Here is a 115,343-nt window from a genome sequence, read left to right as displayed (position 1 = left end):
TCTGCTTTACGTAAAATATCAGCTTCTTCTTGTGTGATAATATTTTCAGGCAACATCTGCTCTGCCAATTTATCTAAGCGAGTGAAGCTAAACTTGCGCTCTTTCAGACGGCAGATGCGCTCAAAAATTGGCTCTGCAGCGATGATGTCATACAGTGCCTGATTCACTAAACCATGCGGGTTATGCTCTGTTGGTGTCAGATATTGCCCACGACCGATCCTGTCACGAGTTTCAGATGGCTCCATTAACAGTTGTGCTAGCTTGTGGTCTAGGCGATCAGAAGGGGCAGACATAGCACGACCAGTCGGGAACAAGGTAATGCGCATTAAACCTGCAACCATTCTATTTGGGAAGTTTTTCAATAAATCATCCATAGCCTTCTCAGATTGATACAGACAATCTTCTACAGCCCATTTTACCAGTGGTAAATCCGCTTTTTGACGACCTTCATCTTCATAACGCTTAAGTGTTGCGGTTGCTAAATATAAGTGGCTGAGAATATCGCCTAAGCGTGCAGAGATACGCTCACGACGTTTTAAGCTACCACCTAAAACAGCCATGGAGATATCGGCAAGTAAGGCAAGGTTAGCACTTTGGCGATTTAACATTTGATAGTAACGACGTGTTTCATCTTTTGTTGGCGCGCTACTTCCTCGACCATTGGTTAATCCCAACCAGAAACTACGGACTTGGTTGCTAATAACATGTCCAATATGACCAAATACCGCTTTATCAAATTTGTGCAGATTATTGTCTTGTGCTGCCGCCATCTCTTCCAGCACATAAGGATGGCAACGAATAGCCCCTTGGCCAAAGATGATCATGCTACGGGTTAAGATGTTGGCACCTTCAACGGTAATGGCGATTGGCGCACCTTGGTAAGCTCGACCAACAAAGTTAGATGGGCCAAGACAAATGCCTTTACCACCCGTAATATCCATGGCATCGATGACTGAATGTTGCCCACGGTGAGTACAGTGGTATTTAACGATAGCAGATAGCACGGCAGGTTTTTCACCTAACATGATACCAGAGGTAATCAATGTAGCAGCAGCATCCATCAAATAGGCATTACCTGCGATACGAGCGAGCGGCTCTTCAATCCCTTCCATCTTACCAATAGGCAATTTAAATTGGCGACGAATATAAGCGTAGGCTCCTGTCGCCATTGCAATGCTCTTTAAGCTACCTGTCGAGTTAGATGGCAGAGTAATTCCACGACCTACAGATAAACACTCCACAAGCATACGCCAGCCTTGGCCTGCCATTTTAGGGCCACCGATAATGTAGTCGATAGGAACAAAGATGTCTTTTCCGCGCGTTGGTCCATTCATAAATGGAATATTCAGTGGGAAGTGACGATGGCCTATTTCGACGCCTGGGGTATTAGTGGGGATTAACGCACAGGTGATCCCTAACTGTGTTTCACCACCCAATAAACGATCGGGATCCGATAATTTGAAAGCCAACCCAAGAACTGTCGCGATGGGGGCAAGAGTGATATAGCGTTTGTTCCAATTTAAACGCATACCTAACACTTGCTCTCCTTGCCATTCACCCATACAGACAACGCCAGTATCAGGGATAGCACCGGCGTCAGAGCCAGCTTCTGGGCTAGTAAGCGCAAAACAAGGGATCTCTTCACCTGTCGCTAAGCCAGGGAGGTAACGTTTTTTCTGTTCATCAGTACCATAATGTTGCAGCAACTCACCTGGCCCCAATGAGTTAGGAACACCAACGGTGATAGCTAAGATACCGGAGACACCCGCCAATTTTTGTAAAACTTGGGATTGCGCATAGGCAGAGAACTCAAGGCCACCATACTCTTTTTTGATGATCATGGCGAAGAAGCGGTGCTCACGTAAATATTGCCAAACTTCTGGGGGGAGATCGGACAATTCATGGCTTACTGCAAAATCATTCACCATGCCACAAACCGTTTCTACAGGGCCATCAATGAAGGCTTGTTCTTCAGCCGTCAGCTGTGGTTTTGGGTAATTATGTAATTTATTCCAATCCGGTGCGCCACGGAAAAGGTCACCTTCCCACCATGTTGTTCCTGCATCAATGGCTTCTTTCTCTGTACGAGACATGGGAGGCATGACTTTTTGGAACATTTTCAGTGCACGCACTGAAACCAGTGATTGACGCACGGGAGTGAAAACAAAAGGGAATAACACAAGAGCTACTGGCAGTAACATCCAGTAACTCCATACATCAAGTACCCCCATAACGGCGGTATAGGCAAGTAACAGAACGGTACTCAATGTTAACGAAGTCTTGTGGTAACAGAGAATACCGATTAATGCGAGAAATAGAATTATGCTGAGTAGGGTCATAGGGAAACTCCTGTCTACTTGTAAGAGGTCTGACCTGTTGTTTCTCTTAATCTATATCCAGTAATAAACAATTAGCAAGACATTTACATCTTAATTACAACTTGGCTCACAAAATCACCAAATAATGTTTGGTGATTGTTTCATAAAAAAATTTGTGAGATAGATGAAGTAGGCGAAAAGGGAGAAAAAGAGGCAAAACGCATTGATTAGCCCTAAATGCATAAATCAAGCGTAATCAGATGTAGAAAGAAAATGTACCCTGTGTAACAATCTGAGTAGTAAAGATTAATTACCTATCTTGATGCCGTTTATCATGGCACAAAACTCGTTAAATTTAAGGGGAAATCTCATGTATCAAGACCTGATCCGTGGTGAATTATCAGAAGCGGCCGATACGTTGGCAAAATTCCTTAGTGATGATGCAAATATTCAGGCTATTGAGCAAGCGGCGGTGTTACTGGCAGATTCCTTTAAAGCCGGAGGAAAAGTGCTTTCGTGTGGTAATGGTGGCTCCCACTGTGATGCCATGCACTTTGCTGAAGAACTGACAGGGCGTTACCGTGAAAATCGCCCAGGCTATCCTGCTATTGCCATTTCTGATGTTAGCCACTTATCTTGTGTCAGTAATGACTTTGGCTATGAATATGTGTTTTCTCGCTTTATTGAGGCTGTAGGTAAAGAAGGGGATGTTCTTCTGGGCATTTCGACTTCTGGCAACTCAGGCAACATTATCAAAGCTATTAGTGCTGCGCGTGAAAAGGGCATGAAAGTGATTACGCTGACTGGGAAAGACGGCGGCAAAATGGCGGGTAGCGCAGATATTGAAATTCGTGTACCTCATTTTGGTTATGCGGATCGTATTCAGGAAATCCATATTAAAGTGATTCATATCCTGATCCAGCTGATTGAAAAAGAAATGGTAAAGTAGTTTCTTAAACTATAGAGGGTCTTGTAATGTGCGAATTACTTGGCATGAGTGCAAATGTGCCAACAGATATTAACTTCAGCCTAAGTGGACTGATATCCCGTGGGGGGCAAACTGGCCCACATAAAGATGGTTGGGGGATCACGTTTTATGAAGGGCTGGGGTGTCGCACTTTTAAAGATCCTCAACCTAGCTTTTTATCCCCAGTGGCACGCTTTGTGCAGGAGTATCCAATCAAATCGGAAACGGTGATAGCACATATTCGCCAAGCGAATCGAGGTGATGTCACACTAGCAAACACGCATCCTTTTACGCGTGAATTGTGGGGACGTAATTGGACCTATGCACATAACGGGCAATTAAAAGGGTATCGCTCACTAAATACAGGGCATTATCGACCGATAGGTGAAACAGACAGCGAAAAAGCATTTTGCTGGATTTTGAGCCAACTTGCAGCGAAATATCCGAAAACCCCCTCGAATTGGCCCGCTGTTTTCCGTTTTATTGCGGTGCTGGCTGAGCAGTTACGTCGTAAAGGCGTATTTAATATGCTGCTATCAGATGGGCGTTACGTAATGGCATTTTGTTCAACCAATCTTTATTGGATCACTCGTAAAGCTCCATTCGGTAAGGCGAAATTACTCGATCAGGATATTGAGATCGATTTTCAAAGTTGCACAACACCAACCGATATTGTTTCAGTGATTGCCACGCAGCCGCTAACAGGTAATGAAAATTGGCACAAAATTGAACCGGGTAGTTTCGTGCTATTTCACCTCGGCCAACGTATATTGCGATCGAAGTCTCAATAAAGTATCCGACCTTTCTGGCAAGCTATTCACAGCATACTTTCCTGATGTTACAGAGATTTGTGCGGGCTTGCCTACATCCTGAAAGTAATCATAAGCCGGTTTTAGTTGCTGCCAGAAAGCGTAATGGCTGGAGTTTCTGTGGATCAACATATTTTCTTTTGTCATTCGAAACGGGTAAATACTGACATCAATCGTGCTTTGTCCACTTTTAAAAGCACTTTCAACAGTTTGGTAGATTTCACTCATGTATTTATCTGTCATCGCATAGCAACCAACAGAAACACAGTCGCCATGTATCATCAAGTAGTTACCTTCATAGCCCTGTGCTCGGTCATATTCATTAGGAAAACCTAAATTAATAGATCGGTAATACCGACTGTTTGGATTTAGTTGGGAGGCGGTTATTTGATAAAAGCCTTCAGGGCTTTTTAGATCACCTTCGCGCTTTTTAGGGCCTAGCCCGCCCGAAAACTTACAAATTGGATAAGTTTTAGATAAGTTATATTTTCCGTTCGGCGCTTTTTGATATAGCTCCAAGACGCCTTCTTGCTTAAATATCTGAATAAAGATCGCGGAATTTTGCTGGTTAGTTGTTTTACTATTAAGCAAAAATGAATGGTTATTCGCTTCAGCAACCGTAATTTGCAGAAAAAACAGGTTGAAAATAAAGCTAATAAGGATATTTTTATTCATACTTAAACCAAATTTAAATGAGTATTTTTGCCTAAAAAAAAGACATTATGGCGCTATTTTAAATGAGCTAAAAGTAATTTGATATAGCCTATTAATAGTTTCGTACGGAATAGATATTGTGTGAAAATCGCACAGCGTTCGATAAATATGATGTAAATGCTCGTTTTTTACGAATAATTATAAAGAAAGTTGAAAATTTATTGTAATTTGCTTGAGCTAAGTCACTTGAATATCCGGACAGAAGTCGGGGGAACTGATAAAATTACGAGCGGCAGAAAGAGAATAGCTTCACGATATCAAGAGAATTATTTGCTTGAGTTATGTGAGTAACTTGAGCTGTTTTTATTTACTGAGTCGCTATGGTCTATGTCAGGATCATTAGCTTAGGGTTAACTTAGAAACTTGTGCAGATCTTATGATTAAAATTAAAAAAGGACTCAACCTTCCTATTGCAGGTGAGCCAGCCCAAGTAATAGAAGACGGCCCGAAAATTCAACACGTAGCATTGCTAGGTGAAGAATATGTCGGAATGCGTCCTTCTATGCTGGTTAAAGAAGGTGAGCACGTTAAAAAAGGGCAGGTTCTTTTTGAAGATAAAAAGAACCCTGGTGTCTTATTCACTAGCCCAGCCTGCGGTAAAATTATTGCTATTCATCGTGGTGAGCGTCGTGTACTCCAATCCGTTGTTATCGAAATTGATGGTGACGAGCAAGAGGCCTTTGCTGCTTATAAGCGTGAAGAGCTTGCAGGATTGACTCGTGAACAAGTCGAAGAAAACTTGGTTAAATCAGGTTTATGGACAGCATTGCGAACGCGTCCATTTAGCCGCTCACCGGCACTGGGTTCCTCACCCGCCGCGATTTTTGTAACGGCGATGGATACCAACCCACTTGCTGCTGACCCACTTGTGATTATTCGTTCACAACAACAAGCTTTTAATGATGGTTTAACCATTATTAGCCATTTAACCGAAGGTAAAGTGCATGTTTGCCATGGCGCGGGGGATTTAGCGAAATCTGATAATCACCCACAAGTGAGCTATAGCGAATTTGCAGGCCCTCATCCCGCAGGCTTAGTCGGTACTCATATTCATTTTCTTGAGCCTGTGAGCCTCAATAAAAAAGTATGGCACCTTAATTATCAAGATGTCATTGCGATTGGTAAGTTATTCACAACAGGCTATCTATATACTGATCGCGTGATTGCCCTTGCGGGGCCTCAAGTTGAGAAACCACGTTTAGTTAAAACTCGTCTTGGTGCGGATCTCTATGAGTTAACAAAAGGTCAGCTCAAAGAGGGAGATAACCGCATTATTTCTGGCTCTGTACTGTGGGGCGTACCTTGTGATGATACACATCACTATTTAGGGCGTTTCCATAATCAGGTTTCAGTATTACGTGAAGGGCGTGAAAGAGAGCTTTTCGGCTGGATTTGGCCGGGCTTTAATAAATTCACCATTACACGTACAACGGTTGGCCATTTCTTGAAAGGCAAACGCTTCAACTTCACCACAACCATGAATGGTGGTGAGCGCTCAATGGTGCCAATTGGTAATTATGAACGTGTAATGCCTCTCGATATTATGATAACTCACCTGCTACGAGACCTCCTTTCTGGAGATACGGATTCATCTCAGGAGTTGGGGTGTCTAGAGTTGGATGAAGAAGATCTGGGACTGTGTACTTATGTATGCCCGGCTAAATATGAATATGGCCCTGTACTTCGTGATGTACTGACCAAGATTGAGCTAGAAGGGTAATTCCATGGGTTTGAAAAATTTATTTGAAAAGCATGAGCATCATTTTGAGCCTGGTGGAAAGTTAGAAAAACTCTATCCATTGTTTGAAGCTGTTACGACAGTCTTCTATACGCCAGGTACGGTGACTAAAGGTCGTTCTCACGTTCGTGACACAATAGACCTGAAACGCATGATGATCTTGGTTTGGTTATCTGTATTTCCTGCGATGTTCTGGGGGATGTATAACGTTGGTAACCAAGCCATTCCTGCACTTTACCACTTATACAGTGGGGCTGAGCTACAGCAAGTTTTAGCGAGTGATTGGCACTATCGCTTAGCTCAATTCTTGGGGGCATCATTAACACCTGATGCGGGCTGGGGTAGTAAAATGCTGCTTGGTGCAGTCTATTTTCTACCTATCTATGCGGTTGTTTTTGCAGTCGGTGGTTTTTGGGAAATTCTGTTTTCTCTGATCCGCGGTCATGAAATCAACGAAGGTTTCTTTATATCGTCCATCCTATTTGCCCTGATTGTGCCGCCAACTATCCCATTATGGCAGGCGGCGCTCGGTATTACATTTGGTGTGGTCATCGCTAAAGAAATTTTTGGTGGAACAGGGCGCAACTTCTTAAACCCTGCACTTGCAGGCCGTGCTTTCTTGTTCTTCGCTTACCCTGCACAAATTTCGGGTGATCTTGTTTGGACAGCGGCGGATGGCTTCTCTGGTGCAACCCCACTTTCTCAATGGGCTGCTGGCGGTGAGCGCGCGTTAATGAATACGGTATCTGGTGAGCCAATCTCTTGGATGCAAGCATTCCTAGGGAATATGCCTGGCTCTATCGGTGAAGTTTCCACATTGATGATTTTCATTGGTGGTGCCTTCATTATCTTCTTCCGTATTGCATCATGGCGCATCGTTGCTGGCGTTATGCTTGGGATGATTGCCATGTCTTACCTGTTTAACTTTATCGGGTCAGAGACGAATCCATTGTTTGCAATGCCATGGTACTGGCACATGGTTTTAGGTGGTTTTGCATTCGGGATGATCTTTATGGCGACGGACCCAGTTTCGGCCTCGTTTACAGATAAAGGCAAATGGGCCTACGGTATTTTGATCGGTGTAATGTGTGTGCTTATTCGTGTTGCAAACCCGGCATATCCGGAAGGCATGATGCTAGCAATCCTGTTCGCCAACTTGTTTGCTCCTCTGTTTGACTATCTGGTCGTTCAAGCAAATATTAAACGGAGAAAAGCCCGTGGCTAATGAAAAAACAACCAATAAAGATAGCGTCGGAAGAACGTTCATAGTCGTTTTTATTCTATGTCTAGTCTGTTCTATCGTCGTAGCCGGTTCTGCTGTAGGATTAAAATCTAAGCAGCAAGAACAAATTTTATTAGATACGCAACGTAATATTTTGAGTGTTGCAGGTCTATTGCAACCTAAAATGACAGCGGAAGAAGTGCAAAAAGTTTACAGTGACCGTATTGAACCTAAGCTGTTGAACTTCCAAACTAATGAGCTTTCTGATAGCAAGAGTCGCTTTGACCTCAATAGTGAATTACGTAGCGATGAAACCAGCATTGCACTTTCACCTGAAGAAGATATCGCCAAAATTCGCCGTCGTGCAAATACGGCTGAAATCTATCTTGTGAAAGATGAACAAGGCAAAATTTCACAAATTATTCTGCCTGTTTATGGGTCAGGACTATGGTCGGTGATGTATGCCTTCGTTGCGGTAGATGTGGATGGCGTGACTTCTCGTGGTATCACATATTATTCGCATGGTGAAACGCCAGGTCTTGGTGGTGAAGTCGATAATCCACAATGGAAGGCGCAATGGCCGGGTAAAAAACTGTTCAATGAGCAGGGGGTACCGGCAATAAAAATTGTCCGTAGTGGCTCTACGGATAGTCCTTATGGTATCGATGGCCTTTCAGGTGCAACGCTAACATCAAACGGCATTCAGCATATGTTTGATTTTTGGTTAGGTGATAACGGTTTTGGTCCGTTCCTGAAAAAAGTTCGTGAAGGAGCGCTGAATAATGGCTGATTCTAAAGAAGTAAAACGCGTCCTACTTGGGCCTTTGTTTGATAACAACCCAATTGCGTTACAGATCCTCGGGGTGTGTTCTGCACTGGCAGTAACGACTAAGCTGGAAACGGCTGTTGTCATGACCATCGCAGTAACTTTGGTTACCGCGTTCTCTAACTTTTTTATCTCATTAATTCGCAACTACATTCCAAGCAGTGTGCGGATTATTGTTCAGATGGCAATTATTGCTTCTTTGGTTATCGTTGTTGACCAAATTTTGCGTGCCTATGCTTATGAGATATCTAAGCAGCTGTCGGTGTTCGTCGGCCTTATCATTACAAACTGTATTGTTATGGGTCGTGCAGAAGCCTATGCCATGAAAGCGCCACCGGTAGAAAGCTTTATGGACGGTATTGGTAATGGCCTTGGTTATGGTGTCATTCTGATCCTCGTTGGTTTCCTACGCGAGCTGTTCGGCTCTGGCAAATTGTTTGGTATTACCGTTATGGAATCATTGCAAAATGGTGGTTGGTATATGCCTAATGGTTTGTTCCTGTTAGCGCCTAGTGCATTCTTTATCATTGGTATGCTGATTTGGGGATTACGTACCTTGAAACCAGCTCAGGTAGAGAAGGATTAAGTCAATGGAACATTATATTAGTCTGTTCGTAAAAGCTGTGTTCATTGAAAACATGGCATTGGCATTCTTCCTCGGTATGTGTACATTTTTGGCGGTATCGAAGAATGTTAAGACAGCTTTCGGTTTAGGTATTGCTGTTACCGTGGTGTTAGGTATTTCTGTACCTGCCAACAACCTTGTGTACAACCTAGTACTGCGTGATGGTGCATTAGTTGAGGGGGTCGATTTATCTTTCCTTAACTTTATTACCTTTATCGGGGTTATTGCAGCACTGGTGCAAATTCTGGAAATGATTTTAGATCGTTATTTCCCGTCACTTTATAACGCATTGGGTATCTTCCTGCCGTTGATTACCGTTAACTGTGCAATCTTTGGTGGCGTCTCTTTCATGGCTCAGCGCGATTACAACTTTAGCGAATCTATCGTTTATGGATTCGGCTCAGGTATCGGCTGGATGTTAGCAATTGTGCTGTTAGCATCGATTCGTGAAAAGATGAAATATTCAGATGTTCCGGCGGGTCTGAAAGGCTTAGGTATTACCTTTGTCACCACCGGTTTGATGGCACTGGGCTTTATGTCCTTCTCCGGTGTGCAGCTATAAAGGCGAGAAGAATTCATGGATATTATTATTCTAGGCGTAGTGATGTTTACCCTGATTGTCTTCGTGCTAACAGGTCTGATCCTGTTTGCTAAATCCAAGTTAGTCAATACAGGGAACATCAAAGTTGAAGTTAACGGCGACCCTGATAAGAGCTTTGAAGCTCCCGCAGGTGACAAGCTGTTAGGTATGTTATCTAACCAAGGGATTTTCGTTTCATCTGCTTGTGGTGGTGGTGGCTCCTGTGGTCAATGCCGCGTGAAAATCAAAGAAGGTGGTGGGGATATCCTGCCAACAGAGCTTTCTCACATTAATAAACGTGAAGCGAAAGATGGTTGCCGTTTAGCTTGTCAGGTGAACGTTAAACAAGACTTAAAAATTGAGTTACCAGAAGAAATTTTTGGAGTGAAAAAATGGGAATGCGAAGTTATTTCTAATGATAACAAAGCAACTTTCATTAAAGAACTGAAACTGAAAATTCCTGAAGGTGAAGTCGTACCATTCCGTGCAGGTGGTTACATTCAGATAGAATGTCCACCACACGTAGTGAAATATGAAGATTTTGATGTTCCAGAAGAGTACCGTGAGGATTGGGATAAATTTAATTTGTTCCGCTATGTTTCTGAGGTAAAAGAACCCACAGTTCGTGCTTATTCAATGGCTAACTACCCAGAAGAACACGGGATCATCATGTTGAACGTGCGTATTGCTACACCGCCACCACGTAATCCGGATGTTCCACCGGGCATCATGTCATCTTATATTTGGTCGCTAAAACCGGGTGATAAAGTGACAATTTCTGGGCCATTTGGTGAATTCTTCGCTAAAGAAACCGATGCAGAGATGATCTTTATTGGTGGTGGTGCGGGGATGGCACCAATGCGTTCACATATTTTTGATCAGTTAAGACGTCTAAATTCGAAACGTAAGATCAGCTTCTGGTATGGTGCTCGTTCTAAGCGCGAAATGTTTTATACAGAAGACTTTGATCAATTAGCGGCTGAAAACGAAAACTTTACTTGGAATGTTGCACTTTCTGACGCATTGCCGGAAGATAATTGGGATGGTTATACCGGGTTTATTCATAATGTATTGTATGAAAACTACCTGAAAGATCACCCAGCACCAGAAGATTGTGAATTCTACATGTGTGGGCCACCAGTGATGAACGCTGCGGTTATCAAGATGCTTAAAGATCTTGGTGTAGAAGATGAAAATATCTTGTTGGATGATTTCGGTGGTTAAGTAACCCTAGAGTTGTTTGTATATACTTTAAATAATTCGAGGTACAGCGAGACGGCAGGCCAATGAGTGACTAGGAATTTAAACAGCTTTGTGACTCGTGTGAATGAATGCCATCAATAATGTTGAAACTTGAAGTATGGCGAGTATAGCGCCCACTTGTGTGGGCGCTTATTATTGAAGCAGAGAAAATTATGCTGAACAGAAAAGTGATTACCCCAGTGCTGCTATTTGCAGCGACACTATTGTTGGCTGCCTGCGGTGGGCCTGAACAGGCAAACCTTCAGGGTCAGACAATGGGAACCTACTATTCCATTAAATATGTTGCTGAATCTTCATCGCCAAGCAGTGAATCTATCCAAGCTGAGATAGATAAGCGCTTAGAAGAAGTGAATGATCAGATGTCAACTTATCGTCCAGACTCGGAATTAAGTCGCTTCAACCAATTTAAAGAGGTTAATGTTCCTTTTCCTGTTTCAGCAGCAACAGCGAAAGTTGTTAAAGAAGCCATACGCATTAATGAATTAACTAATGGTGCATTAGATGTCACGGTAGGGCCGTTAGTCAATTTATGGGGCTTTGGGCCAGAAGGGCGAGTAACCAAAGCACCAACAGATAGTGAATTGGAGAAACGTCGTGCATGGGTTGGTATAGAAAAGCTGTCTGTGCAGGGCAATAACTTAATTAAAACTATCCCTGAATTGTACGTTGACCTTTCTTCGATAGCAAAAGGCTATGGCGTTGATGTTGTGGCTGAATACTTGGAGTCAATTAATATCAATAATTATATGGTTGATATTGGTGGTGAAGTACGTACAAAAGGGAAAAATGGTAAAGGTGCACCTTGGCGGATTGCGATTGAAAAACCACAAACCGATGGCGTAAACCAAACGGCTCAGGAAGTGATTGAACCTGGTGATATGTCTATAGCTACCTCTGGTGATTATCGCAACTATTTTGAACAAGACGGTGTGCGCTTCTCTCATACCATCGACCCGAAAACAGGGATGCCAATTAAACATAACCTCGTTTCGATTACGGTACTGGCACCAACTTGCATGAGTGCTGATGGGCTATCGACTGGGCTTAATGTATTAGGGCCTGTTGAAGGTTTTGCCTTAGCTGAAAAGCTCGATATTCCTGTGTTTATGATCATTAAGACAGAAAAAGGCTTTGAAGAGCGTTATACTAAGGCATTCAAGCCATTTTTACAGAAAAAGCAGTAATTAGGAGGATGTAAGAATGCTAAATGTTTTTATTGCAGCTTTCGTCCTATTCCTACTGGCATTTCTCGGTATGTCACTAGGGTATATTATTAAGCGCAAAAGTATTCAAGGTAGCTGTGGTGGGTTAAGCAGTATTGGTGTTGAAAAAGTCTGTGATTGCCCTGAACCTTGCGATGCCCGTAAAAAACGTATGGCACGGGAAGAGGCTCGCCAAAAGGCACTTGAAAAACACCGCATTATTTAAATAGTCGATATTAGTATGATGACAGCCTTAACTGCGAACATTCACAGTTAAGGCTTATTTTTTATTTGGCGGTCTAATTAAGACAGATAGCTTTAACGTAAAACCGATTAGATAAAGCCAGCTAAAATTTACTTAATGATTTCGCTTTTAAAAGTTTTAGGGGAATCAACCATCACGGCATCCGCACCAATTTCTTTAGCTAATTGATAATCTGCCGCACTATTGACACCAAATAGAACAATGTAGGCCTGACCATTTTTTCTAAAGCAATCAATGGCTTCTTTATCCCATGACAACGTTGCAGGTGAGCGAGCCTCTCCTAACGTATATTTCTCTACAACCTCGACTTTACGGTGTAATTCAAAGCCATACCAACGCGATTTAGATTGTGCATCACTGCTGACTGAACAATGATGATTCATCGCGCTATTCGCTAAGATAGTGCGTGTTTCATCACGGCTTTCAAAGGTATTAATTTTATCGGAGCGCTTGGTTAGAGCTTTTACAAATGCATCATTGGTTGAATAAAACCGAGTATTTTTAAAAGCATTATTTTTTTCGAGCAGGGAGTACACCGCTTCTGCTTGAGTATCTGGATCGGCGTCAGGTGATTTTAAATCAATATAAAACGCAGTATCTGGATATTTTTTAAGAATGGATCCAAGTGTTGGGATCGTGGTTTGCTGTAACGGTAATTGAAGATGAGCTTTTTTATTAAATTGATGGGCGGCATTGAACGTTGTGAGTTGTTGAGCGGAGTAATCAGAAATAACCCCTTTTTTATCGGTTAATGCCTCTAACTGGCTTGGCCGATATAGAACAAGTTGATTATCTTTAGAGAGTTGGACGGTTAGCCAAATAATATCGGCGCTATTTTTTTTAGCCAGTTCAATTGCATAAAGCGTATTTTCTGGCGCATCTGCCGTTCCTGCTCTATGGGCAACAATTTGTGGTGATTGAGCGGCTGCACTGTAGCTGGCAAGAAACAATAAACTGATAGCCACCCCTTTTTTAATAGATGGCATTGCTGTTTTTGTCATATTTATTACCTATAATAATAGTTATCTCAATGAGTTAAATACGTTTCAGTGAGCTCTTTTTGTAATACTTTTTTTGCTACTTGTAAGTAGTACTTGATTGAATTAGGACTAACTTTTAACTGAGTTGCAATTTGTTGGTAAGTCATCCCTTCAAATTGCGCGAGTAAATAAGCTTGTTCCATATTTTCAGGTAGTTTGGCAAGTTGCTCAGACAGTAATTGCAATTGCTCTTCGACTACTAACTGAGTTTCTAAATTCCACTCTGGCTCAGGCTCCACCAGCAAACGTTGATATTCCGCTTCGATGCGTTGCCGACGATAAAAATTGGCGATGTTGCGTTGTGCCAGTGTGTACATAAAGGCTCTCGGAAATTGCAAAGTTTGGCAGCGATATGTTTCAATCGTATGAACAAAGACATCCTGTAAAATTTCGTTTGCGATATCGCTATCAGGTGTGCGCGCAAGAATATAGCGAAATAGGCTAGGGGCGTGCTGTTGCAAAAGTTGGCTTTCTTCTGCCAAGTCGCTATTTTCTATAGAGGGAGTGTGTGTTGTCATAAATAAAAATAATTATTATTATCATTTTTATTTTATTGTCAATTATGGACTCTCAGAGATGAGAGCCCATCGATTGCTTAGAAGTACTTGGTGATACTTAAGCGAACATCACGACCAACGCCTGAGACAGACTCCCCTAAGTAGGGATAGTAGTCACGGTCAAAGAGGTTAGTCGCGGTCACTCTAATATTGGTATCTGGAATAAATTCAGGTTGCCATTGCGCAAATGCGCCATAGAGTGCATAGCCTTTCGACTTTGGGTATCCCCATGAATCGGCTTTAGGATCTCTATCTGCGGGAGAGCGGACTTGATGACCAACAAAGTCACCGGTGAGACCAAAGTTGGCATTCCATTGAGGGAGTTTATACCCCAACATAACATGTAAGGTATCTGGTGGGATCTCACCAATCCATGTTTTTTGCCCAAACCAAGGGTCTCGAGGGGAAGCATCACGTTCCCCCTTGATGGCGGAGTAGGCCATTTTACCGAATACATTCGGGCTATCATAAAATAGCTCAATTTCTAAGCCCTCAATGGTGTAACCGGGTAAGTTACGGTAATTGGATAAGGGGCGACCACAATCGCCAGTACCATTTTTCTTGGCTTCACAGTATTCACCACGGCGGCGGAATATCTCATCTTTTCCTCTGTTACGAAAAAGCGTAGTTCGTATTTGCAGCTGATCATTGGCCTGTATGACTTGATCAAAGTCGAGTATTGCGCCTAAACGTACCCCATCCATGCGCTCCTTACCCAAGTTTCGACTACTTCCGGTTAAACTACTATTGGCAAATTGCACCTCATATTGTTCATCAATAACAGGTGCACGCCATGTGCGGCTAACATCCCCGAATAAAGTGAGATTCGGTGTCGTTTTCCAAAGAATGCCTAAGTGAGGTGAAATACCACTATAAGTGACAGAACGGTAGTCATGACCAATTAGCGGGTCTTGCTCCATATAGGTTGCGGCTAAGTTTCCTTTACCTTTGTTCTGCACATAGTCATAACGTAAGCCCGGTGTGACAGTGAGTGTGTGCCAACTAATCGCATCTTGGAGATATACACTAGTGGTTTCTTGAACACCTGCTGGCATAAATTGTGGCTGATAATAACCATAGTTATATTTAGGGTTTTTCGCTTTTCCCGCATCAAACATCAAAATACCGCGATCATTTTTATGCCAACGAGCACCTATAGTAAGTTGATGTTCTAAACGACCAGTATCAAATAGACTTTCATTATGGATATCAAATAGCTGATCGGTATAGTCAACCCAACTTTTATTCCCTAAGCTGGAGGTTAAGTATTTTGAAGCATTTTCTGGTCGGGTATCATGCTGTTGACTCTTAGACCAAGCATAAGTTGTCGTTAGGTTGATCCAATCACTATTTTCAGGGATATAATTCCATTTCACACTATAGTTTTGATCTTGTTGATCCCGTTGGACCAATTTGCGTTTTATCGCACCGTCAAAACCATATTGCTCAATCTCTTTTTGCGTTGGTGTTGCTAACTCATCTCGTTTGGCTGCCCAAGGAACTAAGTTATCTGATTCGGAGCGCATTACCGATAGACTGAGCGTGTGTTCATCATTGAGATAAAGGTTGGTTTTCAGTAAATAAGAGAGTTGGTCAGCTTGCGAAAAGCCAAATCGAGTGCCATCGGGGCGGCGTAAATCATCCCCTTTTCGTTTACTGATATACAGCAAACCATCTGCAACGCCATTTAATGTTTTACCATATAGTGCTGAACTGTAAATATTTTGGCGATCATTAGTGTGATAGCTATATTTGAACATAGCGCCAAAATGTTGATCGGCAAGTAGTAAGTCTGCGGGATCTTTGGTGGTAATTTTAACGGTTCCGCCGAAACCACCATTACCATCCATAATATTATGTGGTCCTTTATCAACGTCAATGCGTTTAATCAGCTCAGGCTCGATAAACACAGAGCCTTGGCGATATTTTTCAAATCCTTTAGGGGCATCATCAAGGGTCACTTTGACATCTTCCACATCGCCCATGCCCCAAATATTTAGGGTTTGTCCACCGGGGCGAGGTGAACCTGATGAGGAGACCCCCGGTAGCTGATCAACTAATTCTGCAAGGTTATTAGCTTGAGTACGCTCAATATCCTTCAGTTTTAATACAGAGCTACCGGCACCGACACTGGAATTTAAATTACCAACAACAGAGAGCGCGGGGAATTGCACGACATCATCTTGTTGTTTTGTCTGTTTAACCTCTTCCGATGCACTTTGCCCAAATGCAGAGGAGGTAACAACAAGTAATCCAGCCAGAGAAAGGTGATTAAATGTTGATAAAAAGAGATGTGTAGAGTTATTGATTTTAAACCATGAAATATAATTTTTATTCATTATTTTCCTACTAATTAACCATTCTATAAACATCTTTAATGAGTCGTTTTGAGGTGGTTTTTCGGGTAATAAAAATAATAATTATTTTCATCTATGTTGCTTGCTTGAGGAATAATTGCACAGTCTATAAATATACTGTATATTTGAACAGTGTTGTTTGTCGATCAGATTGCTATGCGTAAAATAATTCATATCGATATGGACTGCTTCTATGCAGCGATAGAAATGCGTGATGACCCAAGTTTGCGCAATATTCCAATTGCCGTCGGTGGGAGTGCTGACCGCCGTGGTGTCATCAGTACCGCGAATTATGAAGCGAGGCGTTATGGCGTACATAGCGCCATGTCAACGGCGGTTGCATTAAGGTTGTGCCCTCATCTGAAAGTTGTACCGGGTAGGATGGCCCTTTATAAAGAAACCTCTTTACACATTCATAAAATCTTTTCCCAGTATACGGATTTAATAGAGCCTCTTTCTTGGGATGAAGCTTATTTGGATGTCAGTGAGTGTGAGCATTACCACGGCTCAGCGACATTGATTGCCCAAGCCATTCGCCAGCAAATTTTTGATGAACTGCAACTCACTGCTTCGGCAGGGATAGCCCCAATAAAGTTTTTAGCCAAGATAGCGTCTGATCTAAATAAACCGAATGGCCAATACGTGATCACGCCTCAAGCGTTGCCCGACTTTGTTTGGTCATTGCCATTAAAGAAAATTCCTGGGGTAGGGAAGGTAACCGCACAAAAATTACTCGATATGGGGCTAGAAACTTGTGGTGATGTACAAAGTTATGATGTGGTTAACTTAATCAAAGTGATGGGGAAATTTGGTCAAGTCCTGTGGGAGCGTTGCCATGGAATTGATGAACGCTCAGTCAATCCCGATAGGCTACGTAAATCTGTTGGTGTCGAACGCACACTGGCAGAAGATATTCAACATTGGGAAGATTGCTTACCATTACTTAATCAATTATATGAAGAGTTGGAAGTCAGGCTTATGAAAGTGAAACCGGACCGCCGTATTGCTCGGCAAGGGATAAAAATGAAATTTAATGACTTTCAGCAAACAACTCAAGAGCATGCTTATCCCATTTTAGACAAGCAAGACTTAATATCATTAGCTAAGCAAGTGTGGGAGCACCGCCGTAAAGATCGAGGTGTTAGGCTAGTGGGCCTGCATGTAACGTTATTAAGCCCACAGATAGAAAGGCAATTATTACTAGATTTCTAAAAAACACCCGCCATTAATGACGCTGATCCCATAAAGCTAGACCGTTCATTAAGACGGGTATTTGAAGAAACAATTAATTTTTAACAGGGATCGCTTTTAAGACCGCTGTTAATAATTTCCAGTATTCACCAACACTGGTGATATGTACTCGCTCATCAGGTGAGTGCGCACCACGAATGGTTGGCCCAATAGAGACCATATCCATATCAGGGTAAGGCTTCTTGAATAGACCACATTCCAGACCTGCATGGATCACCATTACATTAGGAATTTTACCAAACAGTTTTTGGTAAGTTTCGCTAACTAAATGCATAACGGGTGAGTCTGCATCGGGTTGCCAACCTGGGTAGCTGCCTTCTGCACGGTATTGTGCTTGTGCGAGCTTGCTCACCGATGTCAGCATATTCACGACATAGTTTTTACCGCTGTCGATTAATGAACGAACGAGGAAAATCACTTCGGCTTTCTCTTCCGTCATCGTGACAACGCCTTCGTTAAGTGAGGTTTCTACCACACCTTTTGCGACATCGCTCATGCGGATCACACCATTTGGTGCCGCATTTAAGAAGAACACAAAGCGTTTTTGGCACTCTTCAGTCAGCGCTTTCAAGTTACTTTGAGTTTCTTCTAATAAAAGAACTAAGTTTGGCTCAACAACGGCCAGTTCATTTTTTAAGATGTCTTCATAGCGTGCTCTTAGGGCTGTTAGTTCAGCGACTTTATCCGCTGGAACAGCGATAATCACATGCCCTTCACGAGGGATAGCATTACGAACGGTTCCCCCAGTGAATTCTAACAGTTTTAAACCAAGCTCTTCTTGGTGGCCCGCAAGGAAGCGTGCCAACAGCTTGTTAGCATTACCTAAACCTAAATGAACATCACCACCAGAGTGACCGCCTTTTAAGCCTTTTAATGTCATGGTGAAGGTTTTGTAGCCTTGCGGTACGGCTTCACGAGTGAGGTCAAATGTTGTTGTAAAATCAACACCACCCGCGCAACCCATATAGATTTCGCCTTCTTCTTCTGAGTCAGTATTGATCAGAATATCCGCTTGTAGCCAACCTGCTTGTAAGCCAAAAGCACCGTCCATGCCTGTTTCTTCGGTCATGGTTAACAGTACTTCAAGTGGCCCATGTTCAACGCTATCATCTGCTAGCACCGCAAGGGTAGATGCCATTCCGATACCGTTATCTGCACCTAAAGTTGTGCCTTCTGCCGTGACCCACTCTCCATCAACGTAAGGGCGGATAGGATCTTTGGTAAAATCATGTACCGTGTCATTATTTTTCTGCGGAACCATATCTAAGTGTGCTTGCAGCACAACAGGTTTACGATTTTCATAGCCAGGTGTTGCCGCTTTGCGGATCAAGATATTACCAACTTGGTCACGTTCTACATGAAACCCTTTTTGTTTTGACCATTCGATAATGTGTGTTGCTAGCGCTTCTTCATGATGAGAAGGATGGGGAATTGAACAAATTTTGGCAAAAATATCCCATAATGGCTGTGGTGACAATTTGGCTAGTTCAGACACGTTAGATCTCCTTAAGCGACTTTGGTCTTATTTATTTTTAGCTACTTATTCTGCTTAAAAGGTGTGGCACAGATATTCAGGCCACACGATTGATTTTCTCAGCATACACCTAATTGTTATAAATAGTCAGTGTAAATCATATTAATTCATCACAATTATCCGTTTTTGCTGGTTTTTGCTGTGTCAAATCACTATAATCTCGCGCAACCTTTTTTCCGCAAGACACATTTCAGTATTACTCAGCAGTCGGGACCCGAATTTTATGAGCGAAAAATATGTCGTAACGTGGGATATGTTGCAAATACATGCCCGTAAACTCGCACAACGTTTATTACCAGTCGAACAATGGACCGGCATTATCGCGGTTAGCCGTGGTGGCCTTGTACCAGGTGCACTTCTTGCACGTGAATTGGGTATCCGCCATGTTGATACCGTATGCATCTCCAGCTATGACCATGACAACCAGCGTGAATTGAAAGTCATTAAACGTGCCGAAGGTGATGGGGAAGGTTTCATTGTCATTGACGACCTCGTTGACACTGGTGGTACTGCAAAAGCCATTCGTGATATGTACCCGAAAGCACATTTTGTGACAATTTTTGCAAAACCAGCAGGCCGCCCATTGGTGGATGATTATGTCGTTGATATTCCACAAAACACGTGGATTGAACAGCCATGGGATATGGGCGTGGTGTTTGTAAAGCCTTTGTGTGAGCAAGATAAATAAACCATAACGGTTTTGAGTTAGATCTAAATGACAGGTAAAAATAGCGCTAATATGGGGTGTGCCCTTTATTATGATGCTTAAAACATTATTACCTAATAAAATTAAACACGAAACGTTATGATAAGGGGGATGCAATGGCATTCCCTTTTTATTTTAGCTCAATCGACAGGTTATCAGGATGACTCAACAAAATCTCTCCGAAAAACTGTTCAAGCCAAAAGTTAAGCAAACTGAAACATCAACATTAGTTTCTTACTCCGCTTATAGCGCCCCTATTGTCAATAGCCATTCGGCATTAAGTGGTGCCCAGCACGCGGGCTGGTATCGTATGATCAATCGCTTGTTGTGGATTTGGCGTGGTATTGACGCTTTAGAAATTGAAGAGGTTTTGAGCCGTATTGCGGTAACAGAAGCCGAACGTAGCGATGAACATTTACTTGATACCATCATTGGTAATCGTCGCGGTAACTGGTGCTTTGAGTGGTCTCATCAAGCCATGCAATGGCAACAAAAAGCCTTGCAGTTTGAAGGAGGAGAAAAAGCCAGTCGGGCATGGTTGCGTGCTGCCAATTTGTACAGTATTGCCGCTTACCCTTTTATAAAAGGCGATGAATTAGCGGATCAAGCGATTCTCTTGGCATGCAAAGCCTATGATAGCGCCGCACAATTTTCGCGTTATAAACTGAAAAAAATCGCGTTTAAGGTCGATGGTAATAAAGAGGTATGTGGCTTTTTACATATCCCTTCAACGGGCCAGGGGCCTTATCCGACAGTCATGGTATGTGGAACGCTGGATAGTTTACAAATCGACTATTGCCGTTTTTTCCGTGACTACCTTGAGCCACTTGGTATTGCCATGTTGACATTAGATATGCCGTCAATTGGCTATTCAATTAAATATAAGCTATCCCAAGAAACCAGTGAACTCCATGAACAAGTGGTTCGCCAGCTAAACACAATCCCATGGATAGACCATACACGCTTTGGCCTTGTTGGGTTGCGCTTTGGCGCCAATGTCGCTTTAAGGCTTGCCTATATGTGCCCTGATAAAATCAAAGCTGTCGCTGTCTTAGGGCCAGTTGTACACAGTTTATTGCATGAAGAAAAATATCAGCGCGATATTCCACGTATGGAGCTGGATGTTTTCGCCAGTCGTTTAGGAATTTATCATGTTGATGGTGCGGCATTACGGCATGAATTAAGTTGCTATTCATTAAAAAATCAAGGGCTTTTAGGGCGTCGTTGTCGTGTGCCTATGATGTCGGTTTATTGGAAAGGTGATATTTATAGTCCTAAAGCAGAATCCGATTTGATCAGGCGTTCATCAATGGATAGCCATATATTAACCCTGCCAGAGACACCTGTTTTTGAAAACTTCCAAAAGTCACTGAGTGAAACAACAGATTGGTTAAAAAGTAAAATTGTTTAATTTTATTTAATAACTTGATTATTTTTTAACTTTTGTTAAAAAGGGATCTTCTCAAAAAGGAGATCCTTACATGGCGTTACCTACTGATTACTCTAATGGGAAGTATTTAAAGAAGTTTTCTGCTTTAGGACCTTATCTACGAGAAAAGCAATGTTTAGATGGTTGCTATTTTTTCGATAGCCTAACTGTTTGCGTTAATGTCAATTCAGCACCAGAAAGACGCGAGTTTTGGGGCTGGTGGATGCTATTATCACCAAATGAAGATGGGTTTGAGTATTCATACCATTTGGGTTTGTACAATATTCATGGTACTTGGCAAGATAAGCCACTGAAAGATAATGCAATCCTTGATATCATTGAGCAGAACCTCATATCCTTCCATCAATCCCTTTCCAAACAACTTTCTGAGCTTGAGCTATCTTTGTTTCCTTCCGCAAAAATGGCAGAATTTAAATTGGAATTAAGCGCATAAAATTGTTTTAAGCCAACTTTTGTTGAATTTAGCGTTATGCCTGTTGGCATAACGCGCTCCAACTGATAAAAATGATACCTAATTTGTATTGATTAATTTTAATGGCAGAAAAATGATGAAAAATAGCCAGACACTTGTTGTTAAATTAGGCACTAGTGTATTGACCGGAGGCTCACGGCAATTGAACCAAGCTCATATTGTTGAGTTAGTCAGGCAGTGTGCGCAACAATATCAAAAAGGGCATCGTATTATTATTGTCACGTCTGGCGCTATCGCTGCTGGTCGTGAACACCTTAATTACCCCGAACTTCCAGCGACAATCGCGTCGAAGCAGCTTCTTGCAGCGGTAGGGCAAAGCCGCCTTATTCAGTTATGGGAACGTCTATTCTCTATTTATGGTATTCATATTGGGCAGATGCTGTTGACACGGGCCGATCTGGAAGACAGAGAGCGCTTTTTGAATGCCCGAGATACATTGCAGGCTCTGCTTGATAATGGCATTGTGCCTGTGATTAATGAGAATGATGCTGTCGCAACCGCTGAAATTAAAGTGGGGGATAATGATAATTTATCAGCCCTTGCCGCTATCCTTGGTGATGCTGACAAATTGCTATTATTGACAGATATTGAAGGGTTATTTGATTCTGACCCTCGTAGTAACCCGAATGCAAAACTGATCCCAGAAGTGTATGGCATCAATGATGAATTGCGTGAAATGGCGGGGGGAAGTGTTACTGGTCTGGGGACGGGGGGGATGGCAACTAAGTTGCAAGCCGCCGATGTTGCAGGAAGAGCAGGAATAGATGTCATTATTGCGGCAGGTAATAAGCCAGATGTGATCAACGCGGTGATTGAAGATATTCCAGTAGGCACGCGGTTTTATGGGCAGAAAAACCCAATGGAAAACCGCAAGCGTTGGATCTTTGGTGCTCCAGCGGCTGGCGATATATATATCGATGATGGCGCTCAACTTGCTATTATGGAAAAAGGAAGCTCCTTACTGCCGAAAGGCATCAAAAAAATTGAAGGTGATTTTTCCCGTGGTGCCGTTGTACGGATACGGAATATGGCAGGTAAAGATCTTGCTCACGGGGTCACTCATTATAATAGTGACGCTTTAAGAATGATTGCGGGCCATCATTCACAGGAAATAGGCCGCATACTGGGCTATGAACATGGCTCTGTAGCTGTCCACCGCGACGATATGATAGTGGGTTAATTATGTTAGAACAAATGGGAAAATCGGCTCGTGAAGCCTCATGGCAACTCGCCCAATTAAGTACAAAACAAAAAAATGCGGCTTTAGAGCAAATTGCTGATCTACTGGAACAAGAAAGTGCAGCGATTCTTGCCGCTAACGAAAAAGACATAGAACAAGCTCGTGCAAATGGGATGTCGCCTGCACTGCAAGATCGTTTATTACTAACGCCAGAGCGCCTAAAAAATATCGCGGATGATGTTAGAAAAGTGTGCCAATTAGCCGATCCTGTCGGGCAAGTGATTGATGGCAATCTGTTGGATAGCGGTTTAAATTTACAACGTCGCCGTGTGCCACTAGGGGTTGTTGGGGTGATCTATGAAGCTCGCCCAAATGTGACCGTTGACGTGGCTGCTTTATGCTTAAAAACAGGTAACGCGGCTATTTTACGTGGTGGTAAAGAAACGCATAATACCAATTTGGCTATCACAGACGTGATCCAAAAAGCATTAAAAAATAGCGGAATATCGGCGAATGCTATTCAAGCGATTAATAACCCTGATCGTGAATTAGTGGCGCAGCTACTCAAATTAGATCGTTATGTCGATATGCTGATCCCAAGAGGTGGAGCAGGGCTACATAAATTGTGTCGTGAGCAATCGACGATCCCTGTGATCACCGGTGGGATTGGTGTTTGTCACACATTTGTTGATGAATCAGTTGATTTTGATAAAGCAATCAACGTGCTGATTAATGCAAAAGTCCAACGTCCAAGCGCTTGTAATTCACTTGAAACCGTATTGGTTCATGAAAAAATTGCGGCGGCGTTTTTACCTCTACTAAGCCAAAAAATGGCTGAACAGCAGGTCACTTTACATGCCAGCAAGCAAGCTATGCCGTACTTGCAAAAAGGGCCTGCAAAAGTGGTCGATGTCACGCCTGAAAACTTAGTGGATGAGTGGTTATCACTCGATCTGAATGTTGAAATTGTCTCGGGAATTGATGCCGCAATCGACCATATTCGAACCTATGGCACCGCACACTCCGATGCTATTTTAACGGAATCTATCCGCCAAGCTGACTACTTTGTCCTACGTGTAGATTCTGCGGCAGTGTATGTCAATGCAAGTACTCGGTTTACCGACGGAGGTCAATTTGGACTAGGCGCTGAAGTTGCTGTGAGTACACAAAAACTGCATTCTCGTGGTCCAATGGGATTAGATGCCTTGACGACATACAAATGGATTGGTTATGGAGACTTCCTTAACCGAGCTTAAAAGTTAAATAATAATAATTAGGCCACACTTAGCGTGTGGCTTTGTTTTTATGATTATTGGTTGTTTTGAGACTAAAAAATCTATAACGCGTAGCGTATGCCTCGTAATGATCATGACAATGGGATGAATCAAAATGTTTTACATAATAGGTCCGAGAGGTTCAGGGAAAACAACAATCGGTAGGCGATTGGCTGATTATAAAGCATGTCAATTCATTGATACCGATAAATTGATTGTTGAACGTGCAGGAACCAGTATTGCGCGGATAGTAGAACAACATGGCTGGGAATACTTTCGTCACTTAGAAAGTGAAGTATTAAAATCGATAGCCGATCCAGATGCCGTGGTATCGACGGGGGGCGGCATTATCCTATCTGAAGAAAACCAACGTGTGATGCGTGATAATGGCACGGTGATCTATTTGAGCGCGAAACCAGAGGTTTTGGCGGCGAGACTAGCAGCAGAGCCGCAAGCTGATCAACGTCCAAGCTTAACAGGCAAATCAATATTAGAAGAAATTGAAGAGGTCATGTCACAAAGGGAGCCTCTTTATCAAGCAACCGCACATTATGTGATTGATGCGGAGCTGCCCGTCGAGACAATTATCACTCAATTAACAAATTTGGCTTAAAAGCATCGTGCTTCAAGGCACTTTAGGAGTAAACTACTTAGCTTAATTCTGGTTTTCAAGACATAATTATCTGTTGGAATGATAAAAGAAGACAAAACATAGGGATTTATTATGCTGGCAAATATGCTCAGGGCAGTACTTAGATTTTTATTTCGTATCCGCGTACTGGGAGACGAAAAAGAGTTATATCAAGACAAATGTCTAATTACACCTAACCATGTTTCATTCATTGATGGGATATTAATTGCGCTGTTTTTACCTATCAAGCCTGTGTTTGCAGTTTATTCGACTGTTGCAACACCGAGAATGATCAAACTACTAAAACCTTATGCTGATATTGTTCCTCTTGATCCGGCAAACCCTCTGGGGATCCGCAAACTAGTCAAAGAAGTTGAAAAAGGCCGTCCAATCGTTATTTTCCCTGAAGGGCGTATCAGCGTTCACGGCTCGCTGATGAAAATTTATGACGGTGCGGCATTTGTTGCGGCAAAATCAGGGGCAAAAGTGGTACCTATTCGTATTGAAGGCGCTGAAAGGAGTTATTTTAGCCGCCTAAAAGGTATTATTCCTTTGAAATGGTTTCCTCAAATCACTCTGCATATTTTACCCGCTGAAACTATCCCTATGCCTGAAGCGGCAAAAGCGATTGAACGCCGTCGTTTAGCCGGTATTCATTTATATAGCATTATGAAGTCAGCACGTATGGCTTGCCGTCCTCAAGTCACACTGGTTGAAGAATTTATTCAGAGCGTAAAACGCTTTGGACGCCGTTCGCCATGTATTGAAGATATTAATTTTAAAGAAGATAACTACCAAACGCTGTTGAAAAAATCGTTAGGCGTTGGGCGAATAATCGAACGTTATACCCATGAAAATGAGCGTATTGGCCTATTATTACCAAATACAACAGTGACGGCGGCCGCTATTTTCGGGGCTTTAATGCGTGGACGGGTTCCTGCCATGCTGAATTATACGGCGGGTAGCCATGGTATTCGTAATGCACTTAAAGCTTCTCAAGCAAAAGTTATCTTTACGTCACGACAATTCCTTGAAAAAGGCAATTTAACCCATATTCCAGAGCAAGTTACTGAAGCAAATTGGATTTACCTTGAAGATTTAAAAGATACCGTAACTTGGCAAGATAAATTATGGATAGTTAAACACCTATTAATGCCAGCTAAGGCCGTGATTCCTCGTAAGGCTGAAGATGAAGCATTAGTACTGTTTACTTCTGGTTCAGAAGGCACGCCAAAAGGGGTTGTGCACAGCCACGCTAGCCTTATGGCAAACGTTGAGCAAATTAAAACCATCGCAGACTTTACGCCTCGTGACCGTTTTATGTCATCGTTGCCACTCTTTCACGCTTTTGGGTTAACGGTTGGGCTGTTTATTCCTCTCTTTTCAGGAAGCCGGGTCTTTTTATACCCAAGCCCACTCCATTACCGAGTTATCCCTGAATTAGTGTATGACAAAAATTGCACTGTGTTATTTGGCACATCAACATTTTTGGCTAACTACGCACGTTTTGCTCATCAATATGATTTTGCACGATTACGCTATGTCGTTGCGGGTGCTGAAAAATTATCAGATAGCACCAAGAAGATTTGGTTTGATAAATTCGGCATTCGTATTCTTGAAGGTTATGGTGTGACTGAGTGTGCGCCTATTGTCTCTATCAATGTTCCGATGGCCTCTAAAGAAGGCACGGTAGGGCAAATATTGCCACAAATGGGCTCCCGTATTATCCCAATTTCCGGGATTGAAAATGGAGGCAAGTTGCAACTCAAAGGGCCAAATATCATGAAAGGGTATTTGCGTGTTGAAGCGCCCGGCGTTCTTGAAAAACCATCGGCAGAAAACCAGCATGGTGAGCAAGAAGAAGGATGGTATGACACAGGTGATATCGTCGTACTTGATGAACTCAATTACTGCACGATTAAAGGCCGTGTCAAAAGATTTGCGAAGCTTGCTGGTGAAATGGTTTCACTCGAAAGTATTGAACAGATGGTATTCAGTTTGTCGCCAAACGCCCATCATGCTGTGGTTACGAAACCGGATAGCAGTAAAGGCGAGGCATTGGTCCTGTTTACCACAGATAAAGAGCTGGATAGAAGTGCACTTTCATCTGCCGCAAAAAGTAAGGGCTTAACCGAATTAGCTGTGCCGCGGGATATTCGTGTTGTAAAAGAGTTACCAGTGCTCGGAACGGGTAAAACAGATTTCGTTACGCTTAAACAGATGGCGTTAGAGGATTGAAGGTATGCAAGATGTCAATGCGCCACTCATGAGCCGAGGGATGAAAGCGGTTCTGGCTTCGCAGTTTCTTTCCGCTTTTGCTGATAATGCGCTGTTATTTGCCATTTTAGCCCAGTTAAAAGCGGAGTTTTATCCTGAATGGAGCCATCCCGTATTACAGATGGTCTTTGTATTTACCTATATCATCTTAGCGCCATTTGTAGGGCAAGTTGCTGATCGCTTCTCGAAAGGGCGTGTCATGTTAGTTTCAAACTTGTTTAAGTTTATTGGCGCGCTGGGGATCTGCTTGGGTCTTAACCCATTCCTTTGTTATGGGCTTGTTGGGATTGGCGCAGCATCATATTCCCCTGCAAAATACGGTATCTTAGGTGAACTAACCAGTGGCGATAACTTAGTAAAAGCAAACGGCGTTATGGAAGCATCAACAATCGCCGCTATATTAGTTGGCTCAGTTGTTGGCGGTATTTTATCTGATGTTAGCCTAATATTAGCCCTTGCGACCTGTGCAGTGCTTTATGCGTTAGCGGTAATTGCCAATTTTTATATTCCTCGATTAGTTGCCGCTCGCCCTGGTAAAGGCTGGCATTTTAAAAAACTATTTATTGATTTTTGGACAGCCTGCCGCACGCTGTGGGCAAACCAAGAAAGCCGCTTTTCATTGGTCGGAACTAGTATGTTTTGGGGCGCGGGTGTCACTTTACGCTTCTTATTAGTGGCATGGGTTCCTATCGCATTAGGCTTACAAGATAATGCAACGCCAACCTACCTAAATGCCGCGGTTGCCGTCGGTATTGTCGTAGGAGCGGGGCTTGCCGCAAAATTTATTACATTAAAAACCGTATCACGCTGTATTCCCGCAGGGATTGTGATTGGCGTTATGGTGATATTACTTGCTCTGCAAACTAAACTCATGCCTTCTTACGCCATCTTGGCTGTATTAGGGATTTTTGGTGGGCTATTTGTAGTTCCTCTCAATGCGTTACTGCAAGAAAAAGGTAAGGCAACGGTCGGGGCTGGTAACGCGATAGCGGTGCAAAACCTAGGTGAAAATAGCGCCATGCTTATTATGTTAGGGCTATATTCACTGGCAATGAAAGCTGGGTTGTCTGTGATTAGTGTCGGTATTGGCTTTGGCTCAGTATTTGCTATCGCAATTGCTGGGTTGTGGATCTGGGATCGCGCACGCAAAAAATAGGCATGTAAAGGTAAACAATCAAATGAAAAATGAAAGTTATCTCGAAACATTAAGCGTTCAGCTTGGTCAGCTCCTCAAAAAACAAGGTAAAACGATAACCTGTGCGGAGTCATGTACCGGCGGGTGGATTGCAAAAGTATTGACGGATATTGCCGGTAGTTCGGATTACTTTCATAGAGGGTTTGTGACATACAGTAATGAGGCAAAACACCAGATGATCGGTGTGACAGAAGCCTCATTGCAGAAGTATGGCGCAGTGAGTGAGCAAGTCGTTTCGGAGATGGCGCTTGGTGCACTTAAAGAAGCCGCCGCTGATGTGGCTGTTTCCGTCAGCGGTATCGCAGGTCCCGGTGGCGGTAGTGAGGAAAAACCGGTTGGTACTGTTTGGTTTGGATTTGCTCAAAAACACTCTACAGGTACTGTTAATATTACGACTAAGCATTGTGTGTTCCAAGGTGATAGAAATGCAATTCGTTTACAATCAACCGCTTATGCACTTGAAACACTTTTACAAATGTTAAGTTAAAAATCTTCTTGATACTGTATGATTATACAGTATACTTATCATCAACAAACCGAATTCAATCGTTCTATTTGCAGTGGGAGAGTCCATTGCACCAAAGGGAGTGAACATGGCTATCGATGAAAACAAACAAAAGGCATTAGCTGCAGCGTTAGGTCAAATTGAAAAGCAATTTGGTAAAGGCTCTATCATGCGTCTTGGTGAAGACCGCTCAATGGACGTAGAAACTATTTCAACAGGCTCTTTATCTCTTGATGTGGCTTTAGGTGCAGGTGGTTTGCCATTAGGGCGTATTGTCGAAATTTATGGTCCTGAATCTTCTGGTAAAACAACACTCACGTTGCAAGTTATTGCAGCAGCACAACGTAGCGGAAAAACCTGTGCATTTATCGACGCTGAACATGCGCTAGATCCAATCTATGCGAAAAAACTGGGTGTTGATATCGATAACCTTCTATGTTCTCAACCTGATACTGGTGAGCAAGCACTAGAGATTTGTGATGCACTGACGCGTTCAGGCGCTGTTGATGTCATTATCGTTGACTCCGTGGCCGCATTAACACCAAAAGCTGAAATTGAAGGTGAAATCGGTGACTCACACATGGGCTTAGCGGCTCGTATGATGAGCCAAGCGATGCGTAAATTAGCGGGTAACTTAAAGAACTCGAATACACTTTTAATCTTCATTAACCAAATCCGTATGAAGATCGGCGTTATGTTTGGTAACCCTGAAACCACTACAGGTGGTAACGCTCTGAAATTCTACGCTTCTGTTCGTTTAGATATTCGCCGTATCGGTGCTGTCAAAAATGGTGAAGAAATTGTAGGTAGCGAAACACGCGTTAAAGTTGTTAAAAACAAAGTTGCAGCGCCATTTAAACAGGCTGAATTCCAAATCCTTTATGGTGAAGGCATTAACACCTATGGTGAATTGATCGACTTAGGTGTTAAACATAAGTTGATTGAAAAAGCCGGTGCTTGGTATAGCTATAACGGTGATAAAATCGGTCAAGGTAAAGCAAACGCGACAACGTATCTGAAAGAGCATCGGGAAATTGCAGAAGAACTCGATAAAAAATTGCGTGAAATGCTTTTAACGCATACTGGTGAGTTTAGCAGCGCAGCGGCTGACTATATCAGTGAAACTGATGAAGATGAGACACCAGAAGAATTTTAATACGAACTTATTAGTTTGATAAATAAGAAGATTATAAACGCCACTCTAAAATGAGTGGCGTTTTTTTGTTTTTCATTTGAGCTATAATGGGATGAACAATGGTTTTTCTGTGGAAAAATAGCCCATTGAAAGGTATAAACATACTTTCAGAAAATATTCAGACGCTTTACAATGAAAGCCACGAATGGATGTATCTATACTACAAAAAATTCAAGGCGCAGCGAGGCGACAAAAAAATAAGTCGCTAAGAACATGTATCATGTCTGTAACTAGGACGAGTGAACATAGTCAACCATGCTACAACTTGAAGTATGAAGAGTATAAATTTTACTTCTACACAAAGAGACTTTATCTTATCAGTCACTTTTTAATCGGAGAGTTGATTAGAGGTGATGTTACATTCCATCTCAACAATTCGTAATTCAGTTTCCAGCTTGAAATCGGGATAATTATGAGTAAAAGCACCGCTGAGATCCGTCAAGCGTTTCTCGACTTTTTTCATACAAAAGGTCATCAGGTGGTCAGTAGCAGTTCGCTAGTGCCAAACAATGACCCAACATTATTGTTCACTAACGCAGGGATGAACCAGTTCAAAGATGTTTTTCTTGGTCTGGATAAAAGAGCATATTCCCGAGCGACAACAGCACAAAGATGTGTGCGAGCAGGTGGTAAACATAACGATTTAGAAAACGTTGGCTACACAGCCCGCCACCATACTTTCTTTGAAATGCTTGGCAACTTTAGCTTCGGTGATTACTTCAAACATGATGCAATCAACTTTGCTTGGGAGCTATTAACTGGGAAAGAATGGTTCAACTTACCAAAAGAAAAATTGTGGGTGACCGTCTACGAGACCGATGATGAGGCCTATGATATTTGGCACAAAGAAGTCGGTATTCCTGTAGATCGTATTATCCGTATTGGTGATAACAAAGGGGCGCCATACGCATCTGATAACTTCTGGCAGATGGGGGATACAGGTCCTTGTGGTCCATGTACCGAAATTTTCTATGATCATGGTGAGCATATCTGGGGTGGTCCTCCAGGAAGCCCTGAAGAAGATGGTGACCGTTATATCGAAATCTGGAACATCGTTTTCATGCAGTTTAACCGTCAATCCGATGGCACGATGGAACCACTACCTAAGCCGTCAGTGGATACAGGGATGGGGCTTGAACGTATTGCGGCAGTATTGCAGCATGTCAACTCTAACTATGATATCGATATTTTCCAAGAGCTGATCGCAGCAGCCGCTAAAGCGACAGGTTCTAACGACCTTTCAAATAAATCACTTCGTGTCATTGCTGACCATATCCGTTCTTGTGCATTCCTCGTGAGTGATGGTGTTATTCCATCCAACGAAGGTCGTGGTTATGTATTGCGCCGTATTATTCGCCGTGCAGTACGTCATGGTTATATGCTGGGAGCAAAAGACACTTTCTTCTACAAACTAGTGGCGCCACTCATTAACGTTATGGGGTCCGCAGCGGATGAACTGGCTCGTCAGCAATCTACTGTTGAAAAAGTACTTAAAACTGAAGAAGAACAGTTCGCTCGTACCTTAGAGCGCGGCCTACAGCTACTTGATGAAGAACTAGCTGCCCTTAAAGGGGATACCTTAGATGGTGAAACGGTATTCCGTTTATATGATACATACGGTTTCCCGATGGATTTAACCGCTGATGTGTGTCGTGAACGTAATATTAAGGTTGACGAAGAAGGCTTTGAGCGCGCAATGGAAGACCAGCGTCGTCGTGCTAGAGAATCAAGTGGCTTTGGTACTGACTATAATTCACTGATTAAGGTCGAAAAGCACAGCGAATTTTCTGGTTATGCCTATAATGAACAATTAGCAACAATAACTGCCATCTATAAAAATGGCCAGCCAGTCGATTCCCTGAACGCAGGTGAAGAAGGTTTGGTGATCCTTGATAAAACGGCGTTTTACGCAGAATCAGGTGGTCAAGTCGGTGATACAGGTTTGTTGCGTAATGATAGCGGTAGCTTTATCGTGACGGATACCCAAAAATATGGTCAAGCGATTGGTCATATTGGTAAGGTAGAATCAGGCTCTTTGGTGATTAATCATCGTATTGATGCCAAAATCGATGTGGAAAGACGTGATGCAATCCGTCTGAATCACTCAGCGACTCACTTGTTACATGCCGCTTTACGTCAAGTGCTAGGTGAGCATGTGTCACAAAAAGGCTCTTTAGTTAATGATAAATACTTGCGCTTTGACTTCTCACATTTTGAGGCTATGACAGCCGCTCAGTTGCGCGAAGTTGAAGATATCGTTAACGCACAAATTCGTAAGAATACACCAATTGAAACGGAACTTATGGATTTAGAAAGTGCAAAAGCGAAAGGTGCGATGGCACTATTCGGTGAGAAATACGAAGAGCGCGTACGTGTTCTGAGTATGGGCGGTGATTTCTCTATCGAACTTTGTGGTGGTACGCATGCAAGCCGTACTGGTGATATTGGTTTGTTCCGTATCCTCAGTGAGTCTGGTACAGCGGCAGGTGTGCGTCGTATTGAAGCGACAACAGGTGAGAGCGCATTGGAAAGTGTTCATAGCCAGTCAGAGCAACTTAATGCGATAGCTCATCTTCTCAAAGGCGATATGAGTAGCTTAGTTGAAAAAGTTAAGTCTGCATTGGAAAAATCTCGTCAGCTAGAAAAAGAGATTTTGCAATTAAAAGATCAACAAGCATCGCAAGAAAGTGCTTCACTAAGTAGCAAAGCAAAAGATATCAAAGGCGTTAAATTACTTGTTAGTCAATTAAATAATACTGAACCTAAGCTTTTGAGAACCATGGTTGATGATCTCAAAAATCAGTTGAAATCAGCGATTATCGTGCTTTCAACAACAAGTGGTGATAAAGTCAGTATAATTGTTGGTGTAACTAATGATTTGACTGCTAAAATAAAGGCGGGTGATTTGATATCCTATGTTGCTCAACAAGTCGGTGGTAAAGGCGGTGGGCGCCCAGACATGGCTCAGGCTGGTGGTACGGATGTGAGTGCGTTACCAACAGCTATGGCAAGTGTAGAAGATTGGGTGTCTTCACGGCTCTAGCTACTGGGGAAGTTACCTCATACACCGTGAGGTAACTTTCGCTGTTGCAACATTGTTAAAGTGTTGTAAGTGGTGTTATATTTTGTATGTATATAATTAAAAATGATTGCCTTGATGGCATCAATGCTTTAGGTGTATATCATTGCTTTACGTTTTCACGGTGTGTGATGGACAATAGCGGGGGAAACCTAGAGACCCGACTCTTTTAATATTTCAAGGAGCAAAGAATGCTTATTCTGACTCGTCGAGTTGGTGAAACACTCATGATAGGCGATGAGGTAACAGTTACGGTACTGGGAGTAAAAGGCAATCAAGTTCGTATTGGTGTCAATGCCCCAAAGGAAGTTTCTGTTCACCGTGAAGAAATTTATCAACGGATCCAGGCTGAAAAGACTCAACCAGACAATCAATAATAATGAATAAGCGTCCATATCTTGACCCACACAGCAAAGATGGACGCTTGTCTTTTATCTATATCCCTTCCTATATTTAATTTTTTCTCGCTTCCCTGTGGCTAATTGGCCTTTTATTCTATGGCCCTTACCACTTCTCTTGCACTGCATATGATGATTAACATGTTTTGCTAGCATATTTTCACGATAGAATTTCACAATGAGTCGTTTTTTTACGACCTTAAAAATTGTGAAATTACCCCGTGATGAATATGATTTTCGATGCTAAACTAATCATCTTGCTTGTGAAATGTGCAAACGATCATTGAAAAGTAAAAAGTTTGGAAAAATTGTTTGACTTCTAAAGCGAGGAAAGTAATATGTGCGCCACACAGAGACGAGATGTCAAAAACAAATCGCCTGTGACTAAAAACGGTGAGGTGGCCGAGAGGCTGAAGGCGCTCCCCTGCTAAGGGAGTATGCGGTCAAAAGCTGCATCGAGGGTTCGAATCCCTCCCTCACCGCCATTTTAGAAGCTGCATCCGTAGCTCAGCTGGATAGAGTACTCGGCTACGAACCGAGCGGTCGGAGGTTCGAATCCTCCCGGATGCACCATATTTAACCCTATAAGTAAAGCTGGTGGGGTTGCGTTTTGGTTTTTAAGAACTGAAACAACAGTAGTCATTGAGAAGTGTAGAGTTTGATATTGTAATGCATCCGTAGCTCAGCTGGATAGAGTACTCGGCTACGAACCGAGCGGTCGGAGGTTCGAATCCTCCCGGATGCACCATCTACTAGCTAATCTAGCGTATCAAATATCCCCTCGATAAACAGTATTTTAAATTGTTGAACACACTGTTCAACAATAAAAGAATTTGCATCCGTAGCTCAGCTGGATAGAGTACTCGGCTACGAACCGAGCGGTCGGAGGTTCGAATCCTCCCGGATGCACCATCTACTAGCTAATCTAGCGTACCAAATACCCCCCTCGATAAACAGTATTGTGAAGTGTTGAACACACCGTTCAGCAGTAAAAGCATTTGTATCCGTCGCTCAGTTGGATAGAGTACTCGGCTACGAACCGAGCGGTCATAGGCTCGAATCTTTTCAGATGTACCATAATCAGAAGCCCCTCAAAAGAGAAATTTTTTTAGCCCTATTATTGGCTTTATTGTTTATTTAATACTGTTTCAATGATTCGCTTTATATAAACCACACATCTAAACAGCGACAATTTCCTCCATTTACGCTAAAGTAAGCACCTTACTAAAATAAAATGACATCACTGGCGGGAGGTCGATTTGATCCCGGACGTATCTAAAGCGCTCTCATGGTTAGAGGCGCACCCAGAAGCACTAAATGGTATTCAACGTGGTATTGAACGTGAAACATTACGTGTTACTCCGGAAGGTTCTATTGCTGAAACTTTGCATCCGGAAGAGTTGGGGAAAGCATTAACACATAAATGGATCACGACAGATTTTGCTGAGCCTTTACTTGAATTCATCACACCTGTTGATAAAAGTATTGGGCATAGTTTGGCTTTTCTTAGGGATTTACATCGCTATACGGCGCGTCAGATGCATAATGAAAGGATGTGGCCGTTAAGCATGCCTTGTTTTATCGAAAACGAGGATAAAATCACGCTGGCACAATATGGCTCATCTAATGTTGGCCGCTTCAAGAATTTATATCGCGAAGGGCTGAAAAACCGTTATGGTGCATTAATGCAGACCATTGCTGGCGTTCATTACAACTTCTCCTTGCCAATTGAGTTTTGGCAAGCGTGGGCGGGTGTTAAAGACGCTGAAAGTGGCAAAGCACAAATCTCGGATGGCTATCTACGTCTGATTAGGAACTATTATCGCTTTGGTTGGGTTATTCCTTATTTATTTGGCGCTTCTCCTGCAATTTGCGGGTCGTTCCTCAAAGATAGGGATACCAAACTCACATTTGAAAAGACCGCTGGTGGTACTTATTACTTGCCATATGCGACGTCACTGAGAATGAGTGATTTGGGCTATACAAATAAATCTCAGAGCGATTTAAACATTACATTTAATGACTTAGATAGTTATGTCGCGGGCTTGAAAAAAGCCATTTACAAACCATCTGAGGAGTTTGCTGCACTAGGTGTTAAAAAAGAGGGCAAATACATTCAATTGAACACTAATGTGTTGCAAATTGAAAACGAATTGTATGCCCCTATACGCCCTAAACGTGTGCCTAAAGGTGATGAATCGCCGTCAGATGCGTTGCTACGCGGTGGCATCGAATATATTGAGGTAAGAGCGTTAGATATTAACCCATTCAGTGCGATTGGTGTTGATGAAACACAAACTCGTTTCCTCGACCTGTTTTTAATTTGGTGTGTGTTAGCTGATGCACCTGAAATGAACGCTCAGGAATTGGATTGTAGCCGTAAAAACTGGAACCGAGTGATCCTCGAAGGGCGTAAGCCTGGGCAAGTCATCGGTATTGGTTGTGGCAGTGAAATGAAGCCACTCGTCGAAGTCGGGCAGCAGTTATTTAACGATCTGATCCGTGTAGCTGAAGTCCTTGATACTTGCTGTGATGCTAAGTATCGTGATGTTTGTCACCAATTTGTTGCGATGTTTGAAGATCCAACACTGACATATTCTGCTTTAGTGATGGATAAAATGATTGAGCAAGGCATTGGTGGCTATGGCTTAGCATTGGCAGAAAAATATTATCAGCAATTGGTGAGTGAACCTTACGAGGTGATCACTGAGGCACAGTTTGAAGAAGCTCGATTAGCTTCCATTGAAAAACAAGCTATGCTAGAGAAAGAGCAAACCGAAAGCTTTGAAGAGTATCTGCACAAGCATGCAGGGCGTTAAAAAGAAAATGGCCACGTTAAGTGGCCAAATATAAAATCTCTTAGAGAATTAGGGATGATAACAAATTTGCGCGTCTTTCATTTATTAAGACTCGGCGATTCCAAAATAGTTTCATTTATTTTTTGAAAATAAAAATAATTTTTTCAGGAGGTCAAGAAATGCCGTTATTAGACAGTTTTACTGTAGATCATACGCGTATGGCTGCACCTGCCGTCCGTGTGGCGAAAACCATGCAAACTCCAAGTGGAGATACGATTACAGTTTTCGACCTGCGTTTCACGGTTCCTAACAAAGAGGCAATGTCAGAGAAAGGTACTCATACACTAGAACACCTATTTGCAGGTTTTATGCGTGATCACCTCAACGGTGATGGTGTTGAGATCATTGATATCTCGCCAATGGGATGCCGTACAGGCTTTTATATGAGCTTGATTGGAGAGCCTGATGAACAACGCGTAGCGAATGCATGGAAAAGTGCAATGCAGGATGTACTGAAAGTCCAAGATCAAGCGAAGATCCCTGAACTGAATATTTACCAGTGTGGCACTTATAAAATGCATTCACTGGAAGAAGCTCAACAAATTGCACGCAATGTCTTAGCGTCAGAAATCCGTGTTAACAAAAATGATGAGCTAGCTTTACCAGCTGAGAAGTTGACAGAACTACACGTTTAGATAAATAGCTTCTGGATAAACTGCACCTGATATTCGATACAGGTGCAGTTTTTATTTGTGCTTACTAAGAGGAAGATACCGCCGACTTTGTGTTTAAAGGCGTAATTTTTACCTGTTTGATAATATTGTCACTGATTTCTAATACTTCAACTAAGTAGTGTGAAATAACAATTTTCTCTTGTAATTCAGGTATATCCCCAATAGCTTCCAACACCATACCATTCACAGTTCTTGGGCCATCGATAGGCAGGTGCCAATCAAGGGCTTTGTTAAGGTCTCGAATATTCGCTGTACCATCAACGAGTACACTCCCGTCGCTTTGAGGTAGAACTTCTTCAGCCAATGATGGTGACATGGAGGTTGTAAAGTCACCGACGATCTCTTCTAAGATGTCTTCAACAGTAATCAGACCTTGGATCTCACCATACTCATCGACAATGATGCCTATTTTCTCTTTGTTATGCTGAAAATTAATTAGCTGAGTACTTAACAGCGTACTATTTGGAATAAAATAGATATTATCGGCGGCTTTGATCAGATTTTGTTTATTGAACTCGCGTTTTTCCATCATCATGCGATAGGCTTCGCGTACTCGTAAGATCCCAATCGCATCATCCAGTGAATCACGATACAGTACAATACGCCCATGAGGTGAGTGAGTTAATTGGCGTACAATGGATTTCCAATCATCATTAACATCAATGCCTACTATCTCATTTCTTGGCAGCATAATGTCGCCGACAGTCACTTTTTCAAGATCTAAGATAGATAGCAACATGTCTTGATTACGTCGACTGAGCTTTGCTTTCGACTCATTAACGATAGTTCTTAACTCATCTTTACTTACAGCATCGCTACGTATAACAGGGGGTTTTATTCCACAAATGTACATAAACATCAGTGTAATTTTATTGAACGCCCAAACGACAGGCAGCATAATTTTTTGTAGAGGTTTTAAAATATAGCTACTTGGAAAAGCGACTTTTTCTGGGTATAGCGCCGCGATCGTTTTAGGTAAAACTTCAGCGAAGACTAAGATGATGAAGGTTAAAATACCTGTTGCAATTGCCACCCCTGCGTTACCGTATAAACGCATCCCCACAATAGTCGCGAGTGACGAAGCTACGATATTAATCAGGTTATTACCAATTAGGATCAAACTAATCAGTTTATCAGGGTGTCTGAGTAATTTTTCAACTCGTTTTGCAGAACGGTTGCCTTGTTTGGCGAGGTGCTTTAAGCGGTAACGGTTCAGCGTCATCATACCTGTTTCTGAGGCTGAAAAGTATGCTGACATAATAATTAAAACGATTAATATGATGATGAGCGTACCAGTAGATACGTGATCCAAAACTAGGTTCCTTATGCAGTATAGATAAGATTATTTTATCCATCTTATGGATAAGATACCATAATTTGTTGCATCAGCCGGTTGCCGAAAAAAGCCATTGTTAGGATAAAGGCGCCTGCTACATGGAAAAATAGGACTCTTTTTCCGCGCCAACCTCCATGAAAATGACCCCATAATAAAATGATATAGACGAACCAAGCGACAACTGATAACACAGACTTATGAATATTCTCTTTATCAAAGATATTATCCATATAAATAAAGCCCGTACATAAAGTTAAGGTTAGCAGAATGACACCAACTTGGGTGATATGAAACATTTTACGCTCAATGACCATCATTGGTGGCATATCAGCTCTGAATTTGAACGTTTTATTTTTAAGTTGATAGTCAATAAGCGCGACTTGGAATGCATACAAGGCGGCAATTAAAAGGGTTGCATAGCTAAGCAAGGCCAAGCCAATGTGAATAAATAGCGGGACGCTGCCTTCTAGATGGGTGATAAATTCACCTGGCATCACGGCTGAGAGGATTAAATTAATAATGGCAAAACTATAGACAATAGGTGTCAAATACCACGCTTTGCCTTTGTAGGCGACCACCGTCATGATGATGCACATTAATAGGCTAACTGCGGAACCTAAATTCAGCAATGTGAGGTTTTGTCCTTCTGCTCCACGAAAAATAAGCAACTTTAGCGTGATTGCATGGGTAATCAGTGCAACAACAGCTAATAAGAGGGCTAACCGGCGATAGACAGGTTGTTTACGAACCTGGCCGGGAACGATCAGCGATATGCTGAACAGATATGTACAAACTGCTATGACTGCAAATACGGGCATAGTATAGTGTCGTTATTCATTTTTAGTGGATAATGTTAGCTAGTATAACGCGTGCAACTGTAGGCTCCAACCATTAGCACTGTTAATAAGCCTCTTCTTAATCGCTAATCGCATTTAAGAGTCCTTTTTACAGGCCATGTTCATTTAAAAATGAGGATAATTTGGGTATCTGGCCTGTAAAAACAACCTCCAACAGGGTGCAGCGAATATACGTCAGGTATGATACACTGTGACGAAAATTTTCGGCGTTGGTTTCAGTTGTGGCTGTCAGTGGTTATTTTGCTTTGAAAAGACCGATAAGCAAATTTGCCGAAATGAGCCACTCAATACTTGTATTTTGCAGTATTCATAACCAAATCTAGCTTTGACAGTAGGCCCATAAACAGAATTGAGCTAAGACATATGTTTGATAATTTAACTGACAGACTATCGCGCACTTTGCGCAACATCAGCGGGCGTGGTCGTCTGACTGACGATAATATTAAAGATACATTGCGTGAAGTTCGCATGGCTCTGCTGGAAGCAGACGTTGCGCTCCCCGTTGTCCGTGAATTTATTCAAAAGGTAAAAGAGAGTGCTGTTGGCCAAGATGTCAATAAAAGCTTAACACCAGGCCAAGAGTTCATCAAAATTGTTCAAAATGAGCTTACTCGAGCGATGGGGGAAGAGAACCATCAGCTCAACCTTTCTGCACAACCACCAGCTGTGGTGTTGATGGCAGGTTTGCAAGGTGCGGGTAAAACAACCAGCGTTGCAAAACTAGGTAAGCTATTAAAAGAAAAACAAAAGAAAAAAGTTTTAGTGGTCTCTGCTGACGTGTATCGTCCAGCGGCGATCAAGCAGTTAGAAACATTGGCTGAAACAGTTGGAATTGATTTCTTCCCTTCCGATGTTAAAGAGAAGCCTGCGGCGATTGTGCAAAAAGCTTTAAAACATGCTCAATTGCAATTCTATGATGTATTACTTGTGGATACAGCTGGGCGCTTGCACGTTGATGAGGCGATGATGGAGGAAATCCAAGAAGTCCATCGCATTATCAAGCCTGTAGAAACCCTGTTTGTTGTCGATGCGATGACGGGGCAGGATGCGGCAAATACAGCAAAAGCGTTTAACGAAGCACTGCCTCTTACTGGGGTTGTTCTGACCAAAGTTGACGGTGATGCTCGTGGCGGTGCGGCTCTCTCTATTCGTGCTATCACCGGTAAGCCAATTAAGTTCTTAGGGGTTGGTGAAAAAACCGATGCGTTGGAGCCTTTCCATCCTGAGCGTGTGGCTTCCCGTATTTTAGGCATGGGTGACGTGTTATCTCTGATCGAAGAGATTGAACATAAAGTTGACCGTGACCAAGCTGAAAAATTAGCTAAGAAACTGAAAACGGGTGACGGTTTTGATTTAAACGACTTTTTAAGTCAATTAAAGCAGATGCGTAATATGGGTGGCATGGCGAGTATGATGAGTAAAATACCCGGTATGTCTCAAGTGCCTGATGCGGTGAAGTCACAAATGGATGATAAAATTACTATCCGTATGGAAGCTATCATCAACTCAATGACACGCAAAGAGCGCGAAAAACCAGAAATTATCAAGGGCTCCCGTAAACGCCGTATTGCAGCGGGGTCGGGTACGACGGTTCAAGATGTCAACCGCCTTTTGAAACAATTTGATGATATGCAACGCATGATGAAGAAGATGAAAAAAGGCGGTCTTGCTAAAATGATGCGTGGTATGAAAGGAATGATGCCACCGGGTTTTCCGGGGCGTTAAGTAATGAAGCTAGAAAGAATATGCACTTTTGATTGATTTTTGCGTCAAAGTGAGTAAAATTTTCGGGCTTTTTATATGACAACCGGACTCTATCCCTCGATGGAGTCTGGTTGTTTTATTAACTAATGAGGATGTTATGGTAACAATTCGTTTATCTCGTGGCGGCGCAAAAAAGCGTCCGTTCTACCAAATCGTTGTAACCGATAGCCGCAATGCGCGTGACGGTCGTTTCATCGAGCGTATCGGTTTCTTCAACCCAATCGCTTCAGGTCAAGCAGAAGAACTGCGTTTAGACTTGGATCGTGTTGAGCACTGGGTTGGTCTGGGCGCAACTATTTCTGACCGTGTTGCACAACTGGTCAAACAAGCTAAAAAAGCAGCTTAATCTGTCACGGTGGTAACTATGAGCAAGCAAGCAAATCTAGCGACTCCTACTAACCCAATTGTGTTGGGTAAATTAGGCGCTGCGTATGGAATTCGTGGTTGGCTCAAAGTTTTTTCGTCCACCGAACATGCTGAAAGTATTTTTGATTATCAGCCTTGGTTTATTCAACGTTCTGGTCAGTGGCAACACATCGAACTGGAAGATTGGAAACACCATAACAAAGATATCATTCTGAAACTCAAAGGGGTTGATGACCGCGATGCAGCAACGCTGTTAACTAATTTTGAGATTGTTGTGGATTCAGCGCAACTTCCTGAATTAGATAATAACGAATACTACTGGAAAGACCTTATGGGCTGCCAAGTGGTGACGTTGCAAGGGTATAACCTAGGTACCATCACCGATATGATGGAAACCGGGTCTAATGATGTCATTGTGATTAAGGCAAATCTAAAAGATGCGTTTGGCATCAAGGAGCGGCTGGTTCCGTTTCTTGATGGGCAGGTTATCAAGAAAGTCGATCTCAAATCTAAACTGATTGAAGTTGATTGGGATCCTGGTTTTTAAATCTCCGGTTGAACGGTTTTTATGAGTGGGACTAAATAATGTGGATTGGTGTAATTAGCCTGTTTCCCGAAATGTTCCGCGCAATAACCGAGTACGGGGTAACTGGTCGGGCAGTGAAAAATGGCCTGCTGTCTGTGGAGTGTTGGAACCCGCGAGATTTTACTCACGATAAACACAAAACAGTCGATGATCGCCCCTATGGCGGTGGTCCGGGCATGCTGATGATGGTGCAGCCATTAAGGGATGCTATCAATACAGCAAGAACTGAGGCAGGTGAGGGTGCGAAAGTCATCTATTTATCACCTCAGGGGCGCAAACTTAGTCAAGCTGGGGTTTGCGAATTGGCAACGAATGAGAAACTTATTCTTGTTTGTGGTCGATATGAAGGCATTGATGAACGGATCATACAAACCGAAGTTGATGAAGAATGGTCAATCGGTGATTACGTTCTAAGTGGTGGGGAGCTCCCCGCGATGGTGTTGATAGACTCAGTTTCTCGGTTCATTCCGGGGGTACTTGGTCATGAGGCATCTGCTCAAGAAGACTCTTTTGCAGATGGCTTGTTGGATTGTCCTCACTATACCCGCCCTGAAGTTTTAGACGGCATGCACGTTCCTGATGTTTTATTGTCAGGGAATCATGCAAAGATAGATAGCTGGCGCATGAAGCAATCACTTGGCCGTACCTGGCTGAGAAGACCTGAGCTTCTGGAAAGCCTAGCTCTGACTGACGAGCAAAGGATGTTGCTGAACGAATTCCAAAATGAATATCGTTCTGAGCAACAAGTGAATCCAGACAATTAAATTAATTGTCTAACATATATCAGTTTACCTAGGGTAAGAGAATTATTATGAGCAACATTATTAAACAACTTGAACAAGAGCAGATGAAGCAGGACGTACCTTCATTCCGTCAGGGTGATACTGTGGAAGTTAAGGTATGGGTCGTAGAAGGCTCTAAGAAACGTCTGCAGGCATTTGAGGGCGTGGTTATTGCTATTCGTAATCGCGGTCTGCACTCTGCATTCACTGTTCGTAAAATTTCTAACGGCGAAGGTGTTGAGCGTGTATTCCAAACTCACTCTCCTGTCGTAGATAGCATCGCTGTTAAACGTCGTGGTGCCGTACGTAGAGCTAAACTGTACTACCTGCGTGAGCGTTCTGGTAAGGCTGCTCGTATCAAAGAGCGTCTGAACGCCAAGTAATACGCTTTCGCTACATCCGAAAGTTACGATAAGGCCCGCTTATGCGGGCCTTTCTATTTGTTACCTTATTGATTTAGATAAGTTCACTGTTAATCATTTTCTGAAGTTAGATCTTTCTCTGTCACTTATTTCCCTTCTTATCGACCTAATCGTTAATATATTATCCTCTTAAGTTAAATTACGTGCTTTACCTGTTTTTGTAAACGTAACTTTACTAAAAGAGTGGTTTTGTATAATAAATAAGCGATATTCAATAGTTTGTTTTATTAAAATCTATTATTTATCAATGTCTTGCGTTTGTGTAATTTTTTATTTACGTATATGGAAATATTTTACATTAATGGATTGTATTCTTTACGTCACATGGTATGTTAATAACCAAGCACTCAAACACAATATATAAACAATAAGTTAAGCAGGTAATAAAAATGATCATGCAAAAAGATGTACTCAATAATGTGAATATTCGTGATGAACAGGTACTGATTACACCTGAAGCACTGAAACAGAAGTTTCCACTGAGTCACAACAATCTGCATGCCATCGCGGCTTCGCGTCAAACAATTGCTGATATTATCCATCAGCGTGACCCGCGCTTACTCGTGGTATGTGGTCCTTGTTCTATTCATGATGTCGATGCGGCGATTGAATACGGGCAACGTTTACAGAAGCTTGCTGCTGAACTGAGTGATAGTTTATATATTGTGATGCGTGTCTATTTTGAAAAACCTCGTACAACAGTGGGTTGGAAAGGATTAATAAGCGACCCTCTTATGGATGGTTCGTTTGATATGGAAAAAGGGCTACATATTGCGCGTGATCTTTTGACCAACCTTGTCAATATGGGGCTGCCATTAGCCACTGAAGCGTTAGATCCTAATAACCCACAATACTTAGGTGACCTTTTTAGCTGGTCTGCAATTGGTGCAAGAACCACAGAATCGCAAACACACCGTGAAATGGCATCAGGGCTATCGATGCCTGTAGGGTTCAAAAATGGTACGGATGGCAGCTTGTCTACAGCTATCAATGCGATGAAAGCCGCTTCTATGCCACACCGTTTTATGGGGATTAATCAGTCAGGGCAAGTGAGCTTATTGCATACCAACGGTAATGAAAATGGGCACATTATTTTACGCGGTGGTAAAACGCCAAATTACAGCCCTGAAGATATCGCGGCTTGTGAAATTGAAATGAGAAAGGCAGGGCTAGAACCTTCATTGATGGTCGATTGTAGTCACGGTAACTCTAATAAAGATTTCCGTCGTCAGCCACTCGTTGTTGATTCAATTATTGAACAAATTTCTAATGGGAATCAATCAATAACCGGTATTATGTTGGAAAGCCATTTACATGAAGGCAATCAAAGTTCTGAGCAACCGCGTAGTGAGATGAAATATGGTGTATCAGTGACGGATGCCTGCATTAACTGGGAAACAACGGAAACGGTATTGCGTAAGCTACATCAAGCATTGTTACCTGCGCTTGAAGGGCGCGCAGAAAAATTTGAAATTGCGAGCTGATACAAGGTATAGGTATGTCTGTAGAATTATCTCATCTTAGAGAACAAATTGATGAGGTTGATAAATCGTTATTAGATTTGTTGGCTAAGCGCTTACAACTTGTAGCTGAAGTTGGTGAAGTCAAAAGCCAACATGGTTTACCTATTTATGTACCTGAGCGGGAGGCGAGTATGTTGGCCGCCCGCCGTCAGGAAGCCGAACGCATGGGGATCCCCCCAGACCTAATAGAAGATATTCTTCGGCGCATTATGCGGGAATCCTATGCCCGTGAAAATGATAAAGGGTTTAAAACATTAAAGCCTGATGCGGGTCCAATAGTGATTGTTGGTGGTGATGGTAAAATGGGGCGGTTATTTAATCGCTTACTAACGTTATCAGGTTACCAAGTTAAAATTTTAGGTGAACATGATTGGGCACAAGCAGAATCAATTGTTGAAGGGGCTAGCGTCGTTATTATTAGTGTTCCGATACATTTGACGGTGCGCGTGATCAAGCAATTACCGAAATTGAACCAAGAAACCGTATTAATCGATATTGCGTCAATAAAACATCAACCTTTGGAAGCAATGCTGGCTGTTCATGAGGGGCCAGTGCTTGGCTTACACCCTATGTTTGGTCCTGATGTTGGTAGCGTTGCGAAACAAGTGTTTGCTTTTTGTGATGGTAGAGGGGCTGAGTCATATCAATGGTTCCTTGAGCAATTACAAGTTTGGGGAGCTCGCTTGAAAAAGATCACTGCGAGTGAGCATGATCGTAATATGAGTTTTATTCAAGCATTGCGCCACTTTACTACTTTCACCTATGGGCAAAACTTAGCGAAAGAACATGTTGATTTGCAGCAATTGCTCGATCTTTCATCGCCAATATACCGGTTGGAACTTGCAATGGTTGGGCGCTTATTTGCTCAAGACCCACAGTTGTATGCTGATATCATCATGTCGTCAGATGAAAATATTGAATTAATTCGCCGTTACTATCAGTTATTAGGGCAATCGATTGAGACGCTCGAACGTAAAGATAAGGCTGAATTTATACGACAATTTAATGAAGTTAGTGATTGGTTTGGTGAGGATGCACATCACTTTATGAAAGAAAGCCAATCCTTGTTGCAAAGAGCGAACGACAATCGTAAGTAATGTATAAAATAGCTTCTAATTTAATTTTAGGAGCTATTTTTTTATTACCAAAATCAAAATATTCCCTCTTCAAGCTCGTACGCTTTCTGCTTTACTATCTATAATTTGTTTTAGTTATTGCCATTTTTAATGATGTAAAATATTACATTCTTAGAGTCACTCAGCGATTTATTCTGATTTTGTCTGTTAATATCTATTTATAAAATGAATATTTATAAATTAAACAATTTAACTAATAAAGTTAGTCGATAATCTACCGATATTAACTGTCATAAAATGACGGCCAGTTCGGTGAGGAATCTATGTCTCTGAAAGATATAAAAATAGGTGTAAAACTTTTTATTGCGTTTGCGTTCTTTATTTTTCTTCTGCTCTTAAGCTCGGCACTGTCCTTAATTAGCTTAAACAAAGCAAATAATGGTATTCAAGACATTATCTATAAAGATTATCCAATGACTGTTAATGCTAATCAGCTAATGGATAATTTTTATTCTTATATAGGGATACAGGAACTCATTTTATTGGATGATAGAGATAGTGAAAGACGCAGAAATGAACTAAAGAAAATCAGCTCGAATGTTGTTCGACTACTCAAAGAGCTTGATGAAAATGCCAAGGATCCACAGTCTATTGCTGTTCTTGCGGAGATCTATGATGTTCGTGAACGATTCCTTCAGTCACAATCTAGGTTGAGTGAATTTCTCAATAACAATAATAGAAGCGCTGCTATCGATGAAATGATGAACAAAACATCGGCAATACAGCGTGAATACCGCGAGAAAGTACAACAATTTATTGAAGTGCAAAATCACAGAATGCAAGCCTCGGGCGTTATTGTCGATGGTGATTACCATTTTAATAAATATTTATTAATAACCCTCGCGATTATCAGCATTGTTATAGCTTGTATTATGGGATGGTTTATTACCCTGTCGATTACACGGCCTCTGGGAGCCGCCGTTGGCTTTGCTCAAGCGATTGCGGAAGGGGATTTAACACAACATGTTGAAATAAAAAATCAAGATGAAACTGGGGTGCTATTGCGAGCGCTAGTCGAAATGAAAAAGCGTTTATTAGAAATTGTACAAGAAGTACAAAATGGCTCTGAAAGTATTTCAGCCGCTGCGGGGCAAATTGTTGCAGGAAACCAACATCTAGCGGCAAGAACCGAAGAGCAAGCAACCTCTGTGGAAGAGACTGCGAGTTCTATGGAACAAATCACATCGACAGTACAAAATACGGCAGAGCATACTCACCAAGCGACACAATTGGCCGCAGACACTGCGGTTGTTGTAGCCAATAATGGCCGCATGATGAATGAGGTAACCAACAAAATACGTGCTATTCATTCATCTTCTAACCAAATGACAGAAATTATTAATCTAATTGATTCTATTGCATTCCAAACAAATATTCTTGCATTGAATGCATCTGTTGAAGCCGCACGGGCAGGGGAACATGGTCGTGGTTTTGCAGTGGTTGCAGGTGAAGTTAGGTTACTCGCCCAAAAAAGTGCTAACTCGGCAAATGATATTCGTCTGTTAATTGAAAATTCGTTAACACGAACTAAAGAAGGTATGGAATTAGTTGAACATGTAGAGCAGCAAATTGATGGAATGATCAAAAATGTTGAAGAGATGGATCAACGGCTTCAGGAGATAGGTCAAGCCAGCCACGAGCAGAGCGCTGGAATATTACAAATAAACAGTGCGGTTGGACAACTTGATGTGACGACACAACAAAATGCAAGTTTAGTCGAGGAGTCAGTCGCGGCGGCAGCGTCATTGAATGAGCAAGCATTGCATTTAAAACAGCTGGTTAATTATTTTCAGGTAAGTGCGACTCACGAAAATAGGTCAGTGTAATAAGTAAATAGTGTGTGTCAGAAGCCAGTCATGTGATTGACTGGCTTACTATTAACGTATCAGCATAGATAAAATAGATTAAGGCGTAATTTTTTCTGGTTCAACGGGGACAATATTTTCAGAAGGATAGCAGCCTAACACCTTAACAGAACGGGTTATTGCAATCAGCTCTTTTAGTGCCTGCTGCATATTTTCAGAACGTAAATTGGCATGCACATCAACATAGAACATCTCTTCCCAAGGCTTACCATTAATAGGGCGTGATTCCAGTTTACTCATGATGATCTTATTATTTTTTAAGATGATTAGAGCATCAACAAGAGCACCGGCCTGTTGACCAGTTGTAATGAGTAATGTGGTTTTTGCAGGAACTTGCTCAGTGACCTCAATCGCTTGCTGAGCAACGACGATAAAGCGTGTCATGTTAATTTGTTGGTTCGCAAGATTATGTTCTAGCACTTGCAAGCCATATAGCGCGCCGCCTGCTTCACTTCCTAGTGCCGCAACATTTGGCGAGTTTTGTTGAGCAACATTCTGCATTGCGGTGGATGTGCTATCACAATATTCAATTTTCCAATGCGGGAATTGGGCTAAATATTGGCTACATTGTTGGAATGGTTGTGGATGGCTGTAAACCGTCTCTATTTTGCTAAGATCAGCCCCTGCGGTTGTGAGCAAGCAATGGTTTATTGGTAGTCGAATTTCACCTACGATTGAAAGGGTGGTGTTCTGTAATAGGTCATAAACATCGTTAATGGCGCCTGAGCTGGTATTTTCAATAGGTAGGATACCATAGTCGGCTTGACCACTTTCAACGAGTGAGAAGATATCTTGGAATTTATGGCAGCTACATTCAACTAATTGGTCAAAATGTCGGGCAGAGTATTGGCGAGCAGCAATATGTGAATAGGAGCCTTTAGGGCCTAGGAAGGCAAAACGCGCGGAGTCATTTGGTGTTAAGTTTAAATGTTGCTGTAAGATGGCTTGTTGAGTAAGAACGGAATCTTCAATGATCATTTGAAACAGTCGTGTGACATAAAAACCATCTAACCCTAATGGCTTGGCTTTATTGATCAAAACATCCAGTAATTGGCGTTCACGCTCTTTGTCTCGAATTGGACGGTTATCTTCTAATTTTGTTTGAGCTACTTCAACGGCATACCCGCGTCTCTTAGCCAGTAGGCCGAGAAGTTCACTGTCTAATTGGCTGATTTTTTCACGTATCTTCAGTAAATTAGTACTGTTGTCCATCCTACCTTCCCCATAAAATATCAGTAAATAAAAAAAGCCCCCTAGCAGGGGGCTTTCAAATCTTGTCATCTTTTCTTTCTCGAACGACAAAAGCCCCTTAGTAGGAGTGGCTAAAGAAAGAAAAGAAAACAAAATTCATGTGCATCATTATTTACCTATTATTGACCATTTCTTAAATAGACCCGATACACGGGCAGATGTCAACAAAAAAGATATTGGGGAAATTAAAAACGCGCCCAAGATAGGCGCGTTGATAAGGTTTCAAGATAAGTTTGTAGACAATATAAAATTATAACGTAACAAGGTTAGCTTCTTTTACACTATTACTGGCTCTTCTTGATTCTCCTTTATGTTGCACTTTGTTCAGTTGTCTTTCGAGTTTATTAATTAATTCATTGATGGCGACATACATATCTTCATGTTTGGCGCTTGCAACGAGTTTTCCTGTAGCAGTTTTGATGTTGGCATCAACCATAAAACCTTGTGGTTCTTTTGATAATACAACGTGAGTATTAATCAAAGCGACTTGCCATTTGTCGAGTTTAGTCAGACGGCTCTCAATGTGATCTCGGATAGCAGGGGTAATATCCATTTGTTTGCTAGTTATGTTTACTATCATATAGTTACCTCTCATTGTTTCCGTCTTTGATGTATTCAGAATACTGACTATTTATCTAAAAAAATTGATATAGATCACGCTTAATGAACAGGATAATCCTTCGCGAACCGAACTGTGATTCAGGATAAAAAAGAGAGGGAAAGAGATTGCCAAGTTGAGTTTCTTGAGCGAAACTGAAAAAGTTGACTATCAATACGGTAAATAGTCGGTACTTTATTTGGGCTAAAATTCAGATAAAGAGTAAACAATAAAATAGTGGCCTAAAAAAGATTATTTATCGTCAATTAAAGTTGCCTTCCGATTTTGTCTTTGATTATTTTATATGCTCAGTTTCACTTTTATGTGATAAACAAAAACAGCAGCCTAAGCTGCCGTTTTCAATGTTGATTTTTCTGTTAATTTGGATTGGCTGCAATAAGGTTAGCAACTTTATTTGCTTCTTCATCTAATCCCATCTGTTTATAAGCTATTTCCATGTATTTTAATGCATTACGGGTAGCTTCAGTATCTGGGTAGTCCCTTAGCATTTGTTGTACTCGATTGACAACCGCGACATAAGCGCCACGTTTGTTGTAGTATTCAACAACAGAGAGGTCAAACCTTGCTAAACGATCTTTTAAATAAACAAGACGCTTACTGGCGTCATTAGCATAGAGGCTGTTAGGATAGTAACGCACTAATTGGCTGAAGTCTTTGAATGCGACGCGTGCATGTTGTGGGTCTCTATCTGAACGGTCTACGCCGAAGAAACCTTGTAACAAGCTGTCATCAAGTGCCATTGCCGTTAGCCCACGCATATAAAGGACATAGTCGATATTTGGATGAGTTGGGTTTAAACGCATAAAACGGTCAATCGCAGCTATCGCCATTGGTAGCTCGGCTGATTTATAATAAGCATAAATCAGGTCTAATTGTACCTGTTGGGCGTAAGGGCCAAATGGATAGCGGTTATCTAACGCTTCTAATTGCTTGATGGCCGCTTTATAGTTGCCGTCCTGCAACTTTTGCTGGCCAATACTGTACATTTCAGCCGGAGTACTATCAGGGCTGACTTCATTATTGCTGGAGCATCCGGTGAGTACCAGGCTCAACGTGGCAGCAGCCACCAGATATTTGATACGTATCATCACGTGTTGGTTATCCTCTGAGTGTTTCGAGGGAGACTATCCGTAAGGCTCCCGGCAAAATTCGAGTTACAATAACATACATTTTAAATAAAACGGCATCGCCGTCAAAATACAAACACTAAAAAAGTAGATTAATTTATGGCTCAACAAGTACAACTTAATGCAACTGTTGCTGAATCACAGCTCGGCCAACGTTTAGATCAGGCTTTAGCGGAATTGTTCCCTGATTATTCACGTTCACGTATAAAAGAGTGGATTTTAGACGATAGAGTGCAGGTTAATGGAAAAGTTATCAATAAGCCAAAGGAAAAAGTTTTAGGTGGCGAACAAATTTTAGTCGATGCACTGATTGAAGAGGACAATCGTTGGGAGCCGCAAGATATTCCTCTTGATGTTGTGTATGAAGATGAGGATATCCTCGTTATTAATAAGCCTCGTGGGCTAGTTGTTCACCCAGGTGCAGGGAACCCAGATGGCACTATATTGAATGCACTATTGCACCGCTATCCTGAAATTGTTGATGTACCACGAGCTGGTATTGTCCACCGTCTAGATAAAGACACGACGGGATTAATGGTGGTTGCGAAAACCGTACCCGCTCAAACACGCCTTGTAGAATCATTGCAATTACGCGAAATCACCCGTGAATATGAAGCAGTTGCTGTAGGGCGAATGACTGCGGGTGGTATGGTCGAAGAACCCATTTCAAGGCATCCGACAAAACGTACTCATATGGCTGTTCACCCAATGGGGAAACCTGCGATAACACATTATCGCGTGATGGAGCATTTTAGAGCTCATACTCGCTTGCGTTTACGTTTGGAAACGGGAAGGACACACCAAATTCGTGTGCACATGGCCCACATTAACCATCCTTTGATTGGTGATCCACTGTATGGCGGACGTCCTCGTCCATTAAAAGGGGCAAGTGACGAGTTTTTTGAAGTCATGCGTAAATTTGATCGCCAAGCACTGCATGCAACGATGTTGCGACTGTATCATCCTATTTCAGGGATTCAAATGGAGTGGCATGCACCACTACCGGATGATATGGTTGAACTTATTGAAGCCTTAAAGGCAGACTATCAACTGCATAAAGACGATATGGATTGGTAATGAGCTCATTGATTTTTCCTGACTGGCCTAAGCCTAAGAATGTATCATGCTGTAGCACCACACGTATTGGTGGGGTCAGTTTGTCGCCATTTGATAGCCTCAATTTAGGGGGGCATGTAGGTGATGATCCCTCGGCTGTCAGTGAAAATCGTCATCTCTTACAGACCTTGGCTGGCTTGCCACAACAACCGTTGTGGCTTGAACAAGTCCATGGCACAAAAGTATTGCGCTTAACTGGTGCTGCCATTGACAACAAACAGGCGGATGCTGTCTATACTCAACAGGTAGGGCAGGTGTGCGCTATCATGACCGCTGATTGTTTGCCTGTTCTTTTTTGTAGCAAAGATGGTCGTGAAGTCGCGGCGGCTCATGCGGGTTGGCGCGGGTTGTGTGATGGTGTGCTTGAAAATACGGTAGCACAATTTACTTGTGATAAAAAAGACATAATGGCTTGGTTAGGGCCTGCCATCGGGCCTGAAAAATTCGAGGTCGGTGCCGAGGTGAAAGCAGCATTCGTCAAACAATCGAGTGAACTCGCATCAGGGTTTACGGTTCACGGCGAAAAATATTTAGCAGATATCTATTTATTAGCACGCAAAAAGCTGCAAGCAGCAGGTGTTTCATCAATTTACGGCGGTACATTTTGTACCGTGAGCGATAAAAACAGATTTTACTCCTATCGTCGTGAGGGTAAAACGGGGCGCATGGCCTCATTGATATGGGTAAATAACTAGTGTTTAGTGATTTATTCTGAATTAACTGATATCGCTAAAATAATTTAATTATAAACTTGAATAAATAAAAATAGACCTCATTTATTCACCAGAAGCAATTTTAATCCCATTTTTAGTGGAGGTGTTATGCGTCTGGATCGTTTAACTAATAAATTCCAGCAAGCGCTCGCTGACGCCCAGTCATTAGCCCTTGGGCGCGAAAACCAATTTATAGAACCTATTCATTTATTAAGTGCACTGTTTAATCAAGAAGGTGGCTCTGTTCGTCCTTTGTTGACAACAATTGGTGTTAATGCAGGGCAATTGCAACAAAAAATTGAAGATGCACTCGCACGCTTACCGCAAGTGCAAGGGGTTGCCGGTGATGTGCAACCATCAAGTGATTTGATACGCCATTTAAATTTATGTGATCAACTCGCTCAAAAAAATGGAGATGAATTTATCTCCTCCGAACTGTTTCTTCTCGCTGCTTTAGAAGCTAATACATCACTTGCAGACATGCTCAAAGCGGCCGGTGTGAATAAAGCAAATTTAAATAAGGCAATAGACGAGATGCGTGGTGGAGAAAAAGTGAATGACCAAGGTGCTGAAGACCAGCGCCAAGCGTTAAAGAAATTTACTGTTGACCTGACTGAGCGTGCTGAGCAAGGCAAATTGGACCCAGTTATTGGGCGTGATGAAGAGATTCGCCGTACAATTCAGGTTTTGCAGCGTCGTACAAAAAATAACCCTGTATTGATTGGTGAGCCAGGTGTCGGTAAAACCGCCATCGTCGAAGGGTTAGCGCAACGTATTGTTAATGGGGAAGTGCCAGAAGGGCTAAAAAATAAACGTGTCTTATCCCTTGATATGGGAGCATTAATTGCAGGGGCGAAGTTCCGAGGCGAATTTGAAGAACGTTTAAAAGGCGTACTAAACGACCTCGCAAAACAGGAAGGTAATGTGATCCTGTTTATCGATGAGTTGCATACGATGGTGGGTGCAGGTAAAGCCGACGGCGCAATGGATGCCGGTAACATGTTGAAACCCGCATTAGCGCGTGGTGAATTGCATTGCGTTGGTGCGACAACGTTGGATGAATATCGTCAATATATTGAAAAAGACCCTGCTTTAGAGCGCCGGTTCCAAAAAGTTTATGTGGCAGAGCCAAGCGTCGAAGATACGATCGCGATTTTACGTGGTCTGAAAGAGCGTTATGAGCTGCACCACCATGTGCAAATTACGGACCCTGCTATCGTAGCGGCGGCGACACTATCGCATCGCTACATTACAGATCGTATGTTGCCAGATAAAGCTATCGACTTAATTGACGAAGCTGGTGCAAGTTTACGTATGCAAATGGATTCTAAACCTGAATCCCTTGACCGTTTAGAGCGCCGTATTATTCAACTGAAATTAGAGCAACAAGCTCTGAAAAAAGAGTCTGATGATGCGAGTAAAAAACGTCTTGATATGCTCGAAGAAGAATTGGCGGAAAAAGAGCGTGAATATTCTTCATTAGAGGAAGAGTGGAAAGCAGAAAAAGCCTCGTTAACAGGCACTCAGCATATCAAAGCTGAGTTGGAAAATGCACGCTACGAAATGGAAAAAGCACGTCGTAGTGGTGATCTGGCTAAAATGTCAGAGCTGCAATATGGTCGTATTCCTGAGTTGGAAAAACAGCTAGAAGTAGCGACAAAAGCAGAAGGTAAAAATATGAAGCTTCTGCGAAATAAAGTCACTGATGTTGAGATCGCTGAAATTCTTGCTCGTTGGACTGGCATACCTGTTTCTCGTATGTTGGAAAGCGAAAGAGAAAAATTACTGCGTATGGAGCAGCAATTACATCAACGCGTAATTGGTCAAGATGAAGCGGTTGTTGCTGTTTCAAATGCAATCCGCCGTAGCCGCGCGGGTCTATCAGATCCTAATCGCCCAATTGGCTCATTTATGTTCCTAGGGCCAACAGGGGTCGGTAAGACTGAGTTATGTAAAGCACTGGCAAACTTTATGTTTGATAGTGATGATGCGATGGTGCGTATCGACATGTCAGAATTTATGGAGAAACATGCCGTTTCCCGCTTAGTGGGGGCTCCTCCAGGCTATGTTGGTTATGAAGAAGGGGGCTATCTAACAGAAGCTGTCCGTCGTCGCCCTTATTCTGTGATCTTATTGGATGAAGTTGAAAAAGCGCATCCAGATGTCTTTAACATTTTATTGCAAGTGTTGGACGATGGGCGTTTAACAGATGGGCAAGGTCGTACTGTCGATTTCCGTAATACGGTGATTATCATGACGTCGAACCTAGGTTCTGATTTGATCCAAGAGCGTTTTGGTACAATAGGCTATTCAGAAATGAAAGATATGGTCATGGAAGTGGTTTCTCATAGTTTCAGACCTGAGTTTATTAACCGTATCGATGAAGTCGTTGTGTTCCATCCATTAGGTAAAGAGCACATTACTAATATCGCGAACATTCAGCTTGGTCGTCTATATAAACGCCTTGAAGAGCATGGTTATGAAGTGAGTGCAACACCCGCTGCGTTGGAGAAAATTGGAGAAGCAGGGTTTGACCCAATCTTTGGTGCTCGTCCATTGAAACGAGCAATCCAACAAGAGATTGAAAACCCACTGGCACAAGAAATATTGTCAGGCAAATTAATTCCAGGTAAACCAGTTGTTCTGGATGTTGAAAATGATGAGATAGTGGCTAAACAGTAAAACTCAACATTTCAATTAGTAAATAGAAAGGCGATCATCAGATCGCCTTTTTACTTTTGATAGGCATAAAAAGGCGATTTTGCTGTAAAAACCGGCGTAAAGTTTAAAAAGTAGTCGGTTGTCATTTTTTTTCAAAAAAATACTTGCCAGAATTTTCTGACTCCCTATAATGCGCCTCCACTGACCGACGATGAGCCGACACTGAATGTGATGGCAAGCCCAACAGGCTAACGAAGGCAGGCGAGAGATTCTGAAAAGAATAAGCGAAAAAAAGCTTGACTCTCGATGAGGAAAGCGTAATATACGCCACCTCGCGACAGTGACCTAACTGGTTAATATCGAAAGATAAAGTCGCAACGCTCTTTAACAATTTATCAGACAATCTGTGTGGGCACTCACAGGACACTATCAAAAAAATATTTGATTTTAAAGTCTTGAAGAGTGACTAACACGTTAATTCATATATGAAAGAATGTAGTCAGTTTAATTCTTTGAGCATCAAACACTTTTAATTGAAGAGTTTGATCATGGCTCAGATTGAACGCTGGCGGCAGGCCTAACACATGCAAGTCGAGCGGTAACAGGGGAAGCTTGCTTCTCGCTGACGAGCGGCGGACGGGTGAGTAATGTATGGGGATCTGCCCGATAGAGGGGGATAACTACTGGAAACGGTGGCTAATACCGCATAATCTCTTAGGAGCAAAGCAGGGGACCTTCGGCCTTGCGCTGTCGGATGAACCCATATGGGATTAGCTAGTAGGTAAGGTAATGGCTTACCTAGGCGACGATCCCTAGCTGGTCTGAGAGGATGATCAGCCACACTGGGACTGAGACACGGCCCAGACTCCTACGGGAGGCAGCAGTGGGGAATATTGCACAATGGGCGCAAGCCTGATGCAGCCATGCCGCGTGTATGAAGAAGGCCCTAGGGTTGTAAAGTACTTTCAGTCGGGAGGAAGGCGTTGATGTTAATACCATCAATGATTGACGTTACCGACAGAAGAAGCACCGGCTAACTCCGTGCCAGCAGCCGCGGTAATACGGAGGGTGCAAGCGTTAATCGGAATTACTGGGCGTAAAGCGCACGCAGGCGGTTAATTAAGTTAGATGTGAAATCCCCGGGCTTAACCTGGGAATGGCATCTAAGACTGGTTAGCTAGAGTCTTGTAGAGGGGGGTAGAATTCCATGTGTAGCGGTGAAATGCGTAGAGATGTGGAGGAATACCGGTGGCGAAGGCGGCCCCCTGGACAAAGACTGACGCTCAGGTGCGAAAGCGTGGGGAGCAAACAGGATTAGATACCCTGGTAGTCCACGCTGTAAACGATGTCGATTTGGAGGTTGTTCCCTAGAGGAGTGGCTTCCGGAGCTAACGCGTTAAATCGACCGCCTGGGGAGTACGGCCGCAAGGTTAAAACTCAAATGAATTGACGGGGGCCCGCACAAGCGGTGGAGCATGTGGTTTAATTCGATGCAACGCGAAGAACCTTACCTACTCTTGACATCCAGAGAATTTAGCAGAGATGCTTAAGTGCCTTCGGGAACTCTGAGACAGGTGCTGCATGGCTGTCGTCAGCTCGTGTTGTGAAATGTTGGGTTAAGTCCCGCAACGAGCGCAACCCTTATCCTTTGTTGCCAGCGATTCGGTCGGGAACTCAAAGGAGACTGCCGGTGATAAACCGGAGGAAGGTGGGGATGACGTCAAGTCATCATGGCCCTTACGAGTAGGGCTACACACGTGCTACAATGGCGTATACAAAGAGAAGCGACCTCGCGAGAGCAAGCGGAACTCATAAAGTACATCGTAGTCCGGATTGGAGTCTGCAACTCGACTCCATGAAGTCGGAATCGCTAGTAATCGTAGATCAGAATGCTACGGTGAATACGTTCCCGGGCCTTGTACACACCGCCCGTCACACCATGGGAGTGGGTTGCAAAAGAAGTAGGTAGCTTAACCTTCGGGAGGGCGCTTACCACTTTGTGATCCATGACTGGGGTGAAGTCGTAACAAGGTAACCGTAGGGGAACCTGCGGTTGGATCACCTCCTTACCGTTGAAGTGTTTTGTGAAGTGTTCACACAGATTGTCTGATGAAAAGTAGAGCAATAGGCTATACGTGGGAGACTTATTCAAAAGAATAGGGCTTACATGAAAAGCGCAAAACGTTTTGTGATTTTCGTGTCCCCTTCGTCTAGAGGCCTAGGACACCGCCCTTTCACGGCGGTAACAGGGGTTCGAATCCCCTAGGGGACGCCAATTGCGCCGATATCGAGTGAAAGACGATGTCCTCAATAATGATTAAGCTAATTCAGTGAGTTAGCTTAACAATTATGCTCTTTAACAATCTGGAACAAGCTGAAAATTGAAACAACGCACATTGTTTATCGCTTAAACAATGTGAGAGTCTCTCAAAATTTCAAACCTGAAATTTTCGGTCATTCAAACGAGTGGCATGAGCGAGCAGGGTGAAATTCAAGGCGGACAGCGCGCAGCAAGCGCAGCGTACATGAGTACGTGTGCATTGCGAGCACTGCCCAACGCAGAAGTTCACCACGCACAGCCATGACAGTCAGGTGATCGTTGAAACAATTTCGGGTTGTGAGGTTAAGCGACTAAGCGTACACGGTGGATGCCTAGGCAATCAGAGGCGATGAAGGACGTGCTAATCTGCGAAAAGCGTCGGTAAGGTGATATGAACCGTTATAACCGACGATGTCCGAATGGGGAAACCCAGTGCAATTCGTTGCACTATCGTTTGATGAATCCATAGTCAAACGAGGCGAACCGGGGGAACTGAAACATCTCAGTACCCCGAGGAAAAGAAATCAACCGAGATTCCCCTAGTAGCGGCGAGCGAACGGGGAGCAGCCCAGAGTCTTAATCAGCATCAGCATCAGGAGAACGGTCTGGAAAGGCCGGCAATAAAGGGTGATAGCCCCGTATCCGAAGGTGTTGGTGTTGTGAACTCGACGAGTAGGGCGGGACACGTGTTATCCTGTCTGAATATGGGGGGACCATCCTCCAAGGCTAAATACTCCTGATTGACCGATAGTGAACCAGTACCGTGAGGGAAAGGCGAAAAGAACCCCGGCGAGGGGAGTGAAATAGAACCTGAAACCGTGTACGTACAAGCAGTGGGAGCCCCACCACTAAGCCAGTGGTGAGTCATCACAGCGTCATCCTTACTTGATGGCGGTTGGCGGAACGTCCTTTGTGACGCCCAACCCAAAAAATCAAGCAAAGGGGGCTTAGTGGTGGGGTGACTGCGTACCTTTTGTATAATGGGTCAGCGACTTATATTCTGTAGCAAGGTTAACCGAATAGGGGAGCCGTAGGGAAACCGAGTCTTAACTGGGCGAATGAGTTGCAGGGTATAGACCCGAAACCCGGTGATCTAGCCATGGGCAGGTTGAAGGTTGGGTAACACTAACTGGAGGACCGAACCGACTAATGTTGAAAAATTAGCGGATGACTTGTGGCTGGGGGTGAAAGGCCAATCAAACCGGGAGATAGCTGGTTCTCCCCGAAAGCTATTTAGGTAGCGCCTCGTGAACTCATCTTCGGGGGTAGAGCACTGTTTCGGCTAGGGGGTCATCCCGACTTACCAACCCGATGCAAACTACGAATACCGAAGAATGTTATCACGGGAGACACACGGCGGGTGCTAACGTTCGTCGTGAAGAGGGAAACAACCCAGACCGCCAGCTAAGGTCCCAAAGTCATGGTTAAGTGGGAAACGAAGTGGGAAGGCTCAGACAGCCAGGATGTTGGCTTAGAAGCAGCCATCATTTAAAGAAAGCGTAATAGCTCACTGGTCGAGTCGGCCTGCGCGGAAGATGTAACGGGGCTAAACCATGCACCGAAGCTGCGGCAGCGACATGTAAATGTTGTTGGGTAGGGGAGCGTTCTGTAAGCCTGTGAAGGTGTGCTGCGAGGCATGCTGGAGGTATCAGAAGTGCGAATGCTGACATAAGTAACGATAATGCGGGTGAAAAACCCGCACGCCGGAAGACCAAGGGTTCCTGTCCAACGTTAATCGGGGCAGGGTGAGTCGACCCCTAAGGCGAGGCAGAAATGCGTAGTCGATGGGAAACAGGTTAATATTCCTGTACTGGTGATAATTGCGATGGGGGGACGGAGAAGGCTAGGCTGGCCGGGCGACGGTTGTCCCGGTTTAAGGATGTAGGTGGGCGAATTAGGCAAATCCGGTTCGCTATACACTGAGGTCTGATGACGAGTCACTACGGTGGCGAAGTAGCTCATGCCCCGCTTCCAGGAAAAGCCTCTAAGCTCTAGATTATCATTAATCGTACCCCAAACCGACACAGGTGGTCAGGTAGAGAATACTCAGGCGCTTGAGAGAACTCGGGTGAAGGAACTAGGCAAAATGGTGCCGTAACTTCGGGAGAAGGCACGCTGGCATTAGGTGAAGTGGTTTACCCATGGAGCTGAAGCCAGTCGCAGATACCAGCTGGCTGCAACTGTTTATTAAAAACACAGCACTGTGCAAACACGAAAGTGGACGTATACGGTGTGACGCCTGCCCGGTGCTGGAAGGTTAATTGATGGGGTTATCCGTAAGGAGAAGCTCTTGATCGAAGCCCCAGTAAACGGCGGCCGTAACTATAACGGTCCTAAGGTAGCGAAATTCCTTGTCGGGTAAGTTCCGACCTGCACGAATGGCGTAATGATGGCCAGGCTGTCTCCACCCGAGACTCAGTGAAATTGAACTCGCTGTGAAGATGCAGTGTACCCGCGGCAAGACGGAAAGACCCCGTGAACCTTTACTATAGCTTGACACTGAACATTGAGCCTTGATGTGTAGGATAGGTGGGAGGCTTTGAAGTGTGGACGCCAGTCTGCATGGAGCCAACCTTGAAATACCACCCTTTAATGTTTGATGTTCTAACGTAGCCCCATAATCTGGGGTGCGGACAGTGTCTGGTGGGTAGTTTGACTGGGGCGGTCTCCTCCCAAAGCGTAACGGAGGAGCACGAAGGTTGGCTAAGCATGGTCGGACATCATGCGGTTAGTGCAAAGGCATAAGCCAGCTTGACTGCGAGAGTGACGGCTCGAGCAGGTACGAAAGTAGGTCTTAGTGATCCGGTGGTTCTGAATGGAAGGGCCATCGCTCAACGGATAAAAGGTACTCCGGGGATAACAGGCTGATACCGCCCAAGAGTTCATATCGACGGCGGTGTTTGGCACCTCGATGTCGGCTCATCACATCCTGGGGCTGAAGTAGGTCCCAAGGGTATGGCTGTTCGCCATTTAAAGTGGTACGCGAGCTGGGTTTAGAACGTCGTGAGACAGTTCGGTCCCTATCTGCCGTGGGCGTTGGAAGATTGAAAGGGGCTGCTCCTAGTACGAGAGGACCGGAGTGGACGCACCGCTGGTGTTCGGGTTGTCATGCCAATGGCACTGCCCGGTAGCTAAGTGCGGAAGAGATAACCGCTGAAAGCATCTAAGCGGGAAACTTGCCTTGAGATGAGTCTTCCCTGACTCTTTAAGGGTCCTAAAGGAACGTTTAAGACGAAGACGTTGATAGGCTGGGTGTGTAAGCGTAGCGATACGTTGAGCTAACCAGTACTAATGAACCGTGAGGCTTAACCTGACAACACCGAAGGTGTTTTAGAGAGACGATTGTTGAAGCGCACGAGAGAGTGGTGCGAAAAATCAGCTTGTTCAAGATTGCAGTTCTGGTTTGCGGTGTCGACGCGAACGGGAACGAACCGAATTTGTCTGGCGGCAATAGCGCGGTGGTCCCACCTGACCCCATGCCGAACTCAGCAGTGAAACGCCGTAGCGCCGATGGTAGTGTGGGGTCTCCCCATGTGAGAGTAGGGAACTGCCAGACATCAAATTGAAGACTTATCGCAGAGCGGTAAGCAGCCGAAAGGCGAAGAATAAGTGGAGCGGTAGTTCAGTTGGTTAGAATACCTGCCTGTCACGCAGGGGGTCGCGGGTTCGAGTCCCGTCCGTTCCGCCACTTATCAAGCCCCGTGAGATAATTCACGGGGCTTTTTTTATCTGTGCTTTAACCTCTTCCTGCATACTACATTTCTTCAATAGATTATGAACTTGCTTAGCGCAAACCATGTGTTTGATGCTTGCAAAATGCTATGAATAATTCAGAAATGGTTAATGAACAGATAATTATCAGTGGAGTTTAGCCTTAACTACATAAGATATAACAGGGTAGGTTTGATATACTACAAGCCATATGGTTTATAAAATTGCTAAAATGCTTTTAACTTCTAATTTTGTAGGGATCAGAAACGTGGCGAAAAGAACCTATTCTGTCAGATATATTGCAGGTCAACCCGCTAAACGTATTCAGCCAATGCCTGTACATATGTTAGGAGAATCATTACCCGTGGGGCTTCCCCTATTTGCGGCGGGAGAAACCTTAGATGTTGTGACATGGAATATTTATAAACAACAGCGGCCTAACTGGAAAAAGGTCCTTAATGAGTTAGTTAAAGATAAAAAACTGATTCTACTTCAAGAAGCTCAAATGTCGCCTGAGCTTATTTCATTCGCAGCCTCCCACAAACTGATAGCAGATCAAGTGCCCGCGTTGCCTTTTTCTCAGCATCCTGCTGGCGTAATGACATTAGCAACTGCTCATCCTATCTACTGTTGCCCGCTACGCGAAAAAGAGCCGTTATTGCGTTTAGCAAAATCGGCATTGATAACAGTTTATCCCTTGCCTAATGGGGAGCATTTGATGGTTGCAAATGTGCATGCCATAAACTTTAGTTTTGGTGTTGATGTTTATACAAGGCAATTAAGTAAATTAGGTGAGCATATATCGAAACACGTTGGCCCTGTACTTTTGGCTGGAGATTTTAATGCGTGGAGCCGCCAAAGGGTTAACGCCTTAAAACGCTTTGTTAGAAGCGTGGGGCTTAAAGAGGTTAACTATGATACTGATCAGCGCACTAAAGCGTTTGGACGGCCTTTGGATTATCTCTTTTATAGAGGCTTAAAAGTGAAAGATTGTTATGTCACAAACACAGATGCTTCAGATCATAACCCAATTATTACTCAGTTTGACTTAGTATAAAAATTATTTGAGTACCTACCTATTAGTAATTTCATACTTAAAAAGCCATTTATAGTTATTCTGCTCTTACGATAAACATTATCGATATGTCAGTTGCTGATAATGTTTATTTGGCTAAAAACAAATATTTATTATTAGACTGTATAAATAAGTTAGTCTTAAAATGAATGTTATTATTTTCATTCGGTAATTAAAAATAAAGATAACTATAATCTTGCTTATTTTTATTTAATGATAATTCACTTAATGTAATTAGTTTTATTTGGTGGATGAATATTAATTATTAATTAAATGTATGGCGAATTAATTAAATTAAACTATATTTATATATCTATATGATAACGATTTAACACAACTTAAATAATAGGTGGGTTAAAGTATGAAGCATATCGTCATAGTCGGTGGTGGTACAGGTGGTACAATGTTAGCGAATATTCTTGCAAGGAAACTTAATAAGGATATTTTTTCTAAAAAAATAAAAATAACATTAGTGACTGATAACCCTACTCATTATTATAAACCAGCTTTTATGTATGTTGCATTTAACTTATTCTTTAAAGAGGAATTAAGTCGCCATGAACGATCGTTATTACGGCCCGAAATTAATTTAGTGATTGATAAAATTGAGTCCTTTGACTTTAAAAATAAAGAACTAAAGTCAAATAGCGGTAAGACTTTAAATTATGATTACGCGAATTCAGATAATAAGTGCAACGCTCGGTCATGTTAGATGGAAGGACGGTTAGCTACTGATAAGCTATCCTGCTCTTCCGACCAAAGATGAGCGAGTAAGTATGAAGTATCAGCAACTAACCGAAGGACAACGATACCAGATATCGATACTGCGTGAGGATAATTTATCCTGCCATGAGATAGGTATCCGTATCGGTGTAAGCAAGTCCACGGTCTCCCGTGAACTGAGGCGTAACACTTCAGATACTGGTTATAACCCACAACAGGCACACCAGAAGTGCTGTGATAGGCGGCTGTCATCTGCCAAAAGGACAATTCCTCAGCAGACCATAGATTTCGTGATATTTGCTCTGGAGTGGAAGTGGAGTCCTGAGCAAATAAGTGCAATTGGCAGCATTATTGGTCTTAGCGTCAGCCATGAATGGATTTACCAGTATATCTATGCGGATAAGCGTAGCGGTGGCGAGTTGTACAGGCATCTTAGGCAGGGCAAACGGCGATATCGTAAGGGCTACGGGCAGAAACGAGGGCGCATCCCTGATGCGGTATCCATTGAGCTACGGCCGTCAGTCGTCGATGACCGTAGCCGTCTGGGGGACTGGGAGGCCGATTTGGTGCAGGGTAAACAGGGCACTGGTGCTATCGTGACACTGGCAGAACGCAAAAGCCGTATTTACCTGACAAAAAAGGTGTTTTCAAAGGATGCGGTGGAAGTCAGTAAGGCCATTATCTCACTGCTGAGTGAGTATCAGGATGTATGTCACACAATAACGTTCGATAACGGTCTAGAGTTTAGTGAGCACAAGGCGATAGCAGAAGCACTGAACGCAGATACGTACTTTGCCCATCCGTATGCCTCGCATGAGCGTGGGCTGAACGAGAATACGAATGGGTTGTTAAGACAGTTTATCCCGAAAGGAACAGACCTGCGGACAGTGACAGAAGAAGACTTACAACGCTATCAGGGAGCGTTGAACAGCAGGCCACGCAAGTGTCTGGGGTTCAGACAACCTTCGGTGGTGTTTGCGGAGCTAAGAAAGGCGGCTTAGCGTTGCACTTCGGACTTGAATCCGCCTTACTTAGTTATCGCGACAGGATGTGTTCCTAGGCCAGATAGAATAGAAGGGTTAAAAGAAATAGGTAACCACTTCTATTCTTATGAGCCAGCAAGAAAGTTAGCAGATCAATTATCAAAAATTGAAAAAGGTAGGATCTTTATCACCGTATCATTTCCTGAAACGCCAAATGTTCCTCATCAATGTGGTATCGCACCAATGGAAACGACATTGATGTTAGATGAATTTTTACGTAAACGTCGCGTAAGAGACAATATTGAAATTGTATACACCTACCCGACAGTCTCTCAATTATTACGTAATTGCCTTTTCCTTCAACAACCTGTTTGTGAAGCTATCCCTGAGATTTTTAATATAAAAAATATTAAAGCCCAACGAGGTTTTACATTAAGTAAAGTAGATCCAGACAAGAAAGTCGCTTATTCACAAGAAGGTGATGAGCAGCCTTTTGATATTTTAATTAGCACTCCGCCAATTACAGCTGTTGAAGCTGTGATTAATACAGGCTTAAGTGAGCACAATAATGGTGAAGGCTGGCTCCCAACAGATCATGAGACCATGCAAGTCTACGGCACAGATGGAGTGTATGTAATCGGTGATACCGTTGATTTGCCTATCAGTAAAGCAGGAGGGAGCTGTCATAACCAAGCTGGGATTATTGCTGATAATATTTTTGGTGAATTAACTTATGGTTATCCTGCGGCTATTTATGATGGGCGTGTACAAGCCGTTGCTCAAATGGGATTAAATGCAGGTATGCCATTACAGTATGACTATAAACATGATGTTATCCCAATACCTGCAACTAAGGTGGGAGGACTACTCAGAAATAGTTTCAATAGAGGTCTTTATTGGGCTGCTATCCGTGGTTTAGTGTAAGAGGGTAATTATCATGTCAAATGAAAATACGCACTCCAAACTTATTGAGCTACTTAATTCAGAGTCTGTAGATCATTTCGCCGAGAAAATATCACCACTGCTGCATTTAAAACGCTTAGATAATATCGTTGATCTACTTTCTTTAGTTTCTGACCTTGTTGATATTCTTGATTTAGGTACGGTTGAAAAATTATCCAATTCATTCGAAGACACGTTAACGCCAGTTTGGGAGCTAGGAACGGCATATAACATGGCTAAGATGGAGGCGATATATGATGATAAAACGCATAATTTTCGTTCAGTTTATAGCTTGTTAAAAGATCCAAATACTTTACGGGGGATTAGTATCCTATTAAGAACGTTGCAGATTATGGGTTCTAGGATACCTCAATCCAATGAGAAGTAATTTTTTAGGAGAGTGGTATGAGCTTAAATCAGAGGAATGCTTTTGATACTCGAATAATACACAGTTTTTATGACCAGCGTGAAAACAAAGGGGCGTTGGTTCCGCCTATATATCAAACCTCAACTTATTCATTTAGCAGTGCGGAAGAGGGAGCCGCCTGTTTCAGTGGTGAGAAAGAAGGGTATATTTACACAAGAATTAATAATCCTACGCTAGATTTGTTAGAAAAAAGGCTCGCTGATTTAGAAGAAGGTGAAGCAGCGATTGTATTTTCGTCAGGAATGGGAGCCATTACATCGACTTTTTGGTCTCTAATGAACCCAGGTGATGAACTATTAGTTGATATGACGGTTTATGGGTGTACTTATTCCTTTTTTCATAATGGACTCGAGCGATTCGGTATTCAGGTACGCCACATTGATATGAGTGACCCTAAAAATGTAGCTCAAGCGATCAGCAAAAAGACGAAAATGATTTTTTTTGAATCCCCAGCTAATCCTGATATGCGCTTGGTGGATATACAAGCGGTAACGAATATTGCAAAGGAGCATAATATTATTGTCGTTGTTGATAACACCTATTGTACTCCTTATCTACAAAAGCCAATCACTTTAGGCGTTGATATTGTGATCCATTCATTAACCAAGTATATGAGTGGTCATGGTGATGTTATTGCAGGCGCAGCCATAACAACAAAGGAAATAGCGAAGCAGATCCGGCTAGTTGGGTTAAAAGATATGACGGGAGCGTGTTTATCACCTCATGATGCGAGTTTGATTATGCGAGGAATGAAAACGCTCTCTGTTCGTATGGAGCGTATTGTGAAGAGCGCTCAACAGATAGCACAATATCTCTCTTCTCATCCTAAAATTGCATTTGTCATTTATCCAGGCTTGCCGAGCTTTAAACAATATGAGCTAGCCAAAAAACAAATGAAATTACCTGGCGGCATGATTGCCTGTGAAATTAAAGGCGGCATGGAATCAGGTAAACGCTTTTTAAATCGTTTAACGCTATTTTCACGAGCAGTGAGCTTGGGGGATTGTGAATCCTTAGCACAACACCCTGCAAGTATGACACATTCAACTTATACACCAGAAGAACGACAATATTATGGGATAAGTGATGGATTACTGAGATTATCGATTGGACTAGAGGATGTAAATGATTTGATTGCCGACCTTGAGCAGGCTCTTGAATTAGAAAGTTAATGATAAAACGCCCCATCAATGATGGGGCGTTATGTTGTGTTTTGCAGATAGGATTATTTTAATTATTTTTTTGGTAATCGCGCATTATAAAGTAGGCAACAGTAAGTATCACAACCCAAACACAACCGACGATTAAAGCCACTCGTGTGTTTTCAAAGAACCCAAGTAATGCGATAACAAATACCATAAAGGCAATCGTCACCATAGGGCCGACCGGCCAAAATGGTACAGGGAACTTGAGCTGTTTAACCTCTTCTTGGCTCATTTTACGGCGCATAGCAACCTGCGAAAGCAAGATCATTAACCATACCCAAACAGTGGCAAACGTTGCAATTGAAGCAATAATCACGAAAATTCGCTCAGGTAAAAGGTAATTTAAGTATACGCCAAGCAGCATAACGGCTGACATCACCAAGACGGTTACCCATGGCACACCATTGCGTGTCAACTTAGTGAAAGCGCTAGGTGCTTGTTTATCTTGAGCCATGCCGTACATCATTCGACCAGCACCAAAAATATCACTGTTAATGGCCGAAATGGCGGCGGTGATAACAACGATGTTTAGAATGTTTGCGGCAGAAGAAATATTCAGACTAGAAAAAATTTGCACGAATGGGCTACCGTTTTGCCCAATTTGGTTCCATGGATAGATACACATTAAGATAAAGAGTGTTAAACCATAGAATAGCAAGATCCTAATAGGCACGGCATTAATTGCTTTAGGGATGGTTTTCTCTGGGTTTTGAGCTTCGCTTGCGGTGATACCAATCACTTCAATCCCACCAAATGCAAACATAACAATGGCGAGAGAGGCAATAACGCCAGTAATGCCATGCGGCATAAAACCACCATGTTCCCATAGGTTTTGCAAGCCGACAGCGTGGTCTGTCTCTTTACCAAAACCGTAGAACATTAAGAAGGCACCACCGATAATCATGGCAATAATTGCGGTCACTTTGACTATCGATAACCAGAATTCAAGCTCACCAAATATTTTAACGTGACATAAATTCAGCGCACCGATAAATAAAACGATGCTGAGTACCCATACCCATTGATCAACATGAGGGAACCAAAAGCCCATATACATCCCGAAGGCGGTGATATCTGCAAGGCAGACAACCAGCATTTCGAAAACATAGTTCCATCCGGTTAGAAAGCCTGCTAATGGCCCCATATAGTGGCTGGCATAGTGAGAAAATGACCCTGGAACTGGGTTATGAACCGCCATTTCACCTAAAGCACGCATAACCATAAAAACGGCAGCGCCCCCTATCATATAAGCGATGAGTACTGCGGGGCCGGCTGCTTGTATGGCTGAAGCGGAGCCATAAAAGAGGCCTGTACCAATCGCTGACCCTAAGGCCATAAAGCGAATGTGCCTGACACTCAGTCCCTTTCTGAGTTGATTTTTTTTACTACTTTGCATTTTTTGTCCTGTCTTTAATTACCGAATATCGTTTCGGTTTTTTTAATCAGATGTGCTTTATCAAATCCAAGCTGTTTACATTACCATAAAGTGGGTTAACCGCGGATAGATATCTGCGATATAATACGTATTAAGATGACAATGCCAGAGAGTGCGATGAATTACCCAATCAATGAAATTTTTCAAACATTACAAGGTGAAGGTGTGTTCACCGGTGTTCCTGCTGTTTTTATTCGCTTGCAAGGCTGCCCAGTGGGTTGCAGTTGGTGCGACACCAAACATACTTGGGAGAAAGAAGAGAGCAAAGCAACAACACTTGGTGATATTGCACTAAAAACCGTTGATACAGATACATGGGCGCTGGCGGATAGTCATGAATTAATCAACCTCATGAAAAAACAAGGGTATACAGCTAAACATATTGTTATCACAGGGGGAGAGCCGTGTATTTACGATCTGCTTCCTTTAACGTGTGAGTTAGAAAATCAAGGCTATCAGTGCCAAATTGAAACGAGTGGCACTTATCCTATTCAATGCTCAGATAAAACATGGGTAACGGTATCACCAAAAGTGGGGATGAAAGGGGGATTACAGGTGCTTACGGAATCAATTAACCGAGCAAATGAAATCAAGCACCCTGTTGCGCGTGAAAAAGACATTGAAGAGTTGGATAAATTGTTGGCAAAACGAACCGAAAAACATACGCCAGTTGTTGCATTACAGCCTATTAGCCAAAAAAGCTTAGCAACCAAGTTATGTATCGATACGTGTATTGCGCGAAATTGGCGTCTTTCTATTCAAACCCATAAATATCTTAATATCGCCTGATGTGCCGCGTTGAACACGGCATACCAGAAAGTGTCTATTCGCCGCGGTAAATACAACCAGCATTACAGGTTTCTTTCACTGTCACGGCACTGAGTAATGGTAAGAGGGGTTTGGTTTTATGCCAAATCCAGCTTGCCAGCACCTCGCTGGTTGGATTTTCGAGGCCTTCAATATCATTTAAGTAATAATGGTCGAGTTGATCTAAAATTGGCTTAAATGCTTTTTTGACATCACTAAAATCGATAAGCCATCCACTTTTTTCCTCGACTTCGCCTGTCAGCTCTAATCTTACCATGAAAGAATGGCCATGGAGGCGACCGCATTTATGACCTTCAGGTACATAGGGAAGTTTGTGTGCCGCTTCAAAATGAAAATCTTTATAGATGCTTGTTCTCATAACTAACTCCTTATAAATCGAAATGCAGCGTATTCTACTGTAATTTGTACTCCGAGCATCTTATTTTGTCGAATTATCACTAACCATTTTTATGAGTATGATTCACTAACTATTTTCATTAGGCTTTTTAGCTATTAGTTATGGCGATCGTTTCTTATCCCGTTACGAAAGGGTGTTATAACCTGACAAACTATCGGGGTAGTAATTTATGATGAGCAACTCTGGGGTTATAAGATAATGACAAAAAAACAGTCTCCAATTTCGGCATTGCCAATATCTATGGAGCAACTTGCACGCTTACAGACAGCCGTGGATGATTTTTCATCTCACCAATTAGCTTGGTTGTCTGGATATTTGTGGGGAATGGTAAACCAAAATACAGTGACTAGTACACCTGTGAGTGCACCCGTGCCACAGGACGAAACGATTACAATCATTTCTGCTTCACAAACTGGCAACGCGCGCCGTTTATCTGAACAACTTAGAGAAAAGTTGCTCAGCGAAAAGCTCAATGTGAATTTAGTGAATGCAGGAGATTATAAATTTAAGCAGATCGCGCAAGAAAAAATATTGGTGATAGTTGCATCAACACAAGGAGAAGGCGAGCCTGCTGAGGAGGCGGTTGCATTATATAAATACTTGCACTCCAAAAAGGCTCCAAGCCTGAATGAAACGGCATACGCTGTTTTCGCATTAGGCGACTCTTCCTATGAGAAATTCTGTCAAGCTGGTAAAGATTTTGATACGCAGCTGGCTCAATTAGGCGCCAAGCCATTACTTGCACGTATCGATGCCGATGTAGAGTATCAAGCAATTGCAGATGCATGGATTGAGGAACTGAGCCAATTACTTAAAGCGCGAGTGCCAACGCAAAGTACTCATCAACTTGTTGCGGCTCAGGTAGGGAGCGTAGATGAAATTCATTCATCACCTTACACTAAGACGTCGCCACTTACCGCATCTTTATCGGTCAATCAGAAGATCACAGGGCGCGGATCACTAAAAGATGTTCGCCATATTGAGATTGATTTGGGGGATTCAGGGTTACGCTATCAGCCTGGTGATGCGCTTGGGGTGTGGTTTGATAATGATCCTGCTCTTGTTGAGGAGCTTGTCAGTTTATTATGGTTAACCGGTGATGAAAAGGTTCAAGTGGCTGAACAATCATACACACTACGTGATGCACTGACTCACCATTTAGAATTGACACAAAATACCCCTCTTATTGTTGAAAAATATGCCAACTTGTCAAAAGACGAGACTTTATTGGGGTTAATAAGTGATAAGCAGGCACTTTTGCACTATGCACAAAATACTCCCATTGTTGATATGGTGAGACAAGCTGCCGCTCAGCCTACCGCTCAAGAGTTTGTTGAGCTTCTTCGACCATTGACCCCACGGTTGTATTCAATCGCATCTTCACAGGCGGAAACAGAAGATGAGGTGCATATTACTGTCGGCGTTGTACGTTATGACATTGATGGTCGTGCTCGTACAGGTGGTGCTTCTGGCTTTTTGGCTGATCGCCTAAAAGAAGGTGATGAACTGCGTATTTTTATTGAACACAATGATAATTTCCGTCTTCCAGCCGACAGTACAAAACCTGTCATCATGATAGGCCCCGGTACTGGCATCGCACCGTTCCGTGCATTTATGCAGCAACGCGATAATGAGGAAGCGACCGGTAAGAACTGGTTGTTTTTTGGTAATCCACATTTTGTTGAAGATTTTCTCTACCAAGTGGAATGGCAACGCTATGTCAAAGAAGGTTTGTTGACCAATATTTCATTGGCCTGGTCCCGAGATCAAGCACAAAAAGTGTATGTGCAAGATAAGTTGCGTGAACAAGGTGAGGAAGTTTGGCACTGGATTGAAGAAGGGGCACATATCTATGTCTGCGGTGATGCGAATCACATGGCTCGGGATGTGGAGCAGGTGTTGCTGGAGATTATCAGTCAATACGGAAACATGGATAGCGAATCGGCAGATGAATTTTTAAGTGAGCTGCGCGTGGAGCGCCGTTATCAGAGGGATGTCTACTAATGAGTGATAAAAAATACGGGCCTTTGGTCGTAGAAGGCAAACTGGCTGATAGTGAACGGATGAAAAACGAGAGTAATTATCTACGTGGAACTATCAAAGAAGATCTCAAAAATGGATTAAGTGGCGGATTTGAAGGGGATAATTTCCTACTAATTCGTTTCCATGGGATGTATCAACAAGATGATCGTGATATCCGAGCGGAGCGCGCTGAACAAAAATTAGAACCCCGCCATGCGATGATGCTTCGTTGCCGGTTGCCCGCAGGCATCATTACGCCTAAACAGTGGTTAGATATCGATAGATTCGCATCAGAACATACGCTGTATGGCAGCGTGCGTATCACTAACCGACAAACCTTCCAGTTCCACGGTATTTTAAAGGGAGATGTGAAGCCTGCACACCAAATGTTACATCATGTGGGGCTTGACGCATTAGCGACGGCAAACGATGTGAACCGTAATGTGCTTTGTACCTCTAACCCCGTTCAATCTGAGCTACATCAACAAGCTTATGAATGGGCGAAAAAAATATCGGAGCATTTACTGCCGCGAACAAATGCTTATGCAGAAATTTGGCTTGATAAAGAAAAGGTGGCAACAACGGATGAAGAGCCAATATTAGGGAAAACCTATTTGCCTCGTAAATTCAAAACATCGGTAGTGATACCGCCATTAAATGATGTCGATTTACACGCCAATGACATGAACTTTGTAGCGATTGCTCAAGATGGGGAGTTAATTGGCTTTAACGTGTTAGTGGGCGGTGGTCTTGCGATGACTCACGGTGACACGGCGACTTACCCTCGATTAGCCAGTGAGTTTGGGTTTATTTATTTGAAAGATACGCTGGCGATTGCAGAAGCTATCGTGACAACTCAACGTGATTGGGGGAATCGGACAGAACGTAAAAATGCTAAAACAAAATACACGCTGGAACGTGTTGGTGTTGAAACATTTAAACAAGAAGTTGAAAGACGCTCTGGGGTGACCTTCGAGCCAGTTCGGCATTATGCGTTTACTCAACGTGGTGATCAAATTGGTTGGTTAAAAGGGATAGACGATCGTTGGCATCTCACGTTATTTATTGAAAATGGTCGTTTAATCGATTTGCCTAATAAACCACTAAAAACAGGTGTTGCAGAAATAGCTAAAATTCATCAGGGAGACTTTCGCTTAACGGCGAATCAAAACCTGATAGTTGCGGGAGTGCCTGAATCGGAAAAAGAGCGTATTGAAGCGATTGCACGTGAACATGGCTTGATCAGTGATGAGGTGACATTGCAGCGTGAGAACTCAATGGCTTGTGTTTCTTTCCCTACCTGCCCATTAGCAATGGCGGAAGCAGAGCGCTTCTTACCTGAATTTGTCAGTGAAGTAGAAAAAATCATGTCGTCACACGGCATCGGTAACGAGCATATTGTATTACGTGTGACAGGATGCCCAAATGGCTGTGGTCGAGCCATGCTGGCGGAAGTTGGATTGGTAGGTAAAGCGATTGACCGATATAACTTACATTTAGGTGGTAATCGTATCGGTACTCGAATTCCGCGCATGTATCGAGAGAATATTAGTTCGGCGGAAATTTTAACTATCTTAGACAATTTGATTGGTCGTTGGGCAAAAGAGCGGGAAGATCAGGAAGGTTTTGGCGACTACTTAATTCGCGCTAATGTAGTGAAACCAGTACTGAATTCAGCTATCGATTTTTATGAAGTGAAGGAGGCGGTATGAGTCAACTCAAACTTGCCGAAGTACTTAAATTAGATAAAGTGCAACAAGCTGAATATTTATCAGCATTGAATGTGCAATTGGAAAAATTGAGTGCTATTGAGCGAATCGAGTGGGCATTAGATAATTTGCCCGCTAAATTTGTATTGTCATCCAGTTTTGGCATACAAGCGGCGCTCATGCTACATATGGTGACACAAGTGATGCCCGATATTCCTGTTATTTTAACGGATACTGGGTATCTTTTTCCTGAGACTTACATCTTCATTGAAGAGTTAAAAGATGAACTCCATTTGAATTTGCAAGTTTATCGCTCCCCATTATCTCCAGCGTGGCAGGAAGCTATTTATGGCAAATTATGGGAACAAGGAACTGAGGGGATAGATCTATACAATCAAATTAATAAGGTTGAACCGATGAATCGAGCTTTGCGGGAGTTAAAAGCGCAAAGTTGGTTCTCGGGGCTGCGTAGAGAGCAATCGAAGAGTCGTGCCACGCTGCCCGTACTGAGTATCGGTAAAGGGGTATTTAAAATATTACCAGTGGTTGATTGGAATAATCGCCAAGTACATGAATATCTGACCAAATATGATTTGCCTTATCACCCTCTTTGGGAGCAAGGGTATTTATCTGTTGGTGATACACATACCACTCGTAAATGGGAGCCTGGTATGAGTGAAGAAGAGACCCGCTTTTTCGGTCTTAAACGCGAATGTGGGCTTCATGAAGGGTAAGTTACTGCAAATAGCTTGAGTGGCTGACCTGATAAATCAGCCACTCAATGTTTAATTCAATTTTTAGAATAAGTATTTAAATCTGACTCTGGAGCCATAACGATCTTTATCGCTATTTTTCACTTCGATATCTTTTCCATCAATTACAGAGTAGTAAGCGCCGATATAAATTTTAAAATTATCCATATCAAGTATGTTTGGTAACTCATATGAAGTATATAAAGTGTGAATATCATATTTTCCTGGACCAAAAATAACTTCATTATCGATGTCACTATCATAATTTAATGCGTAGGACTTGATATCATTATGAGCGTAAATATAACCCAGCTGCAAGCGGCGCCATAAAATATTGGCACCAGTAGTAAAATCTGTTTCATTGCTAGCATCTAAATAAGCCGTACTCCAGTTTACGTCGATACCATTTGTTGGATCATCTTTTAAGCTATTCCAACCTAGAGTTAAACCATATCCATTACGCTTAGATTGGTTTTTAAACTCACCTGTATTTTTATCTTCATAACCATAAGCATTTTTAATAACATTACTTTCAATGGCGGCGGCTACTTTAAAGTTGTCTTTATTCCAAGCGATCACAGGTCGAACATAGATAACATTTTTCTTATTGATTTGTTTTCGCCCATGGTATTCGCCATCGGTAAAGATACTGGTGCCATCTTCGATTAATAGATTTGTTTCAAAATACCAATTATCGTATTTAGTATTAAGAACCTATCCCAATAGGATTTTATTCCAGACAATGATGGCACAGGCAAGATGCAGCATTGCCTCATAATTCTCGACCTTCTTCTCCCAACGAGTCAGGACACGACGGTAGCGATTCATCCAACTGTGTGTTCTCTCTACAACCCAGCGGTGGGCCTTAAAATCCGTGTTTTTGATGGCTTCTGATTCATCCTTCCGTGACTGGATATGAGGTTCATAGCGACGACTTTTCAGATACGCTCCCAACCATTCCGCTTCATACCCTTTGTCCATGCACAACCGGAGCCTCTTGCCCGGTCTGCCCGTCTGGAGGGCATCGAGCGTATCCGCAACCAGCTTTATGTCGTGCGTATTTGCTCCAGCGACAACCAGTGCAAGCGGAAGCCCGTTCCCGTCAGTCATCAGACTGCGCTTTACGCCCCGTTTCCCTCGGTCTGTTGGGTTCTTGCCTGTTTTTTTGAGCCTGCCAGCGGTGATTTGGTCATACAACCATCCATCGACAGCCACGACCAGTCAATAGCGTCCAACTGTTCGCAAGCAAGCAACCCGTTTTGCCAGAAGCGTTCAAATACGCCAGCATCCCGCCACTCCTGAAATCGGCGATGAGCAGAGCTTGACGAGCATATACCGGTGGCATTTAGCGCATTCCACTGGCAACCCGTCCTGAGTACGAAGAAAATGGCGTTCATTGCAGCGCGATTATCAACCCGCTTGCGGTGCGTACCCAGCGGGTGTTGAGTTCTATGCTCCGGGATGAGAGGAGCCATTTTCTCCCAGAGTTCATCACTGATTTGCCACTTATTACCTACCATACGTTGCCCTCATAAATTATCATTATGTATTATCTGACAATTCCTTTTGGGATAGGTTCTAAACATCATGCTGCCGCCACTATTGCTTCTTCCTCGGCCTTCTTTCATCATATAGATATAGCCAAAGCCATCACTATAGGTATCATTCGCGGTATTACCTGAATACTCAATAAAGGTATCTTGATTTAATGGGAACATATCGTAGGCTTCATAGCGGCCTAATTTTATTTGCCAACTCTCTTTTTTACCAAAGTAGAATTTGGCATCATCTAAACCAATTTGTCCATTAATATTAGCGAGTGGTTGAACGGAAAAGCCTGCATAGTTGTTATTATTTAAAGAACGCTCACCATCAAGTCCAATTAGAATACGGCCATTAATTCCCCATTTATCATAATCACCAAAATCTTTATCTTTTCCTGCCTGAGTATTTACTGAGGTCAGTTGCCCTTTTTTACTAGCAATATCAGTATTAAATTCGACATCACCGTAAAGTTTAAGCTTGCCATATTGGCTATTGGTTTCGATTAAATGTGGGGCTTCAGTATGATTTGTCGTAGCTGTTGTATTATTGATTGGCTGATTAATAACTTGACGATTTTGTAATACTTTTTCTAAATTAGGCGGATTCAAGTCCGAAGTGCAACGCTAAGCCGCCTTTCTTAGCTCCGCAAACACCACCGAAGGTTGTCTGAACCCCAGACACTTGCGTGGCCTGCTGTTCAACGCTCCCTGATAGCGTTGTAAGTCTTCTTCTGTCACTGTCCGCAGGTCTGTTCCTTTCGGGATAAACTGTCTTAACAACCCATTCGTATTCTCGTTCAGCCCACGCTCATGCGAGGCATACGGATGGGCAAAGTACGTATCTGCGTTCAGTGCTTCTGCTATCGCCTTGTGCTCACTAAACTCTAGACCGTTATCGAACGTTATTGTGTGACATACATCCTGATACTCACTCAGCAGTGAGATAATGGCCTTACTGACTTCCACCGCATCCTTTGAAAACACCTTTTTTGTCAGGTAAATACGGCTTTTGCGTTCTGCCAGTGTCACGATAGCACCAGTGCCCTGTTTACCCTGCACCAAATCGGCCTCCCAGTCCCCCAGACGGCTACGGTCATCGACGACTGACGGCCGTAGCTCAATGGATACCGCATCAGGGATGCGCCCTCGTTTCTGCCCGTAGCCCTTACGATATCGCCGTTTGCCCTGCCTAAGATGCCTGTACAACTCGCCACCGCTACGCTTATCCGCATAGATATACTGGTAAATCCATTCATGGCTGACGCTAAGACCAATAATGCTGCCAATTGCACTTATTTGCTCAGGACTCCACTTCCACTCCAGAGCAAATATCACGAAATCTATGGTCTGCTGAGGAATTGTCCTTTTGGCAGATGACAGCCGCCTATCACAGCACTTCTGGTGTGCCTGTTGTGGGTTATAACCAGTATCTGAAGTGTTACGCCTCAGTTCACGGGAGACCGTGGACTTGCTTACACCGATACGGATACCTATCTCATGGCAGGATAAATTATCCTCACGCAGTATCGATATCTGGTATCGTTGTCCTTCGGTTAGTTGCTGATACTTCATACTTACTCGCTCATCTTTGGTCGGAAGAGCAGGATAGCTTATCAGTAGCTAACCGTCCTTCCATCTAACATGACCGAGCGTTGCACTTATTATCTGAATTCGCGTTAGCTGCTTTTTGTTCAGCAAGTTCTGCTCTTTTTTCAGCAGCAAGTGTTCTTTGCTCTAAAAGCGCTAAACGTTGCTCTATTGATAGAGAACTTGTATTAGCTTCGGTTATAACAGGCATAGCTAATCCTAAGCTAACAGCAGTAGCTAATAGTTTAGTTTTCATTCTTTATTCCTTGTTTATATCTGGATGGAAAACAGAGTTTCCATCCGATAATTTATTATTTGATTAGTGTATGTATGTCTATTTCAGTTAATGAGTGCACTTCACGATCAGCTTCAGGCAGTGGGCCTTCAGCGATAATACCAATAGCATAAATCCTCGCTTTTTTAAGGGCTTGTATTCCTGCCATTGAATCTTCAAAACCAACACAATACTGAGCAGGCACATCAATGAGCTGCGCTACTTTTAAAAAGATTTCAGGATCGGGTTTACCTTGTTTTAATGACTTAGAACCTATCCCAATAGGATTTTATTCCAGACAATGATGGCACAGGCAAGATGCAGCATTGCCTCATAATTCTCGACCTTCTTCTCCCAACGAGTCAGGACACGACGGTAGCGATTCATCCAACTGTGTGTTCTCTCTACAACCCAGCGGTGGGCCTTAAAATCCGTGTTTTTGATGGCTTCTGATTCATCCTTCCGTGACTGGATATGAGGTTCATAGCGACGACTTTTCAGATACGCTCCCAACCATTCCGCTTCATACCCTTTGTCCATGCACAACCGGAGCCTCTTGCCCGGTCTGCCCGTCTGGAGGGCATCGAGCGTATCCGCAACCAGCTTTATGTCGTGCGTATTTGCTCCAGCGACAACCAGTGCAAGCGGAAGCCCGTTCCCGTCAGTCATCAGACTGCGCTTTACGCCCCGTTTCCCTCGGTCTGTTGGGTTCTTGCCTGTTTTTTTGAGCCTGCCAGCGGTGATTTGGTCATACAACCATCCATCGACAGCCACGACCAGTCAATAGCGTCCAACTGTTCGCAAGCAAGCAACCCGTTTTGCCAGAAGCGTTCAAATACGCCAGCATCCCGCCACTCCTGAAATCGGCGATGAGCAGAGCTTGACGAGCATATACCGGTGGCATTTAGCGCATTCCACTGGCAACCCGTCCTGAGTACGAAGAAAATGGCGTTCATTGCAGCGCGATTATCAACCCGCTTGCGGTGCGTACCCAGCGGGTGTTGAGTTCTATGCTCCGGGATGAGAGGAGCCATTTTCTCCCAGAGTTCATCACTGATTTGCCACTTATTACCTACCATACGTTGCCCTCATAAATTATCATTATGTATTATCTGACAATTCCTTTTGGGATAGGTTCTTAGGATCAACAATAGATTGAAAATAGTGCTCTATAGCCAATTTTTTCAATATAGTTGGCGCATTTTGGGATGCAGAGGCAATAACACAAGGTATATTGTATTGGTTAGCCTGCTTAATTAAATCTAATACGCCGGGTAAAATATCTTTTGGGCTAATGTTATCAAGTAACTTTAGATAATATTCATTTTTCCTTTCAGAGAGCATATTTTTCTCTTCAATAGAAAATGAATTTTGCTTATTACCATGGCGTAAAATTTTATCTAATGACTCTACACGGCTGATTCCTTTTAAGGATTGGTTGAATTGTTCATCAATTTCAATCCCGATTTCGCTAGCCAGCTTTTTCCAAGCTAAATAATGGTAACTGGCGGTATCAACAATAACACCATCAAGATCAAATATGAGTCCTTTAACCATTAGCGTTACCCTCATTAGAATTTAAGGAAAAAGGAGTGTTAGGAACAAGGCTATAGAGGTGGTTATTGATTGATATTGTGCATGCTTTATCACTCATCACCGTAATATTGTTATGAGTTACCCTGATGTGGAACAAAACACATTGGTGTCTTAATTTAAAACTCAGCCCTTGCCACTGTTTAGGTAACGAAGGCGCGATATTAAGAATATCTTGTCGAATATCGACACCAGCGTAAGCCATGATCGTAGTATTTAAAGTCGCTGCCATCACTCCGGTATGTATGCCTTCAGCCGTCGTTCCACCTTGGATATCGTTGTAATCTGAGTACAAGGCATCCTGATAGAGTTGCCACGATAGGTCATGGAGCTGTATTTGTTCGGCTAAATAAGCATGAACAATGCGCGATAAGGTTGAGCCATGAGAGGTGCGTTCAAGGTAATAATGTAGATTTTTCTCCGCAAAGCTTTCAGATAATGAGTAGCCCAGAGATTCAATTAAAGATTTCACAGTTGTTTTATCTAAGTTATTAAACAACATGAGTGTGTCGGCTTGTTTAGCGACTTTGAAATCATCTGCTGATTTATTTTCTTTACGTAGGATCCGATCCATTCGGTAAATATTGCCATATTTCTGGCGATAGCTTTCCCAGTCGAGATCATCTAACGCAAAGTAGCCTGCAAATTGTTCAATAACGTCATCTTGATTTAGCGTGACAGCGAGCTGCGTTTTAATTTGGCAGAGCTTGTCGAGCGTATTTGCAGAAAAACCAAATTCAGATAATTTGTCAGTAAAACGTTTATCGCGATACAGCGTCGTCATCTCATTAAAAAGCCACGCCACCATTAAATTGGTATAGGCATTATCTTTTAGGCCGCCTTCTTGAGCATCGGCATATTTTTCATGAAATTCATCGGGGCCCATGACGCCACTGATATGAAAACGTTGGTCTTGCTCATCCCACTGACATAGGCTAAGCCAAAATAACGTGATGTCATTGAGCAGCTCTAAGCCATACTCTTCCATAAATGGGTTATCAAGGGTATTACGCCAATATAGCCAAACGTTGTAAGCGATGGCTAATGAAACATGGCGTTGGCGACAACTGTGGTCAGGATCCCACTGACCAGATAATGGATTTAAATGCAGAACTTGAGTTTGCTCTGTACCATCGTGACCTGACTGCCATGGGAACATAGCGCCTTGGAAACCGGCGGCCTTCGCTGCGAGTCGGGCAGTTTCTAATCGGCGATAACGATAGAGTAAAAGTTGGCGAGCGGTATTAGGGAAGTGCATGATATAAAATGGGAAAATGAAAATCTCATCCCAAAAAATATGCCCTCGATAAGCTTCTCCGTGTAGCCCTCGTGCGGTGACGGAAACATCAATTTTATTTTTTTCGTTACTAAACGGTGACGCTGATGAAAGTAAATGGTAGGTATGTAGACGTAATAATTTTTGCGTCATTAAATCCCCTGATACTGCAATATCAGCTTCATCCCATAAAGTTTGCCATGCTTGTTTTGTTTCTGCTAACTGGGTTTGCCAAGCGGGAAGTTCCCATTTCGTAACATCTTGCCAATTATCGGGGTAAGCCGTAGATGTGGTTAGCGCGACACTTTTTTCAACAGTATAGGGGGTATTTTTCTGAGCATTGAATGTGATACTTTGCTCAACAACTGAGTCAGAAAAATGGCAAATAATGTCTTGTGGTGAAAAGAAATCACCACAAAGAGAGGATGCTAAGCCAATCCCTATTTTTGATTGATGAGTTTGAGCTAACAGATAAGCATTTTGTTGCTTTGCACCACCTTCTAACACACTGTAATGGTTTTGATTTAGGCTACGATATCGTTCTACTCCTGCATTACAAGTGTTCCCTTCTAAGCGAGTGAGAAGGGTCATTTCGCCAGAAAAATTTAACGGAATAAATTGGTAATGTAGGCAGTAATGAGACATATTTGCCATATTGGCAAACTTGAAACAGCGAATATTCAGTTGTTTCCCGTCTGTTGTTTGAATAAGCCAGTCAGAAGATAGGACACCGGTTTTAAAATCTAAATGGCGGGTTAGAGCAAGTGTGGTTACATTATTTGGATGAATGTAGTCGCCATCTCCGATTTTAAGCGAAATAAACTGGCCATTCGGTGCATTAACAAAGTCTTCGTTGATCACTTGGTGATCGTTGACTTGAGAGGTTGCTTGATTATATAGGCCTGCAATATAAGTTGCAGGGTAATAATCATGACTCGCTGTCATCTCCGGTAATGTACCGCGCAGGCCAATATACCCATTTGCCACCGTTAATAGTGACTCTTGGCAATACTCATCTTTCCCTGATGTTAAACCGGAATACTCAATTGACCAAGTAAGTTCTTTTTCCCGATGAATGAATTTCCTCTCTAAGCTGTCCTGTTGATTTACTTCCCTGATATTTTCAATAATAAATGGCTTATTAAGAGATTCTGTAAATAAATTTGCGACATCAATAGTTTTATTATCTTGTGTTTTTATCACATAAGATTTTTTTCCATCGTCATCGACTGGCCATTGTATAACGCCACCGTCAATCAATTGAAAGTCGCTATTTATTTTCTTAGCGATATTTAACCAGTCATGATAAGTACTATTTACGGTGTCAAAGGTGTAATCATATTTATTATTATTGTACTCAACAGACACGCTGATATCTGTAAAAACAATGTATAAGTAATTCATAATAAACCTTAAATTTGATGATATATTAATTAGCTTGTAGCGTGCCTTTTCTTTCTTTATAGCGATAGGCGATAACGGTTAATGCAATGGGAACGACAACGGCGACGACCATAGCGAACAGGTAAACTAACCAATAAGTTGGTTGTATCGATAAAATGCCAGGTAAACCACCCACGCCAATACCATTAGATAGAACATGGTTTAAACCACAAATCAGTCCTGCGAGTGAAGCACCAACCATCGCACATAGCATAGGGAAGCCATATTTTAGGTTAACACCATACATAGCCGGCTCTGTTACACCTAAATAGGCTGAAATAGCGGCTGGGATAGTAATTTCATGTTCATTTGCTTTACGGCTCACAATAATGATACCGACAACCGCTGAAGCTTGGGCAATATTTGATAATGCGATAATAGGCCAAATAGGGGTGCCGCCGTAACTTTGAGTCATCTGTAAGTCGATCGCTAAGGTTGTGTGATGTAACCCTGTGATCACCATTGGTGAGTAGAAAAAACCGAAGATAGCTGAGCCAATAGGCGCAAAGTCACCTAGCATTAATAGCTTGATGACTTCGGCAATACCATTGCCAATGCTTCTGCCAATAGGGCCTAAAATAACGTGTGCGACGAAGACTGAGATAATCAATGTGACGATTGGAACAATAACCAATTTTAAATAATCGGGAATGTAACGGCGTAAACGGGTCTCAAACCAGCCGAGGAATAAACCTGCTAAGATAGAAGGGATGACTTGCGCCTGATAACCGACTTTCTCAATTGTAAACAGCCCAAAGTTCCAAACATCAGGGATTTGTGAGCCTAAATTATAGGCATTCATTAGCTGAGGAGAAACTAAAGTGATCCCTAATACTAAACCTAGGGCTGGGGTACCCCCCATCTTTTTAGTTGCAGACCAGCAGATGCTAACAGGTAAAAAGTGGAATATTGCTTCGCAAGGTAACCATAGGAAATCATAAATAGGCTTTAACCAAGGATAAAAATAGGTTAAAGGTTTATTATCCGATACAGGCATCTCACCAATAACGTTACGCAAACCTAAAAGTAAACCACCACAAATTAAAATAGGTAATAGTGGTACGAATATTTCTGCCAAATTTGCGATAAGCCTTTGCCAAAAACTCATATTTTTTTTGGCGTCAGACTTTACTTCATCTTTACTTTTTGTTTCTAACTCAAGATGCTTTGAAAGAATTTGATAATAGTGGTCAACATCGACACCAATAATAACTTGGAACTGTCCGGCATTATTAAAACACCCCTTAACAAAAGGGATTTGTTTTATTTTATCTATTTCTGCGATATTAGGGTCATTAAGAACAAAGCGCAGCCTTGTTAAGCAGTGAGAAACACTAATAATATTATTTTTACCGCCAATCAGTGCAATAAGCTCTTCAATGGCCTTTAAATCTTTGGCACTAGGCATATTTATTTTCTCATCGTAGTTATGTTTTTTTTAATATATATCCTTAGAACCTATCCCAAAAGGAATTGTCAGATAATACATAATGATAATTTATGAGGGCAACGTATGGTAGGTAATAAGTGGCAAATCAGTGATGAACTCTGGGAGAAAATGGCTCCTCTCATCCCGGAGCATAGAACTCAACACCCGCTGGGTACGCACCGCAAGCGGGTTGATAATCGCGCTGCAATGAACGCCATTTTCTTCGTACTCAGGACGGGTTGCCAGTGGAATGCGCTAAATGCCACCGGTATATGCTCGTCAAGCTCTGCTCATCGCCGATTTCAGGAGTGGCGGGATGCTGGCGTATTTGAACGCTTCTGGCAAAACGGGTTGCTTGCTTGCGAACAGTTGGACGCTATTGACTGGTCGTGGCTGTCGATGGATGGTTGTATGACCAAATCACCGCTGGCAGGCTCAAAAAAACAGGCAAGAACCCAACAGACCGAGGGAAACGGGGCGTAAAGCGCAGTCTGATGACTGACGGGAACGGGCTTCCGCTTGCACTGGTTGTCGCTGGAGCAAATACGCACGACATAAAGCTGGTTGCGGATACGCTCGATGCCCTCCAGACGGGCAGACCGGGCAAGAGGCTCCGGTTGTGCATGGACAAAGGGTATGAAGCGGAATGGTTGGGAGCGTATCTGAAAAGTCGTCGCTATGAACCTCATATCCAGTCACGGAAGGATGAATCAGAAGCCATCAAAAACACGGATTTTAAGGCCCACCGCTGGGTTGTAGAGAGAACACACAGTTGGATGAATCGCTACCGTCGTGTCCTGACTCGTTGGGAGAAGAAGGTCGAGAATTATGAGGCAATGCTGCATCTTGCCTGTGCCATCATTGTCTGGAATAAAATCCTATTGGGATAGGTTCTTATTTGCATTATTTGAACGGGAACGTTCCCATAACTAGACGATGATCACAAGTAATAATAATTATTTTCTTAAGTTATTAATTTAATTTATCACTGGAGATAATGATTTTTTGTGGCGGAACATCTTCTTTTGCCATTTTAATCAATATATTAGCAGCCTCTTTCCCACTCTCTCTAAAGCCTAAACGGTAGAATTTGGTTTGAGGAAATAAAAAGGCCAATAAATCATTTCGCCCAATACAGGCCACATCGATATGATTCATGTTTTGTTCGGATAAGTATTTTTGTACACCAAATGCTAATGAGTCTGTTGCGCACAGTATGGCTTGTGGTGATGTGGTTAAGATCTCTTTAGCAAGCATATAGCCACTTTGGTAATTAAGTTCACCTAATTGTGCGTGAGGGGTTAAACCTTGCTGCTGACAATAGTGTAGATAAGATTGGTAACGAAGTAGGCCCGTTGTTTCATCGTGAACATTGATCCCGATATAACTTATTTGTTGGTAATTTTTTTGTTTATGAAAATAGTGCATAAGGTTTTTAACCGCACTTTCATCATCGTGACAAATAGAGACAAAACCTTCTAATGGTCGCGCAATAACAACCATTTTTTGTTTCCAATTGGAGAGCTTATTGATATCAATGCCTGAAAAAGCAAAAAAGACAATCCCATCAACCTTTTGGCGAGCAAGCATTTTTAAATGTTCCTCAACTTTTTCCGGTTTAAATTGACTCTCTAAAATAATAGGGTCGATATTATTTTGATAGAAAATAGGTAGCATGGAACTGACTGCTTGGTTTTCAGCGTAAGAATCTAAACGCGTCATGATGATGCCGAAAGAGCGGTTTGAATAGCCTCGCATTGCACGGGCAGATTTTGAGGGAGTAAATTGATATTTTTCAATTATTTGATTAACTTTTTGCCGAGTCTCTTCATTAACCATTGGGTCTTGATTAATCACCCTTGAAACTGTTGATTTACCTACGCCACATAGCTTTGCAATATCATTAATGGTGAGTTTCTTTTTATCCGTTTTTATCATAATGTTTTGTCTTAATTAGCTAAATACTTATAAAGGCTTAGTCATTTATATTTATTTTCTATTTATGTGCTTAGTCTAACTCATTTTTTTCAAGGCATCTGTAGAAAAGAAGCGATCAATACTTATCTTAGTCGTGAAATCGCGTTTTGCTTTGATGCCATTATGAGTATTTCTTCTTCATAACTCATTAGGCTGACTTATTCCTTTGCGTTACATCTAATGAATTTTTGGCATTTCATAACCCAACTTGCACGCCATATAGTCAATTTAAATGGTTGTCATAAAAAAGTGATATAACACCGGAAGAGCAAGATGGAATATTTACCGTTATTTGTGGATCTTCGATCCCGCAAAGCTGTGCTAGTTGGCGGCGGCGATGTTGCAGCACGCAAAGCAGAGCTATTGCTTAAAGCTAATGCCGCGCTTGTCGTCATTTCTCCGACATTAAACCCACTCTTACAGCGCCTTTATGAGCAAAATGCATTTGAGTGGATTAAAGGTGAGTATCACTCTGCACATATTGAGAAGGCATATTTGGTGATCGCTGCAACTGATAATCCCTCATTGAATGAGAAAGTTTTTCATGATGCGGAGTCTCAACACACCTTTGTAAATGTGGTTGATGAAAAGCCGCTATGCTCTTTCATTGTGCCTTCAATCATCGATAGAGACCCTGTCGTTGTTGCTATTTCATCGGGGGGAACGGCTCCCGTACTTGCTCGTTTATTACGCGAAAAACTGGAAGGGATGCTACCACATTCACTAGGCCAGATGGCTGAGATAGCAGGGCGCTGGCGCGAAAAGGTGAAAGAGTCTATTACCAGCATGCGTGAGCGCAAACGTTTTTGGGAAAAAAGCTTTAATGGTCACTTTGCCTCATTGGTTGAAAAAGGCCAACTTTCACAAGCAGAGCAGCAGTTAGAGAAACAACTGTATGAACAAGATACTAGCGGGGAGCTGACCCTTGTTGGCGCAGGCCCCGGAGACGCAGGGCTATTAACATTAAAAGGTCTGCAAGTTTTGCAAAATGCAGATGTTGTTTTATACGACAACCTTGTTAGTGAGGAAGTGCTTGATTTAGCACGGCGTGATGCAGACAAAATTTGTGTTGGAAAGCGAGCTCATCGTCATTCAGTTCCCCAAGAAGAGACCAATTCGTTAATTGTCAAACTAGCGAAACAGGGGAAAAAAGTCGTACGTTTAAAAGGTGGCGACCCCTTTATTTTTGGTCGAGGTGGCGAGGAGCTTGAAGTGGCTGCCGCCGCAGGTATTCCTTTTCAAGTGGTTCCCGGTATTACAGCAGCGATTGGTGCGACAGCGTATGCGGGGATCCCTTTGACGCACCGTGAACATTCTCAAAGTGTCACGTTTATCACAGGGCACTGTAAGAATGATGGGAATGAATTAGATTGGCCAGCTTTGGCTAGAGGTCATCAAACCTTAGCCATTTATATGGGAACGGTAAAGGCGGATAGCATTAGTAAACAATTGATTTATTTTGGGCGCTCCCCAGAAACCCCTGTGGCAGTCATCGGTTGTGGTACACGCAGTAACCAGCAAGTGCTTAGTGGTCAGTTGCATGAATTAGAAGCACTTGCGCAAAAAGCGCCTTCGCCTGCTTTATTAGTGATTGGTGAAGTCGTCGCATTACATCAACAGTTAGCTTGGTTTGGTCATCAAGTCGTGGAAAACAGATGGCGTTCAGCCGTGCTGGAATTGGCTTAATAGAAGGAGGCCATCATGAATGAAAAACGATTGACCCATTTGCAGCAGTTGGAAGCTGAAAGTATTCATATTTTACGTGAAGTGGCTGCTGAATTTGCAAATCCAGTGATGCTTTATTCAATAGGCAAAGATTCATCCGTTATGTTGCATTTAGCGCGTAAGGCTTTTTATCCAGGTAAATTGCCATTTCCATTATTACATGTGGATACAGGGTGGAAATTTCGTGAAATGTATGAATTTCGTGATAAAACGGCGAAAAACTATGGTTTCGAACTCCTAGTTTACCGGAATCCAGAAGGGGAGGCGCTTGGTATCAATCCCTTTATACATGGTAGCGCAAAGCATACAGACATTATGAAAACGGAAGGTTTAAAACAAGCGCTGGATAAATATGGTTTCGATGCAGCATTTGGGGGGGCAAGGCGTGATGAAGAAAAATCACGCGCAAAAGAGAGAATATACTCTTTCAGAGACCGTTCACACCGTTGGGATCCTAAAAACCAACGCCCTGAATTATGGCATAACTATAATGGGCAAATTAATAAAGGTGAGAGCATTCGCGTCTTCCCACTATCCAACTGGACAGAACTGGATATTTGGCAATATATCTACTTAGAAAATATCGATATTGTGCCTCTCTATTTTGCAAAAGAGCGCCCTGTATTAGAGCGGGATGGCACACTATTGATGGTAGATGATGACCGTATAGATTTAAAAGCGGGTGAAGTGATTGCGAAGCGAAAAGTGCGTTTTCGGACGCTAGGGTGCTGGCCATTAACGGGGGCTGTTGAATCACAGGCAGAGACCTTACCTGAAATTATCGAAGAGATGCTGATATCCACGACGAGTGAACGTCAAGGTCGGTTAATCGATAGTGACCAAGCTGCATCAATGGAGCAAAAGAAGCGTCAAGGGTATTTTTAAGGGGAAACGTTATGGCAGATTTAGCATACAACGAAATTATTGCGGAACAAATTAAGCAACAAGGTGGAGTTGAAGGCTACTTATTAGCACAGCAACACAAAGGGCTATTACGCTTTCTAACCTGTGGCAATGTTGATGATGGTAAAAGTACCCTGATTGGTCGCTTATTACATGACACTCGACAAATTTATGAAGATCAACTTTCTGTGTTGCAAAATGACAGTAAGCGTATAGGCACACAAGGAGAAAAATTAGATTTAGCATTGCTGGTGGATGGCCTTGCTGCGGAGCGTGAACAAGGTATTACGATTGATGTCGCTTACCGCTATTTTTCGACCCAAAAGCGCAAATTTATTATTGCGGATACGCCGGGCCATGAACAATATACGCGTAACATGGCGACAGGCGCCTCAACTTGCTCACTGTCTATTTTGTTGATCGATGCTCGAAAAGGAGTTCAAGAGCAAACTCGACGTCACAGTTTTATTAGTACACTGCTGGGTATCCGTCACTTAATTGTGGCAGTTAATAAGATGGATTTAGTGGATTACAGTGAAGCAGTCTTCGAAAAAATTAAGCAAGACTACCAAAAATTTGCTACCGAATTACCTGTTGATCTGAATGTTTGGTTTGTACCGATTTCTGCTCTTGATGGCGATAATATTGTTAACAAAAGCCAAAATATTCCATGGTATCAAGGTGAAACACTACTATACATTTTAGAAAATGTTCAAGTCCAGCAAAAAGCCTCAGAGCAGGCATTACGCTTACCGATCCAATATGTGAATCGGCCAAACTTGGACTTTAGAGGCTATAGTGGAACCTTATCTTCAGGGATTGTGAGTATCGGTCAATCTGTTAAAGCATTACCATCGGGTCAAGTCTCTAAAGTTAAAGATATCATTACATTCGATGGTGCTTTGCAGTTTGCTGTTCCGGGGGAAGCAATCACATTAGTGTTAGAAGATGAGATTGATATTAGCCGTGGAGATTTAATTGTTGCAGAAAACGATACGTTGCAGAGCACTCATCATGCCTTGATTGATGTGGTTTGGATGTCGGAGCAGCCACTTGTTCAAGGGCAACAGTTGGATATCAAAATCGCGGGCAAAAGAAGTCGCGCCAAAGTTGAAAATATTCACTATCAAGTCGATGTTAATAACTTAACACAAAAGGTCGCTACTGAACTGCCGCTTAATGGTATTGGGCTGGTGGAGTTCTCTTTTGATGAGCCACTATTATTAGATAACTATCAACACAATGCTGATACAGGTGGCATGATCCTAATTGATAGGCTCACGAATGTTACTGCGGGAGCCGGCTTAGTACGTGAGGTTACCGGACAGTTTATTGAGCAAAAAGATAACTTTAGCGAGTTTGAAATCGAACTCAATAAATTGATTCGACGCCATTTCCCTCATTGGGGAGCGCGCGATTTACTCGGTGGAAAATAAACATGATGGCGCTAACGGATAATCATATTGTTTGGCACGATCATCCCGTCACTCGGCAAGCTAGAGAAAGGGCAAATGGGCATAAAGGCGCGGTATTGTGGTTTACAGGGTTATCAGGATCAGGTAAATCGACATTAGCGGGAGCGACTGAGCAAGCTTTAGCCGCGATGGGAATAAAAACCTATCTGCTTGATGGTGATAATGTACGTCATGGTTTATGTGGTGATTTAGGGTTTAGCGAGGCGGATAGACAAGAAAATATCCGCCGGATTGGTGAAGTAGCTAAATTGATGGTCGATGCAGGCCTAATCGTCGCAACGGCTTTTATATCGCCTTATCAGGCAGATAGAGCGCGTGTTCGTGACCTATTTGAAGAAAATCAATTTTTTGAGCTTTACGTAGCAACCCCCGTAGAAGTGTGTGAACAGCGCGATCCTAAAGGGCTTTATAAACAGGCCAGAGCAGGAAAAATTAAACAGTTTACGGGGATCGATTCTCCTTACCAAGAGCCGCTAAAACCCGAGTTACGGCTTGATGGTTTACAGCCTATCAACGACTCGGTGACAAGGATTATTCATCTGTTAACTCATCAACAAGTGATTAAGATTTAAACTATTCTTCATGAGATGATGTTGCTGGATAGATGCGATTTTCAGTAACATCTCTTCGCGTTCATCTGTCATTTCCCCTTAGCTTTCCTGAACATAAGACCCACTTGGGTTCTTGGTCTTCTATAGTGGCGTTACATAAGTGCAAAATATTTTGCATGAAGGCTCGTGTTTTCGTTGGTGAATTTTACTCAGTTAGGTAATAGTTTGATGATAGGCGTAGAGATAAGATTTGATTCTGGATGAGAAATTAAACAAAGGACGTATTGTTAACATTAATTTGAGTAAAATTTAGCCATTTAACCGGTAATTTTTACTTACTTTTATGACATTACTTTCTTCATAGTAGCGTCATGAGCTCAGTTATGGGATGATTAGCTAATCATTTCAGGGGGCAAAATGGGCAAATTAACGCTTCTATTAATCGCCGTATTGGCTTGGACACAATATTCTCTATGGTTAGGGAAAAATGGCATTCACGATTACGTCCGAGTCAAAGACGATGTTGCGGCGCAAGAAATTATCAATTCTCGCTTAAAAGTGCGTAATGAGCAGCTATTTGCTGAAATTAATGACTTGAACGATGGTCAAGATGCTATTGAAGAGCGTGCCCGTACTGAGCTTGGAATGATCAAACCTGGTGAATCATTTTATAGAATGGTAAAAGAGAGTAACAACCAAAAAGAATCTAAAAATTAATAAGTTATAAACTCTTTTATAATCTGTTATATCTATCGGTCATTAATTTCAATGTAAGATCCAACATAATGAATAACTCAATAATTGGGGGAGATTCGCAAGTGGTTGCGATAATTCCCGCGGCAGGTATTGGTAGTCGTATGAAGGCCGATTGCCCAAAACAGTACTTGCAGGTTGCAGGGAAAACTATCATTGAGCATACAATTAATGCATTGCTATTGAATCCTCATGTTGCCAGTGTTGTTATCGCGTTGAGTCCTGATGACGACTATTTTGCTAAGCTTGATATTGCGCAAGATTCACGCGTGACGACAGTTGAAGGTGGCAAAGAGCGAGCAGATTCGGTATTAGCAGGGTTAGACTTTTTAGCCCAAGACGGCAATATGCATAATAAGTGGGTATTAGTGCACGATGCGGCACGCCCCTGTTTGCATCAAGACGATTTAAATAAAATTATTCAATTATCAACAAAAAATTGTTGTGGAGGGATCTTGGCAGCTCCGGTCAGGGATACCATGAAACGGAGCCGAAAAGCTTCTGATCTCATCGATCATACAGTGGAGCGGGAAGCCTTATGGCATGCATTGACCCCACAATTTTTCCCTTTGTTGTTATTGCGAGATTGCTTAAGTAAAGCTTTGAAAGAGAATGCGGTTATCACAGATGAAGCCTCTGCACTTGAATATTGCGGCTATCAACCTGTATTAGTTTCAGGACGTTCTGATAACCTGAAAGTGACTCGACCAGAAGATCTGGCACTGGCGGAATTTTATCTTTCTAGAATGAAATAAAAGGAATAAATAATGAGAATTGGGCACGGTTTTGATGTGCATAAGTTCGGCGGTGATGGTCCTATCATTATTGGTGGTGTCCGTATCCCTTATGAACACGGTTTATTGGCACACTCTGACGGTGATGTGGTATTACACGCAGTAACAGATGCTATTTTAGGTGCAGCAGCACTTGGTGATATTGGTAAGCTCTTCCCTGATACCGACCCTGCATACAAAGGTGCAGATAGCCGCATATTGCTAAAAAAAGCTTACTGCCATGTTCGAGAAAAAGGCTACAGCATTGGAAATATTGATGTCACTATTATGGCTCAAGCACCAAAAATGTTGCCACATATCCCGCAAATGCGCGTCAATATTGCTGAAGATCTTGAATGTCACATGGATGATATTAATGTCAAAGCAACAACAACTGAGCAATTGGGGTTTGTTGGGCGTAAAGAGGGCATTGCATGTGCGGCGGTAGTGCTGTTAGTGAAAGATAATGGTAATGAAACTCATGAATGTACAGTACCTGCATGGTAAACCTCTCTCAACAGGTAAGCTAAAAAGTCAGCCAGAAGATTTTATTGTCAAAGAAGATCTTGGCTTCGAACTGGACGGCGAAGGCGAACATGTTATGGTTCGCGTTGAAAAAACAGGTTGCAACACATTATTTGTGGCTGAACAGTTAGCTAAATTTGCAAAAATTTCAGCTCGTTCAGTGAGCTATGCGGGTTTAAAAGACCGTAATGCAGTGACTGAACAGTGGTTTTGTTTACAAATGCCAGGTAAAGAAACGCCTGATTTTTCATTATGGCAGCTTGATGGTTGTAGAGTCATCGCGACAACGAGACAAAAACGCAAGTTACGTATTGGAACATTGAAAGGCAACCAGTTTGAATTGACGATCCGGGATATTTCAGTACCTGAGGATGTTGAGGCTCGTTTACAGAAAGTTGCAGAACAAGGCATTCCGAATTATTTTGGGGAACAAAGATTTGGCCGTGATGGGCAAAACCTAACCCAAGCATTACGTTGGGCGAACCAAGAAATTACGGTTCGTGAACGTAATAAGCGTAGTTTCTATTTATCTGCCGCACGTAGTGCTATGTTTAACCATGTTGCAAGTGAACGGATTGAAAACCAAACCATAAACCAAGTATTACTTGGTGATGCGCTACAACTAACAGGGCGTGGAAGTTGGTTTGTTGCAACGGCAGAAGAGTTGCCTACCTTGCAAGCGCGTGTTGCTTCTGGCGAATTGAGTATCACTGCGCCTTTGCCCGGTGATGGCGAATTAGGTACGCAAGAGGATGCACTAGTTTTTGAAACCAACAGCTTAGAAAGCTATCACTCTTTGATGACACTGATGAAAAACGAACGCGTCTCATCGACACGAAGAGCGATGATTGTGAAACCGCAAAATTTTCAATGGCAATGGATTGACCAGACTACATTAAAACTCAATTTTTTCCTTAATTCAGGAAGCTTTGCAACAAGCGTGGTGCGAGAAATCATTAATCAGGATAGTGCCGATGTTAAAGATATTATTGAGTAACGACGATGGTGTGACTGCACCGGGGATCCAGACATTGGCGGCCGCTTTACGTCAATATTATCAGGTGCAAGTGATTGCGCCTGATCGCAACCGTAGTGGGGCATCGAACGCATTAACGTTAGATAGGCCTTTAAGGATCCAAACTCTTGCTAATGGTGACTTTTCTGTACAAGAAGGTACGCCAACAGATTGTGTTTACATTGGTGTGAATAAAGTCGTTAGGCCACGACCGGATATTGTTGTGTCAGGAATTAACTGTGGGCCTAATTTAGGTGATGATGTGATCTATTCAGGGACAGTTGCTGCGGCGATGGAAGGGAGGCACTTAGGGTTACCTTCAATTGCGGTCTCATTGGATGGAGATACCCATTTTGAAACTGCTGCAAAAATAACCTGTGATATTCTCGCTTTATTACATAAAAACCCTTTACGGGCAGGTAACATACTAAACATTAACGTTCCTGATATCCCTTATGAGGATGTTAAAGGGATCAAAGTCACTCGCTGTGGTAGCCGTCATGCTGCTTCAGAAGTCTACAACCTTGAAGATCCTAAAGGTAATATGTTGTATTGGCTAGGGCCTGTAGGGGAGATCCGTGATGCTGGGCCGGGTACTGATTTTGAAGCCGTATCACAAGGTTATGTTTCAATTACCCCATTACAAGTTGACTTAACAGCGTATAAAGCACATTCATTAGTTGAAGAGTGGTTAGAAAAATCGGGAGTGAAAGTAAAATGAGAACAGGCCTCATGAAAGAACTTTTGGCACAACTACGCCAACAGGGAATTCACGATGAGCGTCTGTTAGATGCTTTGTCACAGGTTCCTCGTGAACGCTTTGTTGACGAAGCCCTATCGCATAAGGCTTATGATAATATTCCATTACCTATCGGTTATGGGCAAACTATCTCTCAACCTTATATTGTTGCAAAAATGACTGCATTACTGGCGATTAAGCCAGATGATCATGTATTAGAAATCGGTACAGGGTCAGGTTATCAAACCGCTGTTTTAGCGCACCTTGCAAAACATGTTTTTTCTGTTGAAAGGGTAAAAAGTTTGCAATGGACGGCAAAACGTCGTTTTAAGCAGCTTGATTTACACAATATCTCCACTCGTCATGGTGATGGCTGGGAAGGCTGGCAATCTAAAGGGCCTTTTGATGCAATTATCGTGACGGCGGCACCCAGTGAAATTCCGCCTCGGTTACTACAGCAATTAAAAGAAGGTGGGCGTTTGGTTCTGCCTGTGGGGGATAAAGATCAAGCGCTGAAGCTAATTACGCGCAGAGGGAATGATTATCATGCTAATGTGGTCGAAAAAGTACGTTTTGTTCCGCTAGTAGCGGGTGACTTAGCGTAATTTTTGCTTATAGTCATATTTGGTAAAATAGGGCACTTTAACAGCTTAAAGTTAAGAATGTTGTATTTTCCATTAAGTCATAATCTCAAATTGTTATATTTTTGATATATTTGGCTTGTTCAATATTTTATATTTCTGCTTTAATAAGCAAAATACTTTTAGTGACGAGAGCTAACAGGCTCTAATGTTTTACTGACACAAATTTATTTGCTATGTCAGATTTTTCTTCACGGGAGAAGAAGCATGAAAATTGTTAGCCCAATAAGCAGAATTCGATGGGCGGTGATCTTTTCATTTAGCGGGGCATTATTGGCTGGATGTTCAACTCCGTACCATACAGCAGCGCCTATTTCTAGCGTAAATGACGGTCAGACGAGTCAATCAAGTCAACAAACTGTTCAAAGAACGGCACCTACTGGTGGTACAAGTACAGCGATGCCTTCTTCTCGACCTAATTTGTCTTCGAATTCTTCATCATCTATTCGTACCTCTGCCCCAGTCAATATGGATGGGCAAGGGCGTATTATCTATAACCGCGACTATGGTAGCATCCCTAAAGGTAGCTACAGTGGCAGTACTTACACCGTACAACGCGGTGATACACTATTCTATATTGCTTATATAACTGGTAATGATTTCCGTGAGTTAGCAGCTAAAAACAATATTGCAGAGCCTTATAGCCTAAATGTTGGGCAAGTGATCAATATTGGTAACGGAAATGTGAACTCAAACGGGCAATTGGCCTCAAATTCATCAAATAGTAATCAGCAACCGGTTGATCTTCGAACAACTAATGCGTATCCTGCAAATGGAAGCGGTCAAAATTCAGGTAAGATGTTGCCTAATAATAAGAAGCCTGCAACGCAAACTTCTACGGCAACAACAACGACGGCAGCTTCTACCGCCTCTACGACGACAGCAAGCAGTACAAATAGCTCATCGATAAAATGGCGTTGGCCAGCGGAAGGGAAAACAATAGAAGGTTTCTCTGATGCTCAAGGTGGAAATAAAGGCATTGATATTGCCGGTTCACGAGGTCAACCTGTACTTGCTTCTGCTCCAGGTAAAGTGGTTTATGCAGGAAATGCACTACGCGGATATGGAAATCTTATAATAATAAAACATAACGATGACTACTTGAGTGCTTATGCACATAACGATACGTTACTTGTGCGTGACCAGCAGGATGTTGCCGCGGGTCAGAAAATAGCCACGATGGGTAGTACCGGAACGAGTTCGGTTAGATTACATTTTGAAATTCGTTACAAGGGAAAATCAGTAAACCCGCTGCGCTACTTACCGCAGCGATAAACTGGGCAGAGTGCAATGACATTCTGCCCTCATTATCAAGGGTAGGAGTCACTGATGAGCCAAAGTTCGCTGAAAGCTAACGAGTTATACAATGACCTCGACGATAGCATGATGGATGATGCTTTTGATGAGAGTCAGTTCAAAGAAGAGGATCTGGTTACTGAACTAGATGATGAAATGGATTTACTCCAGAACACGAATCAGCGTGTTCTGGATGCCACTCAAATTTATCTCAGTGAAATTGGATTCTCTCCGCTCCTAACTGCCGAAGAAGAAGTCTTCTACGCGAGGAGAGCGCTACGTGGAGATGTTGCTTCACGTCAGCGCATGATTGAAAGTAATCTTCGGTTAGTTGTTAAGATCTCTCGACGTTATAATAATCGGGGATTAGCATTATTAGATCTTATTGAGGAAGGTAATCTAGGGTTAATTCGCGCTGTTGAAAAGTTTGATCCTGAAAAGGGGTTCCGCTTCTCAACGTATGCGACATGGTGGATCCGTCAAACGATTGAACGTGCCATCATGAATCAAACTAGAACCATCCGCCTCCCAATTCATATCGTCAAAGAGCTCAATATTTACCTTAGAACTGCCCGCGAATTAGCGCAAAAACTCGACCACGAGCCTAGCGCTGAGGAAATCGCTGAACAGCTTGATAAACCAGTAGAAGATGTCAGCCGTATGTTGCGTTTAAATGAACGTATTACATCAGTCGATACGCCTATTGCTGGCGATTCAGAGAAATCTTTACTTGAAGTTCTCTCTGATGAGAATGAATCAGGCCCAGAGCATACAATTCAAGATAACAACTTAAAAGAGAATATTGTGAAGTGGTTATTTGAATTGAATCCAAAGCAGCGAGAAGTCCTTGCTCGGCGTTTTGGGCTATTAGGCTATGAAGCTGAGACACTAGAAGAAGTTGGCCGAGAAATTGGGTTAACAAGAGAAAGGGTGCGGCAGATACAAGTGGAAGGGCTAAGGCGGTTAAAAGATATTTTACAAGGAGAGGAGCTTTCCTTAGAAGCCTTATTTAATATGTAAATATCTTTGTGAATACATAACGAAAGCCCTCAATATTTGATTGAGGGCTTTTTTCGTTAATGATAATAAATGGTCGAGTTTCTCATCATAGACTTTAGCTTACCGTCACACAGGAACGCCACTATGAAATTTAAAATCGTGGTCTACTGAGGTGATAAGTTCGGCTTCAACGAGACCGAACATCTCAACACGCTCGCTAATATCTGTTTTACTGATTGATTGCGCTAACTGTAGGTAATCTTGATAGTGTCTCGCTTCTGAGCGCAGTAATGAGACATAAAAGCTCGCCAAATCATCGTCTAGAAAAGGAGCCAATTTCGCGAAACGTTCACATGATCGAGCTTCAATATAAGCACCAATAATCAGTTTATCGACCAATGTTTGTGGTTCATGACCACTCATATGACTGAATAGCCCTTTAGCGTATCGACTTGCCGTTATACCATCATAAGCAATATTTCGCTGATGCATAATTTCCAGCACTTGATAAAAATGGTGCAGCTCTTCTTTAATCAAGAGTACCATTTTATCAATTAAATCTTGGCTATAGGGTGACTGCTTTTTCGCCAAGATCTGTTTTGATATTTGGTTTTTATTCTTTAGCGTATGAATATCACCAATACGATCGTAGGCAAAGTCTTCATAAGGCTTAAACCAAGCAAGCAATGTTGCCGCACTCTCTTTATCAACCGCATATTTACGGATCAAAAACATCGCACTTTGCGCCGCCTTTAGCTCACATAATAGATGATCTTTTAAGAGTATAGGGAGGCTTTCTGGTTCACTGGCTTTTTTAACCCAACTATCAGGCGTTTCACAGCGTAAAAACTGCCTGATAGGCGCTAGAAGTTCAGCGTGGTCTTGCATACTACTTATCCATTTCCTTTAAACGATATAACCAATCTAACGCTTGCCTTGGCGTTAACTTATCAGGGTCGATACTTTCAAGAGCGCTAAGAACAGGGGATGGCTCTTCTGGCACTAAGAAGCTGAGTTGTGCGCTATCAACATGGCTCGCGTTGGTATTATTTGAAATAATTTCTAACTCTTTGAGCTTTTGTTTGGCACGCTTAATAACATCTTTAGGGACGCCTGCTAGAGAGGCTACCGCAAGGCCATAACTTTTACTTGCTGCTCCTTCTTGAACATTGTGCATAAAGGCGATGGTATCGCCGTGCTCCATTGCATCAAGGTGAATATTGACCGCGCCTTCTAATTTTTCAGGTAAGGTTGTTAATTCAAAGTAATGTGTGGCAAATAAAGTCATGGACTTGATTCGGTTAACTAAGTTTTCAGCACAAGCCCAAGCAAGTGACAAACCATCATAGGTTGAAGTGCCTCGACCAATTTCATCCATTAGGACTAAACTTTGCTCTGTTGCATTGTGTAAAATATTAGCCGTTTCAGTCATTTCAACCATGAAGGTTGAACGCCCGGAGGCTAAGTCATCGGATGCGCCAACACGGGTAAAAATACGATCAACAGGTCCAATGACCGCTTTTGTTGCAGGTACGAAACTACCAATATAGGCAAGTAGTGTTATCAATGCAGTTTGGCGCATATAGGTACTTTTACCCCCCATATTAGGGCCTGTAATGATAAGTAGGCGACGTTGTGGGGAAAGTGAAAGCGGATTAGAAATAAATGGTTCACTCAGGACTTGCTCGACCACAGGGTGGCGTCCTTCAGTAATGTGGATCCCTGGTTTATCTGTGAGTTGTGGGCAAGCATAGCCAAGTGTTTCAGCACGCTCAGCTAAGTTATTGAGCACATCGAGCTCTGCAAGAGCCTCCGCACTGATTTGCAAGTCTGCCAAATGTGGCAATAGCATATCGAAAAGCTCATCATAGAGTGCTTTTTCGATAGCTAACGCTTTACTTTTTGAGGTTAAGACTTTGTCTTCGTACTCTTTTAGTTCAGGAATAATGTAACGTTCCGCATTTTTCAGCGTTTGACGACGTACATAATGAATAGGAACTAAATGACTCTGACCGCGACTGACCTGAATAAAATAGCCGTGTACCGCATTGTAGCCCACTTTAAGGGTATCAATGCCCAGCTTCTCTTTTTCGCGAATTTCTAGTCTATCAAGATAGTCTGTAGCTCCATCGGCAAGTGCTCGCCATTCATCGAGTTCGCTATTATAACCCGGAGCGATAACGCCACCGTCACGCACCAATACAGGCGGTGCATCAATAATCGCACGTTGCAGTAAATCCTGTAGCTCATCAAACTGGTTAATACGTTTTTGCAAGTTTTGCAGATATTCGCTGTTAGATTGGTTGAGGATTTGATGAATCTCTTGGTACTGTTCAAAAGCGTGGCGCATACGTGCTAAATCGCGAGGGCGAGCAGAGCGTAAAGCTAAACGGGCAAGTACACGCTCTAAATCACCAATTTGACGTAGTAATGGCTGTAATAGCTCGAAACCACACTCTTGTAAGGCGGCGATAGCTTGTTGGCGATTCGTTAGTGTTTGTACATGGCGCAATGGGGTATGAAGCCAACGCTTGAGCATGCGGCTTCCCATCGAGGTAACGCATAAATCCAAAATAGACGCTAAAGTATTATCTGTGCCGCCAGATAAGTTTTGCGTGATCTCAAGATTACGACGTGTTGCAGCATCCAGAATAACGTTATCTGTTTGTTTTTCCATGATGATGCTACGGATATGAGGTAATGCCGTACGTTGAGTATCTTTGACGTATTGGAGAAGGCAGCCAGCAGCGCGTAGCGCTCTCGAGGCATTTTCGACCCCAAACCCAATTAAGTCTTTTGTGCCAAATTGTAGGCCAAGCTGCTGTTTTGCTGTTTCTAGCTCGAATTCCCATAGAGGCCGACGACGTAGGCCTTTACAGTTTTCGATTAACGCCATACTCGCAAAGTCTTCAGGATAGAGTAATTCAGCAGGGCGAGTACGTTGTAGCTCTGCTTGTAGAGACTCTTCGTCATCGAATTCACTGATGATAAAGCGCCCCGACGTGATATCTAAGGTTGCAAAGCCATAGCCTTGAGGCTCTTGCCAGACTGAGGCCAATAGATTGTCTTGCCGCTCATTCAGTAATGCTTCATCGGTGATTGTACCCGGTGTAACAATACGTACGACTTTACGCTCAACAGGACCTTTACTCGTTGCGGGATCACCAATTTGTTCGCATATCGCGACAGATTCACCCAGTTGCACCAATTTTGCTAAATAGTTTTCGGCCGCATGGTGTGGTACACCCGCCATTGGAATAGGCTGACCCGCCGTTTGCCCTCGTTTGGTGAGCGAAATATCTAATAATTGAGACGCTTTTTTGGCATCATCAAAGAAAAGCTCGTAAAAATCCCCCATACGATAGAACAGCAATATGTCAGGATGTTGTGCTTTTAGTTTTAAATACTGCTGCATCATTGGTGTGTGGGATTCAAAATTTTGGTTATCAGTCATAAGCTTGTTTGTCTAATCTGTTGAATTTATTTAATCCTGTGTCCGTTGGCTGTCTCATTAGACTCCATTTTATTGTAGAGAATGTCACAGAATCCCATGATTGAGTGTAGGTTAAAATGTAGGCTGTTTATGGGGCTAAAACCCAATGAGCATTGTAAATGCACCAATCTGCACTTTAGTCTAAACACATTGAATACTTTTATAATAAGCGTTAATTAGGGTAACACTTATGAGCCAAAAATCATCAGTAAAACCATTCTTAACACAGTATCGCAGCGATAAACTTAAGTGTAAAAATAGTTCTGAATCCTGCGAAAGCTCTGGTTTACGTGTTTTTTGTGGCATAACAGCCAGTAAGACCGTTTTCTACCGATATAGTAGCCCAGTTATAGGTAAACTTGTACAGCTAAAAGTCGGTAATTTTCCTCAAATAGCATTGATTGAGACTAGCGTTAAGTTGCAAGAGTTTAAACAGTTACGTCAATTAGGCCGATGCCCTGTCACTGAGCTAAAAGAAGAAAAACAATATAAAAAACAAAAACAACTCCAGCCGCAAAAAACACAGTTAACAGTAAAAGAACTTGTTGAGCTTTATTTAGTTGATCATATCGAAGATCGTAAAGGCAAAGACGGTAAAATTATTTCTGGCTCAAGAAAGAAGAAAGGGCAAATAGAAGTTCGTCGCATGCTTGAAGCCGATGTTGTTCGTGTTTTAGGTGAGCTTATGGCTCATGAAGTAACCCGAAAAAATGTGATTGAGCTTGTGCGTGAAATTGATGGACGAGGCGCTAAGGTTCAAGCAGGTAATGTATTGCGTGAACTGTCGGCAGCCTATGAGTTTGCAATCGGTCTAGAGTATTTCGAAGATAATTTCGCTAACCCTGCTTTATTTTGTCAGTTTTTATTTCAATTTTTAGGGTATTTTTTTCTAATGTGATTTTATCAATAGCATTAGAATACTCTCTTTCTGAAAGACTAGTTTGAATGCCAATTGAATCATCAACCTCCCCATCATCAAATCTTGATAAGATCAGATAATTTTGTGGGCTTGTAGGGTCATCTCCTACGCCAATAACAACAACGTCATTCTCGGTATAGCAATTAACAATGGAGGCTTTAAAAGTATATATATTATCCATAATTTTATCTTAGCATTTTTTTGAAGTTGTTGGTGTTTGTTTTTTAGGTGTGACATTCAAAGTCTGTTTTTCTGCTCCTTCCCAATTTAACTCAGCAAGGTATTGTTGCTTCCATCGCGACACAGCAGATTTGCCCGCCCCAGATATTTGTTCAACTTGAATATTGCTATATCCCCCTTCAACCATGAGTTTTGCATATTCCAGTTTTTGCTTTGCACTAAAGGTCACTTTTACTTTTCGGGTTATATTTATACCTATACGATTTTGCTTAATTATAAGCTATAAATCTCTACAGTTTTATTAGACCATCCCAAAAATATTTTCCATTAGAAACCAGACACTTCATTAACATTGTGAAAATTCAATATTCAACCCTTCTTCATTACATAAATCGACAAATAGTTGAGAGACAATCATTTGCTCACAAAAGACACTATCTCTCGCTATAAAGAAATCTTTATCACATTTATAGGCAGGAATATCGATTAGTTTAGTGCCATCAATAAGTTCCCTAAACGTTATTCTTTCCTCGTCAATAATTGGAAGGTAATTGTTTACCTTACATAAAGACATCGTTTCACTAGCATTTTCCACAGTACATTTATAGAAGGACATTTCAGATGCAATTCTACGCTCAAATATAGATACCGCTCTCTGTGAAAAAACTGGGACTCCGATATTGGCAGGAAAATAATCTGAAACCATCAGTTTATCACTCCGCATAGTACTTTGTACTTTACCTTTTGGTAGTGAATATGAGAGAAACTTATCATCCCCTTCATTCCAAATGAAAAAGCTTGATAATCTTGACTTTGGGTCTGAGAAGTCAATAACTCCATTTCCCAATGAGAAGCTACTACTAATAGTATAGATATTCATGCCCTTATCCTCGTAATCAAGCACATGTAAGTTTTCCTGTTTTGAATCCTTTACGAGCCTCATGCTGTAGGTTCAATACTTCACTTTGTATTCGTCGATAATCCCATTTTTCTTTATTTGCAACTCTCTCCAAAGCATCTAGTTTTGACTTCATCATTTCATTATATATTGCATGCTGTCCACTTCCCTTAAAATAAGACAGCGATAATTAGATTTTCTGTCCTAAAAATTGCAGAGGTCATAATGAAAAAAGCCCGTTTTACTGAAACTCAGATCGTTAATATTTTAAAACTTGCTGATTCTGGTATGAAAGTGGACGATATTTGCCGCCAAAATGGGATTAGTAACGCCACCTATTATATCTATGGACTACCTCCGTTTTGCAAGTACTGAATCAGGTTTTAGGTTGTTGCTTACATCTATCCGGCATCAGAAATATCTGTGCCCAAATGGGTAATCCGCACACAATCGCCTCAACAACTGGACGGCCACGAAGGCCAATATAATAATCAGGTTCCGATCGTGCAGGTTTAACCTGTGACCATTTTTCAATACTTTGCAACTTTTAAAGGTATGCTATTACACTGCCAGTCTGTACTCGGTTTCATTGTGAAGAATTGACCAAATAATTCTGGCATTTTTATTGGCGACTGCAACGGTCGTTTTGTTAAATCCTCGTCGCTCTTTTAGCTGATTAACCCATTGATTTAAATAACCCTCATTATTATTTGCAGCCACTCTAACGACTGCCCTGGCTCCATGAATAAATAAGGTTCGCAAATGCTTGTCGCCTTTTTTCGTCATATTCATCAGTACCTGCCTGTCACCACTCGAGTGCTGTCGTGGAACCAGACCAAGCCATGCGGCAAAGTGACGACCATTTTTAAATTCAGTTCCTTTGCCTATCGCGGCAACAACAGCTGTTGCTGTTTTAGGGCCAATGCCTTTAACTTTGGCAATGCGCTGGCAGGCTTCTGATTGCCTGAACACAGCATCAATTTCTTTATCAAAAAAGCCTATGCGACGACCAAGATCGTTAAAGAGATCATAAAGTTCTGCAATCGTCCTGCGCATTCTAACGCTAAGACCATTTTCAGCATCTTCAAGAATAAGCGGAACAGCACGACGAACTCTTGAGACTGCCGAGCCGATTGTTATTCCCCGATCAAGCAGCAGTCCCCGGATTTGACAAACTGTCGCAGTGCGGTGATTAACAATACGCTGTCTTGCACGGTGCAGAGCCTGAATATCCTGCTGTTCAGGGCTTTTGGGTGGTACGAACTGCATTGTTGGCTGCATCAGAGCAATTGCGATAGCCTGTGCATCATTACCGTCATTTTTTTGCCCGCGGACAAAGGGTTTTACATACTGGGGACTGATCACTTTTACCTTATGTCCCAGTTTTTCGAACTCACGCTGCCAGTAAAATGCTCCCGTGGAGGCTTCCACACCAATCAGGCAGGCCGGAATATTCGCGATAGTCTGTAGTAACGTTTTACGATCAGTGCGTTTTTTATAAACCGGTTTACCCGCCTGATTTAATCCACAAAGCTGAAAAACATTTTTAGCCAGATCAATACCGAGATAGATAACATTCATGATAATGCTCCTGCTGAGTATATTTTATTCAGTTAACCTCAGAGGGAGGAGGTAGTCCATCCCATTAATTGGAAATCAAAATATGGTGGCATGGAAGCTAATGATGTTAAACGATTAAAAGAGCTTGAGGAGGAAAATGCGAAACTGAAAAAGCTCTTTGCGGAAGTCAGCCTTGAAAATCATGCGATGAAGGAGCTTTTTGCAAAAAAGGGTTGGTAGTGACTGAAAAGAAGTCCTGTGCACAATCATTAAAAGAGGCAGGTTTATCAGTCATTAAGGCTTGCAAACTAACTTCATTGCCCCGAGCTACTTTTTACCGTCAACCGTTAGATTGGCGTAAAAAAGACCAAGTGGTGATCGATGCCATACAATCTGTGTTAGCGAAATCACCACAATCAGGATTTTGGAAATGCTATTTTCGGCTGCGATTTCAAGGCTATTCTTTTAATCATAAACGAGTTTATCGCGTTTATTGTCGATTAGGATTGAACTTGAAACGACGGGTTAAAAAGGTGCTTCCGAAGCGTGAAAAAAGACCATTAGTGATAGAAAAAGTCCCGAATATTCAATGGGCTTTGGATTTTGTACACGACAGTTTGTACTGTGGTAAACGCTTCAGAACACTCAATATTCTTGATGAAGGAACACGTGAATGTTTAGCGATTGAGGTTGATACGTCATTACCGGCAGAACGTGTTATCAGAGTGCTTGAACGTTTAAAAATCGAAAGGGGGTTACCAAAGCAACTCCGAGTCGATAATGGGCCTGAGCTGTTCTCAGTTAACTTATTGAATTATTGTGAAGATAACCAAATTTCGCTATGCCATATTCAACTAGGAAAGCCACAACAAAATGGCTTTATCGAACGTTTTAATGGTTCGTTCCGTCGTGAATTTTTAAATGCGTATTTATTTGAATCGTTAAGCCAAGTTAGAGAATTAGCGTGGTTTTGGCAGCAAGATTATAACCAAAATCGAACTCATGAAAGCTTAAATGGTAATCCCCCCGAAAAATCGGTGTATTAATAAGTAGAATTTTCTTGTAATCTGAACTGAGGAGATCTCTATGAAAAAAGCACGTTTTACCGATAGCCAAATTATCACCATCCTTAAGCAAGCTGAGGCGGGAACGCCTGTTTCTGAACTGTGCCGCGAACATGGTATGAGCAACGCCAGTTTTTATAAGTGGCGCTCACGCTTTGGTGGGATGGATGCTTCCATGATGACCCGCTTGAAAGAACTGGAAGAGGAAAATCGCCGCCTCAAAAAAATGTATGCAGAAGAAAGGTTGAAAGCTGAGATCATTCAGGAAGCTATGGCAAAAAAGTGGTGAAGCCATCGCATCGAAAGCGGATGGCGCAAGAAGCTGTCAAAATACGGAATATCAGCGTACGTTTTGCCTGCCAGTTATTTGTAGTGAGCGAAAGTTGCTATCGTTATCAAGCTAAACTGAGTAAAGAAAATGAAGCAATAGCTGACTGGCTGATACGCATCACTGATAGCCAGCGCAACTGGGGATTTGGCTTGTGCTTTTTATACCTTCGAAACGTAAAAAACTTAAGATTTAACCACAAAAGGGTTTACCGAATTTATTGTGCGTTGTCACTGAACATGCGAATAAAGCTGAAGAAACGCCTAAAACGGGATAAGCCCGAGCCACTGACGGTACCCGAAACGAGCAATGAATGTTGGTCAATGGACTTTATGCATGATCAACTGTCGGATGGGCGCTCAGTCCGTTTATTGAATATCATCGATGATTTTAATCGTGAAGCATTAGCTATTGAAGTGGATTTTTCCCTGCCGGCGAGTCGGGTTGTAAGAGTACTAGAGCAACTTATTGAGTGGAAAGGAAAACCGGTTTGCATACGCTGTGATAATGGGCCAGAATACACCAGTAATATATTGATATCATGGGCTAATCTGCAAGATATCAAAATAAACTTTATCCAGCCAGGTAATCCGCAGCAAAATGCTTACATTGAGCGTTATCATCGGACAGTCCGCTATGAGTGGTTAGGGCAATACTTGTTTTCATCACTGGATGAATTACAAGACTATGCTACACGGTGGCAATGGTTTTATAATCACGAACGGCCGAACATGGCGTTGAATGGCTATACCCCAATGCAACATCTACAACGAATGACCTGATTCTACTTATAACCTCGGTTAAAAACGGGGGGATTACCATCCATTGCCCCGACAGCTCCTATACCGCATTGAGCCGAGCAGCCAAAATTTGTTTTGATTGCTATCTTTCCTGCTTTAACCAATGAATTTCCTGTCGTGTTGGATTGCTATGTGTCCGTGATTCAACCACGTTATGAATGTGATGACCCTGTGCATCGTAGTGATACAGTCGTTTTTTGTGGAATTTGAACTTAAGGATTTTACTACAAAGTAAAAACCTCTTATTCTATCGCCTCAATAAGACTCAATAATTGCTGTTGCAGAACTATCATGGAAGATAGTATCTATATATTCTTTCAATGTTCTATAGTTAAAGTGTTCACATTTATTAAAGCACAACATTTAACACTGATAGAATCTGACAGACACCTGTATGAATAACCGGTAACTGTCAGGTCAAATCTGAGTTACTACATATTAGCGAATATTAACAATTATTACTGTTACTAATTATCTCATTAATTTCAGTTCGCCACACATTTTTCCATTTTATCTCTAAATCTGAAGAGTAATTTTCAATTGAATAATAGTCATCTTTATCATTATTAGATACAAAGCACTGATCAACGCCATTAACGATCCATGTCAGTAGATTTGAAATATCTTTATCTTGATTATTTTCTTTAAAAAATAACTTAGCATTTTTTATTAGATCAATTAATAATACTTCATCAAAGAAAGCATTCTCAAATAAAGAGTAGCAAAAAGTTCCCTCGATCAAGTCATCTTTGTTTTTTAATATATTATGTTTTAAATTAGCTTTCATGTTAGCATCCCGGACCTTTTCTTTTTGCGGCTTTAATTGATTTCTTTTCATTATAAGAACCATCCAAATTAAATACTCCCTTAGACTTATCCAACGATGAAAAAGTTTCGTAGTGATCTTTATGAAGATTATCTAAATAGAAATAATCACCTTTTTTAAAGGTCACATCCCCAACTTTAACTTTACTAGTTATCTTATAAATCTCAGCCCCTTGGAATTTTTTTCCTGTTGTTGTAGCTGCATCACCTACGATCTCAAGGAAGCGATCTAGACCTAGCGGATCTACCCACATCAGCGGATTCGGCGCATACTGATACAAATTCATCCCACCCAATAACCCAATCGGGTCAGGCATGATAAAACGGCCTATTTGTGGGTCGTAGAATCTAAAGGTATTAAAATGTAATCCGGTTTCATTGTCAAAATATTGTCCAGCATAGCGTAGATTTTGCTCGAAGGACTCCATCTTGCGTTCTGGGTCGGAGTAGAAACTCAATGGGCTACTGCGAACAAAGCCAAAGCGTTCATATTTCCCTGACCACACCGTATTGCCTTGTTCGTTGGTGACATCAAGTGGGGCGCTGTTAATGTCGCAGTGGTGCCAGTAATAGTGGTATCCACTGGGTTGCTTCACGATAACGGCGAGGGGGGTATAGCTGCCGTGTTCTTCGTAGCAATAGGTTTGGTGTTTACTGGTATTGATATCCTGCTCTTGCAGTAACCGTAGTCCTTGCCAGACAAAATGGGTTTCGTGTCGTGTTGGTTTGCCATGCGCCCGTGACTCAACCACTTTATGAATGCGACGACCCAGTGCATCGTAGTGATATTGGGCTTTCATGTCGCTGGTTTGGGCGATAACTAAACGGTTATCCCCATCATACTGATAAGTTTGTTTGGCTTGGTTAGGGTGCCCGCGTGAAATCACGTTACCATAGGCATCATGGCGATATTGCCAGCCTTGAAATTGAAGTAGCCTATCCCCTTGTGGGCTTAGGGCAGGCATTGATGGCGTTTGAGCCTCGATTTCTGATTGAGGACGCTCTAACAGATTATCCGCACGGTCATAGAACAGCATGGCATCCATGTTTTCGCCACTGGAGATTTTTTTCAGTCGCTGCTCAGAGTCATACAGGTATTCCACCCAACCCCGATAATGGTCTTCCATCGCGCCAAGGTTATCTTGTTCGTCATAGAACCATTTTCGTGATGAGGCAATGCCATTGAGTGGATGCGGTTTATTGCGTGAGCTGAAGGTACTTATCGTCCGTCCCAGCTTATCGTACTGTCGATATTGGGTTAGAGCACCTTGGGTACGGCTGATTTCACGGTGTAGGTCATCGCGTTCAAATTCGGTGATTAAGTGCGGGGTGCCGTCGACAAGGTGATTGATGGCAGTGGCATGCCCTGAACCGTAATAGAGCCAGTTTAGGCTGTCACCTTGAGGTAACGTCAGACAGCTCAGATTATTGAGTTCATCGTAAGCAAATTCGACGATATCATCGCCCGTTTGCTCACGGGTAATACGCCCAAGGGCATCATAGGTAAAGTGAACTTGGTTAGCCTGCAAGCCCATTTCAAGGCCGAGTTGATTCGGTTGCCTCGACGCCACCAATAAGCGGTTTAGGCTATCCCACTGGTACTGATAGCTATCAGTTAATGTTTCCCGTTTAGCAAGGTTACCGGCGGGGTCATACTGTAACAACACCGTGCGAGTGGGGGAAGGGAACATACGGTCGCCTAAACGAGTTTCCTCGGCTAAACGTCCGAAACTGTTATAGCGATATTGCAGCAGCGTATCATCCGGTCGGATTTCCTCGACGAGCCGGCCTTCGGCATCACGGTTAAGTAGGTAGCGTCCGCCATTGGCGTTTTCAATTGAAATTAATGCCCCCTCAGCATTGTAATGGTAATGGATATGCCGAGCGAGTTTATCGATTTCCGTTGTGACGCGACCGAAGGCGTTGTATTGCCACTGACGCGGGGTATTATCATTGCGTTGGTGATGGGTGAGGAGCCCCGCGGCATTCCAGGCCAATTGAACGGTAGAATTATCCGGCAACACAATGCGCGTGATGTGTCCTGCATTATCGTAGTGGTACTCTGTGGCTTCATGTAAGGCGTTAGTGTGAGAAACCAAACGACCTTCATCATCATAATGCCAGTAGTGCTGCTTGTCAGAGCAGTCGGTATGACGCAGTAATTGTCCGCGTTTTGTCCAGAGGAACTCGCTGCGCCCCTGTTTGGCATCAATGCGGACGGTGGGGCGCAGTGTAGTTTTAAAGTCATAGCGGTATTCGGTCGTTTGCTCCAGTGGAGAGATTTCTTTGATTAACCGTCCAAAACGGTCATACTCTAAACGTGATTCAGTGCCATCAGGCCAAAAGACAGCAATAAGGCGGTCACGTTCATTTTGGTATTGCCAGCGGGTTTGGTTGCCATTACCATCGGTTAAACTGAGTAATCGTCCTAACTCATCCCATTCACTGGTTTGCGTATGTCCTTCGGCGTTGCGACAACCGCAAGGTAGCCCAAACTCATCCCACAAGAGTTCGGTTTTGATGCTTGTTCGGTCAGTGTACTGAATGATTTGATAGTTATCATTGAGTTGCCAAAATGAGGTAGAGCCATCATGCCAATAAGCGGTGCGTGTGAGATGGATATCATCGTATTCCAGTCGGTAGCTTTCCCCTTCGCTGGTTGTGTTTTCAATCACACGCCACAGGTTATCGTCGGAGAGTTCCCAACGGTACTCGCTGCGTAAACCATATTTATCCGTATGCCACGCCATGATGCCAGCATCTGTCCAACCAAATTGGCGGTAAGGGTGGTCTGTGTGCTGTTCGACACGTACCAGTTGGGCGTGTTCGTTATAAAAATAAGCACATTGACGGCGACGAGCTTGATTGGCGTTTACCTGATACACGGCTGTGAGACGTGATACCGTTTTTTCTTCAAACGGAAAGGATTGGTATTCACAAACGATATTCAGGTCACCGCAACCGGTAATGTGAATGAGTTGATGCTGTTCGTTGTAGTGGAAACGTTGCTCATTACCGACATTATCTATGACGTGGCTTAAGCGGCTGCGACCTTCGGTATCAAAAGGGGGGTAATGATAACGCAGTTCACCTGCATCCTGAAACGTCCAACTGTCATCGTCATTGTGGATCATCCAGCCTTGGGCAGCCTCACAAAAGCTACGATACCCTAGTGGGATGTCTGGAAACGGAAGGATGTCACCCGACAGGTTTTGCCAAACAAAGCCGTCTTCGGTTTTAATCAATTGGGTTTCCCAAAAGAAACTCCAGCCTCGACCCAATACACCCTCATAACAATAACTGCTTAAATAGTTGCGTTGCCAGTGAAGCGGTAATTCAGACTCATAGGTAAAATCCAGCTCATCCTCACCGTTTAATACTTTCTGCCCACCAATCACCTCCACAGGGCGAGTGAGTATGCCGATTGCGGGGATTGCCATGCTCATCGCTGTAAGTATCGTTCCATAACGACAGAAGAAACGGCTAATTTTGGCGCTGCCTGGTAATTTGCTCCACAGCTTTGCCACCGCGCTGGGGCCTTTCGCCACTCCTCCACCAAAGCTTAAAAATCCCGCAAATAACATGGTTAAATCAGAGGCCGTAGTGACCCAAGACGGAATTTCAGGCTCTATATCTTCAGTGGCTTGTGTCCCCCCACCAATCCGGACATTGGGGGAGCCTTCCATCACCGTGGCATCACAGGTGGTTTTATCACCGACCCGAGAAGCAGGGAATCCATTGATATACACCGAGTCAGAGCCTTGTGCCATTTGACGCAGACTATTTTCCTTATCGCACTTGACGTCACTGCGAGTGGAAATGGCGGCGGCCTTACCGTTAATTCGTACATTGTGAGAGCCGGTTTTGATTTCCCCGCAGGGGCTTAAGGATTTAGATCCCGTTTCAACACATTTATCCCGTGCCCATTCCGCTAGCTTAGCTGTGCCATACCCAATTGCTACTGAAGCTCCAATAGCAAAAAAACCGATACCAACACAACTTGTTCCAATGCCAATCCCCATCAAGGCACCAGAGATGACTGCGCCTCCTATGGCAATAGCCGCCCCTAATACCGTACCGATGAGCATTCCCCACATCGATTTTGAATGACCGATGATATCACCGACTCTGGCGGCTTCTGGCATGGTGGTTACCCTCTTGGTTGAAAGCTAAGCAGGAGAGTGTTCATCCACGCCCATTGCTCATCGTTAAAGGCGTTGGGGGATGACATTGTAAAAATCAGGGTTTGGGTATCACTGAAAGGGTAAACAGCCTGAATTTGATAGACTTGCTGTTTTTTGTTCGGGCGGTAGCGTGAGCTGATGAGATAGCCGTGAATGCCGTCGAGTCCCAGTACAGAGGGCTTTTCTTCAAGGAGTTGCCAATCTTTCAGGGAGCGTTGTAACAGCTGCTTTTGACGAGCGACATAGTCATCAAAGGTTTCATCAGCGGGTTTGTCATCCCGAGAAATGTTAACCGCATTCCCTGTGGGGGAAATCAGGATATTGACGGTTTGTTCTTTATATCCATAGGGGAGGGTAACACTGCCTTCAGAAAAAACACAACGTGACTCAGTAATCATTCGTATCTCGCTTAAGTATGAATATTATTCTTTTTTAAATTATATAACCATTAAATTTCTCTTAATAATCGGTTATACCATATTAAGCCTACATACCTAAATGAAAATTTGAGTTATTCCAAGATAAATGTTAATCATAATTTTTTAAATTTCGATTTGAAATAGCAATTAAATGAAATAACTAATTGATAATTAATGCTTTTTATCATGCTTCTAGCTTGGCGTTTTTTAAGAGGAGAACATTGCACAAAAATAAGGCAAAAAGAAAATGACTAATGCAAAAACTGGCAAGGTTTTGATTATTTAATAACCAGCTGCCAGTTCTTATCATAATAGTTATTTCATATTAAGAAGAGTATAACGAATCTAATGCTCCCCGTAATTTATGTGCAAGCTCAGGTGCAACGTATTTATCAGTGACCACTTCAATGTAGGATGCAAAAGGGGATGACTCAGCATGATTGATGGCGATATCAAGTTCATTACAACGTGTTACCTTTTGGCAATTCCAATCATGACAACCTAATGCAGCGGGTAATTTTTCATAATCCCATTTAGCGATATCATTGTAATAAGCTTCCGGATCTTTGCATATTAAGCGCTCAAATAGATACCCATCATTATTGATAATGAAAATAATCGGTTTTAATTGAAAACGTGCAAACTGGCAAATTTCTTGTGCTGTTAACTGATGAGCCCCTTCCCCTGTAATTAAGATCACTCTGCGCTTAGGTGCTGCCAAAGCCGCTCCGAAAGCGGCGGCAGTAGACCATCCAATAGACCCCCACAAGGTTTGGTTACAGAATTGAACCCCTTTAGGAAGTTGTGCAAAGACTAAACCCATTAATGGGGTTCCTGTGTCAGTAAAAATAATATCATTTTCTTTAAACATCTTTTCGAATCGAGAATATAGATATTCAGCCGATATTGATTGATAGCCGGTGAACAATGATTCATCTAAGCATTGAACTTTAGGGTGGTTTTGATGAAATGAGGGAATTCGCTCTTTCAATTTAGCGAGTACATCCTTCATATACACCTGAGAGTATACTGTAGAACCAATTTTGACATAATCAGGCATGATATTGATATGATATTCTGAAGGGATAGCGGCAGTAAAACAGCCCGTATTCATATCCGTCATCATTGCACCGATGCTAATAATACAATCGCTGCTTTCTATATATTCACTAACAGGGGTATTTATTAAATGTCCATAATAGATGCCCATATAATTAGATGCTGTTTCATTGAGTACCCCTTTATCCATAATCATGGTAGCATAAGGTAAGTTTGATTTATTTATTAGGGTTTGAAGCTCATCGGTTAATCCTAAACGAGAAGCTAAAATTCCCGGAAGTAGGCTAATTTTTTGGCTAGTTAATAGTTTATTTAAAATTACATTAATAACTTTGGTTAGGTTTTGATTATTACTTTGGGGAATATCAGTGCATACTGAATACCGTTTATTTGTATGAATAGGCATTTCAGCATAATCGGATGGAATACCGATATAGACAGGTTGGCGCTTAAATAAAGCGTATGTGATCAGCCGTTCTACTTCTTCAATACAATTTTCAGGGGTAAGAATTGCTTGCGCACAACTAATAGGTTGAAACATTTTATAGAACAGAGTGAAATCCCCATCTCCTAAAGAGTGATGAAGAATTTTTTTACTTTCCTGTGCACCGCTAGATGGCATACCTACCAAATGAAAAATAGGTAAATATTCAGCGTAAGAGCCCGCAATAGCATTGATAGCACTGAGTTCACCAACACCGAATGTTGTTGATAATGCAGCTATACCTTTTATTCGCGCATACCCATCTGCAGCATATGCTGCATTTAATTCATTACAGCAGCCAATCCAGCGCATTTTATTATTTTCACAAATGGCGCGAATTCAGATAATAAGTGCAACGCTCGGTCATGTTAGATGGAAGGACGGTTAGCTACTGATAAGCTATCCTGCTCTTCCGACCAAAGATGAGCGAGTAAGTATGAAGTATCAGCAACTAACCGAAGGACAACGATACCAGATATCGATACTGCGTGAGGATAATTTATCCTGCCATGAGATAGGTATCCGTATCGGTGTAAGCAAGTCCACGGTCTCCCGTGAACTGAGGCGTAACACTTCAGATACTGGTTATAACCCACAACAGGCACACCAGAAGTGCTGTGATAGGCGGCTGTCATCTGCCAAAAGGACAATTCCTCAGCAGACCATAGATTTCGTGATATTTGCTCTGGAGTGGAAGTGGAGTCCTGAGCAAATAAGTGCAATTGGCAGCATTATTGGTCTTAGCGTCAGCCATGAATGGATTTACCAGTATATCTATGCGGATAAGCGTAGCGGTGGCGAGTTGTACAGGCATCTTAGGCAGGGCAAACGGCGATATCGTAAGGGCTACGGGCAGAAACGAGGGCGCATCCCTGATGCGGTATCCATTGAGCTACGGCCGTCAGTCGTCGATGACCGTAGCCGTCTGGGGGACTGGGAGGCCGATTTGGTGCAGGGTAAACAGGGCACTGGTGCTATCGTGACACTGGCAGAACGCAAAAGCCGTATTTACCTGACAAAAAAGGTGTTTTCAAAGGATGCGGTGGAAGTCAGTAAGGCCATTATCTCACTGCTGAGTGAGTATCAGGATGTATGTCACACAATAACGTTCGATAACGGTCTAGAGTTTAGTGAGCACAAGGCGATAGCAGAAGCACTGAACGCAGATACGTACTTTGCCCATCCGTATGCCTCGCATGAGCGTGGGCTGAACGAGAATACGAATGGGTTGTTAAGACAGTTTATCCCGAAAGGAACAGACCTGCGGACAGTGACAGAAGAAGACTTACAACGCTATCAGGGAGCGTTGAACAGCAGGCCACGCAAGTGTCTGGGGTTCAGACAACCTTCGGTGGTGTTTGCGGAGCTAAGAAAGGCGGCTTAGCGTTGCACTTCGGACTTGAATCCGCCGTTTTTAAATTTTGTTCATTTTATTGAGTATAGTTATTTAACCATCTATTCTAAAAAAGAACTAGGTGATGAAATTGTTTATGAATTAATATCATGCCTTCCAAGTAATGATGGTTTTTATTGTGAAGTTCACTTTAAATTATAAACATAGAGTGTGCTTATCTTATAATTTTAGGGTAGGTACATTATAATGCATTATCAATATAGATATGTGTTTAGGCCGGTTAATAACTTGTAACGTAAGGTTATTTATTATACCTCTTTTTGTTAGTAACATTTGGTATGCCTATTCTCAAATATGTATAAGCTTGTAGCATTTTTTATCAGTATTGCTAGTAATGGGAAATTAGCCGAAGGGCGGATTCAAGTCCGAAGTGCAACGCTAAGCCGCCTTTCTTAGCTCCGCAAACACCACCGAAGGTTGTCTGAACCCCAGACACTTGCGTGGCCTGCTGTTCAACGCTCCCTGATAGCGTTGTAAGTCTTCTTCTGTCACTGTCCGCAGGTCTGTTCCTTTCGGGATAAACTGTCTTAACAACCCATTCGTATTCTCGTTCAGCCCACGCTCATGCGAGGCATACGGATGGGCAAAGTACGTATCTGCGTTCAGTGCTTCTGCTATCGCCTTGTGCTCACTAAACTCTAGACCGTTATCGAACGTTATTGTGTGACATACATCCTGATACTCACTCAGCAGTGAGATAATGGCCTTACTGACTTCCACCGCATCCTTTGAAAACACCTTTTTTGTCAGGTAAATACGGCTTTTGCGTTCTGCCAGTGTCACGATAGCACCAGTGCCCTGTTTACCCTGCACCAAATCGGCCTCCCAGTCCCCCAGACGGCTACGGTCATCGACGACTGACGGCCGTAGCTCAATGGATACCGCATCAGGGATGCGCCCTCGTTTCTGCCCGTAGCCCTTACGATATCGCCGTTTGCCCTGCCTAAGATGCCTGTACAACTCGCCACCGCTACGCTTATCCGCATAGATATACTGGTAAATCCATTCATGGCTGACGCTAAGACCAATAATGCTGCCAATTGCACTTATTTGCTCAGGACTCCACTTCCACTCCAGAGCAAATATCACGAAATCTATGGTCTGCTGAGGAATTGTCCTTTTGGCAGATGACAGCCGCCTATCACAGCACTTCTGGTGTGCCTGTTGTGGGTTATAACCAGTATCTGAAGTGTTACGCCTCAGTTCACGGGAGACCGTGGACTTGCTTACACCGATACGGATACCTATCTCATGGCAGGATAAATTATCCTCACGCAGTATCGATATCTGGTATCGTTGTCCTTCGGTTAGTTGCTGATACTTCATACTTACTCGCTCATCTTTGGTCGGAAGAGCAGGATAGCTTATCAGTAGCTAACCGTC

Annotated in this window: 89 protein-coding genes, 6 tRNA genes, 3 rRNA genes, 10 pseudogenes and 1 other annotated feature (1 of these 109 only partly in view); of the genes and pseudogenes, 73 read left to right on the top strand and 35 right to left on the bottom strand. The window is 42.6% G+C overall.

Going from position 1 to position 115,343, the window contains the following annotated elements:
- A protein-coding gene (gene fadE, locus M1E93_RS04625; RefSeq protein WP_040132885.1) for an acyl-CoA dehydrogenase FadE crosses the window boundary here: on the bottom strand, window positions 1-2,339 show its 5' portion. Its footprint begins 121 nt before the window's first position; the window shows 2,339 of its 2,460 coding nt (coding positions 1-2,339); it begins with the start codon at window positions 2,337-2,339; the stop codon falls past the left edge of the window.
- Between the two features lie 349 nt (window positions 2,340-2,688).
- Here fadE and lpcA point away from each other — a divergent pair, with 349 nt between their 5' ends.
- Together lpcA and M1E93_RS04615 are read left to right on the top strand one after the other, a co-directional pair.
- A complete protein-coding gene (gene lpcA / locus M1E93_RS04620) occupies window positions 2,689-3,267 on the top strand; it encodes a D-sedoheptulose 7-phosphate isomerase (RefSeq protein WP_014656671.1) in 579 nt (192 codons plus the stop codon).
- Window positions 3,268-3,293: 26 nt separating this feature from the next.
- Window positions 3,294-4,076 (top strand): class II glutamine amidotransferase, encoded by a 783-nt coding sequence (locus M1E93_RS04615; RefSeq protein WP_426207150.1) that lies wholly within the window; start codon window positions 3,294-3,296, stop codon window positions 4,074-4,076.
- Here the strand turns inward: M1E93_RS04615 and M1E93_RS04610 are convergent.
- Window positions 4,032-4,769: a L,D-transpeptidase family protein gene (locus tag M1E93_RS04610; RefSeq protein WP_014656669.1), complete on the bottom strand. Its 738-nt coding sequence runs from the start codon at window positions 4,767-4,769 to the stop codon at window positions 4,032-4,034. The two genes, M1E93_RS04615 and M1E93_RS04610, sit on opposite strands and share 45 nt — an antisense overlap.
- A gap of 415 nt (window positions 4,770-5,184) precedes the next feature.
- On the opposite strand from M1E93_RS04610, the gene M1E93_RS04605 reads away from it, so the two are divergent.
- The 8 genes from M1E93_RS04605 (at window position 5,185) to nqrM (ending at window position 12,490) form a co-directional block, all read left to right on the top strand.
- On the top strand, window positions 5,185-6,528 hold the full coding sequence (locus M1E93_RS04605; RefSeq protein WP_004923217.1) for a Na(+)-translocating NADH-quinone reductase subunit A: 1,344 nt from the start codon (window positions 5,185-5,187) through the stop codon (window positions 6,526-6,528).
- Between the two features lie 4 nt (window positions 6,529-6,532).
- Window positions 6,533-7,771 (top strand): NADH:ubiquinone reductase (Na(+)-transporting) subunit B, encoded by a 1,239-nt coding sequence (locus tag M1E93_RS04600; RefSeq protein ID WP_004923214.1) that lies wholly within the window; start codon window positions 6,533-6,535, stop codon window positions 7,769-7,771.
- Window positions 7,764-8,558: a Na(+)-translocating NADH-quinone reductase subunit C gene (locus M1E93_RS04595; protein WP_004923212.1), complete on the top strand. Its 795-nt coding sequence runs from the start codon at window positions 7,764-7,766 to the stop codon at window positions 8,556-8,558. The genes M1E93_RS04600 and M1E93_RS04595 overlap by 8 nt, the downstream gene beginning before the upstream one ends.
- Window positions 8,551-9,180: an NADH:ubiquinone reductase (Na(+)-transporting) subunit D gene (locus M1E93_RS04590; protein ID WP_004923209.1), complete on the top strand. Its 630-nt coding sequence runs from the start codon at window positions 8,551-8,553 to the stop codon at window positions 9,178-9,180. The genes M1E93_RS04595 and M1E93_RS04590 overlap by 8 nt, the downstream gene beginning before the upstream one ends.
- A 4-nt stretch (window positions 9,181-9,184) precedes the next feature.
- Window positions 9,185-9,781: an NADH:ubiquinone reductase (Na(+)-transporting) subunit E gene (nqrE, locus tag M1E93_RS04585; protein ID WP_004923207.1), complete on the top strand. Its 597-nt coding sequence runs from the start codon at window positions 9,185-9,187 to the stop codon at window positions 9,779-9,781.
- A gap of 15 nt (window positions 9,782-9,796) precedes the next feature.
- Window positions 9,797-11,023 (top strand): NADH:ubiquinone reductase (Na(+)-transporting) subunit F, encoded by a 1,227-nt coding sequence (nqrF, locus tag M1E93_RS04580; protein ID WP_426207149.1) that lies wholly within the window; start codon window positions 9,797-9,799, stop codon window positions 11,021-11,023.
- Between the two features lie 191 nt (window positions 11,024-11,214).
- Window positions 11,215-12,246 carry an FAD:protein FMN transferase gene (locus M1E93_RS04575; RefSeq protein ID WP_426207148.1) on the top strand — a complete coding sequence of 344 codons (1,032 nt, stop codon included), beginning with the start codon at window positions 11,215-11,217 and terminating at the stop codon, window positions 12,244-12,246.
- A 16-nt stretch (window positions 12,247-12,262) separates the two neighbouring features.
- Window positions 12,263-12,490: a (Na+)-NQR maturation NqrM gene (gene nqrM / locus M1E93_RS04570; protein ID WP_004923200.1), complete on the top strand. Its 228-nt coding sequence runs from the start codon at window positions 12,263-12,265 to the stop codon at window positions 12,488-12,490.
- Window positions 12,491-12,618: 128 nt separating this feature from the next.
- Here nqrM and M1E93_RS04565 read toward each other — a convergent pair whose 3' ends face one another.
- From M1E93_RS04565 to M1E93_RS04555, 3 genes are all read right to left on the bottom strand, one after another.
- Entirely contained in the window at window positions 12,619-13,530 is a 912-nt protein-coding gene (locus tag M1E93_RS04565; protein ID WP_036941530.1) for a glycerophosphodiester phosphodiesterase family protein, read from the bottom strand.
- Window positions 13,531-13,556: 26 nt separating this feature from the next.
- Window positions 13,557-14,087, bottom strand: a complete 531-nt coding sequence (locus tag M1E93_RS04560; RefSeq protein WP_426207147.1) for an RNA polymerase sigma factor — start codon at window positions 14,085-14,087, stop codon at window positions 13,557-13,559.
- 77 nt (window positions 14,088-14,164) lie between these two features.
- Window positions 14,165-16,465, bottom strand: coding sequence for a TonB-dependent hemoglobin/transferrin/lactoferrin family receptor (locus M1E93_RS04555; RefSeq protein WP_426207146.1), 2,301 nt, complete (start codon window positions 16,463-16,465; stop codon window positions 14,165-14,167).
- Between the two features lie 174 nt (window positions 16,466-16,639).
- On the opposite strand from M1E93_RS04555, the gene dinB reads away from it, so the two are divergent.
- A complete protein-coding gene (gene dinB, locus M1E93_RS04550) occupies window positions 16,640-17,695 on the top strand; it encodes a DNA polymerase IV (protein ID WP_014656663.1) in 1,056 nt (351 codons plus the stop codon).
- Window positions 17,696-17,768: 73 nt separating this feature from the next.
- Here the strand turns inward: dinB and pepD are convergent, their stop codons facing one another.
- Window positions 17,769-19,229, bottom strand: coding sequence for a beta-Ala-His dipeptidase (gene pepD / locus M1E93_RS04545; RefSeq protein WP_426207145.1), 1,461 nt, complete (start codon window positions 19,227-19,229; stop codon window positions 17,769-17,771).
- A 262-nt stretch (window positions 19,230-19,491) separates the two neighbouring features.
- On the opposite strand from pepD, the gene gpt reads away from it, so the two are divergent.
- The 18 genes from gpt to luxS all read left to right on the top strand — a co-directional run bounded on the left by gpt (window position 19,492) and on the right by luxS (window position 37,123).
- Complete coding sequence (gene gpt, locus M1E93_RS04540; protein WP_004923189.1) at window positions 19,492-19,956, top strand: xanthine phosphoribosyltransferase; 465 nt, start codon at window positions 19,492-19,494, stop codon at window positions 19,954-19,956.
- A gap of 178 nt (window positions 19,957-20,134) precedes the next feature.
- A complete protein-coding gene (frsA, locus tag M1E93_RS04535; protein WP_004923186.1) occupies window positions 20,135-21,385 on the top strand; it encodes an esterase FrsA in 1,251 nt (416 codons plus the stop codon).
- A 70-nt stretch (window positions 21,386-21,455) separates the two neighbouring features.
- On the top strand, window positions 21,456-21,857 hold the full coding sequence (gene crl / locus M1E93_RS04530) for a sigma factor-binding protein Crl (RefSeq protein WP_249890721.1): 402 nt from the start codon (window positions 21,456-21,458) through the stop codon (window positions 21,855-21,857).
- A gap of 115 nt (window positions 21,858-21,972) precedes the next feature.
- The gene (gene proB / locus M1E93_RS04525; protein ID WP_014656662.1) at window positions 21,973-23,076 is read left to right on the top strand and encodes a glutamate 5-kinase; all 1,104 of its coding nucleotides are present in this window, start codon (window positions 21,973-21,975) and stop codon (window positions 23,074-23,076) included.
- Between the two features lie 2 nt (window positions 23,077-23,078).
- Window positions 23,079-24,332 (top strand): glutamate-5-semialdehyde dehydrogenase, encoded by a 1,254-nt coding sequence (gene proA / locus M1E93_RS04520; protein WP_004923180.1) that lies wholly within the window; start codon window positions 23,079-23,081, stop codon window positions 24,330-24,332.
- 133 nt (window positions 24,333-24,465) lie between these two features.
- Entirely contained in the window at window positions 24,466-24,963 is a 498-nt protein-coding gene (aroL, locus tag M1E93_RS04515; RefSeq protein WP_004923298.1) for a shikimate kinase AroL, read from the top strand.
- A gap of 111 nt (window positions 24,964-25,074) precedes the next feature.
- Window positions 25,075-27,219, top strand: coding sequence for a bifunctional acyl-ACP--phospholipid O-acyltransferase/long-chain-fatty-acid--ACP ligase (aas, locus tag M1E93_RS04510; protein ID WP_426207144.1), 2,145 nt, complete (start codon window positions 25,075-25,077; stop codon window positions 27,217-27,219).
- Between the two features lie 4 nt (window positions 27,220-27,223).
- The gene (gene lplT, locus M1E93_RS04505) at window positions 27,224-28,414 is read left to right on the top strand and encodes a lysophospholipid transporter LplT (RefSeq protein ID WP_040132888.1); all 1,191 of its coding nucleotides are present in this window, start codon (window positions 27,224-27,226) and stop codon (window positions 28,412-28,414) included.
- Between the two features lie 22 nt (window positions 28,415-28,436).
- A complete protein-coding gene (gene pncC / locus M1E93_RS04500; RefSeq protein ID WP_004923172.1) occupies window positions 28,437-28,940 on the top strand; it encodes a nicotinamide-nucleotide amidase in 504 nt (167 codons plus the stop codon).
- Window positions 28,941-29,046: 106 nt separating this feature from the next.
- Window positions 29,047-30,114, top strand: coding sequence for a recombinase RecA (recA, locus tag M1E93_RS04495; RefSeq protein WP_014656658.1), 1,068 nt, complete (start codon window positions 29,047-29,049; stop codon window positions 30,112-30,114).
- A gap of 451 nt (window positions 30,115-30,565) precedes the next feature.
- Window positions 30,566-33,196, top strand: coding sequence for an alanine--tRNA ligase (gene alaS / locus M1E93_RS04490; RefSeq protein ID WP_014656657.1), 2,631 nt, complete (start codon window positions 30,566-30,568; stop codon window positions 33,194-33,196).
- Between the two features lie 227 nt (window positions 33,197-33,423).
- A complete protein-coding gene (gene csrA, locus M1E93_RS04485; RefSeq protein WP_004264815.1) occupies window positions 33,424-33,609 on the top strand; it encodes a carbon storage regulator CsrA in 186 nt (61 codons plus the stop codon).
- A 413-nt stretch (window positions 33,610-34,022) separates the two neighbouring features.
- A tRNA-Ser gene (locus tag M1E93_RS04480) sits at window positions 34,023-34,115 on the top strand.
- Between the two features lie 11 nt (window positions 34,116-34,126).
- Window positions 34,127-34,203 (top strand) — tRNA-Arg (locus M1E93_RS04475).
- A 98-nt stretch (window positions 34,204-34,301) separates the two neighbouring features.
- Window positions 34,302-34,378 (top strand) — tRNA-Arg (locus tag M1E93_RS04470).
- Window positions 34,379-34,465: 87 nt separating this feature from the next.
- Window positions 34,466-34,542 (top strand) — tRNA-Arg (locus tag M1E93_RS04465).
- Window positions 34,543-34,889: 347 nt separating this feature from the next.
- A complete protein-coding gene (gene gshA / locus M1E93_RS04460) occupies window positions 34,890-36,449 on the top strand; it encodes a glutamate--cysteine ligase (RefSeq protein ID WP_040132889.1) in 1,560 nt (519 codons plus the stop codon).
- 158 nt (window positions 36,450-36,607) lie between these two features.
- Window positions 36,608-37,123, top strand: a complete 516-nt coding sequence (gene luxS / locus M1E93_RS04455) for an S-ribosylhomocysteine lyase (protein ID WP_014656655.1) — start codon at window positions 36,608-36,610, stop codon at window positions 37,121-37,123.
- A 64-nt stretch (window positions 37,124-37,187) separates the two neighbouring features.
- On the opposite strand, the gene M1E93_RS04450 is transcribed toward luxS, so the two are convergent.
- Together M1E93_RS04450 and M1E93_RS04445 are read right to left on the bottom strand one after the other, a co-directional pair.
- Entirely contained in the window at window positions 37,188-38,474 is a 1,287-nt protein-coding gene (locus tag M1E93_RS04450; RefSeq protein WP_014656654.1) for a CNNM domain-containing protein, read from the bottom strand.
- Window positions 38,475-38,518: 44 nt separating this feature from the next.
- Window positions 38,519-39,316: a cytochrome C assembly family protein gene (locus M1E93_RS04445; protein ID WP_004924889.1), complete on the bottom strand. Its 798-nt coding sequence runs from the start codon at window positions 39,314-39,316 to the stop codon at window positions 38,519-38,521.
- A gap of 402 nt (window positions 39,317-39,718) precedes the next feature.
- Here M1E93_RS04445 and ffh point away from each other — a divergent pair, with 402 nt between their 5' ends.
- The 8 genes from ffh to M1E93_RS04405 all read left to right on the top strand — a co-directional run bounded on the left by ffh (window position 39,719) and on the right by M1E93_RS04405 (window position 47,760).
- Complete coding sequence (gene ffh, locus M1E93_RS04440) at window positions 39,719-41,080, top strand: signal recognition particle protein (RefSeq protein WP_004924888.1); 1,362 nt, start codon at window positions 39,719-39,721, stop codon at window positions 41,078-41,080.
- Window positions 41,081-41,216: 136 nt separating this feature from the next.
- Window positions 41,217-41,465, top strand: a complete 249-nt coding sequence (gene rpsP / locus M1E93_RS04435; protein ID WP_004924887.1) for a 30S ribosomal protein S16 — start codon at window positions 41,217-41,219, stop codon at window positions 41,463-41,465.
- An 18-nt stretch (window positions 41,466-41,483) separates the two neighbouring features.
- The gene (gene rimM, locus M1E93_RS04430; RefSeq protein WP_004924886.1) at window positions 41,484-42,032 is read left to right on the top strand and encodes a ribosome maturation factor RimM; all 549 of its coding nucleotides are present in this window, start codon (window positions 41,484-41,486) and stop codon (window positions 42,030-42,032) included.
- 38 nt (window positions 42,033-42,070) lie between these two features.
- The gene (trmD, locus tag M1E93_RS04425) at window positions 42,071-42,835 is read left to right on the top strand and encodes a tRNA (guanosine(37)-N1)-methyltransferase TrmD (RefSeq protein ID WP_004924885.1); all 765 of its coding nucleotides are present in this window, start codon (window positions 42,071-42,073) and stop codon (window positions 42,833-42,835) included.
- A 47-nt stretch (window positions 42,836-42,882) separates the two neighbouring features.
- Complete coding sequence (rplS, locus tag M1E93_RS04420; RefSeq protein WP_004914006.1) at window positions 42,883-43,236, top strand: 50S ribosomal protein L19; 354 nt, start codon at window positions 42,883-42,885, stop codon at window positions 43,234-43,236.
- A gap of 428 nt (window positions 43,237-43,664) precedes the next feature.
- A complete protein-coding gene (locus M1E93_RS04415) occupies window positions 43,665-44,759 on the top strand; it encodes a 3-deoxy-7-phosphoheptulonate synthase (RefSeq protein ID WP_426207143.1) in 1,095 nt (364 codons plus the stop codon).
- Window positions 44,760-44,773: 14 nt separating this feature from the next.
- The gene (gene tyrA, locus M1E93_RS04410) at window positions 44,774-45,895 is read left to right on the top strand and encodes a bifunctional chorismate mutase/prephenate dehydrogenase (protein WP_014656652.1); all 1,122 of its coding nucleotides are present in this window, start codon (window positions 44,774-44,776) and stop codon (window positions 45,893-45,895) included.
- A gap of 302 nt (window positions 45,896-46,197) precedes the next feature.
- Window positions 46,198-47,760 carry a methyl-accepting chemotaxis protein gene (locus M1E93_RS04405; protein WP_426207142.1) on the top strand — a complete coding sequence of 521 codons (1,563 nt, stop codon included), beginning with the start codon at window positions 46,198-46,200 and terminating at the stop codon, window positions 47,758-47,760.
- Between the two features lie 78 nt (window positions 47,761-47,838).
- On the opposite strand, the gene pheA is transcribed toward M1E93_RS04405, so the two are convergent.
- The 3 genes from pheA to bamD all read right to left on the bottom strand — a co-directional run bounded on the left by pheA (window position 47,839) and on the right by bamD (window position 50,757).
- The gene (gene pheA, locus M1E93_RS04400; protein WP_036941497.1) at window positions 47,839-49,011 is read right to left on the bottom strand and encodes a bifunctional chorismate mutase/prephenate dehydratase; all 1,173 of its coding nucleotides are present in this window, start codon (window positions 49,009-49,011) and stop codon (window positions 47,839-47,841) included.
- Window positions 49,012-49,038: 27 nt separating this feature from the next.
- Window positions 49,039-49,160, bottom strand: a sequence feature (Phe leader region).
- A gap of 140 nt (window positions 49,161-49,300) precedes the next feature.
- Window positions 49,301-49,630: a ribosome-associated translation inhibitor RaiA gene (gene raiA / locus M1E93_RS04395; RefSeq protein WP_014656650.1), complete on the bottom strand. Its 330-nt coding sequence runs from the start codon at window positions 49,628-49,630 to the stop codon at window positions 49,301-49,303.
- 395 nt (window positions 49,631-50,025) lie between these two features.
- Window positions 50,026-50,757: an outer membrane protein assembly factor BamD gene (gene bamD, locus M1E93_RS04390; RefSeq protein ID WP_004924881.1), complete on the bottom strand. Its 732-nt coding sequence runs from the start codon at window positions 50,755-50,757 to the stop codon at window positions 50,026-50,028.
- Window positions 50,758-50,895: 138 nt separating this feature from the next.
- Between bamD and rluD the strand changes: the two genes are divergently transcribed.
- The 14 genes and pseudogenes from rluD (at window position 50,896) to M1E93_RS04320 (ending at window position 66,639) form a co-directional block, all read left to right on the top strand.
- Window positions 50,896-51,873, top strand: coding sequence for a 23S rRNA pseudouridine(1911/1915/1917) synthase RluD (gene rluD, locus M1E93_RS04385; RefSeq protein ID WP_040132891.1), 978 nt, complete (start codon window positions 50,896-50,898; stop codon window positions 51,871-51,873).
- Window positions 51,873-52,607 (top strand): purine nucleoside phosphorylase YfiH, encoded by a 735-nt coding sequence (yfiH, locus tag M1E93_RS04380; RefSeq protein WP_053110116.1) that lies wholly within the window; start codon window positions 51,873-51,875, stop codon window positions 52,605-52,607. The genes rluD and yfiH overlap by 1 nt, the downstream gene beginning before the upstream one ends.
- A 126-nt stretch (window positions 52,608-52,733) precedes the next feature.
- Window positions 52,734-55,307, top strand: a complete 2,574-nt coding sequence (gene clpB, locus M1E93_RS04375) for an ATP-dependent chaperone ClpB (RefSeq protein ID WP_040132893.1) — start codon at window positions 52,734-52,736, stop codon at window positions 55,305-55,307.
- Window positions 55,308-55,816: 509 nt separating this feature from the next.
- Window positions 55,817-57,355 (top strand): 16S ribosomal RNA (locus M1E93_RS04370).
- A gap of 130 nt (window positions 57,356-57,485) precedes the next feature.
- Window positions 57,486-57,561, top strand: a tRNA-Glu gene (locus M1E93_RS04365).
- 346 nt (window positions 57,562-57,907) lie between these two features.
- Window positions 57,908-60,919: ribosomal RNA gene (locus tag M1E93_RS04360) — 23S ribosomal RNA — on the top strand.
- 127 nt (window positions 60,920-61,046) lie between these two features.
- Window positions 61,047-61,162, top strand: a 5S ribosomal RNA gene (rrf, locus tag M1E93_RS04355).
- The 16S, 23S and 5S rRNA genes sit together here with 2 tRNA genes alongside, the layout of an rRNA operon.
- A gap of 55 nt (window positions 61,163-61,217) precedes the next feature.
- Window positions 61,218-61,294, top strand: a tRNA-Asp gene (locus M1E93_RS04350).
- A gap of 234 nt (window positions 61,295-61,528) precedes the next feature.
- Window positions 61,529-62,374 (top strand): endonuclease/exonuclease/phosphatase family protein, encoded by an 846-nt coding sequence (locus tag M1E93_RS04345; RefSeq protein ID WP_014656647.1) that lies wholly within the window; start codon window positions 61,529-61,531, stop codon window positions 62,372-62,374.
- A 379-nt stretch (window positions 62,375-62,753) separates the two neighbouring features.
- Window positions 62,754-63,104 (top strand): hypothetical protein, encoded by a 351-nt coding sequence (locus M1E93_RS04340; protein ID WP_426207141.1) that lies wholly within the window; start codon window positions 62,754-62,756, stop codon window positions 63,102-63,104.
- Between the two features lie 64 nt (window positions 63,105-63,168).
- On the top strand, window positions 63,169-64,116 hold the full coding sequence (locus M1E93_RS04335) for an IS30 family transposase (protein ID WP_140035165.1): 948 nt from the start codon (window positions 63,169-63,171) through the stop codon (window positions 64,114-64,116).
- Between the two features lie 27 nt (window positions 64,117-64,143).
- Window positions 64,144-65,022 (top strand): annotated as a pseudogene (locus tag M1E93_RS04330) (NAD(P)/FAD-dependent oxidoreductase); the annotation flags it as partial.
- A 13-nt stretch (window positions 65,023-65,035) separates the two neighbouring features.
- Window positions 65,036-65,428, top strand: coding sequence for a hypothetical protein (locus M1E93_RS04325; protein ID WP_014656645.1), 393 nt, complete (start codon window positions 65,036-65,038; stop codon window positions 65,426-65,428).
- Window positions 65,429-65,445: 17 nt separating this feature from the next.
- Window positions 65,446-66,639 carry a methionine gamma-lyase gene (locus M1E93_RS04320; RefSeq protein WP_004922949.1) on the top strand — a complete coding sequence of 398 codons (1,194 nt, stop codon included), beginning with the start codon at window positions 65,446-65,448 and terminating at the stop codon, window positions 66,637-66,639.
- A 58-nt stretch (window positions 66,640-66,697) separates the two neighbouring features.
- Here the strand turns inward: M1E93_RS04320 and M1E93_RS04315 are convergent, their stop codons facing one another.
- The gene (locus M1E93_RS04315; protein WP_040132396.1) at window positions 66,698-68,068 is read right to left on the bottom strand and encodes an amino acid permease; all 1,371 of its coding nucleotides are present in this window, start codon (window positions 68,066-68,068) and stop codon (window positions 66,698-66,700) included.
- Window positions 68,069-68,224: 156 nt separating this feature from the next.
- On the opposite strand from M1E93_RS04315, the gene queE reads away from it, so the two are divergent.
- Entirely contained in the window at window positions 68,225-68,896 is a 672-nt protein-coding gene (gene queE / locus M1E93_RS04310) for a 7-carboxy-7-deazaguanine synthase QueE (protein WP_426207274.1), read from the top strand.
- Between the two features lie 34 nt (window positions 68,897-68,930).
- On the opposite strand, the gene queD is transcribed toward queE, so the two are convergent.
- A complete protein-coding gene (queD, locus tag M1E93_RS04305; RefSeq protein ID WP_004922942.1) occupies window positions 68,931-69,293 on the bottom strand; it encodes a 6-carboxytetrahydropterin synthase QueD in 363 nt (120 codons plus the stop codon).
- 237 nt (window positions 69,294-69,530) lie between these two features.
- On the opposite strand from queD, the gene cysJ reads away from it, so the two are divergent.
- Genes cysJ through M1E93_RS04290 form a run of 3 tightly spaced genes read left to right on the top strand, consistent with a single transcriptional unit; the run spans window position 69,531 to window position 73,797 of the window.
- Window positions 69,531-71,336 carry an NADPH-dependent assimilatory sulfite reductase flavoprotein subunit gene (gene cysJ / locus M1E93_RS04300; protein ID WP_318564701.1) on the top strand — a complete coding sequence of 602 codons (1,806 nt, stop codon included), beginning with the start codon at window positions 69,531-69,533 and terminating at the stop codon, window positions 71,334-71,336.
- On the top strand, window positions 71,336-73,066 hold the full coding sequence (cysI, locus tag M1E93_RS04295; protein ID WP_426207140.1) for an assimilatory sulfite reductase (NADPH) hemoprotein subunit: 1,731 nt from the start codon (window positions 71,336-71,338) through the stop codon (window positions 73,064-73,066). The genes cysJ and cysI overlap by 1 nt, the downstream gene beginning before the upstream one ends.
- Window positions 73,063-73,797, top strand: coding sequence for a phosphoadenylyl-sulfate reductase (locus M1E93_RS04290; protein WP_014656638.1), 735 nt, complete (start codon window positions 73,063-73,065; stop codon window positions 73,795-73,797). Before cysI ends, M1E93_RS04290 begins: the two co-directional genes overlap by 4 nt.
- Before the next feature lie 63 nt (window positions 73,798-73,860).
- Here M1E93_RS04290 and M1E93_RS04285 read toward each other — a convergent pair.
- From M1E93_RS04285 to treB, 10 genes and pseudogenes are all read right to left on the bottom strand, one after another.
- Window positions 73,861-74,517: pseudogene (locus tag M1E93_RS04285) on the bottom strand (carbohydrate porin); the annotation flags it as partial.
- Window positions 74,518-74,529: 12 nt separating this feature from the next.
- A pseudogene (locus tag M1E93_RS04280) lies at window positions 74,530-75,290 on the bottom strand (IS5 family transposase).
- Between the two features lie 99 nt (window positions 75,291-75,389).
- Window positions 75,390-75,953 (bottom strand): annotated as a pseudogene (locus tag M1E93_RS04275) (carbohydrate porin); the annotation flags it as partial.
- A 30-nt stretch (window positions 75,954-75,983) separates the two neighbouring features.
- On the bottom strand, window positions 75,984-76,931 hold the full coding sequence (locus tag M1E93_RS04270; protein WP_140035165.1) for an IS30 family transposase: 948 nt from the start codon (window positions 76,929-76,931) through the stop codon (window positions 75,984-75,986).
- A gap of 64 nt (window positions 76,932-76,995) precedes the next feature.
- Window positions 76,996-77,202 (bottom strand): hypothetical protein, encoded by a 207-nt coding sequence (locus M1E93_RS04265; protein WP_426207139.1) that lies wholly within the window; start codon window positions 77,200-77,202, stop codon window positions 76,996-76,998.
- Between the two features lie 55 nt (window positions 77,203-77,257).
- On the bottom strand, window positions 77,258-77,497 hold the full coding sequence (locus M1E93_RS04260) for an HAD family hydrolase (protein WP_426207273.1): 240 nt from the start codon (window positions 77,495-77,497) through the stop codon (window positions 77,258-77,260).
- Window positions 77,494-78,254 (bottom strand): annotated as a pseudogene (locus M1E93_RS04255) (IS5 family transposase). The gene M1E93_RS04260 and the pseudogene M1E93_RS04255 overlap by 4 nt, the downstream one beginning before the upstream one ends.
- 67 nt (window positions 78,255-78,321) lie before the next feature.
- Window positions 78,322-78,777: a beta-phosphoglucomutase gene (pgmB, locus tag M1E93_RS04250; protein ID WP_426207138.1), complete on the bottom strand. Its 456-nt coding sequence runs from the start codon at window positions 78,775-78,777 to the stop codon at window positions 78,322-78,324.
- A complete protein-coding gene (locus tag M1E93_RS04245; protein WP_392504977.1) occupies window positions 78,770-81,493 on the bottom strand; it encodes a glycoside hydrolase family 65 protein in 2,724 nt (907 codons plus the stop codon). Before M1E93_RS04245 ends, pgmB begins: the two co-directional genes overlap by 8 nt.
- A gap of 25 nt (window positions 81,494-81,518) precedes the next feature.
- On the bottom strand, window positions 81,519-82,940 hold the full coding sequence (treB, locus tag M1E93_RS04240) for a PTS trehalose transporter subunit IIBC (protein ID WP_004922928.1): 1,422 nt from the start codon (window positions 82,938-82,940) through the stop codon (window positions 81,519-81,521).
- A 105-nt stretch (window positions 82,941-83,045) separates the two neighbouring features.
- On the opposite strand from treB, the pseudogene M1E93_RS04235 reads away from it, so the two are divergent.
- Window positions 83,046-83,851 (top strand): annotated as a pseudogene (locus M1E93_RS04235) (IS5 family transposase).
- Between the two features lie 82 nt (window positions 83,852-83,933).
- Here M1E93_RS04235 and treR read toward each other — a convergent pair.
- Window positions 83,934-84,899 carry a trehalose operon repressor TreR gene (gene treR, locus M1E93_RS04230; protein ID WP_004922927.1) on the bottom strand — a complete coding sequence of 322 codons (966 nt, stop codon included), beginning with the start codon at window positions 84,897-84,899 and terminating at the stop codon, window positions 83,934-83,936.
- A 312-nt stretch (window positions 84,900-85,211) separates the two neighbouring features.
- Between treR and cysG the strand changes: the two genes are divergently transcribed.
- The 12 genes from cysG to rpoS all read left to right on the top strand — a co-directional run bounded on the left by cysG (window position 85,212) and on the right by rpoS (window position 96,354).
- A complete protein-coding gene (gene cysG, locus M1E93_RS04225) occupies window positions 85,212-86,624 on the top strand; it encodes a siroheme synthase CysG (RefSeq protein ID WP_004922925.1) in 1,413 nt (470 codons plus the stop codon).
- 15 nt (window positions 86,625-86,639) lie between these two features.
- Window positions 86,640-87,548 carry a sulfate adenylyltransferase subunit CysD gene (cysD, locus tag M1E93_RS04220; protein WP_004922922.1) on the top strand — a complete coding sequence of 303 codons (909 nt, stop codon included), beginning with the start codon at window positions 86,640-86,642 and terminating at the stop codon, window positions 87,546-87,548.
- An 11-nt stretch (window positions 87,549-87,559) separates the two neighbouring features.
- Entirely contained in the window at window positions 87,560-89,002 is a 1,443-nt protein-coding gene (gene cysN / locus M1E93_RS04215; RefSeq protein WP_392504974.1) for a sulfate adenylyltransferase subunit CysN, read from the top strand.
- A 5-nt stretch (window positions 89,003-89,007) separates the two neighbouring features.
- The gene (gene cysC, locus M1E93_RS04210) at window positions 89,008-89,613 is read left to right on the top strand and encodes an adenylyl-sulfate kinase (RefSeq protein ID WP_392504983.1); all 606 of its coding nucleotides are present in this window, start codon (window positions 89,008-89,010) and stop codon (window positions 89,611-89,613) included.
- A gap of 396 nt (window positions 89,614-90,009) precedes the next feature.
- Complete coding sequence (ftsB, locus tag M1E93_RS04205) at window positions 90,010-90,309, top strand: cell division protein FtsB (protein ID WP_004922916.1); 300 nt, start codon at window positions 90,010-90,012, stop codon at window positions 90,307-90,309.
- 68 nt (window positions 90,310-90,377) lie between these two features.
- Window positions 90,378-91,100, top strand: coding sequence for a 2-C-methyl-D-erythritol 4-phosphate cytidylyltransferase (ispD, locus tag M1E93_RS04200; protein WP_318557757.1), 723 nt, complete (start codon window positions 90,378-90,380; stop codon window positions 91,098-91,100).
- Window positions 91,101-91,112: 12 nt separating this feature from the next.
- Window positions 91,113-91,625 (top strand): 2-C-methyl-D-erythritol 2,4-cyclodiphosphate synthase, encoded by a 513-nt coding sequence (gene ispF / locus M1E93_RS04195; protein ID WP_004922911.1) that lies wholly within the window; start codon window positions 91,113-91,115, stop codon window positions 91,623-91,625.
- On the top strand, window positions 91,591-92,640 hold the full coding sequence (gene truD / locus M1E93_RS04190) for a tRNA pseudouridine(13) synthase TruD (RefSeq protein ID WP_014656630.1): 1,050 nt from the start codon (window positions 91,591-91,593) through the stop codon (window positions 92,638-92,640). Before ispF ends, truD begins: the two co-directional genes overlap by 35 nt.
- Window positions 92,618-93,379, top strand: a complete 762-nt coding sequence (gene surE, locus M1E93_RS04185) for a 5'/3'-nucleotidase SurE (protein WP_004922907.1) — start codon at window positions 92,618-92,620, stop codon at window positions 93,377-93,379. Before truD ends, surE begins: the two co-directional genes overlap by 23 nt.
- Window positions 93,376-94,002 (top strand): protein-L-isoaspartate(D-aspartate) O-methyltransferase, encoded by a 627-nt coding sequence (locus tag M1E93_RS04180; protein ID WP_318576372.1) that lies wholly within the window; start codon window positions 93,376-93,378, stop codon window positions 94,000-94,002. The genes surE and M1E93_RS04180 overlap by 4 nt, the downstream gene beginning before the upstream one ends.
- Window positions 94,003-94,245: 243 nt before the next feature.
- Window positions 94,246-95,313 carry a murein hydrolase activator NlpD gene (gene nlpD, locus M1E93_RS04175; protein ID WP_014656629.1) on the top strand — a complete coding sequence of 356 codons (1,068 nt, stop codon included), beginning with the start codon at window positions 94,246-94,248 and terminating at the stop codon, window positions 95,311-95,313.
- A gap of 54 nt (window positions 95,314-95,367) precedes the next feature.
- On the top strand, window positions 95,368-96,354 hold the full coding sequence (gene rpoS, locus M1E93_RS04170; protein WP_004922901.1) for an RNA polymerase sigma factor RpoS: 987 nt from the start codon (window positions 95,368-95,370) through the stop codon (window positions 96,352-96,354).
- A gap of 105 nt (window positions 96,355-96,459) precedes the next feature.
- On the opposite strand, the gene miaE is transcribed toward rpoS, so the two are convergent.
- Window positions 96,460-97,221: a tRNA isopentenyl-2-thiomethyl-A-37 hydroxylase MiaE gene (gene miaE / locus M1E93_RS04165; RefSeq protein WP_004922898.1), complete on the bottom strand. Its 762-nt coding sequence runs from the start codon at window positions 97,219-97,221 to the stop codon at window positions 96,460-96,462.
- A gap of 1 nt (window position 97,222) precedes the next feature.
- Entirely contained in the window at window positions 97,223-99,787 is a 2,565-nt protein-coding gene (gene mutS, locus M1E93_RS04160) for a DNA mismatch repair protein MutS (protein WP_392504968.1), read from the bottom strand.
- Between the two features lie 229 nt (window positions 99,788-100,016).
- Here mutS and M1E93_RS04155 point away from each other — a divergent pair, with 229 nt between their 5' ends.
- Window positions 100,017-100,724: a DUF4102 domain-containing protein gene (locus tag M1E93_RS04155; protein ID WP_392504967.1), complete on the top strand. Its 708-nt coding sequence runs from the start codon at window positions 100,017-100,019 to the stop codon at window positions 100,722-100,724.
- Here the strand turns inward: M1E93_RS04155 and M1E93_RS04150 are convergent.
- From M1E93_RS04150 to M1E93_RS04140, 3 genes and pseudogenes are all read right to left on the bottom strand, one after another.
- On the bottom strand, window positions 100,663-100,926 hold the full coding sequence (locus tag M1E93_RS04150; RefSeq protein WP_392504966.1) for a hypothetical protein: 264 nt from the start codon (window positions 100,924-100,926) through the stop codon (window positions 100,663-100,665). The two genes, M1E93_RS04155 and M1E93_RS04150, sit on opposite strands and share 62 nt — an antisense overlap.
- A gap of 69 nt (window positions 100,927-100,995) precedes the next feature.
- Window positions 100,996-101,172 (bottom strand): annotated as a pseudogene (locus M1E93_RS04145) (IS3-like element ISSde8 family transposase); the annotation flags it as partial.
- 99 nt (window positions 101,173-101,271) lie between these two features.
- Window positions 101,272-101,805 carry a hypothetical protein gene (locus tag M1E93_RS04140; RefSeq protein WP_104873613.1) on the bottom strand — a complete coding sequence of 178 codons (534 nt, stop codon included), beginning with the start codon at window positions 101,803-101,805 and terminating at the stop codon, window positions 101,272-101,274.
- 243 nt (window positions 101,806-102,048) lie between these two features.
- Between M1E93_RS04140 and M1E93_RS04135 the strand changes: the two are divergent.
- A pseudogene (locus M1E93_RS04135) lies at window positions 102,049-102,165 on the top strand (transposase); the annotation flags it as partial.
- Window positions 102,166-102,384: 219 nt separating this feature from the next.
- Here M1E93_RS04135 and M1E93_RS04130 read toward each other — a convergent pair.
- Window positions 102,385-103,404: an IS110 family transposase gene (locus M1E93_RS04130; protein ID WP_040132571.1), complete on the bottom strand. Its 1,020-nt coding sequence runs from the start codon at window positions 103,402-103,404 to the stop codon at window positions 102,385-102,387.
- A gap of 66 nt (window positions 103,405-103,470) precedes the next feature.
- On the opposite strand from M1E93_RS04130, the pseudogene M1E93_RS04125 reads away from it, so the two are divergent.
- Window positions 103,471-104,429 (top strand): annotated as a pseudogene (locus M1E93_RS04125) (IS3 family transposase); the annotation flags it as partial.
- A 40-nt stretch (window positions 104,430-104,469) separates the two neighbouring features.
- Window positions 104,470-105,557, top strand: a protein-coding gene (locus M1E93_RS04120; RefSeq protein WP_426207137.1) for an IS3 family transposase whose coding sequence is annotated in 2 segments (ribosomal slippage) — window positions 104,470-104,722 and window positions 104,722-105,557 — 1,089 coding nt in all. Because the reading frame shifts where the segments join, the coding sequence is not laid out codon by codon here.
- 466 nt (window positions 105,558-106,023) lie between these two features.
- Here the strand turns inward: M1E93_RS04120 and M1E93_RS04115 are convergent.
- From M1E93_RS04115 to M1E93_RS04100, 4 genes and pseudogenes are all read right to left on the bottom strand, one after another.
- Window positions 106,024-106,362 carry a hypothetical protein gene (locus M1E93_RS04115; RefSeq protein WP_053110402.1) on the bottom strand — a complete coding sequence of 113 codons (339 nt, stop codon included), beginning with the start codon at window positions 106,360-106,362 and terminating at the stop codon, window positions 106,024-106,026.
- Window position 106,363: 1 nt separating this feature from the next.
- Entirely contained in the window at window positions 106,364-110,545 is a 4,182-nt protein-coding gene (locus M1E93_RS04110) for an RHS repeat-associated core domain-containing protein (protein ID WP_426207136.1), read from the bottom strand.
- A 5-nt stretch (window positions 110,546-110,550) separates the two neighbouring features.
- The gene (locus M1E93_RS04105; RefSeq protein WP_392503883.1) at window positions 110,551-110,982 is read right to left on the bottom strand and encodes a DcrB-related protein; all 432 of its coding nucleotides are present in this window, start codon (window positions 110,980-110,982) and stop codon (window positions 110,551-110,553) included.
- Between the two features lie 346 nt (window positions 110,983-111,328).
- Window positions 111,329-112,879: pseudogene (locus M1E93_RS04100) on the bottom strand (alpha-keto acid decarboxylase family protein); the annotation flags it as partial.
- Between the two features lie 103 nt (window positions 112,880-112,982).
- On the opposite strand from M1E93_RS04100, the gene M1E93_RS04095 reads away from it, so the two are divergent.
- On the top strand, window positions 112,983-113,930 hold the full coding sequence (locus M1E93_RS04095; protein WP_140035165.1) for an IS30 family transposase: 948 nt from the start codon (window positions 112,983-112,985) through the stop codon (window positions 113,928-113,930).
- Between the two features lie 408 nt (window positions 113,931-114,338).
- Here M1E93_RS04095 and M1E93_RS04090 read toward each other — a convergent pair whose 3' ends face one another.
- Window positions 114,339-115,286: an IS30 family transposase gene (locus M1E93_RS04090; RefSeq protein ID WP_140035165.1), complete on the bottom strand. Its 948-nt coding sequence runs from the start codon at window positions 115,284-115,286 to the stop codon at window positions 114,339-114,341.
- Window positions 115,287-115,343 lie beyond the last annotated feature (57 nt).

Origin of the sequence: Providencia sp. PROV272 (assembly GCF_049901975.1) — a bacterium.
GTDB lineage: Bacteria > Pseudomonadota > Gammaproteobacteria > Enterobacterales > Enterobacteriaceae > Providencia > Providencia stuartii.
This window is presented reverse-complemented; position numbering and strand designations above follow the sequence as displayed.

Coding starts and splice junctions, on each gene's coding strand:
- lpcA (WP_014656671.1), top strand. CDS start 2,689: ATGTATCAAGACCTGATCCGTGGTGAATTATCAGAAGCGGCCGATACG.
- M1E93_RS04615 (WP_426207150.1), top strand. CDS start 3,294: ATGTGCGAATTACTTGGCATGAGTGCAAATGTGCCAACAGATATTAAC.
- M1E93_RS04610 (WP_014656669.1), bottom strand. CDS start 4,769: ATGAATAAAAATATCCTTATTAGCTTTATTTTCAACCTGTTTTTTCTG.
- M1E93_RS04605 (WP_004923217.1), top strand. CDS start 5,185: ATGATTAAAATTAAAAAAGGACTCAACCTTCCTATTGCAGGTGAGCCA.
- M1E93_RS04600 (WP_004923214.1), top strand. CDS start 6,533: ATGGGTTTGAAAAATTTATTTGAAAAGCATGAGCATCATTTTGAGCCT.
- M1E93_RS04590 (WP_004923209.1), top strand. CDS start 8,551: ATGGCTGATTCTAAAGAAGTAAAACGCGTCCTACTTGGGCCTTTGTTT.
- nqrE (WP_004923207.1), top strand. CDS start 9,185: ATGGAACATTATATTAGTCTGTTCGTAAAAGCTGTGTTCATTGAAAAC.
- nqrF (WP_426207149.1), top strand. CDS start 9,797: ATGGATATTATTATTCTAGGCGTAGTGATGTTTACCCTGATTGTCTTC.
- M1E93_RS04575 (WP_426207148.1), top strand. CDS start 11,215: ATGCTGAACAGAAAAGTGATTACCCCAGTGCTGCTATTTGCAGCGACA.
- nqrM (WP_004923200.1), top strand. CDS start 12,263: ATGCTAAATGTTTTTATTGCAGCTTTCGTCCTATTCCTACTGGCATTT.
- M1E93_RS04565 (WP_036941530.1), bottom strand. CDS start 13,530: ATGACAAAAACAGCAATGCCATCTATTAAAAAAGGGGTGGCTATCAGT.
- M1E93_RS04560 (WP_426207147.1), bottom strand. CDS start 14,087: ATGACAACACACACTCCCTCTATAGAAAATAGCGACTTGGCAGAAGAA.
- M1E93_RS04555 (WP_426207146.1), bottom strand. CDS start 16,465: ATGAATAAAAATTATATTTCATGGTTTAAAATCAATAACTCTACACAT.
- dinB (WP_014656663.1), top strand. CDS start 16,640: ATGCGTAAAATAATTCATATCGATATGGACTGCTTCTATGCAGCGATA.
- gpt (WP_004923189.1), top strand. CDS start 19,492: ATGAGCGAAAAATATGTCGTAACGTGGGATATGTTGCAAATACATGCC.
- frsA (WP_004923186.1), top strand. CDS start 20,135: ATGACTCAACAAAATCTCTCCGAAAAACTGTTCAAGCCAAAAGTTAAG.
- crl (WP_249890721.1), top strand. CDS start 21,456: ATGGCGTTACCTACTGATTACTCTAATGGGAAGTATTTAAAGAAGTTT.
- proB (WP_014656662.1), top strand. CDS start 21,973: ATGAAAAATAGCCAGACACTTGTTGTTAAATTAGGCACTAGTGTATTG.
- proA (WP_004923180.1), top strand. CDS start 23,079: ATGTTAGAACAAATGGGAAAATCGGCTCGTGAAGCCTCATGGCAACTC.
- aroL (WP_004923298.1), top strand. CDS start 24,466: ATGTTTTACATAATAGGTCCGAGAGGTTCAGGGAAAACAACAATCGGT.
- aas (WP_426207144.1), top strand. CDS start 25,075: ATGCTGGCAAATATGCTCAGGGCAGTACTTAGATTTTTATTTCGTATC.
- lplT (WP_040132888.1), top strand. CDS start 27,224: ATGCAAGATGTCAATGCGCCACTCATGAGCCGAGGGATGAAAGCGGTT.
- pncC (WP_004923172.1), top strand. CDS start 28,437: ATGAAAAATGAAAGTTATCTCGAAACATTAAGCGTTCAGCTTGGTCAG.
- recA (WP_014656658.1), top strand. CDS start 29,047: ATGGCTATCGATGAAAACAAACAAAAGGCATTAGCTGCAGCGTTAGGT.
- alaS (WP_014656657.1), top strand. CDS start 30,566: ATGAGTAAAAGCACCGCTGAGATCCGTCAAGCGTTTCTCGACTTTTTT.
- csrA (WP_004264815.1), top strand. CDS start 33,424: ATGCTTATTCTGACTCGTCGAGTTGGTGAAACACTCATGATAGGCGAT.
- luxS (WP_014656655.1), top strand. CDS start 36,608: ATGCCGTTATTAGACAGTTTTACTGTAGATCATACGCGTATGGCTGCA.
- M1E93_RS04445 (WP_004924889.1), bottom strand. CDS start 39,316: ATGCCCGTATTTGCAGTCATAGCAGTTTGTACATATCTGTTCAGCATA.
- ffh (WP_004924888.1), top strand. CDS start 39,719: ATGTTTGATAATTTAACTGACAGACTATCGCGCACTTTGCGCAACATC.
- rpsP (WP_004924887.1), top strand. CDS start 41,217: ATGGTAACAATTCGTTTATCTCGTGGCGGCGCAAAAAAGCGTCCGTTC.
- rimM (WP_004924886.1), top strand. CDS start 41,484: ATGAGCAAGCAAGCAAATCTAGCGACTCCTACTAACCCAATTGTGTTG.
- trmD (WP_004924885.1), top strand. CDS start 42,071: ATGTGGATTGGTGTAATTAGCCTGTTTCCCGAAATGTTCCGCGCAATA.
- rplS (WP_004914006.1), top strand. CDS start 42,883: ATGAGCAACATTATTAAACAACTTGAACAAGAGCAGATGAAGCAGGAC.
- M1E93_RS04415 (WP_426207143.1), top strand. CDS start 43,665: ATGATCATGCAAAAAGATGTACTCAATAATGTGAATATTCGTGATGAA.
- tyrA (WP_014656652.1), top strand. CDS start 44,774: ATGTCTGTAGAATTATCTCATCTTAGAGAACAAATTGATGAGGTTGAT.
- M1E93_RS04405 (WP_426207142.1), top strand. CDS start 46,198: ATGTCTCTGAAAGATATAAAAATAGGTGTAAAACTTTTTATTGCGTTT.
- pheA (WP_036941497.1), bottom strand. CDS start 49,011: ATGGACAACAGTACTAATTTACTGAAGATACGTGAAAAAATCAGCCAA.
- raiA (WP_014656650.1), bottom strand. CDS start 49,630: ATGATAGTAAACATAACTAGCAAACAAATGGATATTACCCCTGCTATC.
- bamD (WP_004924881.1), bottom strand. CDS start 50,757: ATGATACGTATCAAATATCTGGTGGCTGCTGCCACGTTGAGCCTGGTA.
- rluD (WP_040132891.1), top strand. CDS start 50,896: ATGGCTCAACAAGTACAACTTAATGCAACTGTTGCTGAATCACAGCTC.
- yfiH (WP_053110116.1), top strand. CDS start 51,873: ATGAGCTCATTGATTTTTCCTGACTGGCCTAAGCCTAAGAATGTATCA.
- clpB (WP_040132893.1), top strand. CDS start 52,734: ATGCGTCTGGATCGTTTAACTAATAAATTCCAGCAAGCGCTCGCTGAC.
- M1E93_RS04345 (WP_014656647.1), top strand. CDS start 61,529: ATGGTTTATAAAATTGCTAAAATGCTTTTAACTTCTAATTTTGTAGGG.
- M1E93_RS04340 (WP_426207141.1), top strand. CDS start 62,754: ATGAAGCATATCGTCATAGTCGGTGGTGGTACAGGTGGTACAATGTTA.
- M1E93_RS04335 (WP_140035165.1), top strand. CDS start 63,169: ATGAAGTATCAGCAACTAACCGAAGGACAACGATACCAGATATCGATA.
- M1E93_RS04325 (WP_014656645.1), top strand. CDS start 65,036: ATGTCAAATGAAAATACGCACTCCAAACTTATTGAGCTACTTAATTCA.
- M1E93_RS04320 (WP_004922949.1), top strand. CDS start 65,446: ATGAGCTTAAATCAGAGGAATGCTTTTGATACTCGAATAATACACAGT.
- M1E93_RS04315 (WP_040132396.1), bottom strand. CDS start 68,068: ATGCAAAGTAGTAAAAAAAATCAACTCAGAAAGGGACTGAGTGTCAGG.
- queE (WP_426207274.1), top strand. CDS start 68,225: ATGAATTACCCAATCAATGAAATTTTTCAAACATTACAAGGTGAAGGT.
- queD (WP_004922942.1), bottom strand. CDS start 69,293: ATGAGAACAAGCATCTATAAAGATTTTCATTTTGAAGCGGCACACAAA.
- cysJ (WP_318564701.1), top strand. CDS start 69,531: ATGACAAAAAAACAGTCTCCAATTTCGGCATTGCCAATATCTATGGAG.
- cysI (WP_426207140.1), top strand. CDS start 71,336: ATGAGTGATAAAAAATACGGGCCTTTGGTCGTAGAAGGCAAACTGGCT.
- M1E93_RS04290 (WP_014656638.1), top strand. CDS start 73,063: ATGAGTCAACTCAAACTTGCCGAAGTACTTAAATTAGATAAAGTGCAA.
- M1E93_RS04270 (WP_140035165.1), bottom strand. CDS start 76,931: ATGAAGTATCAGCAACTAACCGAAGGACAACGATACCAGATATCGATA.
- M1E93_RS04265 (WP_426207139.1), bottom strand. CDS start 77,202: ATGAAAACTAAACTATTAGCTACTGCTGTTAGCTTAGGATTAGCTATG.
- pgmB (WP_426207138.1), bottom strand. CDS start 78,777: ATGGTTAAAGGACTCATATTTGATCTTGATGGTGTTATTGTTGATACC.
- M1E93_RS04245 (WP_392504977.1), bottom strand. CDS start 81,493: ATGAATTACTTATACATTGTTTTTACAGATATCAGCGTGTCTGTTGAG.
- treB (WP_004922928.1), bottom strand. CDS start 82,940: ATGCCTAGTGCCAAAGATTTAAAGGCCATTGAAGAGCTTATTGCACTG.
- treR (WP_004922927.1), bottom strand. CDS start 84,899: ATGATAAAAACGGATAAAAAGAAACTCACCATTAATGATATTGCAAAG.
- cysG (WP_004922925.1), top strand. CDS start 85,212: ATGGAATATTTACCGTTATTTGTGGATCTTCGATCCCGCAAAGCTGTG.
- cysD (WP_004922922.1), top strand. CDS start 86,640: ATGAATGAAAAACGATTGACCCATTTGCAGCAGTTGGAAGCTGAAAGT.
- cysN (WP_392504974.1), top strand. CDS start 87,560: ATGGCAGATTTAGCATACAACGAAATTATTGCGGAACAAATTAAGCAA.
- cysC (WP_392504983.1), top strand. CDS start 89,008: ATGGCGCTAACGGATAATCATATTGTTTGGCACGATCATCCCGTCACT.
- ftsB (WP_004922916.1), top strand. CDS start 90,010: ATGGGCAAATTAACGCTTCTATTAATCGCCGTATTGGCTTGGACACAA.
- ispD (WP_318557757.1), top strand. CDS start 90,378: ATGAATAACTCAATAATTGGGGGAGATTCGCAAGTGGTTGCGATAATT.
- ispF (WP_004922911.1), top strand. CDS start 91,113: ATGAGAATTGGGCACGGTTTTGATGTGCATAAGTTCGGCGGTGATGGT.
- truD (WP_014656630.1), top strand. CDS start 91,591: ATGAAACTCATGAATGTACAGTACCTGCATGGTAAACCTCTCTCAACA.
- surE (WP_004922907.1), top strand. CDS start 92,618: ATGTTAAAGATATTATTGAGTAACGACGATGGTGTGACTGCACCGGGG.
- M1E93_RS04180 (WP_318576372.1), top strand. CDS start 93,376: ATGAGAACAGGCCTCATGAAAGAACTTTTGGCACAACTACGCCAACAG.
- nlpD (WP_014656629.1), top strand. CDS start 94,246: ATGAAAATTGTTAGCCCAATAAGCAGAATTCGATGGGCGGTGATCTTT.
- rpoS (WP_004922901.1), top strand. CDS start 95,368: ATGAGCCAAAGTTCGCTGAAAGCTAACGAGTTATACAATGACCTCGAC.
- miaE (WP_004922898.1), bottom strand. CDS start 97,221: ATGCAAGACCACGCTGAACTTCTAGCGCCTATCAGGCAGTTTTTACGC.
- mutS (WP_392504968.1), bottom strand. CDS start 99,787: ATGACTGATAACCAAAATTTTGAATCCCACACACCAATGATGCAGCAG.
- M1E93_RS04155 (WP_392504967.1), top strand. CDS start 100,017: ATGAGCCAAAAATCATCAGTAAAACCATTCTTAACACAGTATCGCAGC.
- M1E93_RS04150 (WP_392504966.1), bottom strand. CDS start 100,926: ATGGATAATATATATACTTTTAAAGCCTCCATTGTTAATTGCTATACC.
- M1E93_RS04140 (WP_104873613.1), bottom strand. CDS start 101,805: ATGAATATCTATACTATTAGTAGTAGCTTCTCATTGGGAAATGGAGTT.
- M1E93_RS04130 (WP_040132571.1), bottom strand. CDS start 103,404: ATGAATGTTATCTATCTCGGTATTGATCTGGCTAAAAATGTTTTTCAG.
- M1E93_RS04115 (WP_053110402.1), bottom strand. CDS start 106,362: ATGAAAGCTAATTTAAAACATAATATATTAAAAAACAAAGATGACTTG.
- M1E93_RS04110 (WP_426207136.1), bottom strand. CDS start 110,545: ATGCCAGAAGCCGCCAGAGTCGGTGATATCATCGGTCATTCAAAATCG.
- M1E93_RS04105 (WP_392503883.1), bottom strand. CDS start 110,982: ATGATTACTGAGTCACGTTGTGTTTTTTCTGAAGGCAGTGTTACCCTC.
- M1E93_RS04095 (WP_140035165.1), top strand. CDS start 112,983: ATGAAGTATCAGCAACTAACCGAAGGACAACGATACCAGATATCGATA.
- M1E93_RS04090 (WP_140035165.1), bottom strand. CDS start 115,286: ATGAAGTATCAGCAACTAACCGAAGGACAACGATACCAGATATCGATA.